A 115343-nucleotide genomic window follows, 5' to 3' on the forward strand; every position below is an offset into this window, starting at 1 on the left:
CATCGCGCAGGCGCGCGGCTATTTCCGCGATGAAGGCATCGACCTGACCTTCCGTTTCTTCAACGCCGCCCAGCCGATCGCCGCCGCCGCGGTGGCGGGCGATATCGATGTCGGCGTCACCGCGCTGACCGGCGGCTTCTTCAACCTGGCGGAGAAAGGGACGCTGAAAATCATCGGTGGAGCACTGCACGAAGAAAAAGGCTACCAGGGCTCCGCCATCCTGGCATCCGACAAGGCGTTCGACGCCGGGCTGACCAGCGTCGACAAGTTGCCGGGGCACAGCTTCGCCATCACCCAATATGGCTCGTCGTTTCACTACATGGTGGGGCGGATCGCCGAGGCGCGCGGCTTCGACATCAAGACGGTGACGCTGCGGCCGGTGCAGCAGGTCGCCAACATGGTGGCGGCGGTGACCTCCGGCCAGGTGGATGCGACGATCGCCATCGCGTCGGTGGCCAAGCCGCTGGCGGCCGCCGGACAGGCGCATATCCTGGCCTGGGCGGGTGACCTAATGCCGTACCAGATCACCGCCGTGTTCACCACGCCGGCGATGATCGCCGGCAGGCCGGACGTGCTGCGGCACTTCGCCGCGGCCTATCAGCGCGGCGTGGCGGACTACCGGGCGGCGTTCCTGCGGCTGGACGCGGCCGGCCATCCGGTGGTGGACGCGGCGACCGACGCCGCCATCGCATTGCTGACCCGCTACGTCTTCACCGGTGATCCCGACGCCCGCCGCAAGATCCTGGACGGTGTCGGCTACTACGACAAGGGCGGCGCGCTGGACGTGGTGGATGTGCTGAACCAGCTACGCTGGTTCAAGGCGCAGGGCCTGGTGAAGGGCGACGCCGACCCGGCGACGATGATAGACACACAATTCCTGCCGACCCAATGAACGATGCGCCGGTCAAGCCTGGGTTGCGCCTGACGGTCGAGGCAGTCAGCCACGTCTACGGCACGCTGAAGGTGCTGCGCGACATCGACCTGACCGCCGAACCGGGCGAGGTGATGGTGCTGGTCGGCCCCTCCGGCTGCGGCAAATCCACCTTGCTGGGCATCATCGGCGGACTGCTGGCGCCGACGCGGGGGACGGTGCGGTGCGGTGGAGCGGTGCCGGCGGATTGCCTCAATCCGCTGACCTACGTGTTCCAGGATTTCTCACTGCTGCCCTGGCGGACGGTGGCCGGCAACGTGGCACTGGTGCTGGAAGCGCGGCTGGAACGGACGGCGCGGGCGGATCGGGTGGCGGAGGTGCTGGAACTGACCGGTCTGACCGCCTTCGCCGGCGCCTGGCCCCGGCAGTTGTCGGGCGGCATGCGCCAGCGCGTCGGCATCGCCCGCGCCCTGGCGGTGCGTCCCGCCTGCCTGCTGCTGGATGAACCGCTGTCGGCGCTGGACGCGCAGACCCGGGATCTGCTGCTGGAGGAGTTCACCGGTCTGATGACCCGGGCCGCGACGACAGCGGTCTACGTCACCCACAACCTGACCGAGGCGGTGCGGCTGGGCCACCAGATCGTCGTGCTGTCGCGCCGGCCCGGCCAGGTGCGGGACGTGCTGCGGGTGGACCGGCCGCTGGCGGGTCGAGCGGCGGGCGATCCGGATCTGGCGGCGCTGGAGCAGCGCCTGTGGCGAATGATCCGCGACGATGCCGCGGCGGCGGCGCGCGAGCCGGTCGATGTCGCTGGTTAGCAAGCACGGTTTGGACGCGCCGGTGGCGTTCCGTGGCGGCGGCTTCGCGCCGAAAGACCGCGCCTGGGCAGCGGCGGCCACGCTGCTCGGCGTGGTGGCGCTGTGGCAGGTGGGCGCCTCGGCCGGGCTTATCCCGACGCTGTTCCTGCCGGCGCCGGTGTCGATCGCCCGTGCCCTGTGGGCGCTGACCGTCAGCGGCGAGCTGTGGGCGAACCTGTCGGTGTCGCTGGCGAGGCTGGCAGTGGGATGGGTGGTCGGCACGGTGTTCGGCATCGGCATGGGACTGGCGGTGGGGCTGTCGTCGGCGCTGCGCTCCCCTGGCATGGCGGTGGTGGCGGCGCTGTTCCCGATCCCGAAAATCGCGCTGGTGCCGCTGTTCATCATCTGGTTCGGCATCGGCGAGGGATCGAAGATCATCACCCTGGCATTTGGCGTGTTCTTCCCGACGGTGATCGCCACGGCGGGCGGGGTGGACAACGTGCCGCGCGGGCTGATCCGGATGGGCCAGAGCTTCGGCCTGTCACGTTGGGCGATCATCCGGAAGATCGTGCTGCCGGCGGCGCTGCCGGCGATCCTCAGCGGGTTCCGGGTCACCAGCTCGATCGCCATCGTGCTGCTGGTGGCGGCCGAGATGATCGGTGCCGACCGCGGCATCGGCGCGTTCGTGCTGTCGGCGGGCAACCTGTACGACACCGACAACCTGCTGGCGGGGATCGTCGTGCTGTCGCTGCTGGGGTTGCTGGTGTCGTGGGTGATCGGGCGGCTGGAGCGCTTTTTCCTGATCTGGCGGTAGGCGCGGCGTCTACAGCGGATGCATGCGGACAGGATTTCCTGCTATGATAAGCATCCCATGGTCATTGGAGAATCCTTCCAGCCAGCGCTTGAAATACTGCCGAAGGCACAACGGCGGCTCTGGGCCGAGCTTAGGGGATTCCGGATGATTTCGTGCTTTATGGCGACACGGCTCTGGCACTTCGCCTCGGGCATCGGCAGTCGGTTGATTTCCACTTCTTTGGCACCAGCCGGTTCGAGCCCAGTGCATTGATCGCCAGCGTACCGCTGCTGGCCAGCGCGACAATCACCCAGCAGGCACCCGACATATTGAGTGTCATGGTCGACCGCGAAGGGCCGATAAAGCTTTCCTTTTTCGGCGTTCCGCGCATTGGGCGCGTGCAGCCGGCTGATCGAGCGGATGACAACGGGCTACAGGTGGCATCGTTGCTTGATCTTGCCGGCACGAAGGCTTTCGTGGTGCAACAGCGCGCGGAAGCGAAGGACTATATCGACATTGATGCCATCCTGACCGACGGCCGAATTGATTCGCCATTGGCGCTCGCGGCAGCCCAGGCGATCTATGGCGAGCAGTTCAATCCGTTGACCACGCTGAAAGCGCTTTCCTTTTTCGACGATGGAGACCTGCGCCACCTGCCGAAATCAGCGCGCGACAGGCTCGTCGCGACGTCACGGCAGGTCAATCTCGGGCGGCTGCCCGCGCTCCCGCGGATGGCGCGGGGCCATCACGAACCATGACTGCGATTCCGCTTAATCCGGAGACCCAGGCGCTCGCCCGCCGCATCGTGTGGTTCGAACCACCAGAGCAGGCGCTGGCCGATCCCATCCGGTTCATGGCTTATGTGATGGCTTACGCCACGCCGGCGGATCTGGAGGTGCTGCGGCGATACGTCTCCGACGACGACTTCCGGGAGGCGCTCGACAAGGCGCCGCCAGGGATCATCGATCCTTGGTCCTGGGCCTATTGGAACGCCCGGGTGGGCCGCTATCCGGCTCCGCCGATGCCGACCCGCGGGTTCGGGTAGTCGGCCGCCGGGTTGCGCCGGTCATGCCGCCGTGCTTTGTATCGTTCATGGCACGTCCTGATGACATCCCCCAGCCGACCCGTGACGCCGTGCTGAACCTGCCCTGCCCAGTGTTCGAGACCACGCCATTCGTCGCCGGCCCACCCTTGGCGCAGCGGCGCGTCGCCATCCTGTCCAGCGCGGCGCTGATCCGGCGCGGCGATCCGCCGTTCCCGTTCGGCTCGGGCGAATGCCGGTTCGTCGCGGCCGACACGCCGGCGGCGGACCTGCTGGTCAGCCATGTCTCGATCAACTTCGACCGCAGCGGCTGGCAGCGCGACATCAACGTCATCTATCCGATCGACCGGCTGCGCGACCTTGCCGCGTCGGGGGAAATCGCCGGCGTGGCAGAGACGCATTACACCGTCATGGGCTCCACCGACCCGGCGGAAATGCAACAGGCCGTCAACCAGATTGAAGGACAGCTGCGGCAGGAACGGATTGATTCCATCCTGCTCAGCCCTGTCTGACCGCTCTGCACGCGCGCCGTGTGCGCGCTCGCCCATAAACTGGAAGAACGTGGTTTCTCGACGGTGGCACTCGCATCGGTGCGTGCACAGGCGGAGAAGACGCGGCCGCCGCGGGCACTATGGACCGCTGCTCCGCTAGGCCGCCCGGTCGGGGAGCCTGATGACCCGGAGTTCCAGACGCGGGTGGTGCGGGCCGCGCTGGCGCTGCTGGAACGCACGGATGGGCCTGTGATCCTGCAAGATTTCCCGGACGATCCACCGGGGCTGGTGGATACTCCAGGCTGGATGGCACCCGCCATTACCAGAGCCGAGGTTTTTACCGCGCCTGCCGATTGGCAGGCGGCATTCACGGCCGAAATGGCCTCGCTGATGCCGCTGTGGCAGGCGGCACGAACTCGGTTCCGGCGGACATCGATTGGTCTCGGCTTTCAGGCACCGGAGGCATGGCCAGCTTTCGCGGCGAATGTGCTGACGGGCGGTTTGCCGGTTGTCCCGGAGCTTGGTACGACGGCGCTGTCTGTCAGGTTCCTGTGCGACGACATCAAGGGGCTGTATGGCGAGGCGGCCCAGGCTGAAGGTCCGAAACCATCGCCGATGCAGGTGGATACCTGGTTCTGGCGGCAGACCGTTGCCGGCGGATTGCTGCAAGCGTTGCGCGCGGCGGCGCTAAACAGTGAAAATAACGCGTTAAAGACTGTGGGTGGCCGGTTCTTCGTACCGGCACCCTGGTTGGCATGATCGGCATGCGAATATAATTTTTCCGCAGTTGGAGGCGCAGTCGAGTCGATCTCCGCCTGTGGTCAGGTCTGGTTTGCTCCGATCGCCTGCTCAAATTCGGCCGGCGTTATGCCCAGCATCTCGGCTGCCGCCCGAATGTCCCGCCAGGTGGTGTCGTCCACTTCGATCCCCTGTTCCGACCGTTTGGCGGCATAACGCTTTTCCGGCTCCCCAGGCACCAGCACCTCATCGAAGCCGGGGGCTGAGCGGGCCGACTTCACGTGCGTCTTTACCGCCTGGATGTCGGCGGCAATGAGCACCGGATCGCCGAGTTTCGACAAATCGATCACCGTGGCGAGCATCGAATTCAAGATGCCGCCCTTCGCCTCGTCGAAGGCACCCTGACCACCGGCGACGGCGGCCGCCATGATTTCGCACATCACCGCCAGTCCGGAGCCCTTGTGGGTGCCAAACGCCCGCAACGCGCCGGTGTGGTCGCGAATCAGGCCCGTTGGATCATTGGTGGCATTGCCGTCAGCATCAATCAGGCATCCGTCCGCAACCGCTACGCCTTTGTTGTAAGCGACCCGCGCCTTCCCAGCGGCAATCGTGGTGGTGGCCATGTCCAGCATCACCGCCGGCCCGTCAGGTCCCGGCACTGCCGCACAGAACGGGTTGGTGCCGAGCCTGGGTTCCGCGGCGGCGTAGGTGGCCTGGACATCGTGGTGGTCGGCGACGTTGACGAAGGCGGTGAAGGCACAGCCCGCGGCAGTGGCAAGCTCCGCATAGGTGCCGATCCGTCCGATATGCGATGCGTTGCGGAACGCCAGCACGCAGGCCCCCATTTCCTTCGCCCTGTCAATCGCTCGCCTGACGGCATCGGCGGCCATTCGCTGTCCGTAGCCGCGGCGTGCATCGATCACCAGCAGCGCCCCTGCGTCCAGCACCGTATCCGCGCTCTGGTTAGGCACCAGCAGGTTTTCCTGCAGCAGGCGCACATAAGTCGGCAGCATGCCGACGCCGTGGCTGTCATGGCCGGCAAGATTCGCACGCACCAGATGATCCGCGACCTCGTTGGCTTCGGCGTCATCGCTGCCCATGCGGCGGGCGATCAGGTGAGTGACGGCGTAGAGCGCGTTGGGTGGAAAGGTAGGCATGTGTCAGCGCCTGAATACTAAGGGTGGAGAAGCCGGCCAACTGGCCGTATGTTCACACGCGGGACAGGCTTTATGGCCAGAAAGAAGCGGTAGGCGCAGGAAAATAACCCATCCTGACCATGGCCCGGCTTATCGCGGCCACCCATAGCGGCAGTGTGCTTGAACAGGTGGCATAGCTATAGCAAACCATGACGCAAGAAACTTCGTGCAAACGGCCAAGATGTCTTCTGCAACCTGCTTATCTTGATATTTCAAGAACAGGCGACGCATACAGGTGCAACGAACGATGACGCTATCGCTTAACGCGGCGAGAGGACCATCACCATTTGGCGGTTTTCCATCCGGGGCATCTGCTCGACCTTGGAAGTCGTGTCCATCTCCGACCTGATACGTTCCAGCACGCGTACGCCGATGTCCTGGTGGGCCATCTCGCGGCCGCGAAAGCGCAGCGTTACCTTAACCTTGTCGCCTTCATCAATAAACGACTTCATGGCTCGCATCTTCACCTGATAGTCGTTCTCATCGATGTTCGGGCGGACCTTGATTTCCTTGATCTCGATGACTTTCTGCTTCTTCTTGGCTTCGTTCCGCTTTTTTTGCTGTTCATATTTGAACTTGCCGAAGTCCAGGATCTTGCATACCGGCGGATCGGCGTTCGGGCTGATCTCCACCAGATCAAGGCCGACTGAAAACGCTCGCTGCATCGCCTCGCGCGCAGTCATGACACCTTGCATCTCACCATCCTGGTCGATCAGGCGGACCTGCGGGATGCGGATTTCCTCGTTCACGCGGGGGCCGTCGCGGGTTGGCGGGGCGGCCATTGGTCCTCTTGCTATCGTTCTCTCCTGTCTCAGTTGCGAAGCAGATTCGGCATGTTAGACATGCCATGTATCAACAATGGGCAATGTGACCGCAAGACGCGCCTAAAATCAAGCCATCTCGAGTCGTCAAGCGGTCTTTAATAGATCGGGCGGCGTCGCTTCGGTTGCAAGTCTGGTGACGGCATCTCGCAACGGGATCACCTCCTGTGCCTGACTGCCCAGCCGCCGCAGCGCCACAGTACGGGTCTCGGCTTCCTTGCGCCCGACCACCGCCAGAACCGGGACGTGCGCCAGGCTGTGCTCGCGGACCTTGGCGTTGATCTTCTGGTTGGTCAGGTCGGTGTTCACCGCCAGACCGGCGCCGGCCAAGACGGTGGCGACCTCCCGCGCATAATCGTCGGCGTCTGACACGATGGTCGCCACCACCGCCTGGACCGGCGCCAGCCACAACGGGAAACGGCCGGCATACTGCTCGATCAGGATGCCGAGGAAGCGTTCGAAGCTGCCCAGGATCGCGCGGTGCAGCATGACGGGGCAGTGCCTGACGCCGTCCTCGCCCACGTATTCGGCGTCCAGCACATTCGGCAGATTGAAATCGACCTGCAAGGTGCCGCACTGCCAGTCACGACCGATCGCGTCACGCAGGACAAACTCCAGCTTCGGGCCATAGAAGGCGCCTTCGCCGGGATTAAGGTCGAAATCCACGCCGGCGATGGCACAGGCTTCGCGCAGCGCCGCTTCGGCTTGGTCCCAGGTGTCATCGCTGCCAATCCGGGCTTCCGGCCGGTCGGCGAACTTGATGCGGAAGTTCGGGAATCCAAAGTCGCGATAGACCGTTGTCAGCAGTTCGACGAAGCGGGCGGTTTCCGGCGCGATCTGCTCCTGCGTGCAGAAGATATGCGCGTCGTCCTGGGTGAACGCCCGCACTCGCATGATGCCATGTAGTGCGCCGGACGGTTCATATCGATGGCACGAGCCGAATTCAGCCATGCGCAGCGGCAGTTCTCGATATGACCGCATGCCCTGGCGGAAAATCTGCACGTGGCAGGGGCAGCTCATCGGCTTCAGCGCGAGGAATTTGTCCTCGTCCTCCACCTGGACGATGAACATGTGCGGCTTGTAGTTCTCCCAGTGACCCGACTTCTCCCACAGGCTGCGGTCCAGAAGCTGCGGGGTTTTTACCTCCTGGTAGCCGGCGGCATCGAGACGGCGGCGCAAGTAGGCTTCCACTGTGCGGTACAGCTTCCATCCCTTCGGATGCCAGAAGATCGAGCCGACCGCTTCCTCCTGGATATGGAACAGGTCCATCTCCTTGGCGATGCGCCTGTGGTCGCGGCGCTCGGCTTCCTCCAACTGGTGCAGGTAGGCATCGAGTTCCTTCTGATCGCGCCAGGCGGTGCCATAGATGCGGCTCAGCATGGCGTTGCGGTGATCGCCCCGCCAATAGGCGCCGGCCACCTTCATTAGCTTGAAGGCGGTGCCAACATCGGCGGTGCTGCGCATGTGCGGGCCGCGGCAGAGGTCGATCCAGTCGCCTTGGCTGTATAGCGTAATGGTTTCCGTCGTCGGCAGGTCCTGGATAAGCTGCGCCTTGTATTTCTCCCCCTTCGCCTGGAAGAAGGCGATGGCCTCGTCGCGATCGATTACCTGACGCTCGAATTTTGCGCCTCTGCCGATGATGTCTCTCATCTTGGCTTCGATGGCCAAGAAATCGTCCGGCGTGAACGGCTCGTTGCGGGCGAAGTCGTAGTAGAAGCCGTTCTCGATCGAGGGGCCGATGGTGACCTGGGTGCCGGGATACAGCGCCTGCACCGCCTCGGCCAGGACGTGGGCAGCGTCGTGACGGATCATCTCCAGCGCCTCGGGATCGCGGCGGGTGATAAAGACAATGCTGGCGTCATGGTCGATGCGGGTGGACAGGTCGGCGGTCCTGCCGTTCAGCTTCATGGCCAGGGCAGCGCGGGCCAGGCCGGGACCGATCGCCGCAGCCACGTCCATGCCGGTGATCGGCGCGTCGAACTGGCGCACGGAGCCGTCGGGCAGGGTGATGGCGGGCATGGGCCGAAGGTCCTGTCAAGTTGATAGCAGGAGTCTATGGCGAAGCCACGGCCTGGCCGCAACCCTTCGCCGCGGGAAACGGTCAGCAGCCGGACGGCGCAGTTGTGCTCAAGGCATCAGGACGCAGTCCCACGCGATGGTTGCACCTTCTCGTTTAACAGGTAACGATAGGTCCAATGCTGGCCGCAAGAACCACCGAAGGAAACCCATGCCGCAAGCCGCCTCTGCCCTGACCGGCACGGTCAACGCCGGAGCCCGCCTGGACCGACTGCCCCTCGGCCGCTTCCACCGTCGCATCCTGACGCTCATCGCCGCCGGCATGTTCTTCGACGCCTTCGACATCTACCTGCAAGGCGGCCTGCTGGGCGCCCTGGTGCATGATGGCTGGTCCACCCCCGCCATCAATGCCGCATTCCTTTCCAAGACCTTCCTCGGCATGCTGGTTGGCGCGCTCGCCGCCGGATACCTGGGCGACCGTTTCGGCCGCCGCGTCTCCTACCAGATCAATTTGGCGATCTTCGGCCTCGCTTCGCTGGCCGCGGCCTTTGCTCCCAGCATGACCGTGCTGATCTGGCTGCGCTTCGTCATGGGCATTGGCCTGGGAGCGGAGATTGTCGTCGGCTATTCGACCCTGGCCGAGTTCATCCCGCCGTCCCACCGCGGCCGCTAGGTCGGCCTGCTGTCGCTGATCACCAATCTGGCGGTGACCGCCACCGGCTTCGTCAGCCTGGCGGTGATCCCGACACTCGGCTGGCGCTACATGTTCGTCATCGTCGGCATCGGTGCCATGGTGGTCTGGGTGCTGCGCAAGACCATGCCGGAATCGCCGCGTTGGCTGGAAGCGTGCGGCCGCCTGGCCGAGGCCGAAACCATCCTCACCGCGATTGAAACCGAGTGCGGCGGCGCCGCCAATCTGCCGGCACCAGACCTCACCCCGCCCTGGCCGCGGCCGTCCCCAGCCGCCTGTCCTACCTGTTCTCCGCCCACCTGCTGCGACGGACGCTGCTGGCGCTGCTGATCGCCGTCACCACGACGACGGTGCTGTACGGCTTCAACGGCTGGCTGCCGACCTTCCTGGTCAAGCAGGGGCACGGCATCGTCACCACGCTGGCGTTCACCGCGGTGATGGGCCTGGGCGCGCCGGCCGGATCGTGGCTGGGCAGCGTCATCGCCGACCGCGTCGGACGGCGCTTCGGCATCGTCGTCCTGGCGCTATCGTGGGCCGCCTTCGGCGTCGGCTATGCCTACGCCGACACCAATGCCGAACTGATGGGCGTCGGCTTTGGCGTCATGGTCCCGTCGTATGCCCTGGTCTCGGTCGGATACGCGATCTACATCCCCGAGTTGTTCCCCACGGTCCTGCGGATGCGCGGCGCTGGGCTGGCTGGCGCGGCGGGCCGTCTCGCCGCCGCTGGGGCGCAATACGGCGTGGTTTGGGCTTACGGCTTCGGCGGTGTCGGCGCGGTGTCCGCCGGCATGGCGGCGCTGCTGGTGTTGCTGGCGCTGGTCATCCTGCTGGCCGGCATCGAGACAAGGCAACGCTCGCTGGAGGCGCTGTCCAGCACCCTCGGCGAGACCCCAACCCGGCCCCTCGGCGGCCTCGCATCGATCCGCGACAACCCCTGAAGGAGATCTGTCATGCGCTCTCCCATCAACCATCCCTCCGCCTGGCGCGCCGCCGACATCGCAGCCGGCGGACACTGGCTGCGGCCGCTGTCTGGGCCGGAGGTGGACGCTGTCGCCGCCATGCTGCATAGCGTCCGCACGGGCGGCAAGGCAATGCTGGAGCTGACACCGGACGACGTGCCCCTCGGCGCCTTCGCCCCGGTGCTGACCGAACTGACTGATGCTCTGGAACACGGCATCGGCTTCCGCACCCTGCGCGGCCTGCCCGCGGAACGCCTCAGCGTCGACGACAACCGCCTGCTGTTCTGGGCGATCGGTACCCACCTCGGCGTGGCTCGGCCGCAGGGCAAGGCGAGCCAGTTGATGTCCGATGTCCGCGCCGCCGGGGGCGAGTATCGTGGCGCCGGCGGGCGTGGCTACAACACCAACGCCGAACTGGACTACCACACCGACGGCACCGACGTGGTCGGGCTGTACTGCCTGCGGACCGCGCGCAGCGGCGGCATCAGCCGTGTCGCCAGCTCGGTTGCCATCCATAATGAAATCCTTCATTGCGAGCCGGCGCTGGTGGAGCGGCTGTTTCAGTCCTTCCCGCACAATCGGCAGAACGAGGAAGCGGCAGACGAGCCGCCGTTCTACCTGGCGCCGGTCTACAGTTTTCGTGATGGGCACTTCGCCGCCCGCTACATCCGCAACCACATCCGCGCCAGCCAGTTGCGCGCCGACACGCTGCGGCTGACCGACCTCGACCACCGCGCGCTGGACATCGTGCAGGACCTGGCGGAGACGGATGAGTTCCGCTTCGACATGGTGCTGCAACCGGGCGACATGCAGTTCGTCAACAACCACGTCGTGATCCACGCGCGCACCCACTACGAGGATTACGACGAACCCGAACGCAAGCGGCACCTGCTGCGGCTGTGGCTGTCGGTGCCGCATGGCCGCCCGCTGTGCGAGGGCCTGCGCGACGTATACAAGAGCGTCGAGCCGAACACCGTGCGCGGCGGCTTCAAGGGCCAGCACGTCGGTCCGGCGTTGCGCGCCTATCAGGCGCGGGCGGCGGCGGCGCTAGGCATGCGCGACACGCCTTACTGAAAGGACGACCACCATGAGCAAGACATTGCGCGCGATCCTGGATCAGCCCGGCATCCTGACCCTGCCGGGCGTGTTCGACGGCATCTCGGCGCGAGTCGCCAACAGCCTGGGCTTCCCGGCGCTGTACATGACCGGCTATGGCGCGGTGGCGTCGGCGCTCGGCGTGCCGGATGCGGGCCTGGCCAGCGTGACCGAGATGCTGGACCGCGTGCGCTGCATCGCCGCCGCCATCGACGTGCCGTTCATCGCCGACGGCGATACCGGCTACGGCGGCCTGCTGAACGTCGATCGCACCGTGCGCGCCTATGCTGCCGCCGGCGCCGCGGGCATTCAGCTCGAGGATCAGGAAGTGCCGAAGAAATGCGGCCACACCGAATATCGGCGGGTGGTGCCGTTCGAGGAAGCCGTCCAAAAAATCCGCGTCGCGGTGGACGCGCGTCCGCACGCCGATTTCCTGATCGTCGCCCGAACCGACGCTCGCTACGCGGAAGGCCTGGATGAGGCACTGCGGCGCGCCGAGGCGTTCCTGCACGCCGGCGCCGACATCCTGTTCGTTGAAAGTCCGGAAACACCCGAGGAGCTGCGCCGGATCGGCGAGACGTTCCGCGGCGCCACCCTGCTGGCCAACATGGTCGAGGGCGGCCGGACACCGTTCCTGTCCACGCATGAACTGGAAGCAATTGGCTTCAAGGTGGCGCTGTTCCCCGGCACCGGCTTTCTGGCGATGGCGCAGGCGCTGTGCGAAGCCTATTCCTATCTGCAACAGGCCGGCACCAGCACCGGCGGCCCGCCGCTGTTCCCGTTCTCGGAGATGAACACGCTGATGGGCTTTCCACGCGTGCACAGCTTCGAGCATCGATGGGCCGACGCCGAACCGCGGCGCGCGGCCGAGTAGCCTTGAAGATCTTGCTGACGCGTTGCGGCCGGCATCGGTTCACCCGTCAAAAGCACCTATCCCAATGATCCGCAACATCTATCGGCCGCCCGGCGCCAGATCAGCCAGCACCTGAACCAGGGCTGCGGGCTTGACAGGTTTGCCCAACGCCGGGCGCGCCGCATGACGTCCCTCCATGTCGCCCCAGGCATAGCCGGTCAGGAACAGGAATGGCACGCCGCGCGCCACCAAGGCATCCGCGATCGGTTCGGCTGTCTCGCCATTCAGGTTCATGTCCAGCACCGCCGCGTCGACCTCGTCGCTATCGAGCAATGCGAGCGCGCGCGGTACGTCCGGGACCGGACCAACTACTTCCGCCCCTGCCGCTGTCAACACGCCGCGTACGCGCCAAGCCAACATCGCGACATCCTCGACGACCAGTACGCGCAAGCCTAGCAATTCGGTGGCCTCGGCTTCGCGATCCATCAGGTGTACTCCAGCTTGCTGGACAGCGGTAGCAGGAAGCGGCATTCCAGCCCCTCCGCTTCGAAAGCCATGCGGACGTCTCCACCAAGCTGGTAAGTAACGCTAGACTCGATCAGGCTTGAGCCAAAGCCACGCCTAGGTGATGACGTGACCGGGGGTCCACCGCGCTCGCGCCAGAACAGGTCAAGCACGCCGCCGCCTGGCGCCTCCGGGGAGCGATCTAGCCGCCGCCAACTGACTTCGACCTGCCCATTCGCGACAGACAGCGCCCCATATTTGGCGGCGTTGGTCGCGAGTTCGTGCAGCGCCATGCTCAGGACCAGGGCGGCGTTGGGCATCAGGCGTAGCTCGGGTCCATGCACCTTGACGCGCTCGACACTGTCGTCATAGGGCGCCAGCGTAGCGCGCACCGCATCAGCAAGGCCCGCACTCCGCCATGCCTCACGGGTCAGCAGGTCATACAGGGTTGCCAGCGCATCCAGCCGTGTCTCGAGAGTTTCGCGGAGCACAGTGGCACTCTCACTGCCGCGGGCGCTTTGGGTCACTAGGGACTGCACGATGGCCAGCGTGTTCTTGACCCGATGATTCAGCTCGGCAAGCAGCAAACTCCGCTGTTCCTCCTCCCGCTTCTGGGCCGTCCGATCGCGCAGGATCTTGAGGAAGCCGCGGGTCTTGCCATTGCCGTCCTGCAGCGGGGTTACGACCTCGGTGCCCCAAATGCGCGAACCGTTGGCACACAGGTGCCAACGGTCGTGTTCGGCCCGACCGCTGCCGAGTGCTTCAGCCATTTCAGCCTCCGGCACGCCTGCCAGGTGGTCCTCGGGCGTGTACGAGGATTGCGTTAGGCCGGCCGATGGCGTCCGCCTCGTCCCAGCCCAGCACCTCGCGGGCGCCGCGGTTCCAGGCCGTGATGCGGCCCTCGAGGTTGGTCGTGAAGATGGCGTAGTCACGCGCGCTCTCGACAATAAGGCGGTAACGCTCCTCACTCTCGCTCAGGGCCTCTTCCGCCCGCCGCTGCTCGGTGCGGTCGCGCAGGATCTTGAGGAAACCCAGCAGTTCGCCGTCATGCAGCGGCAGCAGCTCACCTATCGAGAAGAACCGCGTACCATCGCGCCGGATGTGCCACCGCTCGTCAACCGCCCTGCCCTCCTGCAATGCCCTTCGCATCTCGGCCTGCGGCACACCGGCAGCGCAGTCCTCGGGGGTAAAGATCAGCCGGCAAGGACGGCCCAGGACGTCGGCTTCCTCCCAGCCCAGCAACCGGGTGGCGCCACGGTTCCAGCCGGTAATGCGATCTTCGAAGTCCGCCGTGATGATGGCGTGATCCACGGCACTCTCCACGACGGCACGGAGACGCTCCTCGTTTCGGATCGGGTCCGCACGGCTTGACTTTGGCACTAGGTCAGCGGTCTGCACACCTTGGTGGCGCATTTCCACCGCGGTCGGTCCAGAATAGCTGTGCCAATGCTCTTGCGCGTGCTGCGCCGCGGCCTGAACCTGCCGCACCGCCGTTTCGCCGGAACCGGCCTCGGCCTTGGCAATCACTTGGCGGAGGCGATCGACCTCCGCACGCAATTCGACTGCTTCCCGGCGCAGCCGGCACTCGACATGGGCTTCTGTCTCGTTCGTCGCGGGATGATCAGCCAAGCTCTTCCTCCACGCTAGCCTTGCCGCTTCGTCATGTCGGCCAGGAACCACTCGCCTGACATGAACCCTGAGGGCGCGGATAAAGTTTCATCAGGAATGAACGCCAGCACGTCGAGGTCGCCATACCATTGCGAGATAACAGCGTTACACAAACCCGCAGAAACCTTGACTCCCCCGTGTTTTCGTAAACCGGCTCAAATCCGGCTGCATAATGCCGGGTCAACGACTTGCGAGGGTGGTCAGGCGGCGGATCTCACTACGCCGACGAATTTTACCTCGGCGACGCTTCACGCGGCAAGCGGTCCAAGCCAACGATGCCCATCTCAAAGCGGCTTCTGGCGACCGCCACGGTGTTGGATGGCTACCCTTGTGCCACAGCGGCAAGACGTTCCGAAATGGATTGGCATACGCCGACGACTGAGTGACGCTTGAATGCTGGCGGCTTGGTGAGTTTATCAGACTGTCTGTGGTCTGGTCGCCTTGCTGTTCTGTCAGCCGATTTGGTAAAGGAAGTCCAGACCTCGGTTGAGGCTGAACCGTATGTGGAGACAGAAGGTGAGGTGCGCTGGCGTCGCTAGAAGGCGCTAAAATTCGGCTATTTATAAGTCGACGATTATCATGGACCGACTGCATTCCGCATCGAGATCATCAAACTGCGCCAAGCCGCTAATCATTGCCGGAGCAGGTTTGCGGATGGCTCGTATCATGTAAAGAAATGGTCTTGCAGTTGCGGACAAATCTCGCCATTCTGTTTTCCTTGGTCTAAAGCCGTTGGAAGCGGGACTGCTGATGACTTTAAGGCAGAACTGGAGCATCTGGCACCCGGCGGTCCACTTGCCGCCGCGGCATCGGGCGATGCTGGTGGAAGACGCGAACGAGGAACAGCGGGGATAACAGCCGGCCACGCCACTCGGTGCCCACGTTCGCCGTGCTGTTCCATGCTGATAATTGAGGATTTCACTTCGTGCCAATCCGCCACCTCTTCATCGTTGGCCTGCTGATCGCCAGCACCGCCGTTCAGGCCCAGCAGCCCAAGCCGGCTGGCATGAGCCTGACGGAGGCCGCGGCGCGGCGCTTTCCGCAGCCCGTGCGTGTAGGGGATCTTCTGAAGCGGCAGGTGCTCCGGCCGCTTGAAAGTCAACCCACCGTTGGATGGGTCCGCAACGTCGTGAAGCAGCCTGACGGCAGCGTTGATGTGGTGGTGGACTACGGCGGCGTGTTTGGCCTGTTCACCAGGCCGATTGCGGTTCCAGTGGATGCCATGGTCCTGCTCGGCCATTACATGGAGATCGTCGATTTCACGCCGGAGCAGCTAAAGCAGTTCAAGACCTTCGATACGGCCAGCACGATGCCGTTGCCACCCGACAGCATCATACACGTCGGCCTCGCCCGCCCATCACATTGAGCGGTCGCGGCTGCTGGGTGGTGGCTATTCGTGGGCCGGCACCAAAGCAACTGTAACCGGACGATGCTATTCATCGAAGACACCAAAATGGAACACGTTCTCTATTTTCAGGTTCACCGATTTCCAGCGGCCGATAAGGCTTGTTTCACCGCCGCTTCGGTCTGCCTCCGCTCAATCAGGTGTATCAGAAGGCAATAAGGAACATGACCACACCAGATGCTGTCGTCCGCACTCGCCTGCTGCACCCTCTGCCGGTGCGCATCATGCACTGGATCAATGCTCTTGCAATGATTGTCATGATTACCTCCGGCTGGGGCATCTATGACGACTATGTCGTTATCAGCAGGCTGCATTTCAGCCAAGTGCTGCGGCTGGGCGATGGGGCGCAGGACAGCCTGCTGTGGCACTTCGCGGGCATGTGGTTCCTGGCGATCAACGGGTTGGCCTACCTGCTCTACGGCTTGTTTACCGGCCGCTTCCGGGAGCGGCTGTTCCCGATCAAGGGCGCGGATCTGGTGCGGACGGTGAACGACACCCTGCACTTCCGCATCGCCCATGAGGACATCAAGCAGTACAATGCAGTGCAGAAGGTGCTCTACATCGTCGTGATCCTCGCCGGCATATCGCAGGTCACCACTGGTCTGGCGATCTGGAAGCCAATTCAGTTCTCCGGCCTGGTCAGCCTGTTCGGTGGCTTCCAGGATGCGCGACTGGTGCATTTCTGGGGGATGGCGGTGATCGTCGGATTCCTTGCTGTCCACGTCGCCCTGTCGTTGCTTGTTCCTAGCACGCTGTGGGCCATGCTGGCGGGCGGCCCACGTATTCCACGTCCGACTCGAGTTCGCCGCAATAGGGTTGAGACATGAAATCCTTATTTCGTCCCAGCAAGGTACCTGACCCGACGCTGCTCGATGACCACCGGCCGCTCCTTCGTTCACTTGAACGCCGAGGATTCATTCGCGATGGGTTTTCACTCGGCGCCCTGACAATGCTGACTGGGTGCGCCTTCAAGACACCGGATTCGGTCAGAACGGCTTTGCTCAAGGTCTCCAACTTCAACGACTGGGTGCAGGCGCAAATCTTCGACCCCAACAAGCTGGCGCCGACCTACCCGGAATCCATGGTGCTCAAGCCACCGACGTTCAACGCCTACTACGACATCATGAAAGTGAAGCCCGTGGACGGGCAGACCTGGCGTCTCGAACTCGCCGGGTTGATCGACAACAAGACGCCCTGGACCGTGCAGCAGATCATGGCCCTGCCCGAGCAGGAGGAGATTATCCGCCACATCTGCGTGGAGGGGTGGAGTTACATCGGCCAGTGGTCTGGCGTTCCGCTGCGTACATTCCTGCAGCGCATCGGTGCCGATACGCGGGCGAAATATGTTAACTTCACCACGGCTGACGACTACCCGAGCAGCATCGACATGGCGACCGCCCTGCATCCTCAGACATTGCTTGCGACCAAATATGCCCGTGAGACGCTGGATGCGCCTTTTGGGTATCCGTTGCGTCTGCGTACGTCGACCAAGCTCGGCTTCAAGAACCCGAAGTGGATAACCGCCATCGAGGTGACCAATACCTATAGGCCGGGTTACTGGGAGAAGCTCGGCTTCAACTGGTACAGCGGGATTTGATGAAGCGCATCGTGACGCTGGAGGTCCGATTCATTGGCAGGCGGTTCAAGAACGATGATCAGGTTGCCGCCGTCTGCCTTTGGTTGCTCTCGCGCGGGGACACCGCGTGCGATATGGGATCGAGGCTGACAGCGATCTGGCCTTGATGCCAAATACCTCAGGCGCCGATCTGGCGCTGGCTGACGATTTCGCGTGCTATCCGCCGATCGCGGATTACGCCGTCGTTGGCGATTGCCGGACGCTTGCACTGATCTCGCGGCAAGGCTCGGTCGACTGGCTCTGCCTGCCCGATACGTCGGGGCCGTCGGTGTTCGCGGCGCTGCTGGACCGGCGGAACGGAGGCCGATTCGCGCTGCGTCCAACTGCGCCGTTCCGCACCGAGCGGCGCTATCTCGCCCGCACGAACGTGCTCGAAACCACCTTTATCACCGCATCCGGGCGCGTTCGGGTAACCGATCTGATGACGCTGAACAGCGCCGATGGGCGTGGGCTGCAGGCCGAGCGAGAACTGCTCCGCGTCGCCGAGGGCATCGAAGGCGAGGTGGAGCTGGAGGCGCTGTATGATCCTCGCCCGGACTACGCGCGCGCACGGCCACGTCTGGTCAATCGCGGTGCCGCGCTTGGCTGGATGTTCCAGCACGATGGCCAGGCGTTCTGCCTGCTTGCGGAACTGGACATGCGTCCGGCTGGGGTTGCGGTTGCCGTCGGGCTGACCGGTCGGGTCAGGCTGCGCCGAGGTGAGCGGCGGCGGCTGTCCCTGTCGCATGCGACCCGCGACATGCTGGTTATCCCGCCGATGGGCGCGGCGGCGGACCATCGCCTGGACCGGACGGCGCAATGGTGGCGGGACTGGAGCGCGCAATGCACCTTTAATGGCCGGCACCGCGCGATGGCACTGCGCAGCGCGCTGGCGCTGAAGCTGCTGACATATGGCCTGTCCGGGGCGGTCCTTGCCGCGGCAACCACCTCCCTGCCCGAGGCCATCGGCGGCGTACGCAATTACGACTACCGGTTCTGCTGGCTGCGCGACGCGGCGACGACACTGCGCGCGTTCACCGACCTTGGATTCCGCAACGAGGGACGTGCCTACCTGGAATGGCTGCTGCATTCCACCCGCCTCACCCGGCCGCGGCTCGTGGTGATGTACGACGAATACGGCCGAACCCTGCGGTCGTTGCGGGAGCTCAGTCATCTGGAGGGTTATCGCGGCTCGTCCCCCGTGCGGATCGGCAACGACGCGACGGGACAGCTTCAGCACGATGTCTATGGTTCGGCCATCGCCGCCGCCGTCGCTTATGTCGAGTGTGGCGGCACGCTGGCAGCAGACGAGCAGCGGCTGCTGATCGGCTTCGGCCGGCAGGTCTGCGCGAGCTGGCGCCAGCCGGACAACGGGTTATGGGAGGTGCCCGGCGCACGGCGGCATTATGTCCACTCCAAGCTGATGTGCTGGTCGGCGTTGGACGCGCTGCTTCGCCTGGACGACATGGGACACCTGCGGGCGCCCCTGCAAGACTTCCTGCGCGAGCGCGAGGCCGTGCGCGAAGCCATCGAGACCCTGGGCTACATTACCGCGGCCGATGGCGGTGGCAGCTACGTCGGCGCGTTCGGTGAGGACTGGGTCGATGCCAGCCTGCTGATCATGGCTCGGCTCGGCTTCCATGATCCTCACCATCCGCGCATCGTCGAAACGGAGAAGCGTATCTGGCGGGAACTTGGGCGCGACGGGCTGCTGCTGCGCTACCTGCCCGAGATTGACGGACTTGAATCGCATGAAGGCGCGTTCGGCATCTGCGGATTCTGGGCTGTGGAGCTGCTGACATTGCAGGGCCGGATCGAGGAGGCCGAGGCGCTGTTCCACCGCGCGGCTTCGCTCGCCAACGACGTGGGCCTGCTTGCCGAGGAGTACAATCCATCATCCGGCGCGGCGCTTGGCAACGTGCCGCAGGCGTTTACCCACGCCGGCCTGATCTCGGCGGCGTTGATGCTGGCCCAGGCGGGAAAAACGGCGGCCGGGAAGGAGACGCGATCATGATGCAGAGTCTGGCGCTGCTACATCGCCTGGCCGAGAATCTGGACGCGGTGTTGATCTGGGCACTGGTGGCGACCGCGCTGATGACGACGGTGCTGCAAGGCAGCCAGGGGCTGGGCCTGTCGCGGCTTAGCCTGCCATTCCTGTTCGGCACGTTCGTCACCGCCGACCGCGGACGGGCGGTGCTGGTCGGCTCTCTGATATATCTGGCCGGGGGCTGGGCCTTCGCGGTGCTCTACTTCTTCATCTTCGCCAGCCTGGGCGCGGCGACCTGGTGGATCGGCGCGGCTCTGGGGGCATTGCATGGGCTTTTCCTGCTGGTCTCACTGCCGGTGATGGCGCTGATCCATCCGCGCATTGCCTCGGCGTATGATGCGCCCGCCAGCGAGCCGAAGCTGGAGCCGCCGGGGTTTATCGGCCTGAACTATGGCTATCGCACGCCGCTGACCACCTTGCTGGCCCAGGCGTTGTACGGCGCGATCTTGGGCGGATTTCTGCCGATGCGCTGACGTGGTCCGGATCAGTCGCCGCGCTAGGGGTAACGTGTTCGCTACGACGCTCCGCACGGTAAGCCGCACCGCATCCTTCGCTGGTTTCCGCTTCCCTGCGATTGCTAATAAGTTCGCTGCGGCCAGACCATTCGACAGAATCAGTTCCGTGCACGGACCGATCACCAGGACCAAGACTGCTGCAAAAGGGGATCATCATGACAATCCGCGCCTTCGTTTTTGATGCCTACGGCACCCTCTATGACGTTCAGTCCGTGCTGGAGCGCGTCGAGCGCGCCTGCCCCGGCCGAGGCGCTCTTATTACACAGATCTGGCGGCTGAAGCAGTTGGAATACACGTGGTTGCGAACCTGCATGGAGGACTTCGCCAACTTCGCCGTCGTGACCCGCGACAGCCTTGTCTATGCCCTTCATGTCGCCGGGGTCGAGCCGGCCGAGGCGCTGGTGACCGAGCTTGAGGACGCCTACCTGCACCTTACGCCGGCACCCGAGGCACACGACTCACTCCGCGCGCTTGAAGGGCATACGCGGGCGATCTTCTCGAACGGCAGCGTGGCGATGCTCGACGCACTCGTCCTTAACACCGGCCTTAAGGGGTTGCTGGAGCACGTGGTCAGCGTCGATTCGGCAAAGGTCTTCAAGCCGAGCCCGAAGGCATACGCGCTGCTCGAGCCGGTCATCGGCGTGCCGCCCAACGAAACGATGTTTGTATCCTCCAACGGCTTTGACGTGGCGGGCGCCAAGCGCTTCGGCTTCCAGGTCGCCTGGGTGCGGCGCGGCGGCGGCCCAGGGACCGCGCCGGCCGACGCCGGTCCCACCGACATGTTCAAGGCTCAGCGGCTTCATGCCGAGATGCTGAATGCCAAGCCCGATCACGTGCTGGGATCCCTGACCGAACTTGTCGATCTGCGTTAGCGTGATCACCTGACGATGACCAAGCAGAAGGGAGAGGCCTCAGGCCTCTCCCCCCACGCATCAGGCCGCCACCGCCATCTGCCCGTTGATCACCAAACCATCCGATCCGGCTGAGACATGCACGATGTCGCCTTCCTTCACGCTTCCTTCCAGGATCATCCCGGCCAGCGGGTTCTGCAGAGACCGCTGGATTACCCGCCTCAGCGGCCGAGCACCGTAAATGCTGTCGTAGCCTTCGGAGGCGAGCCATTCGAGGGCAGACCGATCCAGCTCGATGCCAATCTTCCGGTCGCGCAACAGCGCCTTCAGGTGCTCCAACTGGATCAGCACAATGTTGGCCATGTCGCTGCGTTGTAGGCGGCGGAACAGGATGATCTCGTCCAGCCGGTTGAGGAACTCCGGCCGGAAGTGCTGGCGGACAATCCGCATCACCTCGCCCTGCACCATCGTTGTCGGCTCGCCCTCTGGCTGATGCGCCAGGATGTCGCTGCCGAGGTTCGAGGTCAGCACAATGATGGTGTTCTTGAAGTCCACCGTGCGGCCCTGGCCATCGGTCAGGCGGCCATCATCCAGCACCTGCAGCAGTACGTTGAAGACGTCCTCGTGCGCCTTCTCGACCTCGTCGAACAGGATCACCTGATACGGCCGCCGCCGCACCGCCTCGGTCAGCACGCCGCCCTCGTCGTAGCCGACATAACCCGGCGGCGCGCCGATCAGCCGAGCCACGCTGTGCTTCTCCATGAACTCGCTCATGTCGATCCGCACCATGGCCTTCTCGTCGTCAAACAGGAACGCCGCCAGTGCCTTGGTCAGCTCGGTCTTGCCAACGCCGGTGGGACCAAGGAACAGGAAGCTGCCGATCGGCCGGTTCGGGTCCTGCAGGCCGGCCCGCGCCCGCCGCACCGCATGGGCAACCGCCTGCAGCGCCTCTTCCTGACCGATCACCCGGCGGCGCAACTCGTCCTCCATGCGGATCAACTTGGCCCGCTCGCCTTCCAGCATCTTGTCCATCGGCACGCCGGTCCAACGAGATACGACGGCGGCGATGCCTTCCTCGGTGACCGCCTCGTTCACCAGCTTGCCGTCGGCTGATTTTGCCAACTGCTGCTCAATGCCGGGGATGACGCCGTATTTCAGTTCCGAAGCGCGGCCGAGGTCGCCGCGACGTTGCGCGACCTCGACTTCGTTACGGGCTTGGTCCAGCCGCTCCTTCAGCTTCTGCGTCTCCTGCACTTGGTCCTTTTCCGCCTTCCACGCCGTGGTCAACGAATCGGACCTCTCCTCCAGTTCGGCCAGCTCCTTGCGCAGCCGCTCCAGCCGCTCCCGCGAAGCCGGATCAGGCTCCTTCTTCAGCGCTTCCTGCTCGATCTTTAACTGCATGATGCGACGATCGAGTTCATCCAGTGATTCCGGCTTGCTGTCGACTTGCATGCGCAGACGGCTGCCAGCCTCGTCCATCAGGTCGATCGCCTTGTCCGGCAGGAACCGGTCGGTGATGTATCGGTTCGACAAGGTCGCGGCAGCGACCAGCGCACCATCCGTAATGCGGACGCCGTGATGCAGCTCGTACTTCTCCTTGATGCCGCGCAGAATGCTGATGGTGTCCTCGACACTTGGCTCGCCTACGAAGATCGGCTGGAACCGGCGTGCCAGGGCAGCGTCCTTCTCGACATGCTTGCGGTACTCATTCAGCGTGGTGGCGCCGATGCAATGCAGCGTGCCGCGGGCCAGCTCCGGCTTGATCAGGTTAGACGCATCCATGGCGCCATCCGCTCGGCCGGCGCCGATCAGCGTGTGCATCTCGTCGATGAACAGGATCACCTGGCCCTGCGCGGTCTCGATCTCCTTCAGCACGGCCTTCAGCCGTTCCTCGAATTCGCCGCGATACTTCGATCCGGCAATCATCGAGCCGAGGTCGAGCGACAGCAGTTGCTTGCCTTTCAGAGCCTCCGGCACGTCACCATTGACGATGCGCAGCGCCAAGCCCTCAACGATGGCGGTCTTGCCGACGCCAGGTTCGCCGATGAGAACCGGGTTGTTCTTGGTGCGACGGGCCAGCACCTGGACGGTGCGGCGGATTTCCTCATCGCGGCCGATGACCGGGTCAAGCTTGCCCTCCCGCGCCAAAGCAGTCACATCGCGAGCGTACTTCTTTAGCGCGTCAAAAGTGGCCTCGGCGTTTTGGCTGGTGACCTTGCGCCCCTTGCGCACGTCGTTGACCGCCTTCTCCAGCGCCTGCGGCGTCACGCCGCCGGTTTTCAGCGCCCGCCCGGCCGACGTGTTGGATTCGGCCAGCGCGACCAGCAGCCGGTCCTGCGCGACATACTCGTCGCCCGCCCGTGTGGCGGTCTGCTGGGCGGCGTCCAGGACGCGTACCAGTTCCGGGGTCAGTTGCGGCTGGCCCGCGCCTTGGCCGCTGACCTTCGGCTGACGCGCGACTTCCGCGTCCGCTGCCGCCGCGGCGGCTTTTGGATCGCCACCGGCGATCCTGATCAGGCCGGCAGCGGCGCCTTCCTCATCGTCGAGCAGCGCCTTGAGAAGATGTTCCGCGGTGATGCGCTGGTGGAATTCGCGGATGGCTATGGTACCAGCGGCTTGCAGGAAACCCTGCGCCCGCTCGGTGAATTTTTGAATATCCATGATGTGTCCCTACGTTCAGGCGACTGGTTCAACCCGCCCCTAAACAGGCGACGGGTCAAATCTTCCCAAAGAACTTGGGGCGACTTAAACAACGGCTCAAGGGGGCGGCTGACTGGCCGTGTCGAATATCTGGATTGTCCTCTGTTTAAGCATCTGACGACGGCGGCGCTTAAGGTTATGGGCAGCGATTCGCGGACCTCGTGGATCAGTTCAACAACCTGCCCAGTGGAGAGCGCCTTGGTCAAGGTCGAAGCGCCACCGGCCTAGCGGCGAAGTCGTGGTTCAGCGGCGTGTCGCATCAGTCCCGACGCGCAGTGCAGGATGAAGCATTGCCGGTGGGTAAGGCGCTGCCAGGATTTCAATCAACCAACAGTGGCTTGGACAAACCGATCGGCCGATGTCGCAAGGCACGACCGCTGACATGTCATTTTTATGCCGATTCGTATCGCGCGGCGTCCCGCCAGCGTCTACTTCGCACAACAGCGCAAGCTTGATCCGATCACAAGGCCTCGTTTCTTCATTGGGATTTCTCTAACGCCACGCTGGAGTGATGAGGTGCGACGGACCTCCAGAACCCAGTTCGTTTCATGTCAACCGGATCTTTGTTCTGAGACAGACGCAAATTTTTCTCGCGATTCCGTGAGATTTCGATTGCAGATCACGCGATTGTGAGCTAAGAAGAAGTTGTTTCCTCCCTTGAACCTGGCCGCGGGGGTTCACCCCCGCGGCATTTTTTATCGGGACGTATTCATGCCGCGCTCCCACGCAATTGTTCGGCGCCACTATTTCCAAACCAGCGATGCAATGGATTCAGACCGGGAGGCGCAGTGGGCGGGTCTTGTCAGCGCGGCCAGACCGTATCTCACTGTTATCGTGATCGCAACGACATTGGTGTCGGTATGGGTCTGCCTCTGCGCGGTCTAGTATCCAACCGCCGACAAGCCCTATTCCATTCACCTGCGTCATGGCCCTATCGCGGCCGCGCTTGCAAACGAAGCCATCCCGCCCGATCTGATGCAGACGGCCAGTGAGGACCAACCTCGAAGGGGGCGAAACCAGGCTGGCAAGGTTAGCTACGGCACCGTTAGCCTGGCGTTCTTGCAGCCGCGAGCACCAGTGCCACGGCGTTGGCAAAGTCTGCGGGCCGGTTGTCGCGTTCGATCCGCCGCAGAGCGCCCGCGCGGATGCCTCGCCAAAGCTCTTCCTGTCGATACAGCGCGACAACCGCCGCCGCGAACGCCTCCGGGTCATCCGTACCCGCAGAAAGCATCTCCTCTGCGTCCACCCAACCAAGCTGACGGCGCAGCAGCGCCGTCGCGACCACCGGAAGTCCACGAGACGCCGCCTCGAACACCTTATACGGCGTGCCGGCGGCATAACGCGTTGGCGCGACAAACACTCGGTGGCTGTTGTACAGCGACCGCAAGTCGGTAACAGTGCCACGCATGGTAATACGCGGGTGATGCGCGAACCGTCCTAGATCAATGTTCGGCGCCGTATAGCCGGCAATGGTCAGCCGAGTCTCCCAGCCCAGTTGGTGTTCGATCAACGGCAGCACCGCGTCGGTGAACCAGATCAGGCTGTCGAGGTTCGGGCTGTCCGGCGTATGGATCGCACCGACGAACAGCATCCCCGCCCGCTGCGCATGCGGCCGCGAGGTCGGATCAGGTTCGATCCCATGTCCCACGATGGCGACCGGGCCGATGTCCCGCGCGCGCAGGATTTTGGCCTCCTCCTGGCTCACCGCCACCACGGCATCGCAGATATCCGCATTGACGAAAGCCGCCGTCGTCGCGGTTTCCAGATCGTGGGGCACGGCCCGCAGGCGCGCCTGTTCCGCCTCCCGCAATGGAGCGATGGCTTCGGTGTCCAGGATGATCAGAGGACGCACCGCCCCATCCTGGGTCACTTGGGCTAGACCGGGTCGCACCTGATCCAGGTTGTGCGTGCGCACGATCCAAACATAATCGTAGTAGCCGATCCGGTCCGCCAGGAGCGCCTTGAATCGGTCGATGGCATGGTCGTGCATGACTTCCGCTGTATCTGGCATGTCGCCAAACACCCGCGCGGGATCGTGCACACACCCGTTCACCGGAAAGACCGTTACTTGGTATCCGAGTTCGGCCATAGCCTTCACCACATCGTTCGACCGTACAAAGCCCGAACCGATCCGGCGCAGCGGCACGGTATCATCGATAAACAGCACCCGCGGGTGCAGCGGTCCGGAATGGCGTGCGAAGACCTGGACAGGGCCGCCCGGTGCTGCGCGCTGGGACAGGTAGGTTGCGTGCTTGCGCAGGAAGTGCGCATCCGCACTCACCGGCCGCCGGTCATGGTCGTCATGAAACAGCACAACCGACGGATCGTAGACAACTTGTGCACCAGCCTGGATAATCCGCGTGCACAGATCGACGCCTTCATGGCCAGACGCGGCACATTCCGGATCGAAGCCATCGAGCCGCGCCAGCAATACCGCCCGCACCAGCAAAAACGTCGAGGAACAGAAGTCAACCGAACGAACGAAATTGGCCTCCGGCGACAGCGGCGGCCTGCCCCGCTGGTAATCATGCGTCCCGCCATCGTTCCACAGGATGCCGCCGGCCTGTTCGATCAAGCCATTCGGCTGGATCACCATGCCGCCGACCGCGCCAATGGCCGAGTCGCCGGCGAGACGCGCGCAGGCGCGTTCGATCGCCGTTGGCCCCAGTCGCACCTCGGTCGTCAGGAACAGGACGGCCGTAGCGGTGGCGAACTGGCTGCCCGCGTTGGCGGCCTGCGACCAGCCAATATCAGTCTCGAACCGCAGCAGCCTGGCGCCGCGGACATAGTCGCCGATGGCCCGGGTCTCGTCGCCCGAACCCCGATCGACGATGATCAACTCGATGCTGCCCGCGCTGTTGCCGCGCAGCGACGCAATCGTCGCCATGGTTGTGGCGAAGCTGTCCCGGACCGGCATGACGACACTGACCAGCGGATCGCCAGCGCATTCGAACGTGTAGCCGAACCGGCCGGCGATCGGCAGCAGCGCGATAGCGGCATGATGCGACAGCGCGCGCGCCTGCGCTTCAGTGATCCGGTCAGCATCCGGTGCGGCGCTGGGCAGCCCGTCGCGCCGGCCGATGGTCAGCCAATGCGCAAAGGGACCCGGCGCCAGCCCCTGATCCAGATCGCAGCGGACCCGTGGCTGCGCCGCATACCAGGACAGATCGATCGAGGCGGTGGGTGACCGCAACTCGCGTGCGCCAAAGCCGAGGAAATGCAGATAGCCATTGCGGAAATGACGCGATGTGATTGCCGCCTGCAGCCCGGGGTCAAGCGCCAGGTAATGCGCTTCCGAAAAGCTGTCCAGCGGATCGAAGTTCGCCGGGGTATCGTTGCACAGATAGTGCTGCAGTGCAGACTTCCAGAGGCCGAGACGAATGGCGTTGGCGACATCCGGATACCGTTGGCGATACCAATCCGAATCGAAGTAGTGAGAGGCTGGCAGTTCCGGCTCCCCCGCTTCGGTTCGTCGCAGGTAATGATTGAACACGCCCTGCTGGCGGATCACCGGGATATCATCGGCGGCGAAGTTCGCCAGATAAACGGTAGGATCGAACAGCCTATGCCCGATACGGTCTTCCGCGCCGCCGAATTGCAGATAATGGTCGTAGCTGTTGGCCAGTCCGCTGGCGGAAAGCACCTCCGGTGTCAGGTCAGGATACCGGTCGCGGTAGCCTAGCTCGTCGAACAGCCAGTGCGGTGAGCGATCCAGGCAGCCGCGGCGGCAATAGGCATCGAAGGCGGAGGCGAACTCGCCGCCCTCGATCCCCGCCGCGATTCGTGGATACATGTGACGGTGCCAGGCTTCGTTAAAGAAACGGTTTGGTGAATGCCCCTGCCGCTGGCCGGACTCGAGATGGTACCGCAGCAGCGCCGCTGGCTGGTCGGCGGCAATATGATCGGCCACATCGGGATACGATAGGCGATACCAGTGCGGATCGAACACCGCCCAGGCAGGCTTAGTGTCCTGGGGCAGCTTCAGCACCTTATGCGCGGGCAGGTCGAGCGGCCACATGACGGGGTTCGGCTACAGGCGCCGCTCGACGGCCAGGACGCCGGATTGACGCAGCGCCGCGATTTCCGCTTCAGAATAGCCATGCTGGGTCAGGATTTCCGTGCCATGTTCGGCGAACCGGGGCGGTGGCCGGCGGGTGCCGCCCTGGGTGCGGCTGAACTTGATCGGTGTGCCGATCCCCTTGTACCAGTCGAGTTCGGTGACCATCTCCCGGTGCGCGGTGTGCGGCGCGGCGGTAGCCTGGTCCACCGGCAGCACTGGGCCGGCCGGCACACCGTTGCGGATCAGCCGCAGCGCCAGTTCCTCGCCATCCTGGTCGGCGAAGGCAGCGGCCAGCGCTAGGGTCAGCGCCACCCGGTTTTCGTTGCGCTCGCCGTTGTTGGCGAACCGCGGATCGTCGGCCAGTTCAGCGCGTCCGATCAGCGCGCAAAGCTTGCGAAACTGGCCGTTGTTGCCGCTGGCAATGAAGATCTCGCAAGTGCGCGTAGGATACTTGTCGTATGGCACCAAGTTTGGATGCGGATTGCCGGTGCCGGCGGGACGTTTGCCATTGAGGAAGAAATTGGCCGCCTGGGGATGCAGCAGGGCCATGCCGCAGTCGTATAGCGTCATGTCCAGATACTGACCGCGGCCGGAGTGGGCACGCTCGTGCAGCGCCATCAGGATGCCGATTGCGGAATAGAGGCCGGTGCCCATGTCGACCATCGCGGTACCCAGGCGCATCGGTCCAGTACCGGCATCGCCATTGACGCTCATGAGCCCGGTCATCGCCTGCAGAATGGCGTCATAGCCCGGCAGTCCGCCAAGCGGTCCGTCGCCGCCGAAGCCAGACACGCGGCAGTGGATCAAGCCGGGGAAGCGCTGCGACAGCATGTCCTGGTAGCCAAGACCCCATTTCTCCATGGCGCCTGGCTTGAAGTTCTCGATCAGCACGTCGCTGCCGTCCAGCAGGCGCAGCAGCACCGCCTTGCCCTCCGGCCTGCCGAGGTCGAGTGCAATCGCCCGCTTGTTGCGGTTGACGCCGATAAAGTAGCTGGCGTCACCGCCGTGGAACGGCGGCCCCCAGTCGCGGACCTCGTCGCCCTGCGGCGGTTCGATCTTGATCACGTCGGCGCCGTGGTCGGACAGGATCATCGTGCAATAGGGGCCGCCGAGAACGCGAGTCAGGTCGATGATCTTGATGCCAGCCAAGGCACCGGGGGTCTTCGCGAGACCCTTGCCCGCCGGACCGGGTTCATCCGATCGCGGGTCGCCCACTGCTGCGGTGACCGTGCCGTCCATCGAGGTCGATGCTCCACTGCTGACTCCGACAGTTTTAGACCAGGCGAGACGTGTTGTGCCAGAGCGCTATAACCATTTGCTCGGTGCGTGAGCCGGTCCGCGACAGCAGGCCAGGATCAGCGGCGTTGTTTCGACCGCCGCCGCAATCAGTCAAGATCGTGTTGTTTTCCTGGCTGTGTCCGACGCAGGAGACGCACCCCGACTAAGCTAACGCCCAGGATGGCCAACGAGGCGGGCTCAGAAACAACACTGGTAGTCACCGAAACGTTGTCGAGAACGCCGTCAAGGGAAACGGTGTGGTTGTTTGTAGTATCCGCGAACAACAAGGTTGTCTGAGTGCTATTGGCGAAGAAGTTAAACTGAAAGTTGCTCAACAAGCCGCTAGCGTTGTTCGGCGCGGTGGCCGCGGTGTTGTTCAGCAGAGCGCCACCAAGGGTGGCTCCATTCAGGGCGGAGGCCGTGATGCTTTGCAGCGATCCGTCACCCGCAGTTGTTTCGCCGTAATTGAAGCTGACTGTATAGGCAGTCCTTGCTTGAGTGACGAAGCTTTGCCACAATTGACCGTTTGGCGTGGTCTCCCCAGCGTTGAAGACGGCGACGTAGTGGCCGTCCTGAGCGACGCCGCCCGCACCAAAATACGGCACAGAGGCAGTCGCTACATGTCCATTCGATTGCCAGGAAGCGAAGCTGCCGGTCTCAAAGTTGCCGTTCTGAATGACGTTTGCTTTCGCAGCCGTCGAGGTAATAGCCAATAAAGCAACGATAATCACGCAGAGCCTACACCCGACACACTTGCGCAAGCTATCTCCTGTCGATACGTCACGCGCTGTTGCGCTTTCGCGTTCCTGGGACCAGATGCGGCCATTCGCCTGCATGACCAAGAACGCTACCGTATGACGCTGCAACAAGCGTGTCAATTCGCTTATGCAAGATTTGGGTTTTGAGCACCCATCCATCGTCAAGCGCCAATGTTCCTGCAATACAAAATCTAATTGGCTGTCACGTCTACGGCCGTTGGTGAGGCTTGGCTCCATGATCTATCAAAGGTCCTTGGAGACCGAAACCATGGACCTGCGCCGACAGATTCCGCCAGCACCCGCGCCGCACGACGTCGAGGCGAACTCCTTGACCTGTGATAGCCCGGTGCCGCTTTCGCTATGATCGCGGCGGCAGTCCTAAACCGCCGCCGTCAGCCCCGGGCCGGCCGCAGGCCGCACCAACTTCGCCGCGTTCAGCGGCACTTCGACATCGATCTCCAGCATGGAAACCTTGGCGCCACGGTCCATCTTGATCTGCACCGCGTCCTGGTCCACCGATACATGCCTGCCGATGACCTGCAGGATCTCCTCCCGCAATGTCGCCATCAGGTCAGACGATCCGATGACGCTGCGTTCGTGCGCCAGCAGGATCTGCAGCCGGTCGCGCGCGATCGGCGCGGTGCTGCGTTTGCGGAAGACGTCCAACAGGTTCATGCGACTCTCCTCCCAAACAGGCGTCCGATAATGCCTTTTCGTTGCATTGGAACAACGACATCGACAGTCTCGCCCTTCAACCGCCTCGCCGCGTCGAAATAAGCGCGGGCGGGGGCGCTATCAGGGTTGTTCAGGGTGACCGGGGAGCCGATGTTGGACGCCTTGAGAACTTCTTCGGATTCTGGAATAATGCCAAGTAGCGGGATCGACAGGATTTCCAGCACGTCCTCGGTCTTCAGCATCTCGTTGCGCGCAGCGCGCATCGGATCGTAGCGGGTGACCAACAGGTACTTGGTGATCCGCTCCCCCTTTTCCGCCTTCAGAGTTTTCGAATCCAGCATGCCAATGATGCGGTCCGAGTCCCGCACGGAGGACACTTCGGGATTGGTCACCACCACCGCGAGGTCGGCGTTGCGCATCGCCAGCAGCGCGCCGCGCTCGATGCCGGCCGGGCTGTCGCAAACCACCCAGTCAAACTTCTCCCGCAGTTCGGCGATGACCTTGTCGACGCCTTCGGTGGTGAGCGAATCCTTGTCGCGGGTCTGCGACGCCGGCAGCAGCGACAGGGTGTCCATACGCTTGTCGCGGATCAGCGCCTGCGACAGCTTGGCGTCGCCCTGAACGACATTGATCAGGTCGAACACGACACGGCGTTCGGCGCCCATCACCAGGTCCAAATTACGCAGTCCGACGTCGAAATCAATGACCACGACATTCTCGCCGCCCCGCGCCAGCGCGGCCCCCAGCGCGGCGGTGGAGGTGGTCTTGCCAACCCCGCCCTTGCCGGACGTCACCACCAGGACCTTGCCCATCCGCGTTCCCCTTTTATTCTAACACAGAAATGTTCATCTGCTCGTTCTCCAGCCAGACCTGCACCGGCTTTCCCACCGCAATGGCGGGCATGTCGTCAGCCGTCTGGTAGACCCCGTCGATCGCCAGCAGCTCCGCCTGCAACTTGCGGCAGAAGATCCGTGCACCCGGATGGCCGCCCAATCCGGCGATGGCGCGACCCCGCAACGTGCCGTAGACATGCACCGATCCGCCTGCCATGACCTCGGCGCCGGAGGCGACCGAGCCGAGAACGGTGATGTCCCCGCGTTCAAACAGGACGGATTGGCCGGAGCGGATCGGCTGGTCGATCACCAGTGCATTGGATTCACCGTTGGGGGCCGATGCCGATGGCGCAACTGGCTTGCCAGACGTTTCACCCGGGATCTCGACCGGCCGGCCAGGTCTGGCATTGGCCGGCAGCGGGCGCCCCCAGGCCTCGATCCCTGGCCAGGATGAATGCGCGCCCTCGGTGCCGATGATGCGGATGCCGCGCTGTTCCAGAAGCTGAATGAACTCGGTGACGCCCTGCTGCTCGCGCGGGACCGCTCCCAGGTCGAGCACGACAGGGCGTGCGTCGAAGAAATTGGGTGACCGTTCCATTTGCGCATCTAATGCGGAGAGCCAAGTTTGCAGCGGCAACTCAGGCGCGAGCACCAGGGCCATGATGGAGCGGCCGCGCAGGCGGATAAGCGGGGTGGTCTCGGATGTTGTCACGGTTTCGACCTATCGCTTGACCAGCGGCCGGTCAACGAGAAAACCACATGCATCCATAGAATGATGTGGATAATACGCGCCATCAAACCCCAGGTCTTGTGGTTTGCTTCAAGCGCCAACCCAATTGGTGGGAGGCAGCGGGCCGTGGACAGCCCGTCATGGAATTCTGCCCTGATTGAAGCATCATTCCCTAGCCGAAACGCCGCCAGGCGCTACCCCGGCGGCGGCGCGCGCCGGTCAGGTCATCATGTGCTCCAGCAGCGTTGTCAGGCTGGCGGTGGTGGCGCCGTCGATGGTCGCGACGGCCGCCGCCGCTCCGCCCGGGGTCGCGGCGACCGACAGCGTCGCGCCGTGCGCCATGTCAGTAACGGACAGATACGACGACAGCGTGGATGACAGGCCGTTCCAGTTGGTCGCCGCAAGCGTGCTGCGAAGATCGAGCCTGTCGCTGCCGGTCAGGATGTCGCTGGTGAAGGTGTCCGAGCCGTTGCCCGCCCGCGGCAGGACGTAGACGTTGCCGCTGCCCGTGTCGGTGACGGTGTCGGTCCCCCCGGTCAGGCTGACCGTGTCGCCGCTGCCGCTGATGAACAGCATGTGGTTGCCGGATGCCGCGATGACCGACACCTGGCTTTGGCCGACCGTCGTGCTGGCGGTGCCTGCGGCGATGATGATGGGCGCCGGCAGCGGACTGGCGCTGGTTCCCGCGGTGGGCGACCAGGCCGCGGTCGGACTTGTCTTGTCCCACCAGAGGCCGGCACTGTTCTGCTGCCAGATCGCCCTGTTGACATAGGCGAGTTCCGTCACGTTCGCCGTCGTCGCATCGGACGCGCCATTCAGCGAGACCGTGCCACCGCTGGTGATCGTCCACAGGTTCCCGGCGGCGTCGGTCAGAGCGGTTGTCGTGCCGGCATACACCACCGAGTCGTTCGGCGATGCGACCACCGGCAGCGGACTGGCGGCGGTGCCGTTGTTCGGCGACCAGGCCGCCGCCGGCGTGGTCTTGCCCCACCACAGCTTGCTGGCGTTTTCCTGCCAGAGCGTGCCGCCGACGTAGGCGAGTTCGGTGACACCGCCGGTCGTGGCATCGGCGATGCCGTTGACCGCGACCTGGGCACCGCTGGTGATCGTCCAGGCGTTGCCGCTGGCATCGGTGATCGCGGCGCTGGACCCGGCCAGAACGACTGTATCGTTGGGCGATGGCTTCGGCGGCGCCGGCAGCGGGCTAACGGCGGTACCATTGTTCGGCGACCAAGCCGCGTCCGGCGTGGTCTTGCCCCACCACAGCTTGCTGCCGTTCTCCTGCCAGACCGTGCCGCCGACATAGGCCAATTCCGTGACACCGGCCGTGGTGGCATCGGCGACACCGTTGACTGCGACCTGCGCATCACTGCTGATCGTCCACAGGTTGCCGCTGGCGTCGCTGATCGCGGCGCTGGATCCGGCCAGCACGACCGTATCGTTTGGCGATGGCTTCGGCGGCGCCGGCAGGGGGCTGACGGTCGTACCATTATTCGGCGACCAAGCCACGTCCGGCGTGGTCTTGCCCCACCACAGCTTGCTGCCGTTCTCCTGCCAGACCGTGCCGCCGACATAGGCCAGTTCCGTGACGCCGGCCGTGGTGGCATCGGCAATGCCATTGACCGCGACCTGGGCACCGCTGGTGATCGTCCAGGCGTTGCCGCTCGCGTCAGTGATCGCGGCGCTGGAGCCACCTAGCACCACCGTGTCGTTAGGTGATGGAGAAGCCGGCGGCGTCGCGGACGAACCCGCAGTGGACTGGCTGAACAGCCAGCCAAGCGGCGATCCGGGGCCGTCCTTAGGGTAGTACGTGTCCCACACATCGTGACCCAGGCTGTTGTTCTGAGTGTAAATCATGTCGCCGCCGTTCGCCTGTTCGGCTGCATACAGGTTCTGGTCCCAGGCAAGCGGAACGGTGGTGTCTTGTCCGCCATGGATGGCCCAGAACGGCACGTTCTTCAGCGCGGCGACGACCGAGGCGTTCGGCTGCGGGTAGCCCTGGCCGTAATCCGAGCCCGCCAGCGAAAGCGCGGCGGCGAAGATTTTTCCTTCGGTGCCGGTGTAGGCATTATATTTGATGATCATGTCCTCGGTGCCGATGCCACCGAGGCTGTTGCCAGTGACATAGATCCGGGATGCGTCCGTCGCATAGGTCGCCATGACTTGCTTCAGCGCGGCGATTGCGTTGTCCTCACCGGCGGTGTCTGCGGTGCTGACCCCACCAAAGTTGATGGTGTTGCCGGACGGATCCGCGGTCTGGTCGAGCAGCGGCATGACAATGATCGCGGGGTAGTCGGTGCGGAACGCCGTGCTGTTGAACCATGGGTTCACCTCTGGCAGCAGAACGCTCGGCACGGTCCCGAGATCAAGCTGATGCAAATAGAGCACCGTTGGATATTTGATATTTGGATTGTAATTGGCCGGTAGAAGCACGTCATACTGCATGCCGTTTATGGTCTGTGTAATCCAGTTTCCGGCGGTGATTGCCGAACCTGAGGTAGACGTCTGACTGCCGCTCATCGCCGCTTAACCCTCGAATGTTGATCGATGGCGGCAGTGGTCACGAATTCGTGAAGATGGTCAAAGCGAAAATGCGGCGCTTAAAAGGTGCCATGGGCCAATTTGGCAATCATTACATAACCCGAAGCCGGTTCAGTCGGAGGATTTTAGAACTCTAAGAGCTATATCCTGCTAAAATAGTTTTTTTATTGTAACTAATTGCAGCCATATCTCTATTTTCAGTGATATAATTAATATTTTATTGCTTTTATGTGTTTAGTGCAAGTTCGTCTGCATTCCTCCAAGCAGAATTCCGCAATGTACGGTCGTATTCTTGTCACGTTTATGCGCTAACCGCCGCCGGAGTCATGAAAACATCACCCAACGCCTCTACCATTCGCTGCTATTGCGGGCACATTGGGTGCTTATGGCCTACACGAAGCCACGTTTCTACCAAACGGGCCTTTGCTGCAATCCGTTGATTTCAGCCGCTGCTTTGGTGACAACCTTGCCGTGGCGAACGCCTCCATGACCCATGCCGACAATGAGATGGTCGGCATCATTGCACAGTCTGGTGCCGGAAAATCTACCTTGCTGGGCCTGACACAGCCCGACCGGCGGCATGATTACCAGCGATGGTATTGGTGTTAACCCTGATTGCGCGGCAAGGCGCTGCGCGACTGACGGGGGTGTACCACGAGGATCTTCCAGCAGTTCAACTTGGCTGGCCGCTCGACGTGCTGACCAAGAAAATTGCGGAGCCGCTGAGCCGTCATTGATGGCCTGATTGACATCCGGGCAACTTAGAGTCGCCTGGTCCACTCGTATTCCATGTCCGGCTCGCGCTCCTCATTACGCGACCCGTCGTTCAGCTTTGCCATCCAGAATCCATGCGCTTCATAGAAGACCCGGGCACTGTGTTGCGCTGAAAGGTAAACAGACGCAGTTGTCCTGAACTCTCCTGCTTGGCCAACGCGAGCAGCCGCGAACCAACACCCTGCCGGTAGTATCCCGGCAATACGTAGAGCTGGTCTCGCTCATCACCGTCCAGTGCAACAAAGCCGATCAACCGGCCATCCCGGCGAGCGACCCACATCCGGCACCGCCGTGTGACGGTGTCGGTAAGCCAGGCATGCACCTTCTCATCGCTGTGTAATCGCGGCAGGAAAGGCAGTGCATCGGCACGCGAGGCAAGCTACAGATCCGCGATCTCGTCCACATAATCGGCGGTCGCGAACATCAGTTGGGTGTTGTCCGTATTCATCCCTTCTATCATAGCACCTCGAATGCCCGACACTTTCCCGATGGTCCGAAGGACGCAACCGGCCTACGCTTTTGGTGGAGGTTCAAGCCGATGCCCTATCCCACGCATCTTCTACCCACCACCGTCGTCGGCAGCTACCCGCAGCCGGACTGGCTGGTGGATCGCGTCACCCTGCATCAGCACGGCGTGCCCCGTGTCCACGCACATGACATGTGGCGGGTATCGGGTACGTTGCTGGAACAGGCGCAGGATGACGCTACCATCCTGGCGATCCGCTCAATGGAGCAGGCCGGGATCGATATCGTCACCGACGGTGAAATTCGGCGGGAAAGCTATTCCAGCCGTTTCGCCCTGGCGCTGGATGGCATCGACGCCGATCGGCCGGGTGAACTGCGCACCCATTCCGGCCGGGTGACGAAGGTGCCGCGCGTGGTCGGACCTATCGGCTGGGTGGCGGAGGTGGAGACTCGGGGCATGGCGTTCCTGCGGCGGAACACGGATCGGGCGACAAAGATCACGCTGCCGGGGCCGTTCACGCTGTCGCGCCAGGTGCAGAATGACTTCTACACGGACGAGGAAGAACTCGCGATGGCCTACGCCGAAGCGGTGAACGCGGAACTGCGCGCACTGAAAGCCACCGGCGTGGACGTCGTGCAACTGGACGAGCCATGGGTGCGGCAGGCGCCGGACCAGGCGGCGCGTTACGGCGTGCGGGCAATCAACCGGGCGCTGGAGGGGATCGAAGGCCCGACCGTCGTGCACGTCTGTTTCGGCTATGCCGCGGTGATGGCGGACAAACCCAGCGGCTACAGCTTCCTGGCTGAACTGGGCGACACCACGGCGCAGCAGATCTCCATCGAGGCGGCGCAGCCCCGGCTTGATCTGGGGGTGCTGCGGGATCTGGCCGGCAAGACGATCATGCTGGGCGTGCTGGACCTGAACGATCCGGCGGTGGAAACGGCGGCGGCTGTCGCGGCGCGCATCCGGGCCGGGCTGCGGTTCGTGGACGCCGAACGGCTGGTGCCGGCGCCGGATTGCGGGATGAAATACCTGCCGCGTCAGACAGCCTTTGGCAAGCTGAAGGCGCTGGCCGAGGGGGCCGCGATCGTCCGGCGGGAGCTGGCCGGATGATCCCCGCGATGTTTTCAGTCGGCAATCTGGCGCAACGGACGAGCGGGCACAGTCTCAGCTTGCCAGCCGCAGCAAACGATCCGCGTTACCATGGGCAATTTTCAGGCGGTCGGCCGGTGAGACCGGCAGCGAGTCCAGGAACACTCGGGCGCGTGCGTTCGAGGCGAACGGGTAGTCGACCGAGAACAGGATGCGGTCCACGCCGAACGCCGTCAGCGCCGCCAAGAACGGGACCATGGTGAAGAACCCGCTGGTGGTGATCCACACGTGATCGAGGATCGTCTGCCGCACCGAGCGCCTCAGGTGGGTCTTGGCTTCGGCGGCGGTGGTTTCGTCGATGCGGTCCAGCATGAAGGGCAGCGCCTCGCCCATGTGGCCGATGACGATCTTCAGTCCGGGATGGCGGTCGAGGGCGCCGCTGAGCACGAGGCGGAGCGTGTGGATGGCGGTCTCGGCGTGCCAGCCCCAGGCGGCCAGTGCCAGGGTGAAGCTGAAATTGCCCGGCAGGCGGTCGTAGTAGGCGTTCCGCACCGGCTGTGTCGGGATGCCGGGGTGGAGGTAGATCGGCAGGTCAAGTTTTTCCGCCCGCGCGAGGATTGGCTCGAAGGCAGCGTCGTCGAGGAAGTGGCCGTCGGTGGCGCCGTTCACCAGCACGCCGTGGAAGCCGAGGTCCTTGACTGTGTGTTCCAGTTCGTCCGCCGCCGCCTTGGGCGCGAGCATCGGCAGGTGGGCGAAGCCGCGGTAGCGGGCGGGGTGGCGGGCGCAGGCCTCGGCCAGTGCGTCGTTGTAGGCGCGGGCGAGGTCGATGCCGGCTTGGCCGGGGACGAGGTCGGCGCCTGGACCGGCGACCGAGAGCACCTGCGCGGTGATGCCGCTGGCGTCCATGTCCGCGAGCCGCGCATCGCCGAGGTCGGCGAGTTCGTTACGTTTGGTGGTCTGCGACCAAACGAAGCCAGGGCCAGGGAAGCCGCGGCGGGCAATGGCGTCGCGGGCGATGCCGGAGACGATACGGGGGACGGTGAAGTGTTCTTCGAGGGCAACGATGCGCATGTGGGTTTCCTCCCATAGGCCGGGCGGGAGGGTCGCATGTTAGGGGCATGGGGGCTATGCGGCAATTGAGCCAAGTGCCGTTTCTCGCATCGGTGCCTCAGGGTTCGGAGGTACCCCAAGGAGGCTGGCTGTTTCTCCCCTCAGCCGCCGTTCGGCCGGGACGCGTGTTGCTGAAGCGGGCATCCACCCGGTGAGACAAACAGACTTCAGCGATGCGCCTCGGCTTTAATCCTTAGAGCATGATCGTTTTAGGTTGACCCGTAGCCGGAGTTGACGAGGTAATTGGCGCATTCTTCGACGGTATACTCGTCGAGGAGCTTGGCGATCGCTTCGATCACTGCGTCGATGGTGCGGGCGTTGGCCTTGCGCAGCAGGGTTTTGAGTTTGGCGAACACCTGCTCGATCGGGTTGAGGTCGGGACTATAGGGTGGCAGGAAAATCAGCTTTGCACCCGCTGTCCGGATTGCCTTGCGGATGACAGGGCCCTTGTGACTGCTCAGATTATCCATGATCACAACGTCGCCCGGTCGTAACGTCGGCACCAGGAACTGCTCGACATAGGCGCGAAAACTGATCGCGTTCATCGGCTGATCGAGCAGGCATGGCGCATGAATGCCGTCGCATCGCAGGGCGGCAACGAAGGTTTGCGTCTGGCGATGACCATGCGGCACCTTGGCGAGCAGACGCTGGCCGACCGGGCACCGCCCCCGGATCGGGGTCATGTTCGTCTTCGTCCAGGTTTCGTCTACAAAAACAAGCCGTCTGGGATCAACTTTATCCTGCCGCTTTTGCCATTGCAGGCGCCGACGGGCAACATTGGGACGATCCTGCTCGCTGGCGTGCAGGCTTTTTTTTAAAGCTGAGACCAGCGCGGTCAACGATGTTCCAGACAGCAAAATAGCTCACCGTGATGCCACGGTCTTGCAACTCAGCGAGCAGTGCGCGCAACGGCAGATCCGGCTGTTGCGCAATCCGTTCGATAATCCTGTCGCGTTCGTTGGCCAGTGCGAAGGGCCGATGACCACCCAGCCCCTGCGCCGCCACGCTGCCCTTCTGTCGATCCAGCCGCGACCACCGCTGCACAGACGACTCACTGACCTGGAAGAGGGTCGCCGTCTCAAGCCGGCTCCTGCCTGAGCGGAATGCCGCGACAGCGCGTTCTCGCAAATCCAACGTGTAAGGAGCACCCATCCATGCTGGCCTCCGACCCAGCCCACAGCTTGGATCAGATTTTAGGCCGCGCCGGAACCCCTACTCACGCAGGAGTCAACTTAAAACGATCATGCTCTAAAAAGACGACGCTGTTACGAGCAAAAAGACGAAAATATGATGACTCTTCGTTTTCATCCTGTTATCGAGGTCGCAAGAGCGAAGAGGAAACAAATGCCGTCGAGCGTGCGGATTAAGGCTGGTCCCGTTGAATTCGAGTATGAGGGTGAAGCCGGGCTTTCAGTCAGCGACATCAAGGGCCTGTTTTCGCACATAGAGACTCTGTTCAAGTTACCAGTGCTACGCGAGTCAGAGCAGCATACGCCTGCGCCGGAGACCTTTGTGGCTGATGGAAAGAGCGCTCCGCCAACGCCTGCGCAGACGCTTCATATCGCAAGCATCGCGAACAAACTGAAGGTAAAAACGGGGCCTGACCTTGCGGTGGCGGCTGCGGCTTCATTACAAATCTCTGAAACCAATAAAAGCTTCACTCGTAATGAACTACACGACACGATGAAGAAGGCAACAATGCACTACAAAAAGCCGATGCAGGGAAACTTGACCAAGATATTGCAGTCTTTGCTGGGGTCGAAGTTCAACCAGATCAGCGACGGCGTGTACTCGCTCACAGCGGCAGAGCATGAGAGTTTGGTTGCCCAGCTTGCTTGATCTCGCAGCACTCAAGGCGTGGCTTCACCGCGACCTCAAGCCGCTTGATAAGCTGCTCCTAATTCTTTGTATCTTCGACCATCCGTGTAGCATCGCGAACCTATGCAAGCAGGCTGCGCTGGCTGGGTTCAAGCTGCCCAAGAAGTGGAACGCTTCCTCCATTCTGGCTCGCAGCAGTGGGTTGGCCATCAGGGTGCCTGCTGGTTGGGAATTGACTGACGCGGGCAAGAACCATCTGCGCAATCTAGGGGTGAGTTCACTCAGCCCAGCGGCTGTCAAAGTGGCGTCAGATCTTCGCTCCCACCTCTCGAAGATCAAGAATAAGACGACGAGCGCGTTCGTAGAAGAAGCTATCGAATGCCATGAAACAGCGCTTTATCGCTCAGCCATAGTCATGTCGTGGATTGCCGCGGTGGACGTTTTGTATAAACAAGTTGTCGCCAATCATCTGGCCACGTTCAACTCCGAGGCCATAAAGGTGAATTCGAAATGGAAGGCCGCAGTCAACCAGGACGGCCTGACGCGCATGGGCGAGGCGGACTTTTTCGACAGATTGGCCGCAATTGGCGTACTGGGAAAGAACGCCAAGGAGGAACTAGTAAAAGCTCTCAAACTGCGGAATGGCTGCGGACATCCTAACAGCCTTAAAGTTGGACCTAAATTCGACTTTGGCCATTTGGCGGGAGATGTCGGCGGCTTGGGTGGCGGAGCGGATGGAGGCATAGAATGAGGCATCCCTGCCGGGAGATGCCGTCATGCTTTGCCTGCCGCCCCGCTTCGCCGCCATCATTTTAGCATTTGCCCCTGTGTTTGTGCAGCATCGTACCTGGCGCCATGCTCAATTGCTGTGGCTCGGTGCGATGCTGGCGCCGGGCCGGCGCACGGTGAGCAGCCTGCTGCGGATCATCGGGTTGCGTCGGGAGCGACATTTCGTCAACTACCACCGTGTGCTCAACCGTGCGGTCTGGAACAGCCGGCATGGGGCACGCCTGCTGTTAGGTCTACTGATCAACCGCTTCGTTTCACATGGTCCAATCGTGCTGGGGGTGGATGACACGATCGAGCGGCGGCGTGGCAAGCGGATCAGCGCCAAAGGCATCTACCGTGATCCGGTCCGCTCATCGAAGTCGTTCTTCGTCAAGACCAGCGGCTTGCGCTGGCTCAGCCTGATGGTGCTGGCGCCTGTGCCCTGGGCACAGCGGGTTTGGGGTTTGCCATTCCTGACCGTGCTGGCGCCCTCGGAACGCTTTTGCCGCACGCACAACCAACGGCATAAGAAACTAACAGACTGGACCCGTCAGGTGGCCGTGCAAGCGCGGCGCTGGCTACCGAAGCGGACGATTGTGCTGGTCGGCGACAGCAGTTTTGCCGCGCTCGATTTGCTGGGCGCGCTGACGCGCCAAAGTCTGATCTGCATCACCCGCCTGCGCCTGGATGCGGCTTTGTATGCGCCTGCCCCACCGCGCGAGGCGGGCGCCAAAGGGCGACCACGCAAGAAGGGCGCCCGGCTACCAACGTTGACCCAGAGACTGCAAGATCCCAACACCAAGTGGCAATCGATCTCTGTCTCAGGCTGGTATGGCAACACCGAGCGCTGCCTGGAGGTCTGCTCGGACAGCGCCGTGTGGTATCATGCCGGGCAGCCGGTGCTGCCGATCCGCTGGGTAATGCTGCGCGATCCCGACGGCGCCTTCGAGCCACAGGCGCTGCTGTGCACCGATCCCGCGCGTGATCCGTACGCCATCATCGGCTGGTTCGTCCGGCGCTGGGCGCTGGAGGTGACATTTCGCGAGACGCGGGATCACCTCGGTGTCGAGACCCAGCGCCAATGGTCCGATCAGGCGATCGCCCGCACCACGCCGTGCCTGCTGGCGCTGTTCTCCATCGTCACGTTGCTGGGCACGCGCCTAACCAAGCGGGCTCGCTTGGTCGTCTCAACCGCCGCGTGGTACCGCAAGCAACGTCCTACGTTCGCCGATACGCTTGCCGCCGTGCGCCGTGAAATTTGGGCCGCACAGGGTTTTTCGATGTCACGGTCCAGGGTAGACAGTCAAAAACTCTCCAAGGCACTACGCGAAGGCATGACCTACGCGCTCTGCAACGCCGCATGAGCGCCGCCAAATGGCCAAAGTCGAACTAATATGGTCGCCAGTCACTTGGAAACACTGATCCTGAATGTCTTCGAGACGTTTGCGCATTGTAAGCGTCGTGCCAACTCCACTGGTGTTTTGATGCTATCCCGTGTTGACACCAACTGGATCAGGATTCTTCCAAATCCACGGCAGCAGGCTGCGTAGTTGGTTCTGCTTGGTGCGGCCTGACACGATGCGTTCGAGCATATCGGTCAACCACGCCATGGGATCGACGTCATTCAGCTTCGCCGTCTGGATCAACGTGGCGACGATGGCCCAATGCCGCCCACCGCTATCGGCTCCGGCGAACAACGCATTCTTGCGTCCGAGGGCAACCGGACGCATGGCGCGCTCGACCGTGTTGGTATCCAACTCGATGCGGCCGTCGTCGAGGAACAGAATTAACCCGCCCCAATGGTTGAGCGCATAACGGATCGCCTGTGCCAGGGCGGAGCGACCCGATATGCGGCCAAGTTGCTCGTTCAGCCAGATGTACATGGCCGCAACAAGCGGGCGGCTGTGCTGTTGCCGTGCCTGGCGGCGTTCGTCGGCGGACTGGCCGCGAATGTTGGCCTCGATCGCATAAAGAGCCGCAATCTGCCGCAGTGCCTCTTCGGCGAGCGGTGATTTGGTAGCGATATGGATGTCGTAAAACTTTCGGCGTGTATGAGCCCAACAGAAAGCCAGTTGGGTTGCGCCGTCCGGGATCGCCGTGACCAGGCGGCCGAACCCGGCATAACCATCGACCTGGAGCAGACCACGGAATCCCTTTAGATGCACCGCCGGATGATCCGCCTTGCGGTCTTCGCTGTAGACGTAAGCCGCGGCGGAATGGCCCGGCCCCTGCCAGGAGCGATTGTCGACGGCATAGCACCATAACCGTCCGGTCTTGGTGCGTCCCCGGCCGGGGTCGAGCACCGGCAAAGTGGTATCATCGGCAAACACTTTGGGCGACGACAGTACCGTGCTCAGCATCAGTTCGTGCAGCGGGGCCAGCCACCAGCAGGCCCGGCCCACCCAGTTGCATAACGTCGAACGATCCAGCGTCACACCCTGACGGGCGAAGATCTGCGACTGGCGATACAGCGGCAGATGATCGGCATATTTGTTGACCAGCACATGCGCCAGCAGCGCCTCGGTGGCCATGCCACCATCGATCGGCCGCTCCGGGGCGGGCGCCTGCACGACGGCTTGCTCGCAGGCCCGGCAGCCATAGCGCGGACGGCGGATCACCCGCACCCGCAATTGGGCAGGAACGTAATCCAGCATCTCCGCCCGATCCTCACCGATCGGATGCAGCGTGCCGCCGCAGCAGGGACACGCCTTGTCTTCGACATCGATAACGACCTCAACCCGCGGCAGATGTGCCGGCAACGCGCCGCGGTTGCGCTGCGGCGGCTTTATCGGACGCGCCACTGGTTCGGCATCCGACGCCGCCACCGCTGGCGGCGGTATCGCCGCTTCCAACCCGGCTGCCTGCTCGGCCAGGGATTGCTCCAGGTCTTCCAGTCCATGCTGCAATGTCTCGTCGTCCAACTGCTCGGACCGGCGGCCAAACCGATTGCGTTGCAGGCCGGCGATTAGCAGTTGCAGCCGCTCGATCTCGGCCAGCGCGGCGCGCAGGATCAGCTGCAACGTCGCCGGATCGCCGGGTAGAGCGGTGGGAGCGGTGAACACGCTCGGAGGCTGGAGTATCGGCGCAAAGCGGCGCCAATGAATCCTGCGTGAGCCGCCGCGCTCAGCCTGCCAGTTCCGGGCGGCGCACCCGCTGCGGCATCCGCCAGTCAATCCCTTCCAGCAGCATCGACACCTGTGCAGCCGTCAGCGACACCCGCCCAGTGGTCGTCACCGGCCACACGAAGTGGCCCTTCTCCAGCCGTTTGCTGAACAGGCACAGGCCCTGACCATCATACCAAAGCAGCTTGACCAGACTACCGCGCTTGCCGCGGAAGGCGAACAAGGCGCCGCTGAACGGGTCCTCCGCCAGCACCTGCTGGGCCAGCATCGCCAAGCCATCCATCCCTTTGCGCATATCGGTGTGCCCGCAGGCCAGCCACACCCGCGCACCCAATGGCAAGCTGATCATCCGCGCAGCGCCGACAGCACGCGTCGCAAGGCACGGGGATCGACTTGCGCGTCCACACGCAACGTCGTGCCGTTCGGCAGAACGATCTCGATCAGACCGGCCGGTTGGGCCGATGTAGGGGGTGGCGTCGGCGCCGGGATCATGCTGCCTTCGACGTGCGGCATTGTCCTGCCAGCCGCCACTTCAACCCGGGCAAAGCGTCCAAGCATCGGCGCCGCGACACTCGGCTGCGCCGCCAGCAAGGCCTGTCGCCAGCTATAAAGTTGACCGGTGCCGATGCCGTGCTGACGCGCCACCTCGGTCGGTGACGCACCAGGCGCCAGGCTCTGCGCCGCGATCGTCTGCTTCTGCTCAACCGTCCAGCGTCGGCGCCGCTCACCGCGGGTAATCAACTCGACCGGCGGCGTGCGAGCGCTCTTATGACTGCTCGTATGAGCGCTCTTTGGCGCCGCAGGCATCGCGGCTGGGTTCGCGTTCGTCTCCATGAGACAAACCCATCACATTTTCAGCCGTCAGCGCCAGGTGGGCCGAACGCGACGCTTACTGCGCATTAGACTCGAGACCCAATTCAGGAAGCTTGTAACAGAACGGCTGACTAGCCTCCCAATCCAGGTAGGCTTCCCAAGTCCAATGCGGTGGCGGCTTTGGCCCCAACATCGCATCCTCCTCAGGAAGCTTTGCGCGATCGAGAGCGTCAAGCCGTTCCAGGACGCCCAGCGCACGTTCACCGATCCGCGCCAGTGGCCCTGGCGCGGGACCGGGTTTCGGCGTCGTGCGCCGCGATCGCGGCCGTGCCGAGCGTCTCCCATCAGCTTGTTGAGGCTGATGCCACGTGAGGCGGCGAGGTGCTTGAGGCGCTCGCAGGTGTCGTCGAGAAGGCGAACGGTCACCGTGCTCATGGGAATTCCTCTCAACATTCCGACGGAGGTGAAATCACGCAGCCAGCCCATTGGAGCGCGGCGCGACATCGGCCACCTCTGCCTTAGCGGGCTGTTTGATGCGCCCGCAGGAATGTCCGAACGTGCCGCACCGCCAGGGGAATCAGATCCCTGGGTTCCTTCCAGGGATACAGGCTCACCTGAGCGTTCGGCGCCAGACGCGCGGACTCCATGGCCACGGCGTACGGGTGCGCGGGGACATCGTCCGGCAGGATCAGTATGGGCGTCTGGCAGCCGCACACGAAATCGCGCGTCACGGTGAAGACGAAGTCGGGGTTGGAGCGGTACATCCTGTTCAGGAAGGCGTCGACCATCGCCATCGTAATGTTGGGCCGGCGGGCGCACAACTCCGGGCCCCAGCCGTCGATGTTGTTGTTGTAGATAAGGTCGGGCATCTCCGGACGGGCTCCGCTGGGCTGCGCCAGCACGGCGGCGACGATCCGCCCGGGTGCGCGCCGCAACAGGTTCCAGATGAAGGGACCGCCGATGCAGAAGCCCACTACCAGGAATTTCTCGATGCCAAGATGATCCATCAGGCCAAGTTGATCATCGGCGTGGGCGTCCCAGGGCCGGTCGATTTCGAGCGGGCCGGAGGACTGGCCGCCGTTGGCGTTGCGCAGGTCCATAGTGATGCAGCGGTACTCGTGTCTGAATTCCTCGATCGCGTTGAACGGCCCTTTTTCGGTGACGAAAGGAATTGTCGAGTTCAAGCCCCCACCGGGGATGAGTAGCAGAGGAAAGCCGGAGCCAGTCTCTTCATAGTAGATGCGGACGGCGCCTTGTTCATAGATCGGCATGGCATTTCCTCCTTCTAACGTGATGTCATGCATACCGGTGCAGTGCGAACGTCTGCCGCGCCGGCCGACAATTACTATGATCGGACATCGACGACATCCTGGGCAAAGATCATGTCTTCCTGCCCAACCAACGCGGCATCGTCAGACGATGACAGATAGCGGGCGAAGAGCCATACGCCATCTTCCGGATTGGAGATGATCTCGACCTCGGCGCCCGTAGCCAGCATCACCCGCGTGCCGACGGCGAGCGCGCGGATGTTGATCGGATCGCTCATTTCGCCGCCTGGGCTTCTGTTGGGACCTCGCGCGACGCGGTGCGGCGCCACGGCATCAGCTCGTCCCAGCTATTGGCCTGCATGAACTGGGCCCAGCGGCGATAGAGGTTGCGCATCGGCTCCTCGCTCGCCTGCGCCTTACTCAGGTCGACGACCCGGCCTGGCATTTCCAGTCCATCCCACTCATAATTCTCGACCGCGTGGCCCATCCCCATCTCGTAGGTGTAGGGGTAGCGGCGCGCGATCGTGCCGCGGCTGGCGGCATGGGCGTAGTTCCAGTTCTCCATGTCGTCCTGCTCGGTCATGCCCGCTGGCCCTGAGTAGCGGATGTAGTAATCGCGCAGGAAGTTCTTGACCTGTTTCGGCGCGTCGCGGTCGACGAAGAAGAAGCGCCACACTTCGGTTTCGTGCGCGCTTTTCGGGTGCCACACCGCCAGCGTGCGCGGCTGCCGAGGAAGTAGCGCCACATTGGGAAAGATCTCGCCGGGCGCGCCGAGCAGCCGGCTGTTGGCGTTTGGACGACGCCGCCGCTCCTCCTCGCAATGGCGGAAATACTCGGCGACCTCGGGCGAATTCTGATAGGCGGCCTGCGGTTGATGATCCTTGGGCAGCATGTAGGTGATCGTCTGGTGTCCGCGATCGGGAAGGGCGACGTGCAGCTTGCGGCTTGTGTTAAACTCGTTGTAGTCGCGCCGGCTGTGCCCGCTAGGCCCCGCGCCGACCAGATCGACTGAGCGATGCGAGATGTTGTGGTATGTATCGCCGCTGAAATTCTCGGCCGGAAACTTCCAGTTGCACGGGATGATCCACTTCTGCACGCCGCCCAGCAGTTCCGCCTGGCCTTCCCGCCCATCCCAGCCGTCAAGGATCAGATCGAGGAAGCGCCGGAATTCGCCAAGATATTCGAGAAACGGAGGCGCCGAGGCATCCCAGTTGGCCCATACAGTGCCCTTGTAGCAGCATAGCTGCGCGACCTCGACGAGGCCGAATTTTGACTTATCGAGTTCGGAATGATAAGCCTCCCGGAAGAACGGCACCCCGACTAGCGCGCCATCGGTGCCGTAACTCCAGCCGTGATAGGGGCAGGTAAAGACCGCAGTGTTACCATCATCGTAACGGCAAACCTTCATGCCGCGATGGCGGCACGAATTGAGGAAGACATGCACCGCGCCGCCACGGTCGCGGCATAGGATGACCGACTCCTCGCCCATGCGCGAGACGAAGAAATCGCCAGGTTTGGCGATCTGACTTTCATGCCCAACAAACAGCCAGGAACGGGCAAAGATACGCTCCTGCTCCTCGGCATAAATGTCGTCATTGACGAAAATCTCGCGGCTGATACGCCCTGTGGCGAGATCGACAAGGCCGGGATGAAAACCCCGCGTCGCGTTCATCGGCATCGCCTTGCCTCCGATCAAGCTAAAAGAAAAACGTCAGGTTCTTCGTCAACAACACATTCTGATCGAGGATGATCTTCCGCCGAGCGATCAGCCAGCCGTCACCGGTTCGGCGCAGCGTGTCCTCGCGCTTGCCAATGAGCAGGTCTGTCTCGGTCTCGACACGGTTGCGGTAAATCAGGAACCGGGATTTAACTTTGACCTCCCGCGGCGTGCTGGCATCGGGCGTCACTCCAAGCAACTGCACGTTCGACACCATGTGAGTGATTCGCGATGGCGGCTCCTCCGCCCAATGGATCCCAGTCTGGATCTGGCGCACCCGGCGCGTAAGCGTGTCCTTGCCCTCATCAAACCAGCTGATGTCCTCGGTCTCGCGAGTGAATTCACGGGTGGTGTCGCCATATTTGACGTTGCGCCGCATCGGCATCCAATAGCGAATGTCCTCGGCCAGCAGGGCCAGCCATTCGTCGTGCCGCCGCTCATCGAGCAATTCCGCCTCAGCATAAAGAAACCCGGCGATCTCCTGGGCCAGCATCAGTACGGCGACACGATCGCTCACTGCTTACCTCCCTTTGCATTCCCTGGGGCTAATTCCCTTCGGCGCAATTCGGTTCCGGCCATCGCTTCGAGCACGCGGGCGACGATCGGGAAGCCTTCCTGCCCCCAGCCGAGCGCCTGAGCGCGCTTGTAGATATCCGAGGCAAGCGCGCCCAGTGTCGCCGGCGCGCCGACGTCACGGGCGAGCTGACAGGCGAGCTCGATATCCTTGGCGACGATGTCGAGTGTGCCGCCTGCGGCAAAGCTGCCAGAAAACACCCCAAGTGCAATGTTGTCGAAGGTGCGGCTTTGCCCGGCGCTGACAGGCACGATTTCGGCCAGGATGTCGAGGTCGATCCCGGCCCTGGCCGCGACGAGCATTCCCTCGATCGAAGCAATGAAGTTGGTGTAGCCAAGGTACTGCGTCACCAGTTTGGCGGTCGCCCCGGTACCGCTTGGCCCGACATGGAAGACATTGGCGGCGATAATATCGAACAACGGCCGGTATTTGGCGAAAGCGGCGTCGCTGGCGCCGATCATCACGGTCATCGCCGGCGGGCGGCCGCTGACCGGCGCATCGACCAGTTCGACCCCACGCGACCGGCAGGCTTCGCCGATGCGAGCGACAGTCTTCGGCGCGTTGGTGGTCAGATCGATATGGACGGCACCTGGTCGCAGGCCGGCGAGGATGCCGGTCCGTGGTTCCAGCATCGCCGCCTCAAATTCCACGGGGCCGGGAAGCGACGTGAACACTACCTCGTTGTCATGCGCCGCGAGGCAGGCGCTGTCGGTACGTACAGCACCTTGCGCACACACGACCCCGGTAGCCTCCGAACGGCGGTCATAAACCGACAGCGAATGACCGGCGCGGATCAGGCACTCCGCGATCGGGGAGCCCATCGTCCCAATGCCGACAAAGCCAATTCGCATGGTGTTGTCGCTTTCCCGTCGGAGATCGATCATCGGCTGATCGGTCATGGATGACAAGCGGGAGTGGTGGTTTCGGCAAGCCGAAGGCCGCTCCAGCAACCTGTGAAAATCCTTGCGCGGAAGCACACCGGAGAGGACAACATCGCTACCGTGCCACACCCCGCATCGACGCCGGCGAACCAGGCAGCGTAACGATTGCGATCGGCACCAGCTTGCTGTTGCTGACTCGGAACACCTGCATCGTCTTGTCGATGAAGTTTCCAACGTAGATATAGGCACTGTTTGCGCTGTAGGCGATGCCCTCCGGCAGTGCACCCAGCTTGGCGTCGCCGGTCGGTGCCAACTTGCCGTCCGGGCCAATCGCCATCAGGACCAGTTCTCCGTATTTAGTCTTGAACCAGTCGCTGCCCTTCGCGCCGGACCCCTGCAACAGCGGGGCGGCGACCGACTTGCCGTTTGGCGCGATCGCGAAGCCTTCGGGCCCATTGCCCGGTGTCATCAGATTGATTACGTGCGGATGCGCGCCGGTTGCCTCGATCACCACCTCGGCGTCGGCGTTGTTCTTCATCGCGCCGGTGTTGGACGCGATGACGTATTTGCCGTCCGGCGTGACATCGATGTTGTAAGGGTTCAGCGCGGATGGAACATCCAGGGCCGGATCATAAGTGACCTTCTGCCCGTCGATGCTCAGCACGCCGATCTTGTTAACTTGGTTTAGGCAGACGAAGGCGCGCTTGCCGTCTGGGGCGATGACCACCGCCGCGGCCTCCTGCCCCAGCGGCACGTCGCCCAAGGACTTCACCACGCCGTCCTGGATCGACAGCACGGAGACGCTCTTGCCGGCGCGGTTCGCGACCAGCGCCATATCACCCTTGTGGGAGATCGCCAGGCCTGACGGCTGCATCCCCACAGTGACCGTATCGGCTAGCTTCGGCGGGTTGGCGTTCAGGTCGATGACGAACAGCTTGTTGTCCGGTGCGCTCTTCCAGGCGCTGCCGTCCTGGTTCATTACCACCGAGTTCGCCACCAGTCCCAGCCTTCCGTCAGGCGTGATCTGCAGATTGGTCGGCGGGCCGAGCAGCGAGTTGGTCAGCGGGAGGGAGGCGCGGATGCGGGGTTTGGCGGGGTTGGATACATCCATCACCAGCACCGCATCCTTGCCGGCCGGTCCATTTACCTGGCCGTTGGCGTCATAGGTGATCTTCTCGTCCAATCCGATCAGGATGTCGTTCCTGCTGGCCACGGCGGGCGTCGCCAGTAGCACACATGACACGACAATCGCGGCTCGTGCGATCATGGTCCGTCTCCCCTCGTGTTATCGTTACGGCCACGCTAGGCGATGCCCGGGCAGGGCGCAAGCTTGACGCTGAATGTCGCCTCTGCAACCGTGATGGTAAGGAGAAAGATCAATGAAATTCGATGTCTTCTATAAACATCAGTCGTCGCGGTTCCGCATGGCCGCCTATTTGCCATGAAGCTTGGCCTGTCGATCGGCTACTCAAAGGCGCACATGGACCTGCCGGTGAAGCTGGTCCAGCGCGCCGAGGAACTGGGCTACGATTCAGTCTGGTCGGCCGAAGCATATGGATCGGACGCTATCTCACCACTGGCCTTCCTGGCGGCGGTAACAACACGCATCCGTCTTTGCACCGGGATCATGCAACTTGCCGCCCGCACGCCCGCCAATGCGGCGATGTGCGCCGGCACCCTCGATGCGCTGGCCGGCGGCGGCCGCTTCATCGCCGGTCTGGGTGTCTCCGGCCCACAGATCGTCGAAGGCTGGTATGGACAGCCGTGGGGACGGCCGTATTACCGCCTGAAAGATTATGTCGCCATCATGCGCAAGATCTTCCAGCGCCAGGAGCCTGTCACTTATGAGGGGCGGGAGATCAGCCTGCCCTACTCCGGCCAGGGCGCGGCCGGCGTTGGCAAGCCGCTGAAATCCATTCTGCATATGAACCCCGCCATCCCGATCTACCTGGCCACCGGCAACGAATCGACGGTAAAGCTGACGGCGGAGGTCGCCGATGGCTGGCTGCCCATGGGTTTCGTGCCCGGCTGCATGAAGGAGTACGGACCCTGGCTGGACGCCGGTTTCCGCAAGGGTGGTAGAAGCGCCAAAGACTTCCAGATCCAGGCAAGTGTCCATGTTGAAGTCGCCGACGACGTGAAAGCCGCACTGGCGAAACTGAAGCCCGAGGTCGCGCTGTATGTCGGCGGCATGGGCCACGCGGACAAGAACTTCCACAAGGATCAGATGATCCGCCGCGGTTTTGCCGAAGCAGCCGACCGCATCCAGGAACTCTATCTCGCGCATCGCAAGGACGAAGCCATCGCCGCCGTTCCGGACGAGTGGGTGGACATGAAGTCGCTCGTCGGTCCGCCGGTCCGCATTCGGGACCGTTTCCGGGCCTGGGAGGATTCTGGTGCCACCGGCCTGACCGTCCGATCCCGCCAGCCCGAAGCGATCGAGGTGATGGCCCAGGCCGCTCGCCTGAACTGAAACCGGAAGGAGACAGTGCGCTTCAAGGACAAGGTCGCGCTGATCACCGCCGCCGCCAGCGGCATCGGGCGTGCCACGGCGAGGTCACGGCCGCCGAAGGTGTACTTGCCGTGTAGGTCGATAATCATTTGGAACGCCTGGACGCGACGGTCGGGCGGTTAGGCGATTGGGCACACGGGAAACGATATGAGGCCCTGGACCAGGAGCAGGTGGACGCCGTCGTCGATGTCACGGTGCGGGGATTTGACCGTATTGACATCCTGGTGAACGCGGTTGCCGGCAGCACGATCATTGCCAGGTCATCCGCCACGGTCGAGGCGCATTCGCTGGATGACTAGCAGCGCGTCATCGCCTTCAACCTGGAGGCGCGTTGCTGTTCAGCCATGCGGTCGTGCCGATGATCAAGCTGCGTAAATCAGGCAAGATCGTCAACCTGGCCTCGATCGCCGGCCATGGAACCAATGCCAGCAGCGGCAGCCCCTATGCCGCGGCGAAAGGCGGCATCATCGCCTTTACCCGCAAGCTGTCTTCGAATTGGGGCTATTTGGCATCAACATCAATGTGATCGCGCTTGGCCTGACGTTGATGGAGCGGATCGAGCCGGACTGGAACCAACGGTCTCCGGATCAGCAGGCGGCGCAGATCGAGTCGACGCCGCTGCGGCCGCCGGGTGGGGGAGATCTCGGATCAGGCCAAGATTATCTGCTTTCTCGCCTTCTCAGATGCCGACTTCGTGACCGGTTTGACGATCGATGTTACGCTGGGTTATCAGGCTGGGAGCGGCCCTTCTTATATTGTGGACCGCTTTCTTCAGCCCTGACGGCCAGACTGGCGGCGGAAAGGTCGTGACCGTACGCCGCGGGCTGGCCGCAGTCGGGTCCACCAGAGTGCCGCGAAAAGTAGGGTAACCGCGGTCCATGCGACAAGTGCAACGGCAAGTCCCTTTAGGCCATGTCCGGTCGCGGCACGATTGAGGGCGGCAGCCGCGGCTGCCGAGGCAGCAAAATAGGCCAGGATTGTGGCGAACGGGAATGCGATCGGAAAAACACGATTGGACCACACTGCCGTCACACCTACCAGCACAAGGCCTCCGAACAGGCGGCTTACCGCTGCGCCGTTCATGCCGAACAGCGGCACCAGGATGCCGGCGGCCAGCACAGTGGCGGTTATGGTATATACGGTGCAGATCGCGTTCTTGCGGGTATGGCCGGGCATAAGCAGTCCGACATTGAATGCATGGCTGAGCGCAAGGCAGGTCACGGCAGCAAGGCAGCAGGCCAGAATAAGCGGTGAAGCCACGATGCCCGGCGCGATCAGTGAAAGCACGAGATCACGCGCCAGCCAGACGCATCCCGACAGATAGCCGCAGATCAGCGCCAACACCGTCGCGGTCGCTATGAAAAAGCTGCGGCCTTCGTCGACGTCATTGATTCGTTTGAAGCGCTCGGGCGGGAACCACAGGCCAAAGGGGATGACAATCGCCTGGGACAGGATCGCCGCGACCTTCAGGTGCAGCGCGTAGACGCCCACCGCGACGACGCCAGTGAAGTCCGCCAGGAACCAGCGGTCCGTCATGTCGGTTACTGCATAGATGACGGTGGTGAGCAGCAGCGGAAATCCGTAGTGCAGCGCGTCGCGGTAACGTGCCCAATCGATCCGCGGCACAGGACGCAGCGCCGCCACGGCGGCCATACCCACCAGCATCACGCAGCCGCCCCGCGTCAGGAACACCAGCCCGACCGACAGCGATACCATCCCGCTGTTCGCCTGGATACCGAGCAGCAGCACGAGATACAGCAGGTTGCGCGACAGCAGCAGGGCGGCGAACAGACGGACCGCGCCAGTTGCCCGGAACGCGGTCTGCATCATCAGCATTAGCGCCTCGCCTGCGACCGTCAGCAGCAGGGCCGTCGTCCAACCCGAATGGAAACTGAGATGGAAGATAATGCCGATCACCAGCAGGCAGAGTGCGGCAGCGGGCAGTGTCGTCACCAGCAGGTTGCCGGTGACGACGCGCAGCGGCAGGTGATCGACCCGGAGCTGTTTGACTATGGCATGGTCAATGCCGAACAACACGATTGAGGCGACAGGTATCAGGACAGGATCGAGCAGTGCCCAGACGCCAAAATCGGCTGGCGTCAATGCGCGCCAAAGCACACGCGTCTGCACCAGGATAAGCACGGCGGCCAAGCCGGTGGCGATACCGTAGATGACAATATTGCTCAGTTCGGGATCACGCAGACGGGAAAACAGCCGCACGCGACGCTCCTTCGCGAGCGGAAAAACTGCTAGGATTTCAGGTAGTGACATCAATCCACGTGATGCTATCAACCGTCAGTCATGACTATCGAAGGCAAACGATCCTGATGCCGGATGGTTGCTGGCTGCGGAATCGTTTTAGCCCGCGACTGCCATCTGGTCATTGATTACCCGCGCGATGCGGCGCAGCGGATGTGCCCAGTTTCGGGCGTTATACCACTGCGGTCGCTGCCGGTCCGACCTCAGCCTCTGCCAGGGCTGCTCAAACAACGTCTGCGACCGCGGTCTGGTTCGCGCCTTCCTTCCGATATTGATAAAAGGTGTCACGTATGACTGCGTCACCGACCGGTACTGCTGTCCCTCGGGTTCCGGCATACCAAGTCGGAAGCCGTCCTGCAGCTCGCGGTCCGCCAGCGCGTCGAACCAATGGCCCGACAGGGAGAGGAACCGGCCGAAATTCGTGTCCCATTGCCGAGATACCTGGCTGTGGTGCAACGGGCGCTTGGGGGAACCCAGGCGCCGCTGTCTCTGCCGGCCATGGGGAATATAGCTGTGGGAACGGCGTGGATAATCGAAAGTGAGGTCCTCACCAGGAACTACGCGGTACTCCCGACGGGCCTGCTTTCGTACAACGGCATTAAGAGACTGTAGGAGAACATCCCAAGCAGCAAACCCGTCGTCAGCACAACGTCCGTACTGTCGAAGCTCTGTTGAGCTGGATGAAACCTTTTGTTTGTGATCGTTATGAGAAACTCGGTTCGCCGCCCAACAGAATGCATCAATAACACACGATCGCAAGCGCAACTCTTTGAAGAAGCGACGATACCGCAGGCATCCTCGGATGGCTTTGAGGAAACCATGATCAATTCGCATGATGAGAGTCACTGCAGCGACAACAGCAAGCGAAACCCAGATCAACAGAGTAATAATGGACGTGGCGTCGACAATATCCACCAGTACACGCAAGTTAGGGGGCCAGAACATTGACAACCTCATTTGTCAGCAGCGTAAGAATTTGCCTGCAATGATCATACACTTGGACTTGAACACTGGGAAAGCGCAATCGGCCTTCAACCCGTATCGCTATACATCTTAATTCCACAGCGTTGCTATCCGCCAGTTCATACTTCTCATTTCCACGTGAAAGCTGGCGAGGTTCGATCAGGCCAAGATGAGCCTTGACAGGAATGAGGTTTCGCTCATCTGGACACGCCGTCCCTCTTTGACCGACTTACCAATGTACATGATTTCATTACCACCAAAACCAGGAACAGCGCTCGCCTTCCATACTGACGCCCGCAGGCGGGAATGCGTGTGGCGGCTCCTCGCCGCTAAGGTATGCTCCCAACTGTGGACAACGTGGAGCAGTTCTCCAGCGACAGGAACAGAATAGGCAGGCGTTTTACCAACCAGCGTGAATCCTGACCGACGGCCACCGGCGGTCTGCCGTCATGGCCGTCGCCAGCCAGCAATTTTTAGGTCGTTGCCCATGAATGGAAAAGGCGCATGACCAACCCGTACCGTCCCTGGCCTGCACGACCCTTGCCAGCCAGCATCATTCCCCGAACCGCGGCAGATGCTCGGCCAGTTCAGCATAAGCCTTGTTGTCGGTGCGATCATAACGCAATGGCGTAACGACGATCTTGCCGGACCGCAGCGCACTATAATCACTCTCGGGCCCCTGCCGAATCTCGCCACGCTTGAAGTTCAGCCAGTGGTAGCTCATGCCGCGCGGATCGACCCGGGTTTCGACGTGCATTCCAGCCACCATGCCCTCACCCTGGCGTGCCAGCGTCATCGGCCCCGCCTCGGCCGCCGGGATCGGTGGAAAGTTGATATTCAGCACGGCTTTCTCGCCCCACCCGATCGCCAGCAGCGAGCGGATCGTCTTAGCTGCCAAGCTACGCGCCGTGTCCCAGGGAACGTCGTCGCGCTGCGAGAATGCCTGGCTCAACGCCAGCGCCGGCACGCCGAGCATCATCGCCGTCATGGCGCCCCCGACGGTGCCGGAGAAGACGGTTTCCATCCCCAGGTTCAAGCCGCGGTTGACGCCGGACAGTACAAGTTGCGGCGGTGTTTCCCGCATCAGATGGCAAAGGCCCAGCGCCGCGCAATCGCCGGGTGTGCCGGAGACGCCGAACCGCCGCTCCCCCCGCTCACTGATGCGCAGCGCGTGATGCAGGCTTATGGCGTGCGACTGGCCGCTCTGGTCGTGTTCCGGCGCCACCACCCAGACCTCGCGGGCGATCTGCGACGCGATTTCCTCCAGCACCGCCATGCCGGGGGCGTCGATACCGTCGTCGTTCGTCAGCAGGACCCGATCAAGCACTGCCCGCACTCCTTGTTGGTGCCGCTGTTTGACCCGGTTGCGTCCAGCCAATCAAGGGGCCAGCATTCCGAGCAAACGCACGGGAGGACGTTCATGCTGATCATCGACGCGCAGGTGCATATCTGGGGCAGCGGCCAGCCGAGTGGACATCATCGGCAGACATCGCTGTTCACCGCGGAGGAGCTGGTCCAGGAAATGGATCAGGCCGGAGTGAACGGTGCGGTGCTGCACCCGCCAAGCTGGGACCCCAACTCCAACGAGATGGCGATCCAGGCCGCGGTTAAGTATCCCGACAAGTTCTGCAGCCTGGGCTGGTTCGCGCTGGACGATCCCAACTAGCGCAAACGCACCGAGACGTGGAAGCAGCAGCCCGGCATGGTCGGCCTGCGCTGGTCCCTGACGCGGGAGGGGCAGGAGACCTGGCATGAGGACGGCACCATGGACTGGCTCTGGCCGGCAGCGGAGAAGGCCGGCACGCCGATCGCCACCATGGCCTGGCGCTTCCTGCCGCTGTTGCGGCAGATCGCCGAACGGCATCCGGATCTGAAGCTAATCATCGACCACTTGGGGCTGGTGCGTTCGGCGCAAGGGCAGGCGGCGTTCGCGACCTTTGAAGATCTGTTGCCGCTGGCGAAGCTGCCCAACGTGGCGATTAAGGCAACCGGCGCGCCTGGCTACTCACGGGAGGCCTACCCGTTCCGGGATCTTCACGACGGGCTGCGCCGCATCTTCGACGCCTACGGCCCTGACCGGTTCTTCTGGGGCACCGACATCACGCGGATGCCATGCCGCTACCGACAGTGCGTGACGATGTTCACCGAGGAACTGCCGTGGCTGAAGGGACGTGATCTGGAGACGGTAATGGGACAAGGGGTGATCGACTGGCTGGCATGGGAGCGGCCGTAAGCGTCTGGCAACGTATTTTCTCATCGCCTAAGGCCACCTGCATGATCTTTGGCTTTCCGATCAGATCGCTCCGATTTCGAGCTGTCATGGCCGGGCTCATATGAGCCCGGCCATGACGAATTGGCGCAACGTGATCGGAGACCGCTCTAATCGCGCTCTTGCCAAGCGGCCTTAAACCCTTGAAACCGTGTCGGTATCCGCTTGATCTCCTGGATTACATCAGGCGGCACATCCCAACCGGCCTCAGACGAATCCGCCCGCAGGTTCAGCGCGTCGCTCAGGCCGCCGAAGCGCGCCTGGATCCGCGCCGCGATCTCCTTGTGCGTGCCGACCGCGGCGAACAGGTGCACCACATCGTCCGGCACACGGCTCGCCAATTCGCTCCACTTGCCGGCTTTCGACATGGCATTCAACTCGCGCCCCAGATCGCCTAGGCCGTGCAATTCCAGCACCCCCCAATATCCTGGCGTGGTGGCATAGAACGCCACCCGCCCGCGCACGACTTCGAACATCCTCGCCACCGCTGCCTCATCGGCGCCGGTTGCGACGAAGCCGCCGCCAGTGATCTCGAAATGCGTCCGGGGCCGGCCGCCGCGGGCCATTCCCTCTCGCACCCGTGGCATGATCTCGGTCTCGATGTATTGCCGCGTGCAGAACCCGTGCAGCCGTACGCCGTCCGCCACCTCCCCGGCCAATCGCAACGAATGCGGCCCGACCGCCGCCAGCGTCACCGGCACCATCTTCTGACCCGTGGAGGGCGGCATGAAATACGGCGGCATCAGCGTGAAGCTGTAGTGCTGGCCTCGGAAATCCAGCTTCGCGCCGGTTTGCCACGTGGTCCAGATCGACCGCAATGCATGCACATACTCGCGCAACCGTGGCGCCGGCGCAGTCCACGGCACGCTGAACCGCTTTTCGTTGTGCGGACGTATCTGTGGCCCGATCCCCAGCACGAACCGCCCGCGGGAGGCGTTCTGCAGATCCCAGCAGGCGTTCGCCACCACCATCGGGCTGCGCGGAAAGGCGATCGCCACCGAGGTGCCCAGCTCGACCCGCTCCGTGTTCACTGCGGCGATGGCGTGCGCCAGGAAGGGATCGTGCTTGTTCTCCATCGTCAGCAGGCCGTCGTAGCCGGCCGCCTCGGACGCGCGGGCGGCGGCGGCCGTGGTTCGCAGGTCCGCCTGCGGCAGGGTGTTTAGCACGCGCATCGGTCAGTGCCCCCTTTGGTCATTGCCCCATACGTCATTGCCCCGTAGGTCATTGTCCCTTTGGTCAGCGTCCATGGAACATCGGCCGGCGCTTCTCCTTAAATGCCTGCACCGCCTCCCGATGGTCCTCGGTCTGCGAGCAGCGAGCCTGATGCAACGCCTCCAGCTCCAGCACGCTGGCGAAATCCCCCGTTTCGGCCGCGAACAAGTTCCTTTTTGTGTAACCAAGTGCCACCCGTGGCATCGCCGCGATCCTGCGGGCCAGCACCAGCGTGGTTTCCAGCAGTTCAGCATCATCGGCAACGCGGTTGACCAGGCCAAACGACAATGCCTCATCCGCGCTGATCATGTCGCCGGTGAAATACAGCTCCCGTGCCTTCGCGGTCCCAATCAAGCGGGTCAGGCTCCAGGTGCCCCCCCAGTCGCCGGACAGACCAATCTTGATGAAGCCGGTGCCAAACTTGGCCGACCGCGCCGCCACCCGCAGATCGCAGGCCAACGCCATGCTCAGGCCGGCGCCGACCGCGACACCGTTGATCATGCCGATGATCACTTTCGGCGTGTCATGCATCAGCATCGGGATGCGGTTGGATTGCCGAATGCCGGCGGCGCGTTCCTCGAACACGCGGGCGGAGCGTTCGCCCATCGATTTTACGTCGCCGCCGGCGCAGAAGCCGCGCCCCGCACCGGTCAGCACGATGCAGCCGACGGACGGGTCAGCACCCAGCCGGTGGATCGCCTCCAGCAGGCCCAGCCGGATTTCGGCCGACAGCGCGTTCAGCGATTCAGGCCGGTTCAAGGTCAGTATGGCAACGCCGTCTTCGACGGCTTCCAGAAGGTCGGGCATGGTCGGTCTCCATTCTCTCTCGCCGTGAGCTTGGCTTGACCGGCGGCTGGCTGCAACATCGGGACAGCTATGAAGCTGGCCGCAATCCCGCGCATCGCCCGCTTTGAGATTGAGACCATGGGATCGAGACCGGCGGCCTGGAACAGCACACAAGCCGCCGGCGTTGTCTGGCAAACGCTTCCCGCCAGACCATTCGCCTTACCTGGAAGGAACTTCCATGCTTGGCCTTGTCAACACGCCTAATGGCACCGCTCCGGTGGAGCTGCGCGAACTGGCCGAACCCAATCCCGCGCCGAACGAGGCACTGGTCCAGGTTCACGTGTTTTCCTTGAACCGTGGCGAATTGCGTTCGTTCCGTAACAATGAGGCAGGCTGGGTTCCCGGACAGGACATCGCCGGCGTGGTCCTGCGGCAAGCCGCCAATGGCGAGGGGCCGCCCGTCGGCGCGCGTGTCGTCGCTCTGGTGGACGAAGGTGGCTGGGTCCAACGCGTAGCCGTGCCCAGTCACCGCATGGCGATCCTGCCGGATGCCGTCGGTTTCTCCCAGGCGGCGACGTTGCCGGTGGCCGGGCTGACCGCCCTGCGGACGCTTCGGCATGGCGGCCCGTTGATCGGACGCCGGGTGCTGATAACGGGTGCGGCGGGCGGTGTCGGAACCCTCGCCGTGCAGATCGCGGCGCGCTCCGGCGCCCATGTCACCGCCGTCGTCGGCCGGCGGGACCGCGCGGCAGGTCTGATCGAACTCGGCGCGACCGAGATCATTGAAGGCATCGATGCCGCGCGGGGCCGCTTCGCTCTCGTCCTGGAATCGGCCGGTGGCGCATCGCTGATCAAGGCAATCCAGGTGATTGAACCGAAGGGAACGATCGTGGTCTACGGCAACTCCTCGACCGAACCGTCAACGATCAGCTTTACTGATTTCCGCGCCGCGCCGAGCGCCCGTATCCAGAGCTTCAGCTACTTCTATTCGGAAGCCGAGGAGCGATTTGCGCCCGACCTGGCGCTACTGGTCTCGCTGGTCGGCGACGGGTCGCTGAAGCCGCGGATCGGCCTGGAGCAAAGCTGGCGCGAGATCGCCACGGTGGCCGACAGGCTGCGGGACCGGAACGTTGCCGGCAAAGCGGTCTTGTTGGTCGAAGCGAGCTGACGGCGGAGCGCTTGTGCCATTGCTGGCGGAGCCGACCAGGGGTTAACCTGCGCGCGGACAATCAGCCTGAAACAATCAACCTTTGGGAGGGCGGCCATGAAACTGGCATTTTTCGACGATTTCAAACTTGGTGTCGTCAAGGGCGAGTCGATCCACGACGTCTCGGCGGTGGTGCGGGACATCCCGCATGTCGGACCCGGCGACCTGATCAACGGCCTGATCGCGCGCTTCGCTGATTACCGCTCCGCCCTGCGGGATGCTGCGACTGGCGCCGGCACGCCGCTGTCCAGCGTCCGCATCCGCCCGCCGCTGCCAAAGCCAGGCAACATCGTCTGCATGGCGGTGAACTACATGGAAGACGGCACGCTGGACAAGCCGGCGCCGATCAACGCGTTCCACAAGGCAGCCACCGCCATCATCGGCCCCAACGACACCATGATGCTGCCCGACGTCCCGGCCACGATCTTCGAAGGCGAGGCGGAAATGGCCGTCGTCATCGGCAAGCGCGCGAGCCACGTCCCGGCCGCTCAGGCGATGGATTACATCTTCGGCTACATCAACTTTATCGACGGCTCCGCCCGCGGCCTGCCGCCGTCCGGCAACGTCTTTTTCCAGATGAAGTCCCGCGATACCTTCGCCCCGATCGGCCCCTATCTGGTAACGGCGGATGAAATCGAGGACCCACAGAAACTGCCGATCAACCTGTGGATTAATGGTGAGCTGAAGCAGTCCTTTAACACCGACGACATGGCGCACAACATCGCCCGCTGCATCGAGTGGGCAACCTCGATCCATACGCTTGAACCTGGCGACATCCTGGCTACCGGCACCAATCATCGTGGCCTGTCCAGCTTCATGGACGGCGATGTGGTGGAACTCGAAACCCAGGGCCTCGGTCGGCTGCACTTCAATATCCGCGACGAGCTGAAGCGCACCTGGTCGCGGGAGACCCGGCTGGACCGGCAGAAGAAACGCCAGGACGGGCCGACCCACCAGTTGACCGGCAAATACGCGAAGTCGGCGTGATCGCGTACTTGGTCGTCCGCGCGGTCGTCGCCGATCGCGCGGATCGCGCGCTGTTCGACCATTGGTATCATATGGAGCACCTGCCGGACGCGCTGAGAGCTTTTAACGCATTATCCGCCATGCGTGGCTGGAGCATGACGGACCCATCCGTGCACATCGCCTTCTACCGGTTCGGCTCCCTAGCGACCGCCCAGGCCATTGCCGACAGCCGGGCAATCAAGGACCTGATCGCCGAGTTCGACCGTGTGTGGGGATCACGTGTCGTGCGCAGCCGCGATATTCTGTCTATTGCCGACGAACTGAAAGGAGTTCCCCCACCATGAGCGACCCTGAGATCGTCCAGCTACGTGCCACCATTGCCGCTCGGCCGCGTGCGACCGAGATCGCGGAGATGCGACGGAATGCCGACGCGCGCGGCAAAGACTTCGGCCTGGCCACGGATGTGACGGTGCAGCCGGTCGATGCCAACGGTGTGCGGGCGGAATGGACATCCACGCCTGACGCCGACGCGTCCAGCGCCATCCTGTATCTGCACGGCGGCGGCTACCTTCTCGGCTCGCTTGACAGCCACCGGCATCTGGCGGCCGAAGCCGGCCGAGCCGCGGGCGCCCGGACGCTTGCCTTGGATTATCGTCTGGCGCCGGAGCATCCATTTCCCGCGCCAGTGGAAGATACCGTCGCCGCGTATCGCTTCCTGCTGGACAACGGCATCAGGCCGAACCGCATCGCCCTTGCCGGCGACAGTGCGGGCGGCGGACTAGTGGTCGGCGCGATGCTGGCATTGCGGGAAGCTGGACTGCCGCTGCCGGCCTGCGGCTGGTGCATTTCGCCCTGGGTGGACATGCAAGCCCTTGGCCAGTCGTTCATCGATCGCGCCGCCACCGATCCGACGGTGCAGAAAGACACCATCCTCAACATGGCGCAGGTGTACCTCAATGGGGCCGATCCGCGTCACCCGCACGTGGCGCCGCACTACGGCGACCTGCGCGGCCTGCCGCCGCTGCTGATCCAGGTCGGCGCCGCCGAAACGTTGCTGGACGACGCGATTAGCCTCGCCCGCAAGGCCGGCGTCGCCGACGTGGTGGTCGATCTGCAGATCTGGCCCGAGATGATCCACGTCTGGCACCTGTATTTCCCGGTGCTGGCCGCCGGCCGCCGCGCGATCGCCGGCGGCGGGTCCTTTATTCGTAACGCGTTTCGCGGGGAGTAGCTTGATGGATGTACGTTTTGATGACCGGGTGGCGATCGTCACCGGGGCTGGTGCCGGATTGGGCCGGTGCCATGCGCTGCTGCTGGCGTCCCGCGGCGCCAAGGTGGTGGTGAACGATCCGGGCGGATCGGTGGACGGCACCGGCAGTGCTGCGGCGGCGGCCGACAAGGTGGTGGCAGAGATTAAGGCAGCGGGCGGCGAAGCGATCGCCAGCTACGCCTCGGTCGCCGAGGAAAAGCCCGCCCAGAGCATTATCGACATGGCGATGGAGAACTGGGGCCGGCTGGATATCCTGGTAAACAACGCCGGCGTGCTGCGCGACAAGGCGTTCAACAACATGAGCCTGGAGGACTACGAGTACGTCAACCAGGTGCATCATTTCGGCACCGTCTACTGCACCAAGGCGGCCTGGCCAATCATGCGCAAGCAGCAGTATGGGCGGGTCGTCGTCACCACCTCCGGCTCCGGCACTGTGGGCAATTTTGGCCAGGCCAACTATGGCGCGGCGAAGATGGCGGTGAACGGTCTGATCAATGTGCTGCGGCATGAGGGTGCGAAATACAACATCCGCTGCAACGCGATCTCGCCGTCTGCTTACACCCGCATGACCGAGTCGCTGCTGCCGCCGGACATCGCGCCGTGGATGAAGCCGGAACTGGTCTCCCCCGCCGTCGCCTGGCTGTGCAGCGAGGAATGCGACCAGAACGGCGAGATTATCGCCGCCACCGCCGGTGGCTATGCAAGGGTGCAGTATTTCGTCACCGAAGGCGCACAGTTCGACCCCGCCGAACTGGTGACGATCGAGATGGTGCGCGACAGCTTGGACCGCATCCGCGATCTTTCCACCGCGAAGCCCTATTTTGGGATGATGGGGAACGTGGTGGAGAAGCTGCGGGAGATGGGGCGTATCAAGTAGCGGGGGCGCAGGACAGCCCACTGACCTCGGGACCACCTACCCCTGGCGACACTTCATGCGCGGGTTCTTCTTGTTGATCACGTAAACCCGTCCGTGGCGACGCACCACGCGGCAGTTCTTGTCGCGCACCTTGGCCGACCGTAGGCTGTTACGAACTCTCATGACACGCGCCCGCTATTCCGTAATCAAGAAGCGACGGTGGATAGTGATATGGCCCCTGGCTGTCAAGCCGATCGACGATCAGAGGCGTGCGCGACGTTGAGCCGTTCATATAGCGCCCGGCTGGTCGGCCCGGTCACGTCGTCCCCTTTTCATCGAGCCAAGGATAAACGCGTAAGCGTACGGAATTTATCTCCACCGGGTTCGAGGTGTGATGAAGAGCGATCAAGCCCAGCCTGCGGATAGACGGCACCAAAGGCTTATTTCCACATAGGCTGCCGCTGAATTCAGATTAGGCGATATGCAGCGCTAGGCCACAGCCGACTATCGCTTGGTACCAATATAATTGACTGCCAGAGAGGTCCTGCGCTCTTGCGCTAAAAATCCTCGCCTGTCCGCAAATTATCGCAAGCTACTGAATTTTCCTACAAATCAGAGATGGTCGGCTTCGTCGCTACAGCATTTCGCCTCCGTTAAGTGGATCTCCTGCCTGTTGGTTACGTAAGGTACTGCTGTCAGGTCGCCTCGCAGGGAGGGCGTAGCCTGATCGGAGAGGCGACCCGACAGCAGCGGCAAAATTCATGCGGCTGCCACGTGTGGCGGCAGGTGGGTGAAGTAGGCTTGGTCCGGCGTCCGGGCGTCAAGGCTCGAGTGCGGTCGTTTGCAGTTGAAGAAATCCAGATATACCCCGATCAGGCGCCGCGCTTCGGCGACGGTTTCATAGGCCCGCAGATAGACCTCCTCGTACTTCACCGACCGCCACAGCCGCTCGACAAATACGTTGTCTCGCCACGCACCACGACCGTCCATGCTGATGGCGATCCCGTTCTCCAGCAGCAGCCCGGTGAACGCGGCACTGGTGAACTGGCTGCCTTGATCGGTGTTGAAAATGTCCGGTTTTCCCTGCCGCGCCAGCGCTTCCTCGACGGTCTCGAGGCAGAAATCAACCTCCATGGTGACCGACACCCGCCACGCCAGAACCCGCCGGCTAAACCAGTCAACCACCGCCGCCAGATAGACAAAGCCTTTCGCCATCGGAATGTAGGTGATGTCCATCGACCACACCTGGTTGGGCCGGTCAACCGGCAGGCCGCGCAAAAGATATGGGTAAATCTTGTGTCCTGGACACGGCTTTGACGTGTTCGGCCGACGGTAGATCGCCTCAATACACATTCGGCGCATCATCGTCCGCACCATCTCGCGGCCAATGATCACCCCCTCCCCGCGTAGCAGATCGCGCAGCATCCGGCTGCCCGCGAACGGGTAGTCCAGGTGCAGCGCATCAATCCGCCGCATGATGACAAGCTCGCCCTCGGGCACCGGCTGCGGGTCGTAGTACAGGCTGCTGCGGCTCAATCGCAGCAACGCCGCCTGCCGCCCCAGCGGCAACTCGTGCGTCCGGTCAATCATCGCTTTGCGCTCCGCAGGCCGGCCTTGCTGAGCGCACCGGACAAAAAATCGTTCTCCAGCGTCAGCTCTCCGATCTTGGCGTGGAGTGTCTTGACGTCGATGACAGGTGCCGGTTCGGATGCTCCGCCGCCCGAACCAAACAGGCCCGAGGCTGCCTCCAGCAGGTGTCCCTTCCAGGCAGTGATCTGGTTCGGATGCACCTCAAACTGTTGCGCCAACTCGGCCAGCGTCTTCTCGCCCTTGATCGCGGCCAGCGCCACCTTGGCCTTGAAGGCCGCAGCGTGGGTCCGGCGTGTTCGCTTCGTCATATTCGCTCCTGATCCGCGGCATCCTCGCCGCTCTCAGGCAGAAGTTCCACTTAGCAGACTGTCCGAATTTAGCCGACCACCTCTATCCCTGCCGGCCAATCTCTAGTTTTCTACATCTCTTTACGATATCTTAAATATTTTGCCGGTGATATAGGCGCCTCCGTGGCATCCCGTTACGGACCCGGGGCCACGCATAAACATCGCCGGCATTGAGTCTGATCTCCGCGGCCTTGTCGAGAGCGGTTTTGATCCAGCTACGTTTATATTCAATTTTCTGGAGATTTACGACTCCCCCAAGGCGACGATAACCAAGCTCCGGCAGGGCAGCGCCAACCACGCGACGAAGGCCGGCGACATCCTGTGGAAGAACAAGTTGTTTTTCCGCGTGGCCGCTCGCGGCCAGGTCGCGGCGGCGATCGAGGGGTTGAACGCTGATGCCCTGGTCAAGCGCCATACCCCACGATTCATCATGGCGACCGACGGCAGCGATGTCCTGTGTCGCGACACCAAGGCCGACCGGACCCTCGATATTGCATACGGCAAGCTGAACGATGGGTTCGACTTCTTTCTGCCGCTGGCTGGTATCGAGCGCTATGAGGCGGTCGCGGAGAACCCGGCCGACGTCAAGGCGACGGGGCGACTGGCCAAACTCTATGACGCCATTCTGGAAGCCAATCCTGGCTGGGTCGCACGAGGCCAGACCCATGAACTGAACCTGTTCATGACGCGGCTGCTGTTCTGCTTTTTCGCCGAGGACACGTCCATCTTCGGGAAAGGGTTATTCAGCGGGACGATTCTCTCGCTGACCAAGCAGGATGGGTCCGACACCGCCGCCGTGCTGGAAACCTTGTTCTCGGCAATGGACGCCCGGCCCGGCATGCGCGATAGCCTGCCGAAATTTGCCAAGGAATTACCTTACGTTAATGGCGGCCTGTTCGCCGAGCGTACAGCCGTTCCCACCTTCTCCGCCCGCGCGCGCCGTCTGCTGAAGGACTGCGGCGACCTATGCTGGCAGGATATCAACCCGGACATCTTCGGCTCGATGATCCAGGCTGTGGTCGATCCGGGCATGCGCGGCGACATGGGCATGCACTACACCAGCGTGCCAAATATCATGAAGGTGCTGCAGCCGCTGTTCTTGCTGTCGCTGGAGGAGGAGTTGGAAGCCGCCGGTGATAGTGAGGTCAAGCTGGGTAAGCTGCTGGATCGCCTCTATCGTATCCGGGTCTTTGACCCTGCATGTGGGTCAGGAAATTTTCTAATCATTGCATATCGCGAGCTACGGAAGCTAGAAAATCGGATTTTTGCCCGGCTGAAGATCGTGGCGCGGCAGTGGTCGCTGCCTTTAACTGGCATCAAGCTGAACCACTTTTATGGTATCGAATTAGCGGATTTCGCTGTTGAAACCGCCAAACTCGCGCTCTGGATCACAGAGTACCAGATGAACGAACAGTTCAAGCTGCTATTCGGGCCATCACTGCCAACGCTGCCGCTGCGCGAAAGTGGCAATATCATTCACGGAAACGCACCACGTGTGGATTGGCTGGATGTGTGCCCCCTAATGGATGAAGGCGAAGTCTACATCGTTGGTAATCCGCCTTATCTCGGCAGCACTCAGCAAAACGAAACTCAAAAGCACGATCTTTGCGTAGTCTTTGGGGAGAATACCGGAGCCTATAAGAAACTCGACTATGTAGCTTGTTGGTTCATGAAGGCTGCAAATTATTGCTTACAAGCACAAGCGAGTTTCGCTTTTGTGTCGACTAACTCGATCTGTCAGGGGGAGCAGGTTGCCCTTTTGTGGCCTCCTATACTACGCAAGAACTTAGAGATTGGATTCGCGCGCCAGTCTTTTAAATGGCGCAATAATGCAGCAAAAAACGCAGGTGTGTCGTGTATCATCGTGGGGATACGTCCTGTTGGTGAGGCGAAAAAAATCATCTTTTCAGGAGAGGTATCGCGGATCGTCAAGAATATAGGACCGTATCTTGTAGAGATGGAAGACATTGCCGTTACGAAGCGCGCGCGGCCGTTGTCACTTATTAAAGCTATGGATAAAGGAAATCAACCCACTGATGACGGAAACCTAATCCTAGTTCTACTGTGTCATTTTCTGATTTCGGCTGTGGGGTTTGGCCTGCAAGCAACATGGGCATCGTGGCAGGTGTTGGATGAGGCCAACGGTGAGCCGGCGGCGAACCGAGGTAATCGAGTGCGCCACATGGCGCTCAGGCCGGATGGGCGGCCCCTCTTGGCTGGTAGCCTTGGGGTAGCGCAGGTGCCGCGATCCGCTCGCGGGCAAATCGCTGCTGAGGGGGGAAAAGACAGCGCTCGGCTGCCAAAAAGCCATACGCTGCGATGCACAGGCTGGCATGGTGGTGAAAGCCGCGCCAGCCGCGGCCCTCAAAGTGGCCGAGCCCGATCTCTTGCTTGAGCTCCTGATAATCACGCTCGATCCGCCAGCGCGCCTTGGCGGTGTGCACCAGGTGCTTGAGCGAGGTGTGCGCGGGCAGGTTGGAGAACCAGTATTTGGTCGGTTCCGCCTCACCGCGCGGCCATTCGATCAGCAGCCATTCCTCCGGCCAGGGTTCACCGCGCTGTTCGTCGCGATGGGCCGGGCGGACGCGCAGGGCGAGGAAGCGCGAGGACAGCGCGGCCTGGCTGCCTTCACGCCATGTCACCGTCCGCCAGGTGCGCAGCGGTTGCGCCGCGGCCAGCGCCTTGACCGACACCGGCTGGTGTTCAGGGCTGCGGCGCAGCCGTTGCGGCGGCCGTCCCTGGCCGGACCAAGTGGGCGACAAGGGTGCCAAGCCTGGCGGCCAGACACTGGTGCCCGCGCGCACGGCCAGAACGTAGGACAGATCAAGCGCGGCCACACCGACCCGCAAATCGGTGTCATCACCGTATTCGGCATCGGCCAGCACCACACCGGCCGGCACGCCATCGGCCCGGGCTTGGCGGATCTGCCCCAGCGCGATCGCCATCTTGGTCTGGAACGTGATCGCCTCTGGCACACCGGCTTTGGCCCGCCGGATCGGATCCTCAGCCCAGGCCTGGGGCAGATAAAGCTGGTAGGCAATCGGCAGGCTGGCCTGATCATTGGCCATCGAGAGGCTGACCGCGACCTGGCAATTGTCCTGCTTGCCAAGCTGGCCGCAGTATTGCCGCGCCACGCCAACCGAATGCTGACCTTTCTTCGGAAACGACGTGCCATCGACGATCCAATAAGCAATCGGCCCGTGCTGCTCGATCGCCGGCACCACCTGCTGGCGCACCGCATGCAGCATTGCCGCGTCATCCCACTCAGCCTTGGCCACCACGTGATGCAGCGACTGATGTGCGGCCTGGACCTGAGCCGGTTCCATCCTGGCCGCCATCGGCTCGATGCTCTTGCGCTCACCCGGCAGCAGCAGCCCCGTGCAATACGCCCGTGCCGCAGATACCCGGCTGGCATGGCTCAACACCTTGGTGATCCCACCCAGATAAGAGGCAAACCGATCCTCACTCGGCGGGGTTTGTCTTGCGGTCGATCCTGTCATACCTCACATATAGGGAAGAATTGACACAGTAGAACTAGAAGCCGTCGAAAAGCAGCACCTTTTTGTCAATGCCCCCGAGAGCTTGCCCTTGTTGCGGCGGTTCTATGGCGCAAAGGAGTTTATTCAGGGGATTGAACGTTGGTGCATCTGGATCACTGATGATTTTCTCGAATTAGCGCAAACCATTCCCTTCATTCAAAAGCGCATAAAAAGCGTCCGAGAATTCAGATCCAATAGTAAGAAGAAGTCAACGAGAGACCGTGTTGATAAGCCTTACCAGTTCACGGAAATTCGCCGTTATGGCGTGGCAGCGATGATTGTACCTAGTGTCTCATCCGAAAATAGGCCTTTTCTACCAGTTGGTTTTGTTCCAGGAAACGCGATCATCAGCAATCTTGCCTTCGGCATTTACGATCCACCCGACTACCTGCTCGCTATACTTTCATCCCGTCTTCATTTAGTTTGGACTGCAACAGTTGGCGGACAACTAGAAACCAGGCTGCGCTACTCGAATACTCTGGTATACAACACATTCCCGCTTCCCGAACTTTCTGGTGACCAGAAGCTGATCCTGGAAGACATGACGTTCAATATACTCTCAGCAAGGGAAGCGCATCCGGGCAAAACCATTGCTTGGCTCTATAATCCGGAGACAATGCCCGCGGGCTTACTGGCCGCGCACCGTGAACTCGATGATGTGTTGGAGCGGATGTACATCGAGCGATCTTTTAAGAACGACACCGAGCGGCTGGAACATCTGTTTAAGCTCTATGTCGCGATGACCGGACAAAGCGCACGCAAGACACCGATCAAAGAACTCGTGGCCGCGTAGGACATCCGCCAATGCCCGACTTCGTCAGCGTCAGCTACGTCCAGACAGGCAGCAGCCAGATCACCAATGCCCAGGGCATGCGCGCCATGCAGGCCAAAGCTTTCGATGCACGAAATGCACAGTACCTGCTGGTCAAAGCCCCGCCTGCATCGGGAAAGTCCCGAGCGCTTATGTATATCGGCCTCGACAAGCTGACCAACCAGGGACTGGCAAAGGTCATCGTTGCCGTTCCCGAAAGGTCGATTGGGGCGTCCTTCCGAACGACCCGACTGACCCAAGGTGGCTTCTTCTGCGACTGGGTGGTTGATCCACGCTGGAATCTGACCGATGCAGGCGGCCCGGCAGGAAAAGTCGCGGCCTTCAAGACGTTCATGGCCTCCCCGGATGCGATCCTGGTCTGCACCCATGCCACACTCCGATTCGCCTTCGAGCAACTCGGCGCCCCCGCGTTCGCGAACTGTCTACTGGCGGTCGACGAATTCCACCACGCCAGCGCCGATGACGACAGCCGGTTGGGCGAGCTTGTCCGCGCGCTGATAGAAGATGGCCGATCGCACATCGTCGCCATGACCGGCTCCTACTTCCGCGGCGACACCGCCCCGGTGCTGCGTCCCGATGACGAGGCGAAATTCACCCGCATTACCTACACCTACTACGAGCAGCTAAGCGGCTACAAACACCTGAAAACGCTCGGTATCGGCTACCATTTCTACAAAAAGCGCTACCTGGACGCCATCAACGAAGTCCTTAACTCCGACCTCAAAACCATCATCCATATTCCCCATGTTGGCTCGGCGGAGTCCACCAAGGACAAGCGCGACGAGGTGGATCGCATTCTCGACCATCTGGGCGATTTTCTGCGCAAAGATCCGCGAACGGGTCTCTACCAGGTCCAGCGGAAGGACGGTCGGGTGCTGAACGTCGCGGACCTGGTTGATGATGGTCCGCACCGCGAGCAGGTCATGCAAACCCTGCGCAACATCACCGCCAAGGACGACGTCGACATCATCATCGCGCTCGGCATGGCCAAGGAAGGCTTTGACTGGATCTGGTGCGAGCATGCCCTGACCGTCGGATACCGTGGCTCCTTGACCGAGATCATCCAGATCATCGGCCGAGCCACTCGCGACGCACCTGGCAAGCAGCACACGCAGTTCACCAACCTGATCGCCAGGCCGGACGCCGACGACGAACGGGTAGCCGACGCGGTGAACAACATGCTGAAGGCGATCGCCTGTTCCCTGCTGATGGAACAGGTCCTGGCGCCAAACTTCAAGTTCAAGACCAAGATAGACGGCGACGAACTGGACGGCACACGTCACCCGACCGACATCGTCTACGAAAACACCGACACCGTCATTTCCATAAAAGGTTTTGCGGAACCCTCGACACCGCGCATCCAGCAGATCATCGAGAGCGACCTGAACGACCTGGCGGCGAAGATCCTGCAAGACCCCGCTGTGCTGCGGGTCGCGATGAACCCGAACGAATATGCGCCAGAGGTCGTCAACAAGGTCTTCATCCCCAAGGTCATCGAACGCCAGTATCCCGACCTGACACCCAATGAGATCGAGGAGGTCCGCCACGCGGTGGTCGCCAACGGCGTCTTCAAAAGCCCAGCTGTGGACCTGGACCCCGATCCCACGCAGCACGCCGACAACAGGTTCGTGCGCATGGCGGGGCGGCTGATCAACATCGCCGATCTCGATATCGACCTTATCGACAGCATCAACCCGTTCCAGCAGGCTTACGAGATCCTGTCGAAATCGGTGACGGCGGACGTCCTGAAGACCATCCACGACGCGATCACCGCGAATCGGATTGTGATGACCGAGCAAGAGGCCGTTGTGCTCTGGCCGCGAATCAAGCAATTCAAGGCCGACAGCGGTATGGACCCAAGCCTGACGAGTGCCCATCCCCTGGAACGCCGCATGGCCGAGGCGCTTGCCTGGATACGCAGCGCGAAACGGAAGAAGATGCACGCCCAGGCAAGCGCGTGAACGATGGTCGACAAGACACTCGACGCCCTGCTGGCAGAGAAAGACGATCTGGGGCTGCTCAACGTCAGGCCGTCGGGGTCTAAAGCTACGTCCGAAGCAGCACGGGTCATCCAGCAGTTCGAGGAGATCAATCATTTCATCGACAGGCAGGGTTTCGCACCCGGCGCGGGTCCAGCCGAGCGCAAGGTCCCGGTCAACGAGCGATCACTTCAGATGCGTCTCAAGACCTACCTGCGGTCCGCTGAATGGCGCCGGACGCTGCTTCCCCTGGACCGTCATGGCCTGCTGGCGGCGGCGGCTGAACCAGCGCGGCCAGAGCCGTCCAGCCTGGATGAAATTCTAAGCCTGGATGACGATCTGCTATCCGCCCCCGCCGAGGAAATTTACACCTTCCATCATGCGCGGCCAGCGGATATCGCTCGGCCCGACAAGGTGTCCGAGCGCAAGCCGTGCCAGGATTTCGACAGGTTCGCCGCCTTGTTCGATGCCTGCGCGGCCGAACTTGCCAATGGTGCGCGAAAGAGCATGCCCTTCGCCAACGAGCAGGACATCCGAGCCGGGGAGTTTTTTGTCCTGAACGGGATCACCGTCTTTGTGGCGGAGGTGAACGATCCACACATCCGCAATCGCAAGCGAAACGCCCGTCTTCGGTTGGTTTTCGAAAACGGCACCGAAGGCGAAAACCTGCTGCGGTCCCTGGCCACGGAACTCTACAAGGACCCCCTCGGCCGTCGGATATCGGAGCCGGCGGCAGGACCACTTTTCAACCCGGCGTCGACGACCGCGAACGCGGCGTCTCCACAGGAACGGACCATGGGCTGCATCTATGTCGTCAAAAGCCTGTCGCCGCTACCGGAGATCAGAAAGCTCGACGGCACCCTGTTCAAGATCGGCTTTACCACTGGCCGGTTTGAAGAGCGCATCGCGGCGGCCCAGGACGACCCAACCTTTCTGCTGGCGCCGGTCCATCCGGTTCGGACCTACGATACCATCAATCTCAACGCCAACAAGGTGGAAAACCTGCTGCACCGGTTCTTCGCCAAAGCGCGGCTCGACCTCGAGCTTAAGGATAGGTTCGGCAAACCGTACCGTCCCAGAGAGTGGTTTCTGCTACCCATTCAGGTCATCGAGCGGGCAATAACGATGCTACTGGATGGCAGTATCGTCCGCTACCAGTACGATTTCAGGTCAGGAGAAATTGTCTCGACACATGGAAATTGACTGGATTGGTGGTTTCAGTCCGTCTTGCCCCGCCCACCCAAGTGCCGGAGCCACTTCACGCGCGAACAGCTCGATCGAGCGCAGGGTGAACGCATGCGGCGGATCGACCGAATGCACTTGCACGGCAACGTCGGTTGCGCGGTCGAGCGTGGTGTCATCACCAAGCGAGGCAATGACCTCCTGCGGGGTTCCAATATGCGCGTCGAGCGCGGCGATGATCTGATCAAGCGAACCAACAGGAACCGGGCGCCCCTGGTCGCGGAGATGGTCGGCAAAGCGCCCCAATCCAACCTGCGCGAAGCGCCGAGCATCGCGACCGTCATCGACAACAAACACGCTGCGCGACGCCAGGATGCGCGGCGCTCGGCCTGCCGGCAGTGCCGCCAGATAAGCGTCGATCATCGGGTTCTGGATGTCTGCCAGCGATGCGTGCGGCGCGTTCGGCGGCCGGGGCTGGGTGCGCGACAGCATCAGGCCATCGCCTGCTTCCCCCGCCCGGTGCCCGCCCGCCGCCGAGAACGTCCCGTGCCACAGACGATCGAGCAGATGCGGTGCCGCCGGATACAGCCGATTGCCCTCCCCACCCAGCGTCTTGCCGCGCCAGGCGTCGAGCAGCGCATTGAACTTTTCGGCGAAGATCGGCCCCCGGTCCGCCAGCGCGAGGCCGAAAGCCGGAAACGCGGACGGCGTGCCGCCGGCACCAATACCGATCTCAAGCCGTCCGCCGGACAGCAGATCGAGCACCGCCGCATCCTCGGCGACACGCACCGGATTCTCCAGCGGCAGAGTGACGACGCCGGTTCCAAGCCTGATCCGCGACGTCCGGGCGGCCACCTGCGCCAGGAACACGAACGGTGCTGGCAGGCCGCCCTCGTCCGCATTGAAGTGATGCTGGGCGACCCAGGCGGATGAGAAGCCGAGTGCTTCCGCCCACACGATCTGCTCGGTCGCCAGACGATATCGCTCACCGGCGCCGGCGTCGTCGAGCAGCCTGGTGAAGAACCCCAGACGCTTGGGTGTCCGCTGCATGATCCATCCCTGCCAGTTGGCTGCATGACCCAGTGTATAGGCAATGCGCCGCCGTTCACAGTGATGGGGAACGTCATGCTTCGAGAAATCCGGCCAGGGCTGACGGTAGGAATGTATTTGGAGGCCTTGCGTCCCACCGCCTTCCGCGTGGACTTGCCGGTCCTCGTCCGTTCTTGCGTGGTTCAGGGTTACACGTCTGTCTTCGTCAATCCAATCTTCAGCAGGCCGAGCGCGCCGTTGACCGCACCTTCCAGCACCTCCCGTTGCGGCTGTGTGCGAGCCAGCACCCGAACACCGAACAACAGGCTTAGCAGAAGCCGTGCGAGGTCGTCCGCTGGCTGTAGGGCGGCAATCGTGCGGTCCATCTGACCGGCCACGACACATCGCCGGAAGAACGCCTCAAGGAAGGTCATCTCGCTGGCAACGAGCTTGCGGAACTCTGGGTCAGAAGGGGCCATCTCAAGGGCCGAATTGACCAGGAAACAGCCGCGGCGCACCTTGTCCATCACCGATCGTTCAATGATCTCGTCAAAGAAGGCGCGAATCGCGGCGAACGAAGGCAATTGGTCGAAGCGGCTAATCCGATCGTGGATGCTCTGCTCGAAATAATGCTGCAGCGCCCGGCGATATAGCGATCGCTTGTCGCCAAACGCGTTGTAAAGGCTGGCGCCAGTGATCCCCATTTCGCTCGCGAGGTCTCGCACGGAGGTTGCTTCGTAGCCCTGCGCCCAGAAGCAGTTCATCGCCGCCTCTAGGACCGTCGTCTCGTCGAACTCCCGCGGTCGTGCCATCGAGCGCCTTTCGCCTGTAGCGGCCAGTGCGGTGGATTGCCATCCAGACCCAGTAGGTTTATTTTAGAGCATATGAACCAAAACCGCAAGGTGACTGGCGCGATGGCTCTTCCGACGACCCCATGCGCGATAACCCGTGCGGAACCTGGCTCCGTCTATCGGCGCACGTGAGGAGCGGTTGCGCTGCCACTTGAAACCGTCGACCGCTCAACCTTTGGCGATCGCCCCGCCTCTGGCAAGGCAGCCGGTGGCGACCAAGCGCGCAGCCTTGATCCTGATGATTCTCAGCGGTAACCAATGTCTCGGTCTGTAAAAATGAGCGGGCCTCGGCGCGAAGGCGGCGAAGCTGGCTGGCTTATCAATGGGCCGCCGAACCCTGCCCGTAAACAAGCTTTTTTCGCATCCAAAGCCGGTGGACCTGAGGTTTCCGAGGGCCGGCATGACCGCTAGCGACTGGGGCGCATTGATGGCCGCCGTCCAGTTGGGTGATACCGGAAAGTATCACCGCCTGCTCGTCGAGGTCCGTATGTGGCTACGGCGCTACTATTCGCGCCGACTGCCGCCCGCCATGGTCGAGGACGCGGTTCAGGATACCCTTCTGGCCATACATGAGAAACGGCATACCTTTGATCCTTCGCGGCCCTTTGAACCCTGGCTCGCCGCAGTGGCGCGCTACAAATGGATCGACCGGTTGCGGGCGTTGAAGTCGGCACCGACGGAGGCCATAACCGAGAATGTCGCTGTCGTGGATCATGGCGATGTGGTCGCCAGCGTTTGGTCACTCGAGCGCCTGTTGCAGGAGCTCAAGCCGGCGCAGTCGGACGTAATTCGTCTGGTCAAGCTACAAGGCTTCAGCATTGAAGAAGCGGCTGCGCATACCGGTCAGTCCGTCTCGCTTGTGAAAGTGAACATCCACCGAGGATTGGGGCGATTGGCTTCCATTGTGCGAAGGCGATCCGATGCCGAATGATCGGCTCATCGATCGTCTCGTTAGTGAATTGAAGCCGGTAAGCCGACGTACCGTCGGGCGCGACGCGCTAATTCTCGTGGCGCTCTGTATGATCGAGCTTGCGCTGTTCCTGGCCTCGGGCGCGATGCGGCCCGATATGCCGGCAGCAATGCACTTGCCGTCGTTTTGGTGGAAGCTCGGCAGTCTTGGCCTCATCGCGTCGGTCGGCGGGGGCATTGCGGTTGTCTCCCTTGACCCCGTTCAGTCGCCCCGCCGCGGTTTGCGCTGGTTAGTGGCGGCCGTCGCGATGTGCCTGGCAATCGGCTGGGTCATCGATGCCGAGCACAGGGAAATGCCTACCCTGGCGGCCCGGGTGAACTGGCATGCCGGCCTTGAATGTGTCTACCAGATGGTGCTCTTGTCGGTGCCGGCCGTAGTCGGTCTCGGCCTGCTGATGCGTCGTGGCGCGCCGACGGATAAAGCCGGAACCGCACTGGCGGTAGGCATCGCCGCGGCAGCCTGGGGAGCTTTCGTGTTCGTCTTTGCCTGTCCGCACGACGACCCACTCTACATAGCCATTTGGTATTGCGTCGGATGCGGCCTCGTCACGGGATTCGCGCGGTTGGTGCTGCCGCGCCTCACGCGTTGGTAGACGCCCGCGTTCGGCACCTTGCTCCATGGCGGCGGCGGGTGAATGAAGTGTCCAACCCCAACGCCGAAGAAACCCGTCGATCAACCGGTAAACCATGCGTGCACGCGGGGCAGGATAAGGCCGGCTCACCGACAGCACCTGAATGATTTACCCGAAGGCGCCGGTCGGAACCTTATACCGCCCATCGCGATTCGCGTCCGCATGTAAAGGTTCTTAATCAAGCACAGGACAGCAATGGAGGAGTGAGAAGTCGAGGTTGAACCTGGCCCAGAACATAGAGTCGGTGGTCCAGACCAGGATCAGGTTCAGGACGGCAGTCAGTCGCGAGGCAGCCATAGCAGCCGGCATGAACACTGAGCAGTTTCCAGAGTGAACGAAGCTGCCGTGGAGAACGGTTCCATGAGCTGTTCCTGGAGCTCCCGACGAGGAAGGCGACGACGTCGGCAAGAGGGTCTTCGGCATTCTGGAGACAGTCGTCGCAGACGGCGTTGCCAGCGGTATCAGGCGAAGCTCCGACGATCGCGGACGCGGAACAGCGCAAGTGCTGTGGGCCGCTATTCATGAGTTGGTCGCTCCCCTGCTCGCGTTTCCGGACTTCGGTTGGGAATCGAGAAACAAGCTGATTGAGGCCCGTATCGACATGCTGCCGCACGGACTCGACAGGCAAGCCAACAAGCCGGCAACGAAGCCAAACATCGCCACTGTTCGGTCAGGTAGGTCTTTGACGAAAACTGGTTCCAGGACTACTATAGGCTACAGGCAGGGAAATGAATAAGCTTGCCGTTGATCTTTCTGGCTCCTGCGGTTGCCCCGGCTGTTCCACCTGACGGCGATGCGTCTGGCCGAGGTGCCCGATCCAATGTTCAATTAGGTTAAAGCCGCAATGCGCGCGATGCTGGTAATCCAGCAGGCTGACCCGGAACGGCTGGTGCATAGGTGCTTTATTGCACGGATGTCCAGGCCGGCGGCGGAGAAGTTGGACGTCGTCGTGCTGCTCGCGCACCGACAGGACTTGCGAAATGCCGCCATCATGCGTGGCATGCTGCCGACCGTGCGGCATGACCTAGTTCATTCCGAGGCTGCCGCGACCGTCTGAATGTGGTGCGCTTTAGGATAAAACGTTGTCCTGCGCGGCAATGATTGTCCCGACTCGCCTACGCCGCGACATCCGGCCAGAAGCGCGCCAGCGGCGAGACGGCAACCACCGACCGCACCGCCGCCTGATCCTCCGGCGTCATCGTCTTGCGCCAAGTCTCGGCGGCGGCGGCGGCATCGCGGAAGATCGCATAGTAGCCCGCCGACCCTCGGTGCGTGGTGCTGCCGGCGACAAATGCCGCGGTTTGCCGGTTCCAGTCCAGTCCGGCGAACTGCAGGATGCGGCGGGCCAGCGCCTCCGGGCTGGCGCACAGCGCCTCATACAGCACGACATGGACGTTGCCGCGAGCGGCCAGTGCATCATAGGCCGGTTCGTTGAAGGCGCGCCAGCTCCAGGCATAGCGTGCCGCCTCCGGCAGAGCCTGGAACGCGCCTGCATCAACCCCAAACATGGCGGCATGGGCCAGCGCCTGGGCCTCGTCGAACGGCATGTCGGTCCCCGGCGTCCGCAGGTCGAAGCGGCGCAGGCGGTTGCCGCGCATTACTGAGGCAACCTGTCCGCAGGGATGCCGCAAGATGAAGATCGTGCGGCTGGCCGGCAGGGTCTGTGCCAGCACGGCTGCCCCCTCCGCCCAGGCCACCGACTTCAGGGCCAATCTGGCGGCCGGCCGGGTCGCCAGGTCGGGGATCGGAAGCCTGGCCAGCAGGCTGACCGGCGCCGGCAAGCGAGACGCCGCGCCGGCGGCGGTGGCGAGCAGCGTACGCATGCCTCGGGCCGGAGCCGACTGCCAGCTTTTGGCAAAGAACGGCCGCTTGGCGACCGTGCGCGCGCCGCGGTCGGCAACCCAGGCCGCCAATAGCCCGGGCAGCGCCGCCGGCGTCAGCGGCGACGGGCCAGGCCGCGTCTCATCCGGTTCATGCCGGTAGAGCACGTCCGGATGACTGTCGATAATTTTTGCCAGCCAAGTCGTTCCGGACCGGGGCGCTCCGAGGATCAGGATCGGCGCATCCAGGCGACCGTGGTTCACCCTGCACGCGCCTCACCAAGCGCCAGGCAAACCGCCACCGGCTTCAGGCCAGCCGGCCGTGGCAGTGCTTGTACTTCTTGCCGCTGCCGCAGGGGCACGGCGCATTACGGGGCGTCGCGGCCCAGGTGCGTTCGTTGTGCGGGTCGACTGCCGGCGTACGCGCCGGCAGCGTCGCAACCAAGCCCCCAGCCCGGCCTTCAGCTTGCGCGCCGTCCACTGCCGCGCCAGACGCCACCTCGCTGGATAAGGCCCCGCTGGATGACGCTCCTTCGGACAACGCCCCGTTCGATAAAGCCATGGCGGACATCGGCTCGGGATGACTTGCCACCATCCGAGGCAGGGAAGGTTCCGCCATCAGTTGCGCCAGCGGTCGGTCCGGAGCCAGTTCGACGCGCGTCAGCAAGCTGGTCACGCGCTCCTTCAGGTCGTCCAGCATGGCGTTGAACAGGGCAAACGCCTCGGCCTTGTACTCGTTCAATGGATCGCGCTGGCCATAGGCCCGCAGTCCGATACCCTGGCGCAGGTGGTCCAAAGCATACAGATGCTCCTTCCAGACCGCATCCAGTGTCTGGATCAGCAGGCTTTTCTCAATGAAGCGCATCAGGTCGGGGCCCATGTTGGCCGCCTTCGCCGCCATCATCCCATCCGCAGCCTTCTCGATCCGCTCACGCAGACCGGTTTCGTCGATGCCGTCCTCGCGGCCCCAATCCTCGATCGGCAGGGTCAGATTGAACACGCGGGCGACATCGGCGGTCAGCTCCGCAAGCTCCCACTGCTCTGAAAAGGCCTTTTCCGGCACTCGCGCGGCCACCATGGACGCCAACACATCAGCGCGCATTTCAGCGACCATCTCGGACACATCCGGCGCCTTCATGAGCTCCTTGCGCTGGGCATAGACCTCCTTGCGCTGGGCGTTCATCACGTCGTCGTATTTCAGCACGTTCTTGCGGGTGTCGAAGTTGCGCGCCTCGACCTTTTTCTGGGCCTTTTCCAGCGCCTTGTTGATCCAGGGATGCACGATCGCCTCGCCTTCCTTCAAGCCCAGGCGCTGCAGCATGCCGCCCATCCGGTCGGAGCCGAAGATGCGCATCAGATCGTCTTCCAGCGACAGGAAGAAGCGTGACCGGCCTGGATCACCCTGCCGGCCGGACCGGCCGCGCAACTGGTTGTCGATGCGGCGGCTCTCGTGCCGCTCGGTGCCGATCACAAACAGCCCGCCGGCGTCCTTGACCGCCTGGTGCGCGACGGCGACGTCGTCCCGCACCGACGCCTCGCGGGCAGCGCCGGCGGCTTCATCATGAATGCCGGCCAGCGCCTTGCGCAACCGCATCTCCAGGTTACCACCCAGCTTGATGTCGGTGCCGCGGCCGGCCATGTTGGTGGCGATGGTGACCGCGCCGGGCGCCCCGGCCTGGGAGACGATCTCGGCCTCCTGCTCATGGAAGCGGGCGTTTAGCACCGCGTGCGGCACCTTCTTCTGCTTGAGCAGGTTGCTGATCGTCTCGCTCTTCTCGATCGAGGTGGTGCCGACCAGGACCGGCTGGCCCTTTTCGCGCGCCTCGGCGATCAGGCTGGCGACGGCCTCGTATTTCTCCGCGGCAGAGCGATAGACCTCGTCGTCCTCGTCGCGGCGGGTGACCGGCACGTTGGTGGGGATCTCCAGCACGTCCAGCTTGTAGATCTCGGCGAACTCGTCGGCTTCGGTCATCGCCGTGCCGGTCATGCCGGCCAGCTTGGGATACAGTCGAAAGAAGTTCTGGAAGGTGATCGACGCCAAGGTTTGGTTTTCGGCCTGAACGGTGACGTGTTCCTTGGCTTCCAGCGCCTGGTGCAGGCCTTCCGAATAGCGCCTGCCCTGCATCATGCGGCCGGTAAACTCGTCGATGATGATCACCTGGTCGTTGCGCACGATGTAGTCCACGTCGCGGGCGAACAGCGTATGGGCGCGCAGCGACTGCTGCACGTGGTGGATCACCGAGACGTTGAAGATGTCGTACAGGTTGCCTTCGGTCAGCACGCCGGCGGTGCGCAGCATCTCCTCCACCGTCTCGCTGCCAGCCTCGGTCAGCGACACGGTCTTGAATTTCTCGTCCTTGTCATAGGTTTCCGGGTCCTTCACCAGTTCCTTCACCACGACGTCGACTTGGCGGTACAGGTCGGAACTGTCCTCGGCCGGGCCGGAGATGATCAGCGGGGTGCGCGCCTCGTCGATTAGAATGCTGTCGACCTCGTCGACAATGCCATAGAAGAACTCCCGCTGGACCATGTCCTCCAGCCGGTACTTCATGTTGTCGCGCAGGTAGTCAAAGCCGAACTCGTTGTTAGTGCCATAGGTGATGTCGGCGGCGTACTGGGCGCGCTTGGTTTCCTCGTCCTGGCCGTGCACGATAACGCCGACGCTCAGGCCGAGGAACTGGTAGATCTGCCCCATCCATTCGGCATCACGGCGGGCCAGGTAGTCGTTGACGGTGACGACGTGAACCCCCTGGCCAGCGAGCGCATTTAGGTAGACCGGCAAGGTGGCGACCAAGGTCTTGCCTTCACCCGTCTTCATTTCGGAAATCTTGCCGTCGTGCAACACCATGCCGCCAACAAGCTGGACATCGAAGTGACGCTGACCCAGGACCCGGCGGCCAGCCTCCCGCACCACGGCGAAGGCTTCGGTCAGGATCTCGTCCAGGGTTGCGCCATCGGCCAGGCGTGCGCGGAATTCGGCGGTCTTGCCGGCCAGTGCTTCATCGGACAGGGCCTGCATATCGGCTTCCAGGGCGTTGATCCCGGCGATCCGCCGCTGATACGATTTCAGCGAGCGGTCGTTGGCGGAGCCAAAGATGGCGCGGGCGATTGCGGCGAGCATACGGACCTTTCAGGGACAGCCGAACCCCCGGTTCGGCAGGTTCAGATAGGACCCGGAGGGCGCAGGGTCAACGACAGCGGCGTGTTACCCTTTCGGAAGGTGAAAACGAAGAGCTATGTCCGGTTACAGGACAGCTTGATCCCACTCGTGTTGATCCCGCCCGTGTATAAGCCATGGTCACCAAACCCTAAAGAATTGTTCACAGTGCCCTCGCGCCGGCTATGCACCCGGATCGCATCCGAGGTGGCGGCGAAGGCGGACAGCACGCAAGCGTATACGTGCCTCCGGGAAGGGCGTGGTATCGCTCTGCTGTCGCCACGGGCGGACCTCGCTAGCCTAGTTTTCTTGACGCAATGCCCCTAGCCCGTGCGTCAGATCCGCGATCAGGTCGTCCGGGTCTTCCAGTCCGATATGAATGCGTACCATCGGCCCCGCGAAAGGCTTGCCACCGGCGGAGCGGGTGACGAACCCAGTGGTGGGAACCGCAAGGCTTTCGTAGCCGCCCCAGGAGGCACCGATGCCGAACAGATCCAGCGCCTCGACGAATCGATGGGTGGCCTTGGTGGTGAACGACGACTTGAACTCAACCCCAAACAGGCTGCACGCGCCGGTGAAGTCGCGTCGCCATAGTTCGTGGCCTGGCGCACCGGGCAGGCCGGGATGCAGCACCTGCGCCACCTCCGGCTGCTGACGCAGCCAATGCGCGATCAGCAGGGCGGACTCCATCTGCGCCTGCAGGCGCACCGCCATGGTCCGCATGCCGCGCAGGGTCAGCCAGCAGTCATCCGGGCTGGCGTATTGCCCCAGGGTGCGCGCCGCCGCGTGCAGGATCTGCCAATCCGTATCGGTGTTGACGGTGATCGCGCCGATCAGCACGTCTGAATGGCCCGCCGGATATTTCGTCGCCGCCTGGATCGACACATCGACGCCATGGGCGAAGGGCTGGAAGTGGTGGATGCCCCAGGTGTTGTCCATGAACACCTTGGCGCCGCCGGCATGGGCGGCACGAGCGATGGCGGGTACGTCCTGCACCTCGAACGTATGGCTGCCGGGGCTTTCGGTGTAGACTACCTTGGTATTCGGCCGCATCAGCGCGCTCAGGCCCGTTTCGTCGATCTCCGGCAGGTAGAACGTCGTATCGACCCCGAAATCCCGCAGCATCGTCGTGGCGAAGTTACGCGCCGGACCATACACATGGTCCGGCATCAGCATATGATCACCAGCCTTCAGCCACGCCAGCAGCGGCGTGGTGACAGCGGACAGCCCGGTGGAGACGATGTAGCAGCGAGAGCCGCCTTCCACTGCGGCGATCGCGTCCTCCAACGCCCAGTGCGTGGCCGAACCGCCGGTGCCATAGGTCAGCACCCGTTCGCCGCGCTTAGCTTGCAGCGCCTGGCGTTCGGCGACGGTGGGAACCAGGACGGTGGAACCGCGCAGCAGCGGCGGATTGACGAAGCCATGCTCGCGCTTGGTGGTGCGTCCGACATGCGACAGAGTGGTGCGCAGGCCATGTTTCCTGGTTGTTTGTGCGACATCGTCAGCCATGTTCAGACTACTTCCACCGGCGTATCGGCGCGCCCGCCCCATTCAGTCCAGGAGCCGTCATAGACGGCGCCCTCCGGCAGGCCAGCGACGGCCAGCCCCAAGGTCAGGATGCACGCAGTCACGCCGGAGCCGCAGCTTGTCACCACCGGGCGGGTGCCGTCGATACCAGCCTCTGCCAGACGCGCCTTCACCTCGGCCGCCGAACGGAAGGTGGCATCAGGGTGCAGCAGGTCCGTGTACGGCAGGTTACGGGCGCCTTCGATATGGCCGCTGCGCATGCCGGCGCGTGGTTCCGGAACAGCGCCGGTGAAGCGGCCGGCGGCACGGGCATCCAGCACCTGTTCCTGGCCCGTCGCTACGTTGCGCAGCATGTCGCCGATGCCGCGCAACCGCGTGGCGCGGAAATCAGGGCGGAAATCGGCTTGCGAGATCGCAGCGGGTTCGCCAGATTCCAGGAGGCGACCCTCCTTGTGCCATTTTGGCAGCCCGCCATCCAGCACCGCGACCGCGTCATGTCCGAACAAGCGCATCAGCCACCAGCCACGGGCCGCCGAAGCCAGGCCCTTCTGGTCGTAGAACACGACGCGTGCTGCATTCCCGACACCCAGCGCGCCCAGCAGCTTTGCGAAGCGGCCTGGACTGGGAACCATGTGCGGCAGATCAGTGTCCGGGTCGGCGATCTGGTCGATGTCGAAATACCGAGCACCGGGAACGTGCGCGTTCAGGAATTCGGCCTTGCCGTCCTTCGGCTCGGTCGGCAGGTACTTGGTTGCATCAAATACCACCAGGTCTGATTTTCCCAGTTCGTGTGCAAGCCAGTCAGTCGATACCAGCGGATCCATGTGCGTTCCCAAACATCGAGCACCGGCACCCTAGCGGCGATCGCCGATCCGGGCCAACCCCGCGACGGCAACCCGTCCGAACGATCAGCAACGGCGACGGCAGATGCAAGACCGTCACGCACGACTGCCAACCGTTCCGAGGCATGCGACAAGAGGGCAGCCGGCGCGGACCGGCACCACGTCCGCGCCGGCGCATCAGGCTAAACCCGCCGCGATTGTTCGCCACGCGAGACCTCAATGCCTGTTACGCAGCTTCCGCGACTCCAGCAATCCGCTGATGCGGTCGACAAGCTGGATTCCGGAAACTGGCTTGCGCAACAAGGAGAACGCGCCACTGATCGCGCCGCCGAACGCGAGCGTCGCGCCGTCTCCCGCATAGCCGGTCAGCAAGACCGCCGGCAGGCCAGGCCGCAGCGCCTGCGCGGAGCGGATCAGGGACACGCCGTCCATGACCGGCATTGTCAGGTCAGACACGATGATCCTGACCCGCTCCTCCGCGCGCAACAGGGACAGTGCGGCTGATCCGCTGTCGGCGGCCAGCACCAAGTAGCCGGCATCTTCCAGCGACGCGGTCAGCACCTCTCGCACAATCGCGTCATCATCCACCAGCAGGACACAGGGCAGCTGCGGCGAAGCACCGGGGGAGGCCAGCGTTTCGCGCGATCCCGCGGCCGCGTCATTAGCCTGCGGCAACCACAGGCTGATGCAGGTGCCCCGGCCAATGGTGCTTTGGATGGACATCCTGCCACCGCTTTGCTCGACGAAACCCTTCGCCATCGCAAGGCCGAGGCCGGTGCCCTTGCCCGGCTCCTTGGTGGTGAAGAACGGCTCGGTCACCCGCGCCAGGACTGCCGCATCCATGCCGGTTCCGGTGTCGCTCACGCTGATCCGCATGTAGGCTCCTGGCGCCAGCCCGGCCGGATGGCGCGTGTTCGTGGTGTCCGCCTCGACCGAGGCGGACATGGTCAGCACCCCGCCGGACGGCATGGCGTCCCGCGCGTTGGTCGCCAGATTGACCAGCACCGTCTCCAACTGCCCACGGTCGGCAAACAGCGGCGGCAGCCCCTCTGGCACGTCCAGTTCGCAGACGACCGAGCCCCCTAGGGTATGGCTTAGGACTTCCAACATGTCGGCCAGCAGGGCGCCGGCATCCAGGCTTTCGGCGCGTAGGTCGCCGCGGCGGGCAAACGCCAGCAGGCGGCTGGTGATCGCCGCGCCGCGCCGCGCCGCATCGGCGATCATGCGTGCGTGCCGCGACACGCGTTCGGGATTGTCGGGACGCCGCTCGATCAGCGCGGCGCCGCCCGAGACGGCTTGCAGCACATTGTTGAAATCATGTGCGATACCGCCGGCGATCTGTCCGAGGGCTTGCACCCTCTCGGCCTGGGCGGCGCGCTGTTGAGCCGCCTCGCGGGCCGCGACTTCTTCCCTCACCCTGAGTTCAAGGCGGATGTTCGCCTGTTGCTGGATGTCCACCAGACGCCTTTCGGCATCAATATCCTGCAGCACGGACAGCACCTCCTGCACTTGGCCATCCGCCCAGCGCAGCGGGATGCTGGCTACCCGGAACCACCGCTCCGCCCCGTTATCGGCGCGCAGCAGGCATTCGACACCGGGTGAGACTGCTTCGCCACACAGGGCACGGCTAACCGGGAACTCATCGCGGGTGAAGCGGCGTCCATCGGAATGATAAGCAATCCAATCGTCCGGCCGCGGGTCATTCACTGACGGAACGACCAGATCGGCAAAACGTTGCACCGTCGGATTGCTCAGGACAAGCAGGCCATCGCGATCGACGATACCCACCCCGACCGGCAACACGTCGATGATCTCCGACAGCCTGCGCTGCTCGGCCTTCAGCAGATCGATCAGTCGGTCGCGAGTCACTTCGGCCTCGTAACGGGCCGTTACGTCCATGTTGATCCCGACCAGCCGCACGGCGCGTCCCTGTGTATTGCGGATGGTCTGGCCACGCGCCAAAAGCCGTCGGTGCGCTCCATCCTTCAATACGACCGTGAATTCAGTCGCGAACGGATAGCTTGGCTGCTTCAGCGCACGGCGCAGTTCGCGGCCCACACGGTCGGTGTCGGCCGGGTGAATCACCTGACGCCAGACCTCCGGGGTCGGACCGTCAGGCAGTGGATCGAGACCATGGAGATGCCACTGGTGGTCGCTCCAGGACAGCGACTTATTCGCGATATCCCAGTCCCAGATGCCAAGGCTGGCGCCCTGGCGTGCCAGTTCCAGCCGCTCTTCATTGAGGCGCAGGCCGGCTTCGGCCGCACGGAGTTCCGTGACATCAAGCTGGCTGATCAGCATGAGCGTGCGGCCGTCCACCCGAACCGGCGCCACCGCGATCAGCAGGTCGCGCGGCCCCTGCCTGCCCTGCACCCAGGTCTCGTAGCGAGAGACCTCACCGCCGGCAACCGCGCGGCCGACATCCAGGATCCGTTCGTGGGTCGTCTGCAGGCTCAGATCGATCAACTTTACCTGTCGGAACTCCTCGACCGGATAGCCGACGAAGGACGCGGCTGCTTCATTGCAGTCAACTACCTGGGTTGTTTCCGGATCAGCCAGGATAATTCCACTGGGGGATTGCTCGAACAGATCGCGGAATCGCTGCTCGCTTTCGGCCAGGGCGACCGCCGTGGCTTGACGCTCCGCCGCGGCCGAGACCAGTGCACGGGCGACCGTGTCGGTTTCCGGCAATCCGGTTGAGACACCATGCGCGGCGTCGGCGGCATCCCCGCGCTCAGCGAGGCGGCGCAACTGCTCGATCGGACCAGTGATCCGTCGCGCCGCCAACCTGGCAAGGATCAGGCCGGCAATCAGCACAAATCCAGCGTCCTCCACTGTGCGGATGATAGCTGCCCGCAACGGTGCGGCTAAAACCTGCTCCGGCGCGCCGACAATGATGGACCAGTTGAACGGGGTGACGTGGGCGAACGCAGCCAGACTGGGCGTGCCCTCAAGCGTTGGCACCTGACCGATGCCATCGATGTGCGCTTTCACCTCTGCCCACAAAGCCGGGACGATGGGGTGGCCAATGTATCGCTCCGGATTTGGCAGCCGGGCAACGACGAGCCCGGCGGAATCCGCGACTGACAAGATTGTACCAGGCGGCAAGCGCTGGCGTGACACAAGGTCAGCTACGGCGGAGGGACGCAACGTAATGAACAGGTCGTAGACGACACGCCCTTGCTTGAACACCGGAACGTCAATGCTGAAGCCTAATTGGCCGGTGACATGTCCGACATGCAGGTCCGTCACGAGCGGACGGCCGGTGTCAAAGACCCGGCGTCCAGCCGCGGAGGCGGTATGCATGGTCGTCTTGCTCGTCATCAGACGCGGCAATCCATAGATCCGAATGGTTTTCGCGTCCGGCGTCCCGAGGCCGAGCACGGTGCCGTCTGGCTGATGCGCTAGGAACGTCTCAGCTTCCTGATCGAACTGCGCGACATTGTCTGATTGCAGGGTCGGCGACATCGCCAGGGTCTCGAGAGCGGAAGAACGCAGCAGCAGATCACGCTCCACCGATAGCGCCACGCCATGGGCGATTGTCACCAAACCTTGGTAGGTGCCATCCCGCTCGGATTGATACTGGCTGTATTCTCGACCCAGAACCAGGCACGCCAACGGTATGACGCTGACAATGACAAGCAGGAGCAGCCGGGACCGTAGCGACAGATTAGATATGCCGCTCAGCCGCTCGCGGGCTAGAGGAGGAGCCACGGCTTCGGGTTGAACCACCTGCATGTATGGCCTTTGTCCTTCGGCTACACGCACAACGCCTGACGCCACAGAAGGCCAGAAACGGTGTCACCCGCCACCGAATTAGATATATGGCCCCGCCTGACTCCTATCACATTCTCGTGATAAATGTGCAAGAGCTGCGCTGGAACAACGTGCTTAACGACAACAGGAACGCCTTTGATGTCCATTTGGCCTGTTCGCCAAACTGCCGGCCATTGCGGAGGATGCTGCCGAAGTCAGCGAGGAAGCCTAATTATCTGCAGCATGTCCAGCGTCCGCGCCGGCTGTGTTGGGGCGCAGCCATGATCCGAGCCATACTGGATTTGGCATATGCTCACTTGACGCGCTGATGGTCGCTTCAGGTGGTCGAACCACTGATCTGGTCGATGGTGAGGCTAATTAGTTTTGATGTTATTTAGATAAATTTTTGGGCCTTGTGAGCCTAGCCGCGACATGAACGGCGGGACAATGGTAATACCAAAAAGGGATACATGCAGGTGATCAGAAAATTATTGTTGCCTAGATGTTTTTATTTATGACGATTTTGCAATTTTTTCCGGAAGCAATCACTCATAGTATTTTTTGCGCAAATTTAACGATTGCATAGCATTCCGGCATCAATTCTAATAATGATCGCGTCTTCGTGAGGTTGTTGTTGTGTCCTCACGCGTTCGCGAGGTAAGACGAGAATGTTTCCTCCCCCAGACTCTGGCCGCGGGAGGTTCTACCCCGCGGCCAACTTTTGCTCTGGATCGCGAGGTTCCTCGAACAGCATGGTGCGCCGATGCGCTACTTTACCTTGAAACGAATGACCTCCCGGATCAGCGAAACAAGGCTTTGCTCATTTGTTACTACCCTGATCAGTGCCACCTCCCGACCGTTCGCAGGGGCCGTTCCATGAGCGATCTGACCGTGCCCATCGACGCCGCCGCAACGTCTAAGCCGCCAAAAGGCGTTGCCTTCAGCATCGCCGACCTTCTCATCGCCGAAAGCTGGGCCAATTTCCATGACATCGGCATCGTGGTCCGCCTAGATCATGCTGCTAAGCACGAGGATTATGAAGAAGTCATTGAATTCCAAGCGGACCTGAACTCGCAGCCCCGGTTGATCATGTGGCGCGACGACACGACTGTTTTTGTTCAGCCTCTCGCAGGGGCAAGGCAACGGCATGCCTCAATCATCGAGGCGCTTCGAGAACTTCGGGCCGAGCAGCAAGTCGCAATAACCGATATCACGGCCACAAGCTGGCCTGTCGATTGATGGACTGGAGCAGGCGGCAAGGACCCCGATCCACGTTTCTAACCCAATTCCATCTGGGACATGGCATGCGTGGTGCGGACGCGCGGCAACGTTGGCAACCGTCAGTAACGTCCGCCACGTTGCGATGAGACGGGCCCTATTGCCGAGCCAGAGACCGTATGAAACTCAAGTTCCAGCGGGCATAACCCGGCTGCACGAAGGCCAGCTTCGATCGGATCAGCCAATGCGCCTCCGCCAGCCGATGGAACGGGACCGATGGAAAAAGGTGATGCTCCGCGTGGTAGGGCATGTCCCACATCAGCAACCGGACCGGCGCCCAAGTCAGCGTCGTGCGGGTGTTGGTCAACCCGTTCCGATCCTCCGTGCAGCCGGTATGTTCGGCCAGCAGATAGGCTCGCAGCGGCGGCTGACCGATCAACTGCGGCCCAATCCAGTATAATAGCGGCGTGGCCCAGCCGAACAGTATGGCCGAAATGACCGAACCGCCGACCATCACCAGCGTCATGGCCCGCACGCTCCGGATGATCGCCGGGGCCGTCGTGGCCGAAATATAAGGATAGGCGCTCAGGTCGCCCCGCCAGCAATCCGCGGCGACTTGTAGCCGCAACCGCCAGAACGGCAAGCCGAGGATCCGCAACATATAGCCGCCCACCGTGGCCGGATCGGCCGTCATCAACTCCGGATCCTGACCGGGTATCTGTGTGTGACGGTGATGCGCCAAGTGATAGGCGGTGTAGAAATGCCAGTTCAGCAGCGACGGACAGGATGTCAGCCAGCCAACAATCGCATTTGCCCGTCGAGAGGCGAATGCCGTCTGGTGCATCGTCTCATGCGCCGGCGCAAACAGCGCCACCTGCACCAGCCCCAGCACGAACACTGCCGGTAGCACGGTCCAGATGGAGGACACTGCCACCAGCCAACCGGCGCCGGCAAGCAACGCGGCATGGGTCCCTAGCCGCACACCGCCACGCAGGTTGGAGCGGCCTTGCAGCGCGCGAAGCTCCTGGATGCTCAGAACGCGATCGGAGAGTGTGGTCATTCGGCGCCTCTTGCCTTGGTCCTCGACAGCCTCGGTCTCGGCCATGGGCTGGTTTACAGTCCATACATTGCCATCCGCCCGTAAATACACCGGAAAAGGGCCGCCGTCACCGCCCCGGGTGAAATCCCTCGCCCTGCAAGACCGTCACCGTCCGCAGCACCCGCCGGCCATCCCGTATGGTCGCGTTCGGCAGCACCTGCACGCCATGAAACCACCGTTTCGCTTCCTGACTGACCTGCTCCGCTGGCTCCAGAGCCAACAGCAGCACTTCCTGCCCGGCGAATGCCCGCGGCGGATAGGCAAAGCCAAACTGCCGCGAATCCTGGCTCAGGCATAACATCGTTGTGCCAGGACCCAAGGCATAGCCGATCTTGCCGGCGTCCCGCCAGTTTAACGCCGCCGCCACGGTTCCGGGTGGAAGCAATCCCCTTGCCCGAAGATCGTCGCGCAGCGATGTCCAGTCCAGCGCCTGGTCGGTTGGGTCCTTCCGCATCACCTCGGTCAGGCTGCCACCAAGCCAGTCGAACTGGATTTGCGCTGAGATCACCACCAACGCCACCAGCACCAAGGCCGTGGTCCCGGCGATCAGCGCCCGCACCCAGACGCGGTCGAGCCAGCCGCCGATCGCCTCGCCTAGCAGCGGGAACAGCATCAGGTAACCTGGAGCAGCCCAATGAAACAGGATGCGCTGGCTCGACCAAGCGGAAATCAGCGCGAAGCAGACGATCGGCGGCGCCGCCAGCCACACCAGCAGGCGGTGTTGCCAGGGCGCGTCCCGCCGGAACCCGCGGATAAACAGCAGCATCATTGGCAACCAGATCCAGGGCAGCACGAACAGCGCCTCCCCGGCCAGAGTGGTCAGCGGCATTAGTGGGCGGAACCGCAATCCGGCGGCCCTGTCGCCCTGAAAGGTAAACGACGCCCAGCCGTGCAGCGCGTTCCAGACCGGCACCGGCGCGAACACTGCGGACGCCAGAGCGACGGCGATATAAGGCCCTGGGCGCGCCAGCCAGCGGCGATCCCGCCGGTGAGTCAGTAGATACAGCAAGGCGCCCCCGATCGGCAGAACGGCGGTATATTTGGAAAACAGTGCCAAGCCGGCACACAAGCCGGCACCGGACCACGATCTAAGGCCTTGATCACCCGAGGACAGCGCGTGCAGCAGGCATAGCACCGCACCCAGCAAGGCCGCATCGAGCGGACCGTCCGGAAGAACCCAGCTTCCGGTGGTCACGCCGAACACCGGCGACAGGTTCAGCGCGATGGCCGCCCACAATCCCGCCCGCCTGTCCGCCACCAGGCAGCCGATGCGCCACATCAGGATTTGCGAGACTGCGAACAGCAGGATGAACGGCAGGCGAACCGCGACTGGTGTCTCGGTTCCCAGCAGATGCGCCGCCCCCCATGACAGCCACCATGATGCCGGTGGATGATCGAAGTAGCCGAGACTGAACAATCGCCCAGCCGTGACCATATAGCTCTCGTCCACCCCCAATCCGGTCGTCGCGGCAAAGCCCAGCCGGATCAGGGTCGTTGCGACCACCAACAGGAAGATTGGGAGAAGCCTCATGGCGTGCGGCGATTTCTGCTATACGTCCCTGGGTCGTGGCCAGCGGAGGCCGATCATCTATCGCTTTGCTGCGTCCGGCACCGCAAGTCGTCGGTAGCGGGATTGACCTTCCCACACCTGCTCGGTCGACCAAACATGACAAAGGGACCTAAGCGACACGCGTCGATCCCTATTCAACCCACGTCGGACCTGCGCCCCCATAACAGGACTGGGTGACCGTGCCTGATGCTCAGCCGTTACCGTTCCCAGATCCCAGGTACTAAGGCAGATGAGCCGTTACGCGGCAATGACCCGCTGCGTCTGAATGCCCAGCCCCTCGATCCCCAACCGCATCACGTCGCCCAGCTTCAGGAAGACCGGCTCCGGCTTCACTCCCACGCCCACGCCTGGCGGCGTGCCGGTGGCGATCACATCGCCTGCGTGCAGAGTAATAAAGTGACTGACATAGCTGACCAGCTTGCGCACCCCGAAGATCATCGTCTGGGTGGAGCCGTCCTGGAAGCGCTTGCCGTTCACCTCGGTCCAAAGCGGCAGGTCCTGCGGGTCCGAGATCTCGTCCTTGGTGACCATCCAAGGGCCGGTCGGGCCAAAGGTGTCGCAGCCCTTGCCCTTGTCCCACGTGCCGCCGCGCTCCGTCTGGTATTCGCGTTCGCTCACGTCGTTGCAGACGCAGTAGCCGGCAACCTGGTCCATCGCCTCGTGCTCCGGCACGTAACGGGCGGTCTTGCCGATCACCACGCCCAGTTCGCATTCCCAGTCCAGCTTGGTCGAGCCGCGCGGCAGCTTCACGTCATCGTTCGGACCAGTGAAGGCGCCAAGAGACTTGAGGAATACGATCGGCTCCTTCGGGATCGGATTTCCGGTCTCGGCCGCATGGTCCGCATAGTTCAGGCCGATACAGACATAGTTCACTGGCCGCACCACACAGGCGCCTATGCGCGGATTGCCCTCGACCTTCGGCAAGGCCGAAGGTTCGATACTGGCAATCATCCGCAGGGAGGCATCCGACAGGGCGAACCCGTCGACATCGCGAACCAGGCTGCTCAGGCAGCGGATTGTGCCGTCGTTGGCGAACAGGCCGGGTTTTTCAGACCCTGGCGGACCGTAGCGTAGCAGCTTCATGATAGGTCTCCGTCTAGAGTGTCAGGCCGCCGTCGATGACGATGGCTTGGCCGGTGATGAATTTGGCATCGTCGCCGGCCAGATAGACCGCCAGGGCGGCAATCTCCGATGGGCTGCCGAGCCGGCCCATCGGTTGACGGGCGACGAAGGCGGCGCGGGCCGCATCGATCGATCCCGCGGCCTGCGCATTCTCCGTGATGCGCTCCTCCAGGCTCGGCGTCAGCACCGTGCCGGGACAGAGGCAGTTGCAGCGGACGCCATGGGTCACGTAGTCGGTGGCAACCGATCGGGTCATGCCGATCACCGCGGCCTTGGTGGCGCTATAGATGAAGCGGCTGGGCACGCCTTTCAGGCTCGACGCCACCGAAGCCATGTTCAGGATCACGCCGCCGCCGCGCGCCAGCATCCCGGGCAGGAAGGCCCGCATGGTGTGGAACATCGACCGGCAGTTCAGTTCGAACGCGAAGGACCACTCGGCGTCCGTCGCCTCCTGCAAGGTGCCCTGGTGGACGAAGCCGGCGCAGTTGAACAGGATATCGACCGGCCCGGCGTCGGCCGCCGCCCGTGTGATGGCCGCGGCATCCAGCACGTCCAGCGCTGCGGTTCGGATCAGCTCGGACGTCAATTCGTCCAGCTTCGCCGCGTCGACATCGGTGGCGACCACGCGTGCTCCGGCGGCGGCGAAGGCCAGCGCGGTCGCCTGCCCGATGCCCTGGCCGGCGGCGGTGATGAAGGCGGTTTTCCCAGACAGGGCAGACATGGGCTGACTCCGGTAAAGCTGACGGGATGTAAGCAACAAGTCCGACAAGTCCGAACGGCGTTAGCACACTTGTCACCGCGCCGAAATGTGCCCAGTCGTTGCTTCCGGAAGGCATTTGGCAAACATCAGGGATTGAGGGGGTCGCCAAGTCAAGCCCAGCCTGCATGGCTGGAAGAGCCTGCCTCTGGCGATGACGTCGACAGGTGCCTGCAGGAGGTATTTCCGCATCGCAGGACGCGGATCGCAATGACACATTCGAACGACCTTATGCCAATGCGTATTCCACCTCGGCGGTATAGACGGACGCCTCTTTTCCCAATTGGGAACTGAACAGCGTGAAGTGCTCCACCGGCACCGGGTCCGCGCGAAACAGATTGTGTGCCTGCACGTAGGACGCCAGCTTGGCTTCGGCAACATTATCGAGCCGAGCCAATGTCAGATGTGGCTGAAAGCGCCGCCGCTCCGGGTCCAGGCCAGCGCGTTTTAAGGCGGTCTCGATCTTGTTTTGCAGGTGGTCAAGCTGCGGGTTGCGTTCCACACCCACCCACAATGCCGTGCTGCGTCCACCCTTGGCAAAAATCCCCACCCCGGTCAACGTCAACGGGAATTGGCGTGCCCGTAATCCCGCCAGCGCGTAGTCGATCTCCTCGGCCAGATAGCTTGGCGTTTCGCCGATGAAGCGCAGGGTCAGGTGGTAGTTGTCCGGCGGCACCCAGCGCGCGCCCGGAATACCCGTTCCAGCCAAAACCGCCACTTTCCGCCGCAGTTCCCAAGGCAGATCGAGGGCGACAAACAGTCTCATCCGAGCCATCCCATCTCGTCAGGGTCATCCGGGTCTGACTTTGGCCAGCAGCTTTTCCACCAGCGGCAGGATTCTGGCAACGACTCGATTCACCCCTGTCAGGTTCGGGTGCATGTGGTCGGCCTGGTTCAGGTCGGGGACCGTGGCGACGCCCTCCAGAAAGAACGGATCATACAGCACGCCGGGCCGCCGGCCGAGCCGATCGAACACCGCCCGGAACGCCTTTTGATAATCGGGCCCGAGGTTGGGCGGGGCATACATTCCGGTCAGCAATACCGGGATGTGTTTGGCGGCCAAGGCGTCCAGAATAGCGGTCAAATTGGCTTCCATGTCCTTGGGGTCCACTCCACGCAAGCCGTCATTCGCGCCGAGCTCCACGATCGCGGCATCGGCGCCGTCGCTCAGCACCCAATCCAGACGGGCGCGCCCTCCAGCGCTGGTATCGCCCGATACGGCGCCATCAACGATGTTTACGTCTTGACCGTGCGCCTTCAGCGCCGCCTGCAGCCGGGATTCGAAGCCGTCCTCATGCGCCAGCCCATAGCCAGCCGACAGCGAGTCGCCTAGCACCAGCAGCCGCACGGGCGCCGCGTGCGCCGCGTGCGGCGGTGAAATCACGGCTAACAAATAGATAAGAAGTGCCGTGGCCCAATGGGCCTTCCGCGCGCACCGCGCACTGCAATATACCGAGGCAATGGATTCCATTCCGCCTACTCCGCCTCCCGCTCCATTGCCTCTTGGGGCTACGCCGCCGCTCGTGCGGATCAGAAACCTCGTTTTGACCGTGCCGTCGGCAGCGGGACAGGTCAACATCCTGCGTGGTATTGATCTCGACATCGCTAAGGAGGAGGCGGTCGGGCTGGTTGGCCCGTCCGGCTCCGGCAAGACCAGCCTGTTGATGGTGCTAGCGGGGCTGGAGCGGGCAACGTCGGGCAGCGTGATGCTGGATGGGCGGGAGATCACCGCTCTAAACGAAGACTCGCTGGCGAAGCTGCGGCGCGACCGGATCGGGATCGTGTTCCAGGCGTTTCACTTGATCCCTACCATGACGGCGCTGGAAAACGTCGCCATCCCATTGGAATTGGCGGCTGTGCGCAACGCCAATGTCCGTGCCCGCGCCGCCTTGGACGCCGTCGGACTAAGCCACCGCCTGACGCACCTGCCTGGCCAGCTATCCGGCGGCGAGCAGCAGCGGGTTGCTCTGGCCCGTGCCTTCGCGCCGGAACCCGCCTTGCTGTTGGCGGATGAGCCGACTGGTAATCTGGATCATGCGACTGGGGAAACGGTGATCGACCTGCTGTTCGCGCTGCGCCGCCGCACCGGCACCACGCTGCTGCTGATCACGCACGACCGGGAGTTGGCCACGCGCTGCGATCGCCAGGTGCATTTGTCCGATGGACAGGTATCGGATGGGCAGGTCGAGCCGGCAGTGCCAGCCTGATGCTGGCAATCGAACTGGCTCGCCGTGAGTTGCGCGGCGGCGTGCGCGGCCTGTGGATCGTGCTGCTGTGCGTGGCGCTGGGCGTTGGCGTCATTGCCGCCGTCGGGACGTTGCGGGCCTCCGTGGATGCCGGCCTCGACTCCAACGACCGAGCATTGCTGGGCGGCGATTTGGACATCGATGGCGGCAACCAGCCGCTGCCCGACGCGCTGCGCGACTGGCTGCACGCGCGCGGCGCCAAGACGTCCGACGTGACGCAGATGCGGTCAATGCTGGTCGCCCCATCGGGGGAGCGACAGTTGATCGAGCTAAAGGCGGTGGACAAGGCGTGGCCGCTGGTCGGAACCGCCGTGGCATCCCCACCAGAACCCCTGTCGCAGGCGCTGGGCGAGCAGGACGGCCGCTTCGGCTTGCTGGCCGAACAGGTCGTGCTCGCTCGGCTTGGGCTGCACCCTGGCGATATCGCGCGTCTGGGGAGTGCGACATTCCGCGTCGCCGGGGCGCTGACGCAGGAGCCGGACCGGGTTGCGACGGCCTCGATCCTTGGGCCTAGAGTGCTGATCTCGGCCGATGCCTTGCCGGCAACCGGCCTGATCTCCCCCGGCTCCATGGTGCGGTACGATTTGCGGCTGACCGCCGCAAATTCCGCCAAGCTGATCCCGGCAATGCGAGCGGCGTTTCCCGATCAGGGCTGGCGGGTGCGCGACCCGCATGACGCGGTTCCCGGCGTCAGCCGCTTTATAGACGAGATCGCGCTGTTTCTGACCCTGGTTGGACTGACCTCCCTGCTGGTGGGTGGGATCGGCGTGGCCAACGGCGTACGCGCCTGGCTGGACGCGCGGGCGAGTACCATCGCGACCCTCCGCTGCCTGGGCGCATCGTCCCGCCTGGTCTTAGCCGTGTGCCTGATCCAGGTGATGGGGCTCGCGGTGGTGGGTGTCCTGGTTGGCCTTGTCGCCGGCGCGACGCTGCCGCTGCTAGCCGGGCGCGTCCTGATTGGCATCCTACCGGTGCCGCCGGTGCTTGGACTGTATCCGGGTCCGTTGCTGCTGGCGGCAGCTTTTGGATTGCTGATCGCGCTGTGCTTCGCGTTGTGGCCGCTGGGACGAGCAGCGCGCATACCCGGCGGTGCGCTGTTCCGCGATGTCCTGGTGCCGGAGGGCGCGCGTCCGACCGCCTCGTTGATCGCGGTGAACGTGGCGCTGGCCGCCGTACTGGTGATTTTAACAGTGGTTACCGCTACGGACCGTCGCTTTGCTTTGTACTTCTGCGCCGGCGCCAGCCTGACCCTCGCGCTGTTCCGCGGCGGCGCGTTCATTGTCATGCGCCTTGCACGAATCGCCCCTGCTTTGCCCTGGCCTTCCGTTCGCCTGGGGATCGGCAACCTGTATCGGCCTGGCGCATCAACCCCGCTGCTGCTGCTTTCGGCTGGGTTGGGATTGTCTACATTGGCATCGGTGGCGCTCATTCAGGGCAACATGCAGCATCAGATCCAGCAGCAGTTGCCGGTCAACGCTCCCAGCTTCTTCTTTATTGACATTCAGAACGACCAGCTTGCCAAGTTCGAGTCCCTTGTCGAGGCCCAACCCGGCGTGCACGACATGCATGAGGTGCCGTCCATGCGGGCACGTGTCGTAGCGGTGAAAGGCGTGCCGGTCGAGCAGGTGGTCACCACGCCGGACACTGCCTGGGCGCTGCGCGGCGATCGCGGCCTAACCTATTCCGCTACGCCGCCGAACGGCACACGCATTGTCGCCGGCGCCTGGTGGCCGCCAAAATACGACGGGCCGCCGGAAGTCTCGTTTGATGCCGGCCTGGCGCGAGGCTGGCACCTGAGCATTGGCGACGTCATCCGGGTGAACGTGCTGGGCCGTGACATTGACTTGAAGATCGCCAACTTCCGTGACATTGCCTGGCAATCGTTGTCGATCAACTTCTTCATGGTCGCCAGCCCCGGCCTGCTATCGCACGCACCGCATACTCATATCGCAACAGTACGGGTCGACGATGCCGATCAAGGTCCTCTGCTGCGCGGGGTTACCGATGCGTTGCCGAACGTGACCGGCATCCGGGTGGAGGATGTGCTGTCCGCCATCTCCGGCCTGTTGAACCAGATTGCCGCCGCGCTGACCGCGACCGGTGCGCTGACGCTGTTGGCGGGTAGCTTCGTGCTGGTGGGCGCGATCGCCGCCGGCCAGCGTCGCCGGGTGCGGGAGGCCGTGATCCTGAAGACTTTGGGCGCCACGCGCCAGCAAATCCGCGCCGCCTGGCTGACGGAGTTTGGCCTGCTCGGCCTTGTTGCTGGACTGATCGCCGCGGTGGTCGGATCGGCGGCAAGCTTCGGCGTGACGAATTACATTATGCACACGGACTGGATTTTTCTGCCGGTTACGCTTATTTCGGTGCTTGCGGGAGCCCTCGCAATCATGCTGCTGTTCGGCTATGCTGGTACATCGGCGGCATTGCGGGCCAGGCCGGCGCCACTCCTGAGGAACGAGTAGCAGAATTTGTCAGTCTCCGTCCGGCCCGCTGACGGAGCTTTTGTAACGTCCGGTTCATCTCCCCGCGGCAGGGCGCTGCAAGGTGACTTTGTTGTTGGGGAAATGATCGGTATAACTAACACGAGCTTGCGCTCGAAAGGAACAGGGAACCATGGCTTATAGTCCGGATTTCCGGGCCTATCCAAGGGCATCCGCCGCTACGAATGCCGCCGTCCTCGACGCCGGTCTTCGGGCTTATATGCTGCGGGTCTACAACTGGATGGCGTCCGGCCTTTTGCTGACCGGCGTGGTCGCGTACTTGATTGCGAACACCAGTCTGATTAACGCATTCTACCCGTTGGTGCAGACGCCGTTTGGCTTTACCCACCAGCCGACCGCCCTGGCAATGATCACAATGTTCGCACCACTGGGTTTTGTGCTGGTGCTGTCGCTGGGTGTCAACAAACTGTCCACATCGGCTGCACAGGCTCTTTTCTGGGTATTTTGCGCGGCGATGGGCGCCAGCCTGACGAACATCTTTCTGGTCTATACCAGCGAGTCGATCGTGCGGGTGTTCTTCATCACCGCCGGCACCTTTGCCGCGACCAGCATCTATGGCTACACCACACGGTCCGATCTGACCCGCATGGGCAGCTTTCTGATGATGGGCCTGTTTGGCATCATTATCGCCAGCCTGGCCAACCTCTTCTTCCACAGCAGTGCACTGCAGTTCGCTGTCAGCATCATTGGCGTCGTGGTGTTTGTTGGCCTGACCGCCTACGACACGCAGCGGATCAAGTCCAGCTATGTGCAGTTGGCCTATGCCGAAGGCGCGGATGGCGCGGCTAAGCGCAGTGTCTATGATGCACTTAGCCTGTATCTTAATTTCATCAACCTGTTTATGATGCTGTTGCAGCTTCTGGGTAACCGCAACAATAATTAGCGGGACCGGCTGCTCAGCCTTCAAGGGCGGGGGTTTTCCCCGCCCTTTTTCGTATACGGGTGCCCTCTTTTTCGAGGGACCTAGCGAAGTCTGTCGCGCGGTGCAGCCCACTTTCATCAAAGGCGTAGCACGCCGTGAGACGGACTGCCTGGGCCATTAGGCCAAGCCGCGCGTATACGGCCATGGCGTAGTACCGAGGATAGCAACTCTGAAACAAGCCTCGGACGATCTGGTTGAGGCTTGCAACTTCAATGATGGCGCGGAAACCCTTCTCTGCTATGGCGCTGACATTGGGTCTTGTCATGAGCTGGCCGAACGGGCTTTCGAAGTCTTCCATGTCGGTGAAGGCTACATCCACGGCACATGACACTCACGGCTGTCGATGTTGGCCTGGATCAGCTCAGCGGCATCCGATCTTGTGATGGGTTGGACAGCTACGGCTGTCATACGGCGTTTGGCGCACCAATGCGATAAAGCCCGTCCAGGACGCGGGGTGGTGCACTGACATGGTAATACGATCGGGCGACGCCAAGGCATCCCGTGCTGTCAAGCCATGTAGGCACCGCCGTTGATGTGATAGACTTGGCCAGTAATGTAGCTCGCATCATCGGATGCAAGAAATACCGCCAGCTTAGCAATATCGTCCGGCGTACCCATCCGGCCGAGCGGCACGGCGCGGCCCATTTGATATAACTCCTGTTCATTATGGCCATAGCGCGGCTGAGCCGTATCCGTCAGGCCTGGCGCAATGGCGTTGACCCGAATGCCGTTCGGCGCCAGCGCCAGGGCCATGGAGCGCGTCAGGCCAACCACCCCGTTTTTGGTTGCCGAGTAATGCACGCCCAGGGCAGCGCCGCCAATCGATCGCGATGAAAGGTTCAGGATCGCACCTCGCGTCTTTTTCGCGACCATCGTCCGCGCCGCGGCCTGCGCGCAAAAGGCACTGCCCTTCAGGTTGATGTCGACGACGAAGTCCCAATCGGCCTCGGTCATGTCCAGGAATGGCACGCGTGGGAAGACGCCGGCGTTGTTGACCAGCACATCAAGCCGGTCCTGCCACGCCACGGTTGTCTCGATCAGGGTCTTGATGTCGTCCAGCTTGCCGACATCCGCACGGATCAACAGTGCGTCCCTGCCAAGCTGATGCACCGCGGCGGCCACATCCTCGGCCGCCGCCTTGTCGTCGAGCCAATTGATCGCGACATCCGCGCCGGCGGAAGCAAAGGCGATCGCCATCGCCCTGCCGATTCCCTGTTGGCCACCCGTGACGAGCACAACCCTGGTTTCGCTTGCCATTCGCATCCTGTGCTCCGTTGTATGGACAAAGCGTACGCTGCGGGGCGAGGTGTGGCAAGGGATATGCAACCCCGATGGTACGGGATCCTGTTGCGTTAAACCGACGCGTCCGGTGACCCTTTCGCGACTGGGTCAAGGTTCGGTCATCACGCGATTTCAGCGCCATGACATCGGTCTCCACATTGTTGACCACGAACAGTTCACCCTCGCTCAGCATGCGGAACCACTGCATGATGCAAGACGTTCCTCATCCACACCTACGACCATTGTAGTGGGCGCTGAGCATCATGACAGGAGTGCGCGGCATGATGGCGGAGCCACACACCTGGACTACTTGCTGGAGCCATTTCCGACGCTCAGACGCGGTTTGAGTGACATAACAAAACAGACGATACTGTTTGGAGTTGTCCATGGAGATCAAGCGCGAGCATCATATCAATTTCTGGTACATCATCGCCGCGCTGATCGGGGTCATGCTGATCCAGGACATTCTGCCATATCGGACGCAAGTTAAAACCATTCCCTACAGTGAGTTCGAGCAACTGCTAAACCAGAAAAAGGTTAGCGACCTCGTGATCGGCACAAGGGAGATCAGCGGCACGCTGAATGATACTAAACCGAAGGAGCCAACCAGGTTCCTGACCTACCGCGTTCCGCCAGAGCTGGCAGCCAGGTTGACTGATGCGAAGCTTTCCTTCTCCGGCGAACCGCCCCCCAGCCTTCTCGTGACAGCCCTTGGCTGGATACTCCCGTCTCTTGGCTTCCTGCTGTTGTGGGTGTTCATGATTAGGCGAATGAGTGGCCAGGGGTTGGGCGGCCTTATGGCCGTCGGCAAAAGCAAGGCCAAGGCTTATGTCGAGACGGACACCAAGGTCACCTTTTCAGATGTCGCCGGTGTTGAAGAGGCCAAGGATGAGCTGCGCGAAGTGGTGGAATTCCTCAAGGATCCCGCCGGTCATAGCCGTCTCGGCGCACGTATGCCGAAGGGCGTTCTTTTGGTTGGACCGCCCGGCACCGGCAAAACCCTTCTTGCACGCGCAGTTGCCGGCGAAGCCGGGGTTCCGTTTTTCTCGATCTCTGGCTCGGAATTCGTCGAAATGTTCGTCGGCGTAGGTGCCTCTCGTGTGCGTGACTTGTTCGAGCAGGCGCGGAAGAGTGCGCCAGGCATCGTGTTTATCGACGAGCTCGATGCACTTGGCCGCGCCCGGGGATCATTCACGGCAAGCGGCGGTCACGATGAAAAGGAACAGACGCCTAACCAACTTCTGAGCGAACTCGATGGCTTCGACCCGAGCAGTGGGGTCGTTTTGCTTGCCGCCACCAACCGACCGGAGGTGCTCGATCCAGCGCTGTTGCGCGCCGGCCGGTTTGACCGGCAGGTTCTCGTCGATCGGCCTGACAAAGCCGGACGGATTGCCATACTTGAGGTGCACTTGAAAAAGATTCAGCTTGCGCAACAGGTGTCGGTTGAAGAAATCGCGGCGATGACGCCGGGCTTTTCCGGCGCCGAGCTTGCCAATCTTGTGAACGAGGCGGCTCTTCTAGCAACCCGCCGGTCAGGCACGGACGTCACGTTGGAGGATTTCACCCAGGCGATTGAACGGATCGTTGCTGGGCTGGAAAAGCGCAATCGCATTCTTAACGTTCATGAGCGTGATGTCGTCGCGCACCACGAGATGGGGCATGCATTGGTGGCGATGGCTTTGCCTGGGGTGGATCCCGTCCAGAAGATCTCGATCATTCCGCGCGGTATCGGCGCGCTTGGCTACACGATGCAACGGCCAATCGAGGACCGCTTCCTGATGGACCGCACCGAACTTATCAACCGGATGACGGTCCTCCTCGGCGGTCGAGCGGCCGAAAGCTTGATTTATGCGCAGGTTTCCACCGGTGCCAGCGACGATCTCGCCAGGGCTACCGATATTGCCCGCAGCATGGTCGTCCGTTTCGGCATGGACCCCAAGCTCGGCCAGGTCAGCTACGAACCTGAAACTCGGGCGCCGTTGGGAACGCCAGCCGGAGGGGATTGGCGGCCAAGAAGCTATGGTGAGGAAACCGCCACGGCAATTGACGACGCTGTTCGCGCGTTGATCGATGAGGCGTTTCATGGTGCCGTGGCGATCCTGGCCGCTCACCGCAACCTGCTGGATCGAACTGCAACGGAGCTGCTCGCGAAGGAAACGCTGTCGGCCGACGACATCAGGCGGATTGCCTGTAAATCCGACCCGAAGTTTGGTGAACATGTCTTGCCGGAGTCTGCTAACGCCCGTTCGCTTCCTGAACCAGTTTTATCAAATAGTTCTAGTTGATAGCACATGCGGCGAAATCGAGTTTACAGACAGCCGGGCCGCGTCGCTGGGCGTCTGTCCTGTCACGCCGCACGGACTAACCGGCCACCCGAAGCCATGCCGATTTACGGCGGATAAGCGTTCGTTTAACAGCTCCAGCACCGCACGATCAGCATCGCGGTCGCGTAGGCCGCCATGAGTGTTTGCTTGACTGCTCAATGTTGATCTGCACCGGCGCCCGATATGACGCAGGCTACATCCCTAACCGACACGACGGTCAACTGCTCGGTCATTTGGCTGGCGGAATACTTGACGTTCGCAATCGACGATGACCGGTGGCCGGGCAGTAAATCACAACGTATTCTTCTCGGTTATGGCGACGACGCGCCGCAGCGGCGATGCTCGGCTGTGTCCCGACAAGGTCAAGACCCGGGTTCTTGCCCATCTTGGGCTCGTTGGGCGGGCGTCACTGGCTCAAAGGATGAACATGAAGATTAACGCAACGGCGTTCCGCGTTCATGAGGGCAAAGACGTCAATCTAGGAAAGTGGCCGACCAAAGTCGAACGATTCTACAAGTCAAAGGGCGATTATCAGAAAATGCTGGAAGATCATGTCGCGCAACTCAGCGCGCAGCAGCAACTGCTTTACGCGTCCAATACCTATGCGCTTCTGCTCATCTTCCAGGCCATGGATGCGGCTGGGAAAGACGGTGCCATCTCGCACGTCATGTCAGGCGTCAACCCACAAGGCTGTCAGGTGTTCAGCTTTAAACACCCAAGCCCCGTCGAGCTACAGCACGACTTTCTATGGCGCACCACGCGTGATCTGCCGGAACGTGGAAGGATCGGCATCTTCAACCGATCCTACTATGAGGAAGTGCTGATTGTCCGGGTACACCCTGAAATCCTGCGAAATCAGGGACTGCCAGACCTGCCGGACAACGACAAGGCGATCTGGCAAGGCCGGTATCGATCCATCAGGAACCTTGAACGGCACCTGCATGAAAACGGCACCCGCATCGTCAAATTCTTTCTGCATCTGTCAAAGCATGAGCAGCGAAAGCGCTTCCTCGAGCGGATCGACAACCCGGAGAAGAACTGGAAGATTAGCCCAGCCGATATCGAGGAGCGCCAACACTGGGAACAATACATGACGGCTTATGAAGAATGCCTGAGCGCGACGAGCACCACGAACGTTCCCTGGCACATCGTTCCTGCCGACGACAAAAGGAACACTCGGCTGATCGTGTCGCAGATCGTTGTCGAGGCGCTTGAAGATCTGAAATTGTCCTTTCCGGCAAGCACCGACGACCGTAGGCGGGAGCTGCTTTCGGTTCGCGAGCGACTGACGGAATAACGTGAGACCCATAACGACAAGAAGGCGATCAAGAGACAAACCCTTGCAGACATCAGCAGGCTGCAAGACATCAAGGTTCTTCTTTTAGATAATCCGGCTGGCTCGAAAGCGACTGATCCGCCAAGCCGGGCTTTGGCAATCTGTTTTTGCGCCAAATCATAATTTGGTCTGGCAGCGTTGCGGCATCAGTGTCTCGCGGTCACACGATATGCAGCGCCGTCACGACCGGATGCTCTCTCGCAGTTGGTAATCCTGAGCCATGCGCTTGAACTTTAGCGCGATCTCAACCATGGACGAGGCATTAGCGAAAGCGGACCAATCTTCAGGCGGAACCTTCGCTTTAGGCAGCTACTGGACCACACGGAAGACAGGTGCGGATCAAGTTCAGTCGTTCGTGATGAGTGCTCATTCCATAAGAGTCGATGGTCACGTCGCGTCGCAGCGAAACGCCATCCACGGCGGGACCGTCACGCACCATGGCTTCGATCACCGCAAGGTCTAGCGCCGGATCGAGACACGAAAGCATTGCGCTGGCCCAGTCAGCACGCAGCATGGCCAGCGCGGCCAGAACGGCATAGGCTCCCCAATGCGAGACGCCGGCGGTGACCAGATGATCAGCCGGCACAACACAGCCGATGGTCTCGCCCAGGGGAACATGGCCGGCAATCAGCGGCCGTGGGATCACGCCCATGCCGATCTCGTTGCCGCCGTCGCCGATGGCGATGGTGCGCCACGGGCCGGCGCTGAACAGGCGATCAAGCGGCGCGGCATAAGGGCTGATGTCGGTGCCTCGCATGTTCCTCGGCCGGCCGTCCGCCGAGGGTCCGCAGCGTTCGATGGCGATGACCCAGTTGATCCCGTCCCGCCGCCACCAACCGATTGGCGCGTCGATCGAACCGCCGGGTTCAATCGCGTCGATCGACACGCCCTGGAGACCCGCCTGATCCAATGCGGCGCGGGTGGCGGAGTGGCAGAGCGTGTCGGTCGCGACTCGGCAGTGCAGGCCGGCCAGCACGAAGCCCCGCGCCATCAGCGCCACGCCGGCCGGACCATCGGTTTCGGCGGCGGGCGGATCGCCACCCGGCACGAAAAAACCCGTGATCAGACCGATACGCGGAGAGGCCTCGGACGACAGCGCGGAAGCGGCTCCTGACAGTCCGCCCCGGCTGGCCTGAAAGACGGCTTGCATGCCGCGTCCGACGTCGTGATGAAGCAGCGTCTCGATCCGGTCGATCAGCGATCGCATGTCGTTCGACACCGCAGACGCCCTCGCTCAGCCCGCCGAACCTTCTGCCTACAGCGCCGACAGACTAGTGTTGCGCAGGTCGGTGATCAGCATGCAGCCCGGCGCGTGGGTGATGCAGAACGCCGGCTTCGCCTGCGCGATGACCGCCTGAGGCGTCACGCCGCACGCCCAGAACACCGGCAGTTCATCCGCCGCGATCGGCACCGCGTCGCCGTAGTCGGGCTTGGCGATGTCGGAAATCCCGATCATCGACGGCATCCCCAAATGCACCGGTGCGCCATGCACCGACGGAAATCGCGATGTGATCTGCACCGCGCGGATCGCATCCACCGGCTTCAGCGGCCGCATCGATACCACCAGCGGCCCGTTGAACACGCCGGCCGACACGCAGGGAATATTGGTCCGGTACATCGGCACGTTTGATCCACAGGCGATGTGGCGGACCTCGATCCCATCGTTGATCAGCGCTTCCTCAAAGGAGAAGGAGCAGCCGATGGCGAAGCTGACCAGATCGTCGCGCCAGACATCGCGGACGTCGGTCGGCTCCGCCACCAGTTCACCATCCCGCCACACCCGATAGCGTGGCAGGTCGTTACGGATGTCCAGCACCTTGCCCAAGGTGGGAAAACCGGGATTACCGGCTTCCGAGACAGCCAGGACCGGGCACGGCTTGGGGTTGGCTTGGGCGAACCGCAGAAAATCGTGCGCCAGCGCCTTTGGCAGGATGACGAGGTTTGCCTGGACGTTTCCAGGTGCCAACCCAGCGGTTGGGCCGGTGAAGGCGCCGGATCTGATCCGCAACCTCTCCCGTTCTCCGGCGTTGGCGCGCATATCTGTTATGGCGTTCATCATCGGCCTCCGTCACTGTTGGCATCAGGTTAGCAGGGTTTTGAATAAGGCATAAATCACCGACCGGAGGAACCCAATCATGAACGCAGGCAGCCTTCCCTTTCAGATCGGCAAAATCGGCCATGTAGCGCTTTATGTGGCGGACGTCGCGCGCTCCACCCGTTTCTACCAGGACATCCTGGGGTTCCATGTATCCGATATATACCAGGACGATATGATGCCTGGGGGCGCCGTCTTCCTGCGCTGCAGCCCGGATCATCACGGCGTTGCGCTGTTCAAGGCGACCGAGGCGAATCCGGCCGGCGCTGGCCTGCACCACCTGGCTTTCGAGGTCGCTACGCTGGATGAGGTCGTCCTGGCACGCGATCACCTGCGCAGGCATGATGTTTCGATCGATTTTGACGGGCGGCGGCGGGCGGGCGTGCAGATCGCCGTGGAATTCCGCGATCCCGACAATCACCGGCTAGAAATCTATTGGGGTATTGATCAGATCGCTGCCGGTGGCGAGGCCCGTCCCGCCCATGAATGGAAAGGCGCAAGCAGTCTTGAAGCCGCGATCGCCGATCCGGTGGTCGGCCAGAACACTAGGTTGAATGATCCAGCGCTGCTGCGATCATAGAAGTGGCGACAAATACGGCGGGCACAAAAGCGGCGGCAACAGGACGTTCGTGTTTTGCTCCAATCCGTACAACGATGGTAACATGTGAGAATGGGATATTGGGGCAAGCTTATTGGCGGCACGGCTGGCTTCTTTGTAGCCGGACCATATGGCGCGGTGATTGGCGCGGCCTTGGGTCACGCCGCGGATTCCGGCACGATCCAAAGCATGCGGCTGCCGTTCGGGCAGGATATGCCATTCACACCGGCTCGGGTCGCCGGAATGCTGGGTCGCAAGGAAGAGGTGTTTGCAGTGACCGTCACGGTCCTGGCGGCCAAGCTTTGCAAAGCCGACGGCGCGGTGAAACGGGAGGAGATCGACGCTTTCAAGCGGCATTTCCGCATCCCGCCCGAATCCGCCCGCAACATCGGCCGGATGTTCGACCAGGCGCGCGACAGCAATGATTCCTTTGAACCTTACGCGGCTCAGCTTGGGGAAACCTTCGGCGACAACCGCGGCACATTGGAAGAAGTCCTGAAGGCACTGTTCCTGATTGCCCGCGCCGATGGTCCGTTAAACACTCGCGAGCAGGATTTCCTGCGCCGCGTCCATCGGCGCCTGGGGCTGGATCAGGCTGCCTGGGACCGCGCGTTCGGCGGCACGTCCCGCCAGTCGCCGGCAACGCCCGAGGATGATCCATACCAGCAACTCGGCCTGTCGCGATCCGCCAGCGGCGAAGAATTGCACGCGACCTGGAAGCGACTGATGCGGGAAAACCACCCCGACACTCTGGCCGCGCGCGGGGTGCCGCAGGATTTCGTGGCACGCGCCAGCGACAAGGTGGCGCGGATCAATGCTGCCTGGGACCGGATCAAGCGGGAACGCGGTCTGTGAACCACCGCCCGCCGCAACTGCGGTCGCTTGACCACGCGCCACATCTGCGGCCGGTTGACCGCCCGCTAGCAGCGTGCGACCGCCCTGCCCTGCCGATCCAGGACCTGCCCAGCCCCAACCACGACGCCAGGCCCGATGGCGTTCCAATCGATATGCTGGTCCTGCACTACACCGGCATGAAAACACCTCGCGAAGCCGTCGATCGGCTACGCGATCCCGCCGCGAAGGTGTCCTCGCACTACATCGTGGACGAGGACGGATCAGTCGCGCGCCTGGTGCCGGAGGACCGGCGGGCCTGGCATGCCGGCGTGTCGCACTGGCGCGGGCATGCGGAATTGAACGGCCGGTCCATCGGGATCGAGATCGTCAATCCAGGGCATGAGTGGGGTTATCGCGATTTTCCGGTCTTGCAGGTAGCCGCCGTGTGCGACCTGTGCCTGCTGCTGATGGCACGCCATCCCATCCCGGCGCGCAACGTCATCGGCCACAGTGATGTCGCACCAGACCGCAAGCAAGATCCGGGCGAGCGGTTCGACTGGCAGGAATTGGCGGAGAATGGCGTGGGACTTTGGCCCCACGATGTTCCGGACCTTGGCCGAACTGGCGGGGTGCGCGATCCCGTCAGCCTGCGGCCGGTCCGGTCGGCGCTCAATGAGATCGGCTATCGGATCGCGCCCGAGGGTGGCCTGGATCCCGCCTTGTCCACCGTGCTGCGAGCCTTTCAGCGGCATTGGCGACCAGAGGCAATCAGCGGCCAAGCCGATGATGGCACGCTAGTTCGGTTGCAAGGCGTGTTGCGGCTTGTGCGAGACGGTTGACGTTGCACGGACGGGCTAGTATGTGCGCCATGTCCCGACCGGCTGGCGGCGTAGCTCAGCGGTAGAGCAGGGGAATCATAATCCCTTGGTCGGCGGTTCAAATCCGTCCGCCGCTACCATCCACGACCCTATCCGGAGGCGTCCGCAAAATTCCAAATTTCATCTCCAGCCTGGAGTTGGTCCACCCAGCGCAGACTGGAAGCCTATCCGAAACCTTCTTTAAGGGGTCATGGTAAAGCCCGCTGACGGGCTTGGAGAGACCCATGAGCATACGCAATGAGTTGATTGAAGGACTGCTTTGCGGCCAGGACCCGTCGTCGGTGATGCGCCAGGACGGCCCGCTGGGTGAGTTGAATAAAGCCCCGCTGAACCGGCTGATGCCGGCCGGCGCGGCGAGGGCTTCGACGACAAGGCAATCTCGCTCTACACGCGCGGACAACAACTTCTGACCCGGCCGTGGGTCGCCCAGATCATGACGCTTTTTATCTACCAAAGTAACGAACTACTCCCCGGCCCGACTTGCACTACCGCAGCACGCGAGCCGTCTGGCTGCGGTAGCGCGCGGGCGTCAGCCGGCAGGCAGGGCGATCAAATCGCCGAACCGGCCTCCCAAGCCGACTGTTACATATTGCCAAGCGGAAAGAAAAATTCGGCCCGCTGCCTGATGTCGGTTCAACGGCCCGACGAGCGGCGTGGGCGGCAAAGGCCTGCTGCTGGGTAAGCCGGCGCAAGCTATAGAAATGACAAGGCGTTCTGTGTTGCAGAAGGCGCTAGCGACCGTGGCAGCATACCTGCGGCGTCACGGCGTCAACCGAGCCGGACGAAAATTACTTAGAAGTTAACTTGAGGTGGCCGGCTATCGCAAGCCCGATGAGAACTGCTCCCACCTGCATCGACTGCCCGAGTATGCCAGCCCCAAGTCCATCTACGATCTCGTTGATCGGAATAATACAGACCTGAAGTCCTTCCTCGCCCGCATCCAATCGCGGCACACGAGTGCGGACAGCATCTAGGGCAAGATAGGCATGAATGCGGTTCGTCTGCGTGGCGGGATTTGGATATAGGCTGCTGATCAATTGCCAGTTCCGCGCCGTGAACCCGGTCTCTTCCTCCAGCTCGCGACGTGCCGCTTGTTCAGGATCTGCATCCGCAGGGTCAACCGCTCCGCCCGGCAGTTCAAGGACCATCGTATTGACCGCATGGCGATACTGCCGGACCAGAACGAGCTTACTATCCGATGTTACAGCCACCACATGCACCCAATCCGGATAGGTGAGCACATAGTATGGGCTAATCTGCTTCCCAATTGGCGTGACACAGTCGTCCGCCCGCAGGTCGATCCAGCGGTCCTTCAATATCGCCTCTGAATGAACGCTGATCCATTTCTGATCCATGAGCAAGGATACCAGTTGAACAGGCCAGACGATACGGCATTTTCGGTTCCGGGTCGGTCAGGATCCTCTAAAGCTTGCCGATCCTGTCGGACATGATTGAAACCTGCATCATTGTTGGGGGCGCCAAGACCCTCAGGCGCTGCGGTGGCGCTGTTGAAGGGCGCTGTCGAAAGGACCGGTATTGAGAACATGGGCGCTCATGACTTCACGCCGCACCCAAGGGATGACGAAGGCTTCGCGGCCGTCTTCAGCGTGTGCAACCCGAGCCTCCATGGCTTGCTAGGACCGCCCGCGCCGTCGGACGGGGTGCCAGGCTTCAGGCGAAGGGCGGGTTTTTCAACCAGGTGCCAGGATAGCAAAGCGATCAGCAGCGTGAGCAGCGTGCATGCCGCAATCGGCGCCTGGATGCCAGGCAAGAAGTATAGCACCAACTGCTGCATCGGGAAGGCGTAGAGATACAGGCCATAGGAAAGGTCGCCGAAGCGGCCAACCCGGTTGAGCCCGGGCAGCGACAGCAGCCCGAACGAGATGACCATGTAGGGCATAGTGAGCCACTCGATCGGTAGGCTCCACCAGCCGAACCAAGTGGAGATGCCGAAGTTCAGGGTCAGGAACAGCAGGCAGAGGTCAGCTCCGCCCAGTAGGCCGTTGCGGCGTCGCATCAGGCCGAACAGGCCGCCCATCAGGAACAGCGGCACCTGCACCAGCATGTAGTGGAGACTGGCGCCGTAGAAGACGATCTGTCGGTCCGCCGGCGCCAGGAATAGCAGCACGCCGATGCCGCCGCACGCCAGCGCGGCGACCGACAGCGCACAGGCGCGCAGGCGGCGCGTCAACAGGGCGGAAAGGGGCACGGTCAGGTAGCACAGCCACTCCGGGAACAGGCTCCAGAGCGAGCCGTTCACTGCCGCACCGTGTTGCAGGGTGGTGAATACACCGGGCAGATGCTGCCTGGCATAGAGCGCCATGTTGGCAAGGTAGGTATAGGTGCCGGGGCTGGAGAAATACGCGCCCGGCGACATTGTCGAGACGGCAGGCCCCAGCAGGAACGCGGTTACCAGAATGCAGACGATAAGACCTGGAAAAATGCGCAGCGCCCGCTTGGCAAGAAAAGCGAGCGGCCTGGGATCGCGTTCCCAGCTTGTGGTGACGAGGAAGCCGCTGATGGAGAAAAAAATGTCGAGTCCGATACGCGCCAGCGGCTCACCCCAAAGGCCGGGATCGGCGCCGCCCGCCAGATCGCGTCCGTGACCATAGATCACCAGGATGGCGGCAAAGATGCGCAGGGCGTCGAAGTTGTTGTCGCGCGGGCTGCCCGGTGGCGACGCATGGGGTTGCGGGGTGCATTCACAACGTCGTGGCGCCACCTGTGCCGAAGCCAGGACGCTGGCAGCCGGCGGAACCAGCAGCCGGCGTCGGCCGAGACGCAGCGCCGGACGCTCCACCAGGAACCAGAACAGGATGCCCAGCAGCGCCGCGGCCAGCGTGCAGGCGATGATCGGATGCGCGAATCGCGGGAACAGCGACACGATCGACTGCTGCACCGGGAAGGCGATCAGATACATGCCGTAGGAGATATTGGGCAGGCGGCGGAGCAGCGGCGCCGACCGGCGGCCAAAGCAGGCGGCCATGTAGGGCACCGTGAGCCAGAGCAGCGGGACGGCCCAGTCGCTCCACCATGAAGCCACCAGCCAGTTGGCTGCGAAACACAGCATGGCGACATCGGCGCGAAATGCGCTGCCGTCGCCGCGGTCCAGGTGCCGCCACGCCATGCCTGCAAGGAAGAAGGGCGCCTCGGCCAGGACCAGCCGGACTTCGAGAGGCAGAAACTGGAACCAGCGGCCGTCTGGGAACGGCGCGAGAAACTGGCTGAGGCCGCCGACGACGAGACAGACCGCCAGCAGCGCCAGCGGCCGCAAGCGAGCCGGCAGGACCGTGGCAAGCGGCACGCACGCCGCCAGCAGGCTGCCCGCCAGCAGGGTCCACAGCATCGGGTTCACCGAACCGCTCCATTGCTGCCCCTCGAACACCCGCGGCAGGGTCCGCTGCTGGATCAGGACAAAGTTGGCGAAATAGCGGAAGGTCTGTCCGTTCAGCAGGTAGAAGCGCAATGACAGGCGGGTCGCGAGCGGCCCGATCACCAGCACGGTCAACAGGACGGCGGCGAAGAGGCCGGGCAGCAGTCGCAGGGCGCGCCGAATGGCATAGCGGCACCAGTCCGGGTCGCGCTGCCAACTATCGGCCAGCAGGAAACCGCTGATGGCGAACAGCAGGTGCAACCCAATGAGGAAGAAGGGTTCGCCCCATAGGCCGGGGGCCAGAGCCCCTGTTAGGATGTAGCCGTTGCCGTAGAGCACGACTAGTACGGCGAAGATCCGCAGGGCGTCAAAGTTGCTGTTCGCATGCCTCCACCTACCCGTCGATCTTGCCAACACCGCTGTCTCTCCCAAAGAAACTGCTCCGCCCCAGAGCATTTTCCGATCAGGTTACACCATAACCGGAATTCCAAAGGTAGTTGCCACACTCCTGGACGGACACGTCATCCAGCAGCTTGCCGATGCGGTTCCATAGATCAACAGGCTGCAGGGGATCGGAGTCTCGGACGCACAGTCCTGTTTGGATACTTCCAGCTAGGGGACGCCAGCAAGGTGCGTCGCATCAAGGGTTGTGATGATATCTTGTCATGCCCGCTATAGTAGAATAGGGTAATTTGTGGCTTTGGACGGCGGATGAGCAGCTTTGAAGAAAAGCTGCTTGATAGAGCCACATCAGAGAGACGCTTCATGCGGCAAGCAAGTAGTATCGACGGAATGGGTTTTAGCTCTTCAATTCTCAAAGGCTTTCCAGGTCGGAGTGACGTCGTAACAGCCCTCGGGCGGCTTTAACGTAAATTTGGAAGTGAAAATGGCGCAAAATGTGTCGCCTGGTTAAAGCGGGAGATAGCCGGAACATACGACGCTATGTCTAAACATACCCAATGACTCTTCAAAAGCTTTCCATGGGAGATAACTTGTGTGGTGTAGATCAGCATTACTCGGCATTATATTTCATTTACTTGTGGTAAGTGAGGCCTTCGCCGCAACAATACAAGTTAACATGATAGACTACATTTATACTATCTCCAATGGTAACATGCTTTGTCAAAGTGACAATCAGCTTTGCATTGAGGGGTTTTATGCATCAGATGGCGGATTTATTATCGCATACACCAACGGCATTATAGACTTCATCGCTCGTTCTGATACTTCTCCTTATTACGTTGGTGTCATGAGGAGCGCCAACTCATCAGATTTTCGCTGTTTTTCAAACGTCGATAGCTCGCCTTGCACTGCGCCACCGAATGCCGCTTTTCCGCCACAAAGTGTGCCACAAATCATGACGTTGACGGTAGCTTCAAGCCAGGACGCACTTAGTGCTGAGAATTCGGACGGCTCTCCAAATCACGCCATTGCCGGCGCGTCACTCCTGACTGGACCGCAACCTGTCACCTTCGGCATCTATCACATGGACCCTAGTAGCTGCCAACAGACTTACGAAGGAAACGATCAGCACACCGTTTACGCGGTCTTCGTTCAAGACGTCAATTTTGGGGGTGACCTCGGGGTGAAAGATGCTGTTGCCATTGATGAATATGAGGCAGGTCCGACTCCGTCCCAGGACCATGTCGAGCGATACTATTACGTTGCCGGATATGGTAGGGTGCGGGAAGGTTCAGCTTCCTATAATCCGACGAGTGGCCGCTATGACGTGCCGCTTGGCGGGAATTCTGTTCGAAACCTCGTGCGGCCGTCTGCCATAGCGCAACCACAGACTTTTTGTCCCCAAGGCACAGCGCCACTTCAGCAGTAGAGACCCATGCTTAAAGTTGAGGCTTGCCCGAAAGCGATGTGAGCATTACGCACAATCCATAGGGATCAGGCGAGGCGGCTCACCAGCCAACTTTATTTAACCAATTCGGACATAAGGCCGCTTTGCAAAGCGGCCAATGCTGACGCCGGCCATACAAGCTCGGGCAAGGAAGGCATCGGTACGCCTTCCTTAGGTCGTAGAACAAGATCGGCGATGCCGTGAGTGTGCGCCACCATGTCGTGCAGGAAGCCGTATCCATCCGGTAGGGGGGAAACCTGACCGTCCGCCTTCGGGCTACCAACCTCGAACACCTCCCATAGTTTGCGCACTAGCGCGCCTGGGCTGTGGCCAGCGAAAGCGGACAAGCACCAGATGTTTATCTCGGTGTAGATTAGCGGACGGTCCTGGGCCAGCATCCGCCGAGCCCCAGCTAGGACGTCGGGCTCATGACCTTCGGCATCAATTTTGATGAAGGCTATGGGTGGTAAATCGGTCCCGTCCAAGGTCACCGCCGGTACATCCACAGTGGGAATGGTACTGCCTGACACATGCCCTGCAGCTACAACGTGTGAGCCAGCCCCGAATTGTGCAACATGGAAGCGCAGCATGCCCGGCTTACTGGACGCGGCCGCAGCATGGACCTCTACGTTTGTAACCCCGTTCCGCTCCAGATTTCGGAGCAGAAAGGCGGTGTTGATTGGAGAAGGCTCGAATGCGATTACCCGTTCCGCCTTCCGGGCTAGCAGGATTGTAGAAAGGCCAATGTTCGCGCCCACGTCGATCACGGTCGAGCCATGAGGAACCTGCCGGGCGATTAAAGCAGCCAGACCGGCCAGAGCTGCCGCCTGCCCTTCAATTGCTTGAAAGTAGGGATCATCCGCGGCACCTTCCAGGAAGGTAAGCACCTCTCCAAGCATGACGGATTTGATGCCAAGCGGAGTTGTGTGCGGCGGGGTGGTACGCGATCTCGACAAAGCATCAGCTATCCAGCCGGGAACCTTGACCATTGCCATCATCCATTTCTTGATCTGAATCGCCGCGACCTTCTAGTCGCGAGCTTTGCACTAGTCCTAAAAAGGTCATGGCCACAGGCTCGAATGTCTTGTGGCGTTTGGTTAGCGCATGGATCGTATGTGGCAAAGTGGGGTGAAGACGAATCAGTTGCACGCCGTCGCGCCTGGCTGCCGATAGGGCGAGCTCCGGTATTACTGTCAGTCCAAGACCCTCCCGTACCATACTGATCAAAGTCGCATTATCACGCACAGCACAGACAATTTCTGGATGGCTGGCCGCTGCCGCCAGTTGGTCCTTGATCAGTATGTCGTAGCTGTCACTCGAGACTAGCAAGCGCTTACCATCCAAATTCTTCAGACCGATAGACGTCTCAGTTGCAAACGAATGGTTGAATGGCACAACGACCACAAAATCGTCCTCATATATGATGCGGCTATTGAGATCAGGGTGCGTCCCGCTCGTAATGCCGACTTCTACGACGCCGGCCAGTGTCCAGGCTGTCACTTCAGGGCTGGTACCCTCATAGAGTTTGATTGCAACATCAGGGTGAAGGATGCGGAGGCGGCGTATCCATCCCGGCAGAAGTTGAACAGCGGCGCTCTGCATTACGCCGATGTGCATCAGGTTGCTCAGGACACCCTCGGTGTCGGCATTTTAAGCAACATACGCTTTCCGCGTAGCCATGGACACTCCGCACCCCCTATTGCGGTTACCGAACCTAATCCAACGGCTCGTAGTATATCAGCTGCGGGAGAGTTCGCTAACAACCATCAATCCGACGCACTACTAGCTGGCTTCCGGCACGAATTAGCGGATAGGGCAGCCGGACAGGATACCTTGTCAAACCAGGTCGGGCTACTAGAAGTAGCACTGATCATGGCAGGAGCCCCGAGGGGCATGACGAACGACAGCGACATGACGAACGATCCGGCCGCCGACGCGACTGCCATCTGGGACCGGCGGTACGAGGCCGGCGAGCATGTCGGCACCAAGCCGGTGATGGAAGGCGACCCGGTCGACTATACCCAGCACAAGTTCCTGTACCAGCG

The 115343-nt window shown here is 62.4% G+C and carries 101 protein-coding genes, 1 tRNA gene and 3 pseudogenes (2 of these 105 only partly in view); 51 read left to right on the plus strand and 54 right to left on the minus strand.

Going from position 1 to position 115343, the window contains the following annotated elements; all coding sequences use genetic code 11:
- The 7 genes from ACQY4S_RS20225 to ACQY4S_RS20255 all read left to right on the plus strand — a co-directional run.
- On the plus strand, positions 1-892 hold the 3' portion of the coding sequence (locus ACQY4S_RS20225; RefSeq protein ID WP_428487005.1) for an ABC transporter substrate-binding protein. The gene continues 95 nt to the left of window position 1, outside the view; the window shows 892 of its 987 coding nt (coding positions 96-987); its start codon lies off the left edge, out of view; it ends in the stop codon at positions 890-892.
- Positions 889-1686 (plus strand): ABC transporter ATP-binding protein, encoded by a 798-nt coding sequence (locus ACQY4S_RS20230; RefSeq protein ID WP_428487006.1) that lies wholly within the window; start codon positions 889-891, stop codon positions 1684-1686. Before ACQY4S_RS20225 ends, ACQY4S_RS20230 begins: the two co-directional genes overlap by 4 nt.
- A complete protein-coding gene (locus ACQY4S_RS20235; RefSeq protein WP_428487007.1) occupies positions 1673-2479 on the plus strand; it encodes an ABC transporter permease in 807 nt (268 codons plus the stop codon). Before ACQY4S_RS20230 ends, ACQY4S_RS20235 begins: the two co-directional genes overlap by 14 nt.
- 152 nt (positions 2480-2631) lie before the next feature.
- Entirely contained in the window at positions 2632-3216 is a 585-nt protein-coding gene (locus ACQY4S_RS20240) for a nucleotidyl transferase AbiEii/AbiGii toxin family protein (RefSeq protein ID WP_428487008.1), read from the plus strand.
- Positions 3213-3503, plus strand: coding sequence for a hypothetical protein (locus ACQY4S_RS20245; protein WP_428487009.1), 291 nt, complete (start codon positions 3213-3215; stop codon positions 3501-3503). The genes ACQY4S_RS20240 and ACQY4S_RS20245 overlap by 4 nt, the downstream gene beginning before the upstream one ends.
- A 47-nt stretch (positions 3504-3550) precedes the next feature.
- The gene (locus tag ACQY4S_RS20250; RefSeq protein WP_428487010.1) at positions 3551-4012 is read left to right on the plus strand and encodes a glycine/sarcosine/betaine reductase selenoprotein B family protein; all 462 of its coding nucleotides are present in this window, start codon (positions 3551-3553) and stop codon (positions 4010-4012) included.
- A gap of 63 nt (positions 4013-4075) precedes the next feature.
- On the plus strand, positions 4076-4750 hold the full coding sequence (locus ACQY4S_RS20255) for a hypothetical protein (RefSeq protein ID WP_428487011.1): 675 nt from the start codon (positions 4076-4078) through the stop codon (positions 4748-4750).
- Between the two features lie 62 nt (positions 4751-4812).
- Here the strand turns inward: ACQY4S_RS20255 and ACQY4S_RS20260 are convergent, their stop codons facing one another.
- The 3 genes from ACQY4S_RS20260 to thrS all read right to left on the minus strand — a co-directional run bounded on the left by ACQY4S_RS20260 (position 4813) and on the right by thrS (position 8765).
- Positions 4813-5886 (minus strand): malate/lactate/ureidoglycolate dehydrogenase, encoded by a 1074-nt coding sequence (locus tag ACQY4S_RS20260; protein ID WP_428487012.1) that lies wholly within the window; start codon positions 5884-5886, stop codon positions 4813-4815.
- Positions 5887-6185: 299 nt separating this feature from the next.
- On the minus strand, positions 6186-6707 hold the full coding sequence (gene infC / locus ACQY4S_RS20265) for a translation initiation factor IF-3 (protein WP_428487013.1): 522 nt from the start codon (positions 6705-6707) through the stop codon (positions 6186-6188).
- Positions 6708-6833: 126 nt separating this feature from the next.
- The gene (gene thrS, locus ACQY4S_RS20270) at positions 6834-8765 is read right to left on the minus strand and encodes a threonine--tRNA ligase (RefSeq protein ID WP_428487014.1); all 1932 of its coding nucleotides are present in this window, start codon (positions 8763-8765) and stop codon (positions 6834-6836) included.
- Positions 8766-9084: 319 nt separating this feature from the next.
- Between thrS and ACQY4S_RS20275 the strand changes: the two are divergent.
- The 4 genes and pseudogenes from ACQY4S_RS20275 to ACQY4S_RS20290 all read left to right on the plus strand — a co-directional run.
- Positions 9085-9600 (plus strand): annotated as a pseudogene (locus tag ACQY4S_RS20275) (MFS transporter); the annotation flags it as partial.
- A gap of 59 nt (positions 9601-9659) precedes the next feature.
- Positions 9660-10391, plus strand: coding sequence for an MFS transporter (locus ACQY4S_RS20280; protein WP_428487015.1), 732 nt, complete (start codon positions 9660-9662; stop codon positions 10389-10391).
- Between the two features lie 12 nt (positions 10392-10403).
- Positions 10404-11486: a TauD/TfdA family dioxygenase gene (locus ACQY4S_RS20285; RefSeq protein ID WP_428487016.1), complete on the plus strand. Its 1083-nt coding sequence runs from the start codon at positions 10404-10406 to the stop codon at positions 11484-11486.
- 13 nt (positions 11487-11499) lie between these two features.
- Positions 11500-12381, plus strand: coding sequence for an isocitrate lyase/PEP mutase family protein (locus tag ACQY4S_RS20290; protein WP_428487017.1), 882 nt, complete (start codon positions 11500-11502; stop codon positions 12379-12381).
- Positions 12382-12459: 78 nt separating this feature from the next.
- On the opposite strand, the gene ACQY4S_RS20295 is transcribed toward ACQY4S_RS20290, so the two are convergent.
- From ACQY4S_RS20295 to ACQY4S_RS20305, 3 genes are read right to left on the minus strand one after another with little or no spacing between them, the layout of a single operon-like run.
- On the minus strand, positions 12460-12846 hold the full coding sequence (locus ACQY4S_RS20295) for a response regulator (protein WP_428487018.1): 387 nt from the start codon (positions 12844-12846) through the stop codon (positions 12460-12462).
- On the minus strand, positions 12846-13634 hold the full coding sequence (locus ACQY4S_RS20300; RefSeq protein ID WP_428487019.1) for an HWE histidine kinase domain-containing protein: 789 nt from the start codon (positions 13632-13634) through the stop codon (positions 12846-12848). The genes ACQY4S_RS20295 and ACQY4S_RS20300 overlap by 1 nt, the downstream gene beginning before the upstream one ends.
- Position 13635: 1 nt before the next feature.
- Positions 13636-14493 carry a PAS domain-containing protein gene (locus tag ACQY4S_RS20305; protein WP_428487020.1) on the minus strand — a complete coding sequence of 286 codons (858 nt, stop codon included), beginning with the start codon at positions 14491-14493 and terminating at the stop codon, positions 13636-13638.
- A gap of 964 nt (positions 14494-15457) precedes the next feature.
- Here ACQY4S_RS20305 and ACQY4S_RS20310 point away from each other — a divergent pair.
- The 6 genes from ACQY4S_RS20310 (at position 15458) to ACQY4S_RS20335 (ending at position 20986) form a co-directional block, all read left to right on the plus strand.
- Complete coding sequence (locus ACQY4S_RS20310; RefSeq protein ID WP_428487021.1) at positions 15458-15898, plus strand: hypothetical protein; 441 nt, start codon at positions 15458-15460, stop codon at positions 15896-15898.
- A 203-nt stretch (positions 15899-16101) separates the two neighbouring features.
- Positions 16102-16764 carry a cytochrome b/b6 domain-containing protein gene (locus tag ACQY4S_RS20315; RefSeq protein ID WP_428487022.1) on the plus strand — a complete coding sequence of 221 codons (663 nt, stop codon included), beginning with the start codon at positions 16102-16104 and terminating at the stop codon, positions 16762-16764.
- Positions 16761-17534: a molybdopterin-dependent oxidoreductase gene (locus ACQY4S_RS20320; protein ID WP_428487023.1), complete on the plus strand. Its 774-nt coding sequence runs from the start codon at positions 16761-16763 to the stop codon at positions 17532-17534. The genes ACQY4S_RS20315 and ACQY4S_RS20320 overlap by 4 nt, the downstream gene beginning before the upstream one ends.
- 106 nt (positions 17535-17640) lie before the next feature.
- Complete coding sequence (locus tag ACQY4S_RS20325; protein WP_428487024.1) at positions 17641-19566, plus strand: glycoside hydrolase family 15 protein; 1926 nt, start codon at positions 17641-17643, stop codon at positions 19564-19566.
- Complete coding sequence (locus ACQY4S_RS20330) at positions 19563-20072, plus strand: hypothetical protein (RefSeq protein WP_428487025.1); 510 nt, start codon at positions 19563-19565, stop codon at positions 20070-20072. Before ACQY4S_RS20325 ends, ACQY4S_RS20330 begins: the two co-directional genes overlap by 4 nt.
- 197 nt (positions 20073-20269) lie before the next feature.
- The gene (locus ACQY4S_RS20335) at positions 20270-20986 is read left to right on the plus strand and encodes a haloacid dehalogenase type II (protein WP_428487026.1); all 717 of its coding nucleotides are present in this window, start codon (positions 20270-20272) and stop codon (positions 20984-20986) included.
- Positions 20987-21046: 60 nt separating this feature from the next.
- Here the strand turns inward: ACQY4S_RS20335 and clpB are convergent, their stop codons facing one another.
- The 9 genes from clpB to ACQY4S_RS20380 form a co-directional block, all read right to left on the minus strand.
- Positions 21047-23626 (minus strand): ATP-dependent chaperone ClpB, encoded by a 2580-nt coding sequence (gene clpB / locus ACQY4S_RS20340; protein WP_428487027.1) that lies wholly within the window; start codon positions 23624-23626, stop codon positions 21047-21049.
- Between the two features lie 1084 nt (positions 23627-24710).
- Positions 24711-27683, minus strand: a complete 2973-nt coding sequence (locus ACQY4S_RS20345) for a glycosyltransferase (protein WP_428487028.1) — start codon at positions 27681-27683, stop codon at positions 24711-24713.
- A 12-nt stretch (positions 27684-27695) separates the two neighbouring features.
- The gene (locus ACQY4S_RS20350) at positions 27696-28964 is read right to left on the minus strand and encodes a CaiB/BaiF CoA transferase family protein (RefSeq protein WP_428487029.1); all 1269 of its coding nucleotides are present in this window, start codon (positions 28962-28964) and stop codon (positions 27696-27698) included.
- Positions 28965-29110: 146 nt separating this feature from the next.
- Entirely contained in the window at positions 29111-29998 is an 888-nt protein-coding gene (locus ACQY4S_RS20355) for a hypothetical protein (protein ID WP_428487030.1), read from the minus strand.
- A gap of 141 nt (positions 29999-30139) precedes the next feature.
- Positions 30140-30436, minus strand: a complete 297-nt coding sequence (minE, locus tag ACQY4S_RS20360; protein ID WP_428487031.1) for a cell division topological specificity factor MinE — start codon at positions 30434-30436, stop codon at positions 30140-30142.
- Positions 30433-31248: a septum site-determining protein MinD gene (gene minD, locus ACQY4S_RS20365; protein WP_428487032.1), complete on the minus strand. Its 816-nt coding sequence runs from the start codon at positions 31246-31248 to the stop codon at positions 30433-30435. The genes minE and minD overlap by 4 nt, the downstream gene beginning before the upstream one ends.
- A gap of 13 nt (positions 31249-31261) precedes the next feature.
- On the minus strand, positions 31262-31981 hold the full coding sequence (minC, locus tag ACQY4S_RS20370) for a septum site-determining protein MinC (RefSeq protein ID WP_428487033.1): 720 nt from the start codon (positions 31979-31981) through the stop codon (positions 31262-31264).
- A 237-nt stretch (positions 31982-32218) separates the two neighbouring features.
- The gene (locus tag ACQY4S_RS20375; protein ID WP_428487034.1) at positions 32219-34519 is read right to left on the minus strand and encodes a hypothetical protein; all 2301 of its coding nucleotides are present in this window, start codon (positions 34517-34519) and stop codon (positions 32219-32221) included.
- Positions 34520-35366: 847 nt separating this feature from the next.
- Positions 35367-35672 carry a GNAT family N-acetyltransferase gene (locus tag ACQY4S_RS20380; RefSeq protein WP_428488466.1) on the minus strand — a complete coding sequence of 102 codons (306 nt, stop codon included), beginning with the start codon at positions 35670-35672 and terminating at the stop codon, positions 35367-35369.
- A gap of 180 nt (positions 35673-35852) precedes the next feature.
- Between ACQY4S_RS20380 and ACQY4S_RS20385 the strand changes: the two genes are divergently transcribed.
- On the plus strand, positions 35853-36893 hold the full coding sequence (locus tag ACQY4S_RS20385; protein WP_428487035.1) for a 5-methyltetrahydropteroyltriglutamate--homocysteine methyltransferase: 1041 nt from the start codon (positions 35853-35855) through the stop codon (positions 36891-36893).
- Positions 36894-36947: 54 nt separating this feature from the next.
- On the opposite strand, the gene ACQY4S_RS20390 is transcribed toward ACQY4S_RS20385, so the two are convergent.
- The gene (locus ACQY4S_RS20390) at positions 36948-37943 is read right to left on the minus strand and encodes an amidohydrolase family protein (protein WP_428487036.1); all 996 of its coding nucleotides are present in this window, start codon (positions 37941-37943) and stop codon (positions 36948-36950) included.
- A gap of 248 nt (positions 37944-38191) precedes the next feature.
- Positions 38192-39134, minus strand: a protein-coding gene (locus ACQY4S_RS20395) for an IS630 family transposase (RefSeq protein ID WP_428483280.1) whose coding sequence is annotated in 2 segments (ribosomal slippage) — positions 38192-38797 and positions 38799-39134 — 942 coding nt in all. Because the reading frame shifts where the segments join, the coding sequence is not laid out codon by codon here.
- Between the two features lie 135 nt (positions 39135-39269).
- Between ACQY4S_RS20395 and ACQY4S_RS20400 the strand changes: the two genes are divergently transcribed.
- The 3 genes from ACQY4S_RS20400 to ACQY4S_RS20410 are packed head-to-tail and all read left to right on the plus strand — an operon-like array spanning position 39270 to position 41932.
- Positions 39270-39821: a hypothetical protein gene (locus ACQY4S_RS20400; protein WP_428487037.1), complete on the plus strand. Its 552-nt coding sequence runs from the start codon at positions 39270-39272 to the stop codon at positions 39819-39821.
- Positions 39805-40551, plus strand: coding sequence for a hypothetical protein (locus ACQY4S_RS20405; RefSeq protein WP_428487038.1), 747 nt, complete (start codon positions 39805-39807; stop codon positions 40549-40551). The genes ACQY4S_RS20400 and ACQY4S_RS20405 overlap by 17 nt, the downstream gene beginning before the upstream one ends.
- Before the next feature lie 25 nt (positions 40552-40576).
- Positions 40577-41932: an IS701 family transposase gene (locus ACQY4S_RS20410; protein WP_428487039.1), complete on the plus strand. Its 1356-nt coding sequence runs from the start codon at positions 40577-40579 to the stop codon at positions 41930-41932.
- Between the two features lie 123 nt (positions 41933-42055).
- On the opposite strand, the gene tnpC is transcribed toward ACQY4S_RS20410, so the two are convergent.
- The 9 genes from tnpC to ACQY4S_RS20455 all read right to left on the minus strand — a co-directional run bounded on the left by tnpC (position 42056) and on the right by ACQY4S_RS20455 (position 50210).
- Complete coding sequence (gene tnpC / locus ACQY4S_RS20415) at positions 42056-43630, minus strand: IS66 family transposase (protein WP_428483621.1); 1575 nt, start codon at positions 43628-43630, stop codon at positions 42056-42058.
- Positions 43631-43691: 61 nt separating this feature from the next.
- Positions 43692-44039, minus strand: coding sequence for an IS66 family insertion sequence element accessory protein TnpB (tnpB, locus tag ACQY4S_RS20420; RefSeq protein WP_428483620.1), 348 nt, complete (start codon positions 44037-44039; stop codon positions 43692-43694).
- A complete protein-coding gene (tnpA, locus tag ACQY4S_RS20425; protein WP_428483619.1) occupies positions 44036-44524 on the minus strand; it encodes an IS66-like element accessory protein TnpA in 489 nt (162 codons plus the stop codon). The genes tnpB and tnpA overlap by 4 nt, the downstream gene beginning before the upstream one ends.
- Before the next feature lie 497 nt (positions 44525-45021).
- Positions 45022-45774: an alpha/beta fold hydrolase gene (locus ACQY4S_RS20430; protein ID WP_428487040.1), complete on the minus strand. Its 753-nt coding sequence runs from the start codon at positions 45772-45774 to the stop codon at positions 45022-45024.
- 74 nt (positions 45775-45848) lie between these two features.
- Complete coding sequence (locus ACQY4S_RS20435) at positions 45849-46049, minus strand: hypothetical protein (RefSeq protein ID WP_428487041.1); 201 nt, start codon at positions 46047-46049, stop codon at positions 45849-45851.
- Positions 46046-47443 (minus strand): aromatic ring-hydroxylating dioxygenase subunit alpha, encoded by a 1398-nt coding sequence (locus ACQY4S_RS20440; protein ID WP_428487042.1) that lies wholly within the window; start codon positions 47441-47443, stop codon positions 46046-46048. Before ACQY4S_RS20440 ends, ACQY4S_RS20435 begins: the two co-directional genes overlap by 4 nt.
- A 25-nt stretch (positions 47444-47468) precedes the next feature.
- Positions 47469-47981: a 3-phenylpropionate/cinnamic acid dioxygenase subunit beta gene (locus ACQY4S_RS20445; protein WP_428487043.1), complete on the minus strand. Its 513-nt coding sequence runs from the start codon at positions 47979-47981 to the stop codon at positions 47469-47471.
- A gap of 20 nt (positions 47982-48001) precedes the next feature.
- Complete coding sequence (locus tag ACQY4S_RS20450) at positions 48002-48946, minus strand: NAD(P)-dependent oxidoreductase (RefSeq protein ID WP_428487044.1); 945 nt, start codon at positions 48944-48946, stop codon at positions 48002-48004.
- 112 nt (positions 48947-49058) lie between these two features.
- Positions 49059-50210 (minus strand): YncE family protein, encoded by a 1152-nt coding sequence (locus ACQY4S_RS20455; RefSeq protein ID WP_428487045.1) that lies wholly within the window; start codon positions 50208-50210, stop codon positions 49059-49061.
- Positions 50211-50384: 174 nt separating this feature from the next.
- On the opposite strand from ACQY4S_RS20455, the gene ACQY4S_RS20460 reads away from it, so the two are divergent.
- The 3 genes from ACQY4S_RS20460 (at position 50385) to ACQY4S_RS20470 (ending at position 51981) form a co-directional block, all read left to right on the plus strand.
- Positions 50385-51416, plus strand: coding sequence for an LLM class F420-dependent oxidoreductase (locus ACQY4S_RS20460; protein WP_428487046.1), 1032 nt, complete (start codon positions 50385-50387; stop codon positions 51414-51416).
- A gap of 128 nt (positions 51417-51544) precedes the next feature.
- Positions 51545-51754 (plus strand): hypothetical protein, encoded by a 210-nt coding sequence (locus tag ACQY4S_RS20465; RefSeq protein ID WP_428487047.1) that lies wholly within the window; start codon positions 51545-51547, stop codon positions 51752-51754.
- Positions 51755-51786: 32 nt separating this feature from the next.
- The gene (locus tag ACQY4S_RS20470; RefSeq protein ID WP_428487048.1) at positions 51787-51981 is read left to right on the plus strand and encodes an SDR family NAD(P)-dependent oxidoreductase; all 195 of its coding nucleotides are present in this window, start codon (positions 51787-51789) and stop codon (positions 51979-51981) included.
- Between the two features lie 245 nt (positions 51982-52226).
- Here ACQY4S_RS20470 and ACQY4S_RS20475 read toward each other — a convergent pair whose 3' ends face one another.
- The 3 genes from ACQY4S_RS20475 to surE all read right to left on the minus strand — a co-directional run bounded on the left by ACQY4S_RS20475 (position 52227) and on the right by surE (position 56004).
- Positions 52227-53675 carry a lipopolysaccharide biosynthesis protein gene (locus tag ACQY4S_RS20475; RefSeq protein WP_428487049.1) on the minus strand — a complete coding sequence of 483 codons (1449 nt, stop codon included), beginning with the start codon at positions 53673-53675 and terminating at the stop codon, positions 52227-52229.
- 138 nt (positions 53676-53813) lie between these two features.
- Positions 53814-54659 (minus strand): hypothetical protein, encoded by an 846-nt coding sequence (locus ACQY4S_RS20480; protein WP_428487050.1) that lies wholly within the window; start codon positions 54657-54659, stop codon positions 53814-53816.
- A 571-nt stretch (positions 54660-55230) separates the two neighbouring features.
- On the minus strand, positions 55231-56004 hold the full coding sequence (gene surE / locus ACQY4S_RS20485) for a 5'/3'-nucleotidase SurE (protein WP_428487051.1): 774 nt from the start codon (positions 56002-56004) through the stop codon (positions 55231-55233).
- 93 nt (positions 56005-56097) lie between these two features.
- On the opposite strand from surE, the gene ACQY4S_RS20490 reads away from it, so the two are divergent.
- Complete coding sequence (locus ACQY4S_RS20490) at positions 56098-56343, plus strand: hypothetical protein (RefSeq protein ID WP_428487052.1); 246 nt, start codon at positions 56098-56100, stop codon at positions 56341-56343.
- A 21-nt stretch (positions 56344-56364) separates the two neighbouring features.
- Positions 56365-56910: pseudogene (locus ACQY4S_RS20495) on the plus strand (amidohydrolase family protein); the annotation flags it as partial.
- Positions 56911-57056: 146 nt separating this feature from the next.
- On the opposite strand, the gene ACQY4S_RS20500 reads toward ACQY4S_RS20495, so the two are convergent.
- Positions 57057-58118 (minus strand): TIGR03617 family F420-dependent LLM class oxidoreductase, encoded by a 1062-nt coding sequence (locus tag ACQY4S_RS20500; RefSeq protein WP_428487053.1) that lies wholly within the window; start codon positions 58116-58118, stop codon positions 57057-57059.
- 64 nt (positions 58119-58182) lie between these two features.
- Positions 58183-58965, minus strand: coding sequence for an enoyl-CoA hydratase (locus ACQY4S_RS20505; RefSeq protein WP_428487054.1), 783 nt, complete (start codon positions 58963-58965; stop codon positions 58183-58185).
- Between the two features lie 217 nt (positions 58966-59182).
- Between ACQY4S_RS20505 and ACQY4S_RS20510 the strand changes: the two genes are divergently transcribed.
- From ACQY4S_RS20510 to ACQY4S_RS20530, 5 genes are all read left to right on the plus strand, one after another.
- On the plus strand, positions 59183-60112 hold the full coding sequence (locus ACQY4S_RS20510) for a zinc-binding dehydrogenase (protein ID WP_428487055.1): 930 nt from the start codon (positions 59183-59185) through the stop codon (positions 60110-60112).
- 96 nt (positions 60113-60208) lie between these two features.
- The gene (locus tag ACQY4S_RS20515; RefSeq protein WP_428487056.1) at positions 60209-61138 is read left to right on the plus strand and encodes a fumarylacetoacetate hydrolase family protein; all 930 of its coding nucleotides are present in this window, start codon (positions 60209-60211) and stop codon (positions 61136-61138) included.
- An 8-nt stretch (positions 61139-61146) separates the two neighbouring features.
- Positions 61147-61461 carry a hypothetical protein gene (locus tag ACQY4S_RS20520; RefSeq protein ID WP_428487057.1) on the plus strand — a complete coding sequence of 105 codons (315 nt, stop codon included), beginning with the start codon at positions 61147-61149 and terminating at the stop codon, positions 61459-61461.
- A complete protein-coding gene (locus ACQY4S_RS20525; protein WP_428487058.1) occupies positions 61458-62348 on the plus strand; it encodes an alpha/beta hydrolase in 891 nt (296 codons plus the stop codon). The genes ACQY4S_RS20520 and ACQY4S_RS20525 overlap by 4 nt, the downstream gene beginning before the upstream one ends.
- A 4-nt stretch (positions 62349-62352) precedes the next feature.
- On the plus strand, positions 62353-63264 hold the full coding sequence (locus ACQY4S_RS20530; protein ID WP_428487059.1) for an SDR family oxidoreductase: 912 nt from the start codon (positions 62353-62355) through the stop codon (positions 63262-63264).
- Positions 63265-63300: 36 nt separating this feature from the next.
- On the opposite strand, the gene ykgO is transcribed toward ACQY4S_RS20530, so the two are convergent.
- Both ykgO and ACQY4S_RS20540 read right to left on the minus strand, forming a co-directional pair.
- A complete protein-coding gene (ykgO, locus tag ACQY4S_RS20535) occupies positions 63301-63426 on the minus strand; it encodes a type B 50S ribosomal protein L36 (protein ID WP_104520796.1) in 126 nt (41 codons plus the stop codon).
- A 576-nt stretch (positions 63427-64002) separates the two neighbouring features.
- A protein-coding gene (locus ACQY4S_RS20540) for an IS3 family transposase (protein WP_428483442.1) occupies positions 64003-65141 on the minus strand; the annotation gives its coding sequence in 2 pieces (ribosomal slippage) (positions 64003-64883 and positions 64883-65141; 1140 coding nt in all).
- A 208-nt stretch (positions 65142-65349) separates the two neighbouring features.
- On the opposite strand from ACQY4S_RS20540, the pseudogene ACQY4S_RS20545 reads away from it, so the two are divergent.
- Positions 65350-67074, plus strand: a pseudogene (locus ACQY4S_RS20545) (DNA methyltransferase); the annotation flags it as partial.
- Between the two features lie 295 nt (positions 67075-67369).
- On the opposite strand, the gene ACQY4S_RS20550 reads toward ACQY4S_RS20545, so the two are convergent.
- Positions 67370-68680 (minus strand): IS701 family transposase, encoded by a 1311-nt coding sequence (locus ACQY4S_RS20550; RefSeq protein WP_428484998.1) that lies wholly within the window; start codon positions 68678-68680, stop codon positions 67370-67372.
- A gap of 19 nt (positions 68681-68699) precedes the next feature.
- Between ACQY4S_RS20550 and ACQY4S_RS20555 the strand changes: the two genes are divergently transcribed.
- From ACQY4S_RS20555 to ACQY4S_RS20565, 3 genes are read left to right on the plus strand one after another with little or no spacing between them, the layout of a single operon-like run.
- Complete coding sequence (locus ACQY4S_RS20555; protein ID WP_428488467.1) at positions 68700-69512, plus strand: type IIL restriction-modification enzyme MmeI; 813 nt, start codon at positions 68700-68702, stop codon at positions 69510-69512.
- An 11-nt stretch (positions 69513-69523) separates the two neighbouring features.
- Positions 69524-71512 (plus strand): DEAD/DEAH box helicase, encoded by a 1989-nt coding sequence (locus ACQY4S_RS20560; protein WP_428487061.1) that lies wholly within the window; start codon positions 69524-69526, stop codon positions 71510-71512.
- A gap of 3 nt (positions 71513-71515) precedes the next feature.
- On the plus strand, positions 71516-72733 hold the full coding sequence (locus tag ACQY4S_RS20565) for a GIY-YIG nuclease family protein (protein ID WP_428487062.1): 1218 nt from the start codon (positions 71516-71518) through the stop codon (positions 72731-72733).
- Here ACQY4S_RS20565 and ACQY4S_RS20570 read toward each other — a convergent pair.
- Together ACQY4S_RS20570 and ACQY4S_RS20575 are read right to left on the minus strand one after the other, a co-directional pair.
- Positions 72701-73762, minus strand: a complete 1062-nt coding sequence (locus ACQY4S_RS20570) for a putative FMN-dependent luciferase-like monooxygenase (RefSeq protein ID WP_428487063.1) — start codon at positions 73760-73762, stop codon at positions 72701-72703. The genes ACQY4S_RS20565 and ACQY4S_RS20570 overlap by 33 nt on opposite strands.
- Before the next feature lie 188 nt (positions 73763-73950).
- Positions 73951-74553, minus strand: a complete 603-nt coding sequence (locus tag ACQY4S_RS20575; RefSeq protein ID WP_428487064.1) for a TetR/AcrR family transcriptional regulator — start codon at positions 74551-74553, stop codon at positions 73951-73953.
- Between the two features lie 439 nt (positions 74554-74992).
- Between ACQY4S_RS20575 and ACQY4S_RS20580 the strand changes: the two genes are divergently transcribed.
- The 3 genes from ACQY4S_RS20580 (at position 74993) to ACQY4S_RS20590 (ending at position 77250) form a co-directional block, all read left to right on the plus strand.
- Positions 74993-75523, plus strand: a complete 531-nt coding sequence (locus ACQY4S_RS20580) for a sigma-70 family RNA polymerase sigma factor (protein ID WP_428487065.1) — start codon at positions 74993-74995, stop codon at positions 75521-75523.
- Positions 75513-76154 (plus strand): NrsF family protein, encoded by a 642-nt coding sequence (locus ACQY4S_RS20585; protein WP_428487066.1) that lies wholly within the window; start codon positions 75513-75515, stop codon positions 76152-76154. The genes ACQY4S_RS20580 and ACQY4S_RS20585 overlap by 11 nt, the downstream gene beginning before the upstream one ends.
- An 883-nt stretch (positions 76155-77037) precedes the next feature.
- Complete coding sequence (locus tag ACQY4S_RS20590) at positions 77038-77250, plus strand: hypothetical protein (RefSeq protein WP_428487067.1); 213 nt, start codon at positions 77038-77040, stop codon at positions 77248-77250.
- A gap of 58 nt (positions 77251-77308) precedes the next feature.
- Here ACQY4S_RS20590 and ACQY4S_RS20595 read toward each other — a convergent pair whose 3' ends face one another.
- The 5 genes from ACQY4S_RS20595 to ACQY4S_RS20615 form a co-directional block, all read right to left on the minus strand.
- Positions 77309-78277 (minus strand): sulfotransferase family protein, encoded by a 969-nt coding sequence (locus ACQY4S_RS20595; RefSeq protein WP_428487068.1) that lies wholly within the window; start codon positions 78275-78277, stop codon positions 77309-77311.
- A 43-nt stretch (positions 78278-78320) separates the two neighbouring features.
- Complete coding sequence (gene secA, locus ACQY4S_RS20600; RefSeq protein WP_428487069.1) at positions 78321-81134, minus strand: preprotein translocase subunit SecA; 2814 nt, start codon at positions 81132-81134, stop codon at positions 78321-78323.
- Between the two features lie 336 nt (positions 81135-81470).
- A complete protein-coding gene (metC, locus tag ACQY4S_RS20605; protein WP_428487070.1) occupies positions 81471-82679 on the minus strand; it encodes a cystathionine beta-lyase in 1209 nt (402 codons plus the stop codon).
- 2 nt (positions 82680-82681) lie between these two features.
- The gene (gene sseA, locus ACQY4S_RS20610; protein WP_428487071.1) at positions 82682-83521 is read right to left on the minus strand and encodes a 3-mercaptopyruvate sulfurtransferase; all 840 of its coding nucleotides are present in this window, start codon (positions 83519-83521) and stop codon (positions 82682-82684) included.
- A 234-nt stretch (positions 83522-83755) separates the two neighbouring features.
- Positions 83756-87277 carry a PAS domain S-box protein gene (locus tag ACQY4S_RS20615; protein WP_428487072.1) on the minus strand — a complete coding sequence of 1174 codons (3522 nt, stop codon included), beginning with the start codon at positions 87275-87277 and terminating at the stop codon, positions 83756-83758.
- Between the two features lie 894 nt (positions 87278-88171).
- Here ACQY4S_RS20615 and ACQY4S_RS20620 point away from each other — a divergent pair.
- Complete coding sequence (locus ACQY4S_RS20620) at positions 88172-88534, plus strand: hypothetical protein (RefSeq protein ID WP_428487073.1); 363 nt, start codon at positions 88172-88174, stop codon at positions 88532-88534.
- Between the two features lie 136 nt (positions 88535-88670).
- Here ACQY4S_RS20620 and ACQY4S_RS20625 read toward each other — a convergent pair whose 3' ends face one another.
- The 6 genes from ACQY4S_RS20625 to ACQY4S_RS20650 form a co-directional block, all read right to left on the minus strand.
- Positions 88671-89573, minus strand: coding sequence for a fatty acid desaturase (locus ACQY4S_RS20625; RefSeq protein WP_428487074.1), 903 nt, complete (start codon positions 89571-89573; stop codon positions 88671-88673).
- A 106-nt stretch (positions 89574-89679) separates the two neighbouring features.
- Complete coding sequence (locus tag ACQY4S_RS20630; protein WP_428487075.1) at positions 89680-91143, minus strand: ArnT family glycosyltransferase; 1464 nt, start codon at positions 91141-91143, stop codon at positions 89680-89682.
- A gap of 276 nt (positions 91144-91419) precedes the next feature.
- On the minus strand, positions 91420-92265 hold the full coding sequence (locus tag ACQY4S_RS20635) for a fumarylacetoacetate hydrolase family protein (protein ID WP_428487076.1): 846 nt from the start codon (positions 92263-92265) through the stop codon (positions 91420-91422).
- Between the two features lie 13 nt (positions 92266-92278).
- Positions 92279-93025: an SDR family oxidoreductase gene (locus ACQY4S_RS20640; RefSeq protein ID WP_428487077.1), complete on the minus strand. Its 747-nt coding sequence runs from the start codon at positions 93023-93025 to the stop codon at positions 92279-92281.
- A 265-nt stretch (positions 93026-93290) separates the two neighbouring features.
- Entirely contained in the window at positions 93291-93827 is a 537-nt protein-coding gene (thpR, locus tag ACQY4S_RS20645; protein ID WP_428487078.1) for an RNA 2',3'-cyclic phosphodiesterase, read from the minus strand.
- Positions 93828-93851: 24 nt separating this feature from the next.
- Entirely contained in the window at positions 93852-94532 is a 681-nt protein-coding gene (locus tag ACQY4S_RS20650) for an arylesterase (protein WP_428487079.1), read from the minus strand.
- Positions 94533-94611: 79 nt separating this feature from the next.
- Between ACQY4S_RS20650 and ACQY4S_RS20655 the strand changes: the two genes are divergently transcribed.
- From ACQY4S_RS20655 to ACQY4S_RS20665, 3 genes are all read left to right on the plus strand, one after another.
- The gene (locus ACQY4S_RS20655; RefSeq protein WP_428488468.1) at positions 94612-95268 is read left to right on the plus strand and encodes an ABC transporter ATP-binding protein; all 657 of its coding nucleotides are present in this window, start codon (positions 94612-94614) and stop codon (positions 95266-95268) included.
- A complete protein-coding gene (locus ACQY4S_RS20660; RefSeq protein WP_428487080.1) occupies positions 95268-97769 on the plus strand; it encodes an ABC transporter permease in 2502 nt (833 codons plus the stop codon). The genes ACQY4S_RS20655 and ACQY4S_RS20660 overlap by 1 nt, the downstream gene beginning before the upstream one ends.
- 151 nt (positions 97770-97920) lie before the next feature.
- Positions 97921-98691 carry a Bax inhibitor-1/YccA family protein gene (locus ACQY4S_RS20665; RefSeq protein ID WP_428487081.1) on the plus strand — a complete coding sequence of 257 codons (771 nt, stop codon included), beginning with the start codon at positions 97921-97923 and terminating at the stop codon, positions 98689-98691.
- Positions 98692-99237: 546 nt separating this feature from the next.
- On the opposite strand, the gene ACQY4S_RS20670 is transcribed toward ACQY4S_RS20665, so the two are convergent.
- A complete protein-coding gene (locus ACQY4S_RS20670; RefSeq protein WP_428487082.1) occupies positions 99238-99987 on the minus strand; it encodes an SDR family NAD(P)-dependent oxidoreductase in 750 nt (249 codons plus the stop codon).
- Between the two features lie 410 nt (positions 99988-100397).
- Here ACQY4S_RS20670 and ftsH point away from each other — a divergent pair, with 410 nt between their 5' ends.
- On the plus strand, positions 100398-102296 hold the full coding sequence (ftsH, locus tag ACQY4S_RS20675) for an ATP-dependent zinc metalloprotease FtsH (RefSeq protein WP_428487083.1): 1899 nt from the start codon (positions 100398-100400) through the stop codon (positions 102294-102296).
- 307 nt (positions 102297-102603) lie between these two features.
- Positions 102604-103632, plus strand: coding sequence for an ADP-polyphosphate phosphotransferase (locus ACQY4S_RS20680; RefSeq protein WP_428487084.1), 1029 nt, complete (start codon positions 102604-102606; stop codon positions 103630-103632).
- Positions 103633-103972: 340 nt separating this feature from the next.
- On the opposite strand, the gene ACQY4S_RS20685 is transcribed toward ACQY4S_RS20680, so the two are convergent.
- Both ACQY4S_RS20685 and ACQY4S_RS20690 read right to left on the minus strand, forming a co-directional pair.
- Positions 103973-104878 carry a glutamate cyclase domain-containing protein gene (locus ACQY4S_RS20685; RefSeq protein WP_428487085.1) on the minus strand — a complete coding sequence of 302 codons (906 nt, stop codon included), beginning with the start codon at positions 104876-104878 and terminating at the stop codon, positions 103973-103975.
- Between the two features lie 48 nt (positions 104879-104926).
- Positions 104927-105727, minus strand: a complete 801-nt coding sequence (locus ACQY4S_RS20690; RefSeq protein ID WP_428487086.1) for a putative hydro-lyase — start codon at positions 105725-105727, stop codon at positions 104927-104929.
- Positions 105728-105806: 79 nt separating this feature from the next.
- Here ACQY4S_RS20690 and ACQY4S_RS20695 point away from each other — a divergent pair, with 79 nt between their 5' ends.
- The 5 genes from ACQY4S_RS20695 to ACQY4S_RS20715 all read left to right on the plus strand — a co-directional run bounded on the left by ACQY4S_RS20695 (position 105807) and on the right by ACQY4S_RS20715 (position 108486).
- Positions 105807-106346: a VOC family protein gene (locus tag ACQY4S_RS20695; RefSeq protein ID WP_428487087.1), complete on the plus strand. Its 540-nt coding sequence runs from the start codon at positions 105807-105809 to the stop codon at positions 106344-106346.
- Between the two features lie 90 nt (positions 106347-106436).
- Positions 106437-107219, plus strand: a complete 783-nt coding sequence (locus ACQY4S_RS20700; protein ID WP_428488469.1) for a TerB family tellurite resistance protein — start codon at positions 106437-106439, stop codon at positions 107217-107219.
- Positions 107216-108037: an N-acetylmuramoyl-L-alanine amidase gene (locus tag ACQY4S_RS20705; RefSeq protein WP_428487088.1), complete on the plus strand. Its 822-nt coding sequence runs from the start codon at positions 107216-107218 to the stop codon at positions 108035-108037. Before ACQY4S_RS20700 ends, ACQY4S_RS20705 begins: the two co-directional genes overlap by 4 nt.
- A gap of 44 nt (positions 108038-108081) precedes the next feature.
- Positions 108082-108156 (plus strand) — tRNA-Met (locus ACQY4S_RS20710).
- A gap of 144 nt (positions 108157-108300) precedes the next feature.
- Positions 108301-108486, plus strand: coding sequence for a hypothetical protein (locus ACQY4S_RS20715; RefSeq protein ID WP_428487089.1), 186 nt, complete (start codon positions 108301-108303; stop codon positions 108484-108486).
- 378 nt (positions 108487-108864) lie between these two features.
- Here ACQY4S_RS20715 and ACQY4S_RS20720 read toward each other — a convergent pair whose 3' ends face one another.
- Positions 108865-109431 carry an NUDIX hydrolase gene (locus tag ACQY4S_RS20720; protein WP_428487090.1) on the minus strand — a complete coding sequence of 189 codons (567 nt, stop codon included), beginning with the start codon at positions 109429-109431 and terminating at the stop codon, positions 108865-108867.
- 197 nt (positions 109432-109628) lie between these two features.
- Positions 109629-111866 carry an acyltransferase family protein gene (locus ACQY4S_RS20725; protein WP_428487091.1) on the minus strand — a complete coding sequence of 746 codons (2238 nt, stop codon included), beginning with the start codon at positions 111864-111866 and terminating at the stop codon, positions 109629-109631.
- Positions 111867-112527: 661 nt separating this feature from the next.
- On the opposite strand from ACQY4S_RS20725, the gene ACQY4S_RS20730 reads away from it, so the two are divergent.
- Positions 112528-113280 (plus strand): hypothetical protein, encoded by a 753-nt coding sequence (locus ACQY4S_RS20730; RefSeq protein WP_428487092.1) that lies wholly within the window; start codon positions 112528-112530, stop codon positions 113278-113280.
- A 92-nt stretch (positions 113281-113372) separates the two neighbouring features.
- Here the strand turns inward: ACQY4S_RS20730 and ACQY4S_RS20735 are convergent, their stop codons facing one another.
- Together ACQY4S_RS20735 and ACQY4S_RS20740 are read right to left on the minus strand one after the other, a co-directional pair.
- Positions 113373-114287, minus strand: a complete 915-nt coding sequence (locus ACQY4S_RS20735) for an FkbM family methyltransferase (RefSeq protein WP_428487093.1) — start codon at positions 114285-114287, stop codon at positions 113373-113375.
- Positions 114259-114915, minus strand: a complete 657-nt coding sequence (locus ACQY4S_RS20740) for a LysR family transcriptional regulator substrate-binding protein (protein WP_428487094.1) — start codon at positions 114913-114915, stop codon at positions 114259-114261. Before ACQY4S_RS20740 ends, ACQY4S_RS20735 begins: the two co-directional genes overlap by 29 nt.
- A gap of 276 nt (positions 114916-115191) precedes the next feature.
- On the opposite strand from ACQY4S_RS20740, the gene ACQY4S_RS20745 reads away from it, so the two are divergent.
- On the plus strand, positions 115192-115343 hold the 5' portion of the coding sequence (locus ACQY4S_RS20745) for a class I SAM-dependent methyltransferase (protein ID WP_428487095.1). Its footprint extends 967 nt past the window's final position; only the first 152 of its 1119 coding nucleotides appear in the window; the start codon lies at positions 115192-115194; its stop codon lies off the right edge, out of view.

This window comes from Rhodopila sp. (assembly GCF_965276935.1).
Classification (GTDB): domain Bacteria; phylum Pseudomonadota; class Alphaproteobacteria; order Acetobacterales; family Acetobacteraceae; genus Rhodopila.

Excerpts from the sequence above, each read along its gene's own strand:
- ACQY4S_RS20230 (WP_428487006.1), top strand. The coding sequence starts at position 889 with ATGAACGATGCGCCGGTCAAGCCTGGGTTGCGCCTGACGGTCGAGGCA.
- ACQY4S_RS20235 (WP_428487007.1), top strand. The coding sequence starts at position 1,673 with ATGTCGCTGGTTAGCAAGCACGGTTTGGACGCGCCGGTGGCGTTCCGT.
- ACQY4S_RS20245 (WP_428487009.1), top strand. The coding sequence starts at position 3,213 with ATGACTGCGATTCCGCTTAATCCGGAGACCCAGGCGCTCGCCCGCCGC.
- ACQY4S_RS20250 (WP_428487010.1), top strand. The coding sequence starts at position 3,551 with ATGGCACGTCCTGATGACATCCCCCAGCCGACCCGTGACGCCGTGCTG.
- ACQY4S_RS20260 (WP_428487012.1), bottom strand. The coding sequence starts at position 5,886 with ATGCCTACCTTTCCACCCAACGCGCTCTACGCCGTCACTCACCTGATC.
- infC (WP_428487013.1), bottom strand. The coding sequence starts at position 6,707 with ATGGCCGCCCCGCCAACCCGCGACGGCCCCCGCGTGAACGAGGAAATC.
- thrS (WP_428487014.1), bottom strand. The coding sequence starts at position 8,765 with ATGCCCGCCATCACCCTGCCCGACGGCTCCGTGCGCCAGTTCGACGCG.
- ACQY4S_RS20285 (WP_428487016.1), top strand. The coding sequence starts at position 10,404 with ATGCGCTCTCCCATCAACCATCCCTCCGCCTGGCGCGCCGCCGACATC.
- ACQY4S_RS20290 (WP_428487017.1), top strand. The coding sequence starts at position 11,500 with ATGAGCAAGACATTGCGCGCGATCCTGGATCAGCCCGGCATCCTGACC.
- ACQY4S_RS20295 (WP_428487018.1), bottom strand. The coding sequence starts at position 12,846 with ATGGATCGCGAAGCCGAGGCCACCGAATTGCTAGGCTTGCGCGTACTG.
- ACQY4S_RS20300 (WP_428487019.1), bottom strand. The coding sequence starts at position 13,634 with ATGGCTGAAGCACTCGGCAGCGGTCGGGCCGAACACGACCGTTGGCAC.
- ACQY4S_RS20315 (WP_428487022.1), top strand. The coding sequence starts at position 16,102 with ATGACCACACCAGATGCTGTCGTCCGCACTCGCCTGCTGCACCCTCTG.
- ACQY4S_RS20320 (WP_428487023.1), top strand. The coding sequence starts at position 16,761 with ATGAAATCCTTATTTCGTCCCAGCAAGGTACCTGACCCGACGCTGCTC.
- ACQY4S_RS20330 (WP_428487025.1), top strand. The coding sequence starts at position 19,563 with ATGATGCAGAGTCTGGCGCTGCTACATCGCCTGGCCGAGAATCTGGAC.
- ACQY4S_RS20335 (WP_428487026.1), top strand. The coding sequence starts at position 20,270 with ATGACAATCCGCGCCTTCGTTTTTGATGCCTACGGCACCCTCTATGAC.
- clpB (WP_428487027.1), bottom strand. The coding sequence starts at position 23,626 with ATGGATATTCAAAAATTCACCGAGCGGGCGCAGGGTTTCCTGCAAGCC.
- ACQY4S_RS20345 (WP_428487028.1), bottom strand. The coding sequence starts at position 27,683 with ATGTGGCCGCTCGACCTGCCCGCGCATAAGGTGCTGAAGCTGCCCCAG.
- ACQY4S_RS20350 (WP_428487029.1), bottom strand. The coding sequence starts at position 28,964 with ATGGACGGCACGGTCACCGCAGCAGTGGGCGACCCGCGATCGGATGAA.
- ACQY4S_RS20355 (WP_428487030.1), bottom strand. The coding sequence starts at position 29,998 with ATGGAGCCAAGCCTCACCAACGGCCGTAGACGTGACAGCCAATTAGAT.
- minE (WP_428487031.1), bottom strand. The coding sequence starts at position 30,436 with ATGAACCTGTTGGACGTCTTCCGCAAACGCAGCACCGCGCCGATCGCG.
- minD (WP_428487032.1), bottom strand. The coding sequence starts at position 31,248 with ATGGGCAAGGTCCTGGTGGTGACGTCCGGCAAGGGCGGGGTTGGCAAG.
- ACQY4S_RS20375 (WP_428487034.1), bottom strand. The coding sequence starts at position 34,519 with ATGAGCGGCAGTCAGACGTCTACCTCAGGTTCGGCAATCACCGCCGGA.
- ACQY4S_RS20385 (WP_428487035.1), top strand. The coding sequence starts at position 35,853 with ATGCCCTATCCCACGCATCTTCTACCCACCACCGTCGTCGGCAGCTAC.
- ACQY4S_RS20390 (WP_428487036.1), bottom strand. The coding sequence starts at position 37,943 with ATGCGCATCGTTGCCCTCGAAGAACACTTCACCGTCCCCCGTATCGTC.
- ACQY4S_RS20400 (WP_428487037.1), top strand. The coding sequence starts at position 39,270 with ATGATGACTCTTCGTTTTCATCCTGTTATCGAGGTCGCAAGAGCGAAG.
- ACQY4S_RS20410 (WP_428487039.1), top strand. The coding sequence starts at position 40,577 with ATGCTTTGCCTGCCGCCCCGCTTCGCCGCCATCATTTTAGCATTTGCC.
- tnpB (WP_428483620.1), bottom strand. The coding sequence starts at position 44,039 with ATGATCAGCTTGCCATTGGGTGCGCGGGTGTGGCTGGCCTGCGGGCAC.
- tnpA (WP_428483619.1), bottom strand. The coding sequence starts at position 44,524 with ATGGAGACGAACGCGAACCCAGCCGCGATGCCTGCGGCGCCAAAGAGC.
- ACQY4S_RS20430 (WP_428487040.1), bottom strand. The coding sequence starts at position 45,774 with ATGCCGATCTATGAACAAGGCGCCGTCCGCATCTACTATGAAGAGACT.
- ACQY4S_RS20435 (WP_428487041.1), bottom strand. The coding sequence starts at position 46,049 with ATGAGCGATCCGATCAACATCCGCGCGCTCGCCGTCGGCACGCGGGTG.
- ACQY4S_RS20440 (WP_428487042.1), bottom strand. The coding sequence starts at position 47,443 with ATGAACGCGACGCGGGGTTTTCATCCCGGCCTTGTCGATCTCGCCACA.
- ACQY4S_RS20445 (WP_428487043.1), bottom strand. The coding sequence starts at position 47,981 with ATGCTGGCCCAGGAGATCGCCGGGTTTCTTTATGCTGAGGCGGAATTG.
- ACQY4S_RS20450 (WP_428487044.1), bottom strand. The coding sequence starts at position 48,946 with ATGATCGATCTCCGACGGGAAAGCGACAACACCATGCGAATTGGCTTT.
- ACQY4S_RS20455 (WP_428487045.1), bottom strand. The coding sequence starts at position 50,210 with ATGATCGCACGAGCCGCGATTGTCGTGTCATGTGTGCTACTGGCGACG.
- ACQY4S_RS20460 (WP_428487046.1), top strand. The coding sequence starts at position 50,385 with ATGAAGCTTGGCCTGTCGATCGGCTACTCAAAGGCGCACATGGACCTG.
- ACQY4S_RS20480 (WP_428487050.1), bottom strand. The coding sequence starts at position 54,659 with ATGTTCTGGCCCCCTAACTTGCGTGTACTGGTGGATATTGTCGACGCC.
- ACQY4S_RS20490 (WP_428487052.1), top strand. The coding sequence starts at position 56,098 with ATGCTGATCATCGACGCGCAGGTGCATATCTGGGGCAGCGGCCAGCCG.
- ACQY4S_RS20500 (WP_428487053.1), bottom strand. The coding sequence starts at position 58,118 with ATGCGCGTGCTAAACACCCTGCCGCAGGCGGACCTGCGAACCACGGCC.
- ACQY4S_RS20505 (WP_428487054.1), bottom strand. The coding sequence starts at position 58,965 with ATGCCCGACCTTCTGGAAGCCGTCGAAGACGGCGTTGCCATACTGACC.
- ACQY4S_RS20510 (WP_428487055.1), top strand. The coding sequence starts at position 59,183 with ATGCTTGGCCTTGTCAACACGCCTAATGGCACCGCTCCGGTGGAGCTG.
- ACQY4S_RS20515 (WP_428487056.1), top strand. The coding sequence starts at position 60,209 with ATGAAACTGGCATTTTTCGACGATTTCAAACTTGGTGTCGTCAAGGGC.
- ACQY4S_RS20525 (WP_428487058.1), top strand. The coding sequence starts at position 61,458 with ATGAGCGACCCTGAGATCGTCCAGCTACGTGCCACCATTGCCGCTCGG.
- ACQY4S_RS20530 (WP_428487059.1), top strand. The coding sequence starts at position 62,353 with ATGGATGTACGTTTTGATGACCGGGTGGCGATCGTCACCGGGGCTGGT.
- ykgO (WP_104520796.1), bottom strand. The coding sequence starts at position 63,426 with ATGAGAGTTCGTAACAGCCTACGGTCGGCCAAGGTGCGCGACAAGAAC.
- ACQY4S_RS20550 (WP_428484998.1), bottom strand. The coding sequence starts at position 68,680 with ATGACAGGATCGACCGCAAGACAAACCCCGCCGAGTGAGGATCGGTTT.
- ACQY4S_RS20560 (WP_428487061.1), top strand. The coding sequence starts at position 69,524 with ATGCCCGACTTCGTCAGCGTCAGCTACGTCCAGACAGGCAGCAGCCAG.
- ACQY4S_RS20565 (WP_428487062.1), top strand. The coding sequence starts at position 71,516 with ATGGTCGACAAGACACTCGACGCCCTGCTGGCAGAGAAAGACGATCTG.
- ACQY4S_RS20570 (WP_428487063.1), bottom strand. The coding sequence starts at position 73,762 with ATGCAGCGGACACCCAAGCGTCTGGGGTTCTTCACCAGGCTGCTCGAC.
- ACQY4S_RS20575 (WP_428487064.1), bottom strand. The coding sequence starts at position 74,553 with ATGGCACGACCGCGGGAGTTCGACGAGACGACGGTCCTAGAGGCGGCG.
- ACQY4S_RS20580 (WP_428487065.1), top strand. The coding sequence starts at position 74,993 with ATGACCGCTAGCGACTGGGGCGCATTGATGGCCGCCGTCCAGTTGGGT.
- ACQY4S_RS20585 (WP_428487066.1), top strand. The coding sequence starts at position 75,513 with ATGCCGAATGATCGGCTCATCGATCGTCTCGTTAGTGAATTGAAGCCG.
- ACQY4S_RS20590 (WP_428487067.1), top strand. The coding sequence starts at position 77,038 with ATGCGCGCGATGCTGGTAATCCAGCAGGCTGACCCGGAACGGCTGGTG.
- secA (WP_428487069.1), bottom strand. The coding sequence starts at position 81,134 with ATGCTCGCCGCAATCGCCCGCGCCATCTTTGGCTCCGCCAACGACCGC.
- metC (WP_428487070.1), bottom strand. The coding sequence starts at position 82,679 with ATGGCTGACGATGTCGCACAAACAACCAGGAAACATGGCCTGCGCACC.
- sseA (WP_428487071.1), bottom strand. The coding sequence starts at position 83,521 with ATGGATCCGCTGGTATCGACTGACTGGCTTGCACACGAACTGGGAAAA.
- ACQY4S_RS20615 (WP_428487072.1), bottom strand. The coding sequence starts at position 87,277 with ATGCAGGTGGTTCAACCCGAAGCCGTGGCTCCTCCTCTAGCCCGCGAG.
- ACQY4S_RS20620 (WP_428487073.1), top strand. The coding sequence starts at position 88,172 with ATGAGCGATCTGACCGTGCCCATCGACGCCGCCGCAACGTCTAAGCCG.
- ACQY4S_RS20625 (WP_428487074.1), bottom strand. The coding sequence starts at position 89,573 with ATGACCACACTCTCCGATCGCGTTCTGAGCATCCAGGAGCTTCGCGCG.
- ACQY4S_RS20630 (WP_428487075.1), bottom strand. The coding sequence starts at position 91,143 with ATGAGGCTTCTCCCAATCTTCCTGTTGGTGGTCGCAACGACCCTGATC.
- ACQY4S_RS20635 (WP_428487076.1), bottom strand. The coding sequence starts at position 92,265 with ATGAAGCTGCTACGCTACGGTCCGCCAGGGTCTGAAAAACCCGGCCTG.
- ACQY4S_RS20640 (WP_428487077.1), bottom strand. The coding sequence starts at position 93,025 with ATGTCTGCCCTGTCTGGGAAAACCGCCTTCATCACCGCCGCCGGCCAG.
- thpR (WP_428487078.1), bottom strand. The coding sequence starts at position 93,827 with ATGAGACTGTTTGTCGCCCTCGATCTGCCTTGGGAACTGCGGCGGAAA.
- ACQY4S_RS20650 (WP_428487079.1), bottom strand. The coding sequence starts at position 94,532 with ATGGAATCCATTGCCTCGGTATATTGCAGTGCGCGGTGCGCGCGGAAG.
- ACQY4S_RS20660 (WP_428487080.1), top strand. The coding sequence starts at position 95,268 with ATGCTGGCAATCGAACTGGCTCGCCGTGAGTTGCGCGGCGGCGTGCGC.
- ACQY4S_RS20665 (WP_428487081.1), top strand. The coding sequence starts at position 97,921 with ATGGCTTATAGTCCGGATTTCCGGGCCTATCCAAGGGCATCCGCCGCT.
- ACQY4S_RS20670 (WP_428487082.1), bottom strand. The coding sequence starts at position 99,987 with ATGGCAAGCGAAACCAGGGTTGTGCTCGTCACGGGTGGCCAACAGGGA.
- ftsH (WP_428487083.1), top strand. The coding sequence starts at position 100,398 with ATGGAGATCAAGCGCGAGCATCATATCAATTTCTGGTACATCATCGCC.
- ACQY4S_RS20680 (WP_428487084.1), top strand. The coding sequence starts at position 102,604 with ATGACCGGTGGCCGGGCAGTAAATCACAACGTATTCTTCTCGGTTATG.
- ACQY4S_RS20685 (WP_428487085.1), bottom strand. The coding sequence starts at position 104,878 with ATGCGATCGCTGATCGACCGGATCGAGACGCTGCTTCATCACGACGTC.
- ACQY4S_RS20690 (WP_428487086.1), bottom strand. The coding sequence starts at position 105,727 with ATGAACGCCATAACAGATATGCGCGCCAACGCCGGAGAACGGGAGAGG.
- ACQY4S_RS20695 (WP_428487087.1), top strand. The coding sequence starts at position 105,807 with ATGAACGCAGGCAGCCTTCCCTTTCAGATCGGCAAAATCGGCCATGTA.
- ACQY4S_RS20700 (WP_428488469.1), top strand. The coding sequence starts at position 106,437 with ATGGGATATTGGGGCAAGCTTATTGGCGGCACGGCTGGCTTCTTTGTA.
- ACQY4S_RS20715 (WP_428487089.1), top strand. The coding sequence starts at position 108,301 with ATGAGCATACGCAATGAGTTGATTGAAGGACTGCTTTGCGGCCAGGAC.
- ACQY4S_RS20720 (WP_428487090.1), bottom strand. The coding sequence starts at position 109,431 with ATGGATCAGAAATGGATCAGCGTTCATTCAGAGGCGATATTGAAGGAC.
- ACQY4S_RS20730 (WP_428487092.1), top strand. The coding sequence starts at position 112,528 with ATGATAGACTACATTTATACTATCTCCAATGGTAACATGCTTTGTCAA.
- ACQY4S_RS20735 (WP_428487093.1), bottom strand. The coding sequence starts at position 114,287 with ATGGTCAAGGTTCCCGGCTGGATAGCTGATGCTTTGTCGAGATCGCGT.
- ACQY4S_RS20740 (WP_428487094.1), bottom strand. The coding sequence starts at position 114,915 with ATGCACATCGGCGTAATGCAGAGCGCCGCTGTTCAACTTCTGCCGGGA.